At 68.9% G+C, this 115,343-nt stretch carries 103 protein-coding genes (1 of these 103 running past the window's edge); 69 read left to right on the top strand and 34 right to left on the bottom strand.

All coding sequences use genetic code 11. The features are described 5' to 3' along the window. On the bottom strand, positions 1 to 1,128 hold the 5' portion of the coding sequence (locus ACO0LV_RS13685; protein ID WP_424788471.1) for an MFS transporter. 69 nt of this gene lie to the left of the window's left edge; the window shows 1,128 of its 1,197 coding nt (coding positions 1–1,128); the start codon lies at positions 1,126 to 1,128; the stop codon falls past the left edge of the window. A gap of 284 nt (positions 1,129 to 1,412) precedes the next feature. Between ACO0LV_RS13685 and tig the strand changes: the two genes are divergently transcribed. From tig to ACO0LV_RS13660, 5 genes are all read left to right on the top strand, one after another. Next, a complete protein-coding gene (tig, locus tag ACO0LV_RS13680; protein ID WP_424788470.1) occupies positions 1,413 to 2,864 on the top strand; it encodes a trigger factor in 1,452 nt (483 codons plus the stop codon). 130 nt (positions 2,865 to 2,994) lie between these two features. Further along, positions 2,995 to 3,585 (top strand): ATP-dependent Clp protease proteolytic subunit, encoded by a 591-nt coding sequence (locus ACO0LV_RS13675; protein WP_424788527.1) that lies wholly within the window; start codon positions 2,995 to 2,997, stop codon positions 3,583 to 3,585. Between the two features lie 30 nt (positions 3,586 to 3,615). Then, positions 3,616 to 4,293 (top strand): ATP-dependent Clp protease proteolytic subunit, encoded by a 678-nt coding sequence (locus ACO0LV_RS13670; protein WP_424788469.1) that lies wholly within the window; start codon positions 3,616 to 3,618, stop codon positions 4,291 to 4,293. A 332-nt stretch (positions 4,294 to 4,625) separates the two neighbouring features. Continuing rightward, positions 4,626 to 5,900 (top strand): ATP-dependent Clp protease ATP-binding subunit ClpX, encoded by a 1,275-nt coding sequence (gene clpX, locus ACO0LV_RS13665; RefSeq protein WP_424788468.1) that lies wholly within the window; start codon positions 4,626 to 4,628, stop codon positions 5,898 to 5,900. A gap of 223 nt (positions 5,901 to 6,123) precedes the next feature. Beyond that, positions 6,124 to 7,347: a Vms1/Ankzf1 family peptidyl-tRNA hydrolase gene (locus tag ACO0LV_RS13660; protein WP_424788467.1), complete on the top strand. Its 1,224-nt coding sequence runs from the start codon at positions 6,124 to 6,126 to the stop codon at positions 7,345 to 7,347. Here the strand turns inward: ACO0LV_RS13660 and ACO0LV_RS13655 are convergent. Continuing rightward, positions 7,337 to 8,407 carry a C45 family autoproteolytic acyltransferase/hydolase gene (locus ACO0LV_RS13655; RefSeq protein WP_424788466.1) on the bottom strand — a complete coding sequence of 357 codons (1,071 nt, stop codon included), beginning with the start codon at positions 8,405 to 8,407 and terminating at the stop codon, positions 7,337 to 7,339. The genes ACO0LV_RS13660 and ACO0LV_RS13655 overlap by 11 nt on opposite strands. 72 nt (positions 8,408 to 8,479) lie before the next feature. On the opposite strand from ACO0LV_RS13655, the gene ACO0LV_RS13650 reads away from it, so the two are divergent. The 3 genes from ACO0LV_RS13650 to ACO0LV_RS13640 are packed head-to-tail and all read left to right on the top strand — an operon-like array spanning position 8,480 to position 10,583. Further along, entirely contained in the window at positions 8,480 to 8,794 is a 315-nt protein-coding gene (locus ACO0LV_RS13650) for a chorismate mutase (RefSeq protein WP_424788465.1), read from the top strand. A 49-nt stretch (positions 8,795 to 8,843) separates the two neighbouring features. After that, a complete protein-coding gene (gene fgd / locus ACO0LV_RS13645; RefSeq protein WP_424788464.1) occupies positions 8,844 to 9,869 on the top strand; it encodes a glucose-6-phosphate dehydrogenase (coenzyme-F420) in 1,026 nt (341 codons plus the stop codon). 51 nt (positions 9,870 to 9,920) lie between these two features. Continuing rightward, entirely contained in the window at positions 9,921 to 10,583 is a 663-nt protein-coding gene (locus tag ACO0LV_RS13640; protein ID WP_424788463.1) for a DsbA family oxidoreductase, read from the top strand. Between the two features lie 328 nt (positions 10,584 to 10,911). On the opposite strand, the gene ACO0LV_RS13635 is transcribed toward ACO0LV_RS13640, so the two are convergent. The 3 genes from ACO0LV_RS13635 to ACO0LV_RS13625 form a co-directional block, all read right to left on the bottom strand. Further along, positions 10,912 to 11,772 (bottom strand): SRPBCC domain-containing protein, encoded by an 861-nt coding sequence (locus ACO0LV_RS13635; RefSeq protein ID WP_424788462.1) that lies wholly within the window; start codon positions 11,770 to 11,772, stop codon positions 10,912 to 10,914. An 87-nt stretch (positions 11,773 to 11,859) separates the two neighbouring features. Continuing rightward, positions 11,860 to 14,520 carry a valine--tRNA ligase gene (valS, locus tag ACO0LV_RS13630; RefSeq protein WP_424788461.1) on the bottom strand — a complete coding sequence of 887 codons (2,661 nt, stop codon included), beginning with the start codon at positions 14,518 to 14,520 and terminating at the stop codon, positions 11,860 to 11,862. A 72-nt stretch (positions 14,521 to 14,592) separates the two neighbouring features. Then, positions 14,593 to 15,828 (bottom strand): carbohydrate kinase family protein, encoded by a 1,236-nt coding sequence (locus tag ACO0LV_RS13625; RefSeq protein WP_424788460.1) that lies wholly within the window; start codon positions 15,826 to 15,828, stop codon positions 14,593 to 14,595. A 56-nt stretch (positions 15,829 to 15,884) separates the two neighbouring features. On the opposite strand from ACO0LV_RS13625, the gene ACO0LV_RS13620 reads away from it, so the two are divergent. Next, positions 15,885 to 17,201, top strand: a complete 1,317-nt coding sequence (locus ACO0LV_RS13620; RefSeq protein ID WP_424788459.1) for a 6-phospho-beta-glucosidase — start codon at positions 15,885 to 15,887, stop codon at positions 17,199 to 17,201. A 28-nt stretch (positions 17,202 to 17,229) separates the two neighbouring features. Here ACO0LV_RS13620 and lipA read toward each other — a convergent pair whose 3' ends face one another. Then, the gene (lipA, locus tag ACO0LV_RS13615) at positions 17,230 to 18,213 is read right to left on the bottom strand and encodes a lipoyl synthase (RefSeq protein WP_424788458.1); all 984 of its coding nucleotides are present in this window, start codon (positions 18,211 to 18,213) and stop codon (positions 17,230 to 17,232) included. Next, positions 18,210 to 18,881, bottom strand: coding sequence for a lipoyl(octanoyl) transferase LipB (gene lipB / locus ACO0LV_RS13610; protein WP_424788457.1), 672 nt, complete (start codon positions 18,879 to 18,881; stop codon positions 18,210 to 18,212). Before lipB ends, lipA begins: the two co-directional genes overlap by 4 nt. A gap of 169 nt (positions 18,882 to 19,050) precedes the next feature. On the opposite strand from lipB, the gene ACO0LV_RS13605 reads away from it, so the two are divergent. Together ACO0LV_RS13605 and cofE are read left to right on the top strand one after the other, a co-directional pair. Next, positions 19,051 to 20,055, top strand: a complete 1,005-nt coding sequence (locus tag ACO0LV_RS13605; protein ID WP_424788456.1) for a TIGR03557 family F420-dependent LLM class oxidoreductase — start codon at positions 19,051 to 19,053, stop codon at positions 20,053 to 20,055. Further along, entirely contained in the window at positions 20,055 to 20,786 is a 732-nt protein-coding gene (gene cofE / locus ACO0LV_RS13600; protein WP_424788455.1) for a coenzyme F420-0:L-glutamate ligase, read from the top strand. Before ACO0LV_RS13605 ends, cofE begins: the two co-directional genes overlap by 1 nt. Before the next feature lie 100 nt (positions 20,787 to 20,886). Here cofE and ACO0LV_RS13595 read toward each other — a convergent pair whose 3' ends face one another. The 5 genes from ACO0LV_RS13595 to ACO0LV_RS13575 form a co-directional block, all read right to left on the bottom strand. Next, positions 20,887 to 21,387 (bottom strand): hypothetical protein, encoded by a 501-nt coding sequence (locus ACO0LV_RS13595; protein WP_424788454.1) that lies wholly within the window; start codon positions 21,385 to 21,387, stop codon positions 20,887 to 20,889. Between the two features lie 194 nt (positions 21,388 to 21,581). Beyond that, the gene (locus ACO0LV_RS13590; RefSeq protein ID WP_424788453.1) at positions 21,582 to 22,865 is read right to left on the bottom strand and encodes a phospholipase D-like domain-containing protein; all 1,284 of its coding nucleotides are present in this window, start codon (positions 22,863 to 22,865) and stop codon (positions 21,582 to 21,584) included. A gap of 9 nt (positions 22,866 to 22,874) precedes the next feature. Then, a complete protein-coding gene (locus ACO0LV_RS13585) occupies positions 22,875 to 23,669 on the bottom strand; it encodes an ABC transporter ATP-binding protein (protein WP_424788452.1) in 795 nt (264 codons plus the stop codon). Further along, the gene (locus ACO0LV_RS13580) at positions 23,666 to 24,766 is read right to left on the bottom strand and encodes a putative F420-0 ABC transporter permease subunit (RefSeq protein ID WP_424788451.1); all 1,101 of its coding nucleotides are present in this window, start codon (positions 24,764 to 24,766) and stop codon (positions 23,666 to 23,668) included. The genes ACO0LV_RS13585 and ACO0LV_RS13580 overlap by 4 nt, the downstream gene beginning before the upstream one ends. Next, positions 24,763 to 25,773 (bottom strand): putative F420-0 ABC transporter substrate-binding protein, encoded by a 1,011-nt coding sequence (locus tag ACO0LV_RS13575; RefSeq protein WP_424788450.1) that lies wholly within the window; start codon positions 25,771 to 25,773, stop codon positions 24,763 to 24,765. Before ACO0LV_RS13575 ends, ACO0LV_RS13580 begins: the two co-directional genes overlap by 4 nt. 150 nt (positions 25,774 to 25,923) lie before the next feature. Between ACO0LV_RS13575 and ACO0LV_RS13570 the strand changes: the two genes are divergently transcribed. Beyond that, positions 25,924 to 26,670: an SDR family oxidoreductase gene (locus tag ACO0LV_RS13570; RefSeq protein ID WP_424788449.1), complete on the top strand. Its 747-nt coding sequence runs from the start codon at positions 25,924 to 25,926 to the stop codon at positions 26,668 to 26,670. A 62-nt stretch (positions 26,671 to 26,732) separates the two neighbouring features. On the opposite strand, the gene ACO0LV_RS13565 is transcribed toward ACO0LV_RS13570, so the two are convergent. Beyond that, positions 26,733 to 27,545: a hypothetical protein gene (locus ACO0LV_RS13565; protein WP_424788448.1), complete on the bottom strand. Its 813-nt coding sequence runs from the start codon at positions 27,543 to 27,545 to the stop codon at positions 26,733 to 26,735. A 30-nt stretch (positions 27,546 to 27,575) separates the two neighbouring features. Next, on the bottom strand, positions 27,576 to 28,382 hold the full coding sequence (locus tag ACO0LV_RS13560) for a hypothetical protein (protein ID WP_424788447.1): 807 nt from the start codon (positions 28,380 to 28,382) through the stop codon (positions 27,576 to 27,578). 239 nt (positions 28,383 to 28,621) lie between these two features. Between ACO0LV_RS13560 and ACO0LV_RS13555 the strand changes: the two genes are divergently transcribed. Together ACO0LV_RS13555 and ACO0LV_RS13550 are read left to right on the top strand one after the other, a co-directional pair. Next, positions 28,622 to 32,044, top strand: a complete 3,423-nt coding sequence (locus tag ACO0LV_RS13555) for an efflux RND transporter permease subunit (RefSeq protein WP_424788446.1) — start codon at positions 28,622 to 28,624, stop codon at positions 32,042 to 32,044. Between the two features lie 58 nt (positions 32,045 to 32,102). Further along, positions 32,103 to 33,206, top strand: a complete 1,104-nt coding sequence (locus ACO0LV_RS13550; RefSeq protein WP_424788445.1) for an NYN domain-containing protein — start codon at positions 32,103 to 32,105, stop codon at positions 33,204 to 33,206. A gap of 94 nt (positions 33,207 to 33,300) precedes the next feature. On the opposite strand, the gene ACO0LV_RS13545 is transcribed toward ACO0LV_RS13550, so the two are convergent. The 5 genes from ACO0LV_RS13545 to ACO0LV_RS13525 all read right to left on the bottom strand — a co-directional run bounded on the left by ACO0LV_RS13545 (position 33,301) and on the right by ACO0LV_RS13525 (position 36,454). Further along, positions 33,301 to 33,954 (bottom strand): SRPBCC family protein, encoded by a 654-nt coding sequence (locus tag ACO0LV_RS13545; protein ID WP_424788444.1) that lies wholly within the window; start codon positions 33,952 to 33,954, stop codon positions 33,301 to 33,303. A gap of 2 nt (positions 33,955 to 33,956) precedes the next feature. Further along, complete coding sequence (locus tag ACO0LV_RS13540) at positions 33,957 to 34,307, bottom strand: ArsR/SmtB family transcription factor (protein ID WP_424788443.1); 351 nt, start codon at positions 34,305 to 34,307, stop codon at positions 33,957 to 33,959. 95 nt (positions 34,308 to 34,402) lie between these two features. After that, a complete protein-coding gene (locus ACO0LV_RS13535; protein ID WP_424788442.1) occupies positions 34,403 to 35,638 on the bottom strand; it encodes an RNA polymerase sigma factor in 1,236 nt (411 codons plus the stop codon). A 22-nt stretch (positions 35,639 to 35,660) separates the two neighbouring features. Beyond that, complete coding sequence (locus tag ACO0LV_RS13530; protein ID WP_424788441.1) at positions 35,661 to 36,047, bottom strand: YciI family protein; 387 nt, start codon at positions 36,045 to 36,047, stop codon at positions 35,661 to 35,663. Positions 36,048 to 36,052: 5 nt separating this feature from the next. Further along, positions 36,053 to 36,454: a YciI family protein gene (locus ACO0LV_RS13525; RefSeq protein WP_424788440.1), complete on the bottom strand. Its 402-nt coding sequence runs from the start codon at positions 36,452 to 36,454 to the stop codon at positions 36,053 to 36,055. A gap of 210 nt (positions 36,455 to 36,664) precedes the next feature. On the opposite strand from ACO0LV_RS13525, the gene ACO0LV_RS13520 reads away from it, so the two are divergent. Genes ACO0LV_RS13520 through ACO0LV_RS13505 form a run of 4 tightly spaced genes read left to right on the top strand, consistent with a single transcriptional unit; the run spans position 36,665 to position 40,282 of the window. Next, positions 36,665 to 38,134, top strand: a complete 1,470-nt coding sequence (locus ACO0LV_RS13520; protein WP_424788439.1) for a type I restriction-modification system subunit M — start codon at positions 36,665 to 36,667, stop codon at positions 38,132 to 38,134. After that, a complete protein-coding gene (locus ACO0LV_RS13515; protein ID WP_424788438.1) occupies positions 38,131 to 39,291 on the top strand; it encodes a restriction endonuclease subunit S in 1,161 nt (386 codons plus the stop codon). Before ACO0LV_RS13520 ends, ACO0LV_RS13515 begins: the two co-directional genes overlap by 4 nt. 27 nt (positions 39,292 to 39,318) lie before the next feature. Then, positions 39,319 to 40,053: a hypothetical protein gene (locus tag ACO0LV_RS13510; RefSeq protein ID WP_424788437.1), complete on the top strand. Its 735-nt coding sequence runs from the start codon at positions 39,319 to 39,321 to the stop codon at positions 40,051 to 40,053. Then, positions 40,022 to 40,282 carry a restriction endonuclease gene (locus ACO0LV_RS13505; RefSeq protein ID WP_424788436.1) on the top strand — a complete coding sequence of 87 codons (261 nt, stop codon included), beginning with the start codon at positions 40,022 to 40,024 and terminating at the stop codon, positions 40,280 to 40,282. The genes ACO0LV_RS13510 and ACO0LV_RS13505 overlap by 32 nt, the downstream gene beginning before the upstream one ends. Before the next feature lie 32 nt (positions 40,283 to 40,314). Here the strand turns inward: ACO0LV_RS13505 and ACO0LV_RS13500 are convergent, their stop codons facing one another. Both ACO0LV_RS13500 and ACO0LV_RS13495 read right to left on the bottom strand, forming a co-directional pair. Further along, positions 40,315 to 40,575 (bottom strand): Txe/YoeB family addiction module toxin, encoded by a 261-nt coding sequence (locus tag ACO0LV_RS13500; protein ID WP_424788435.1) that lies wholly within the window; start codon positions 40,573 to 40,575, stop codon positions 40,315 to 40,317. Between the two features lie 2 nt (positions 40,576 to 40,577). After that, a complete protein-coding gene (locus ACO0LV_RS13495) occupies positions 40,578 to 40,835 on the bottom strand; it encodes a type II toxin-antitoxin system Phd/YefM family antitoxin (RefSeq protein WP_424788434.1) in 258 nt (85 codons plus the stop codon). A 220-nt stretch (positions 40,836 to 41,055) separates the two neighbouring features. On the opposite strand from ACO0LV_RS13495, the gene ACO0LV_RS13490 reads away from it, so the two are divergent. The 3 genes from ACO0LV_RS13490 to ACO0LV_RS13480 all read left to right on the top strand — a co-directional run bounded on the left by ACO0LV_RS13490 (position 41,056) and on the right by ACO0LV_RS13480 (position 49,436). After that, on the top strand, positions 41,056 to 44,427 hold the full coding sequence (locus ACO0LV_RS13490) for a DEAD/DEAH box helicase family protein (RefSeq protein WP_424788433.1): 3,372 nt from the start codon (positions 41,056 to 41,058) through the stop codon (positions 44,425 to 44,427). A gap of 282 nt (positions 44,428 to 44,709) precedes the next feature. Next, the gene (gene ileS / locus ACO0LV_RS13485) at positions 44,710 to 48,015 is read left to right on the top strand and encodes an isoleucine--tRNA ligase (protein WP_424788432.1); all 3,306 of its coding nucleotides are present in this window, start codon (positions 44,710 to 44,712) and stop codon (positions 48,013 to 48,015) included. Then, positions 48,012 to 49,436: a bifunctional folylpolyglutamate synthase/dihydrofolate synthase gene (locus ACO0LV_RS13480; RefSeq protein WP_424788431.1), complete on the top strand. Its 1,425-nt coding sequence runs from the start codon at positions 48,012 to 48,014 to the stop codon at positions 49,434 to 49,436. Before ileS ends, ACO0LV_RS13480 begins: the two co-directional genes overlap by 4 nt. A gap of 21 nt (positions 49,437 to 49,457) precedes the next feature. Here the strand turns inward: ACO0LV_RS13480 and pflA are convergent, their stop codons facing one another. From pflA to ACO0LV_RS13465, 3 genes are all read right to left on the bottom strand, one after another. Next, the gene (gene pflA / locus ACO0LV_RS13475) at positions 49,458 to 50,333 is read right to left on the bottom strand and encodes a pyruvate formate-lyase-activating protein (protein WP_424788430.1); all 876 of its coding nucleotides are present in this window, start codon (positions 50,331 to 50,333) and stop codon (positions 49,458 to 49,460) included. A gap of 8 nt (positions 50,334 to 50,341) precedes the next feature. Beyond that, the gene (gene pflB / locus ACO0LV_RS13470) at positions 50,342 to 52,603 is read right to left on the bottom strand and encodes a formate C-acetyltransferase (RefSeq protein ID WP_424788429.1); all 2,262 of its coding nucleotides are present in this window, start codon (positions 52,601 to 52,603) and stop codon (positions 50,342 to 50,344) included. 105 nt (positions 52,604 to 52,708) lie between these two features. Further along, positions 52,709 to 53,821 carry a DUF418 domain-containing protein gene (locus ACO0LV_RS13465; protein ID WP_424788428.1) on the bottom strand — a complete coding sequence of 371 codons (1,113 nt, stop codon included), beginning with the start codon at positions 53,819 to 53,821 and terminating at the stop codon, positions 52,709 to 52,711. A gap of 137 nt (positions 53,822 to 53,958) precedes the next feature. On the opposite strand from ACO0LV_RS13465, the gene ACO0LV_RS13460 reads away from it, so the two are divergent. Continuing rightward, the gene (locus tag ACO0LV_RS13460) at positions 53,959 to 55,632 is read left to right on the top strand and encodes a gamma-glutamyltransferase (protein ID WP_424788427.1); all 1,674 of its coding nucleotides are present in this window, start codon (positions 53,959 to 53,961) and stop codon (positions 55,630 to 55,632) included. A gap of 12 nt (positions 55,633 to 55,644) precedes the next feature. Here ACO0LV_RS13460 and ACO0LV_RS13455 read toward each other — a convergent pair whose 3' ends face one another. Continuing rightward, on the bottom strand, positions 55,645 to 56,883 hold the full coding sequence (locus ACO0LV_RS13455) for a DUF418 domain-containing protein (protein ID WP_424788426.1): 1,239 nt from the start codon (positions 56,881 to 56,883) through the stop codon (positions 55,645 to 55,647). A 161-nt stretch (positions 56,884 to 57,044) separates the two neighbouring features. Between ACO0LV_RS13455 and dhaK the strand changes: the two genes are divergently transcribed. The 5 genes from dhaK (at position 57,045) to ndk (ending at position 60,429) form a co-directional block, all read left to right on the top strand. Next, entirely contained in the window at positions 57,045 to 58,052 is a 1,008-nt protein-coding gene (gene dhaK, locus ACO0LV_RS13450) for a dihydroxyacetone kinase subunit DhaK (RefSeq protein WP_424788425.1), read from the top strand. Beyond that, on the top strand, positions 58,052 to 58,708 hold the full coding sequence (gene dhaL / locus ACO0LV_RS13445; protein ID WP_424788424.1) for a dihydroxyacetone kinase subunit DhaL: 657 nt from the start codon (positions 58,052 to 58,054) through the stop codon (positions 58,706 to 58,708). The genes dhaK and dhaL overlap by 1 nt, the downstream gene beginning before the upstream one ends. After that, positions 58,701 to 59,426 (top strand): dihydroxyacetone kinase phosphoryl donor subunit DhaM, encoded by a 726-nt coding sequence (dhaM, locus tag ACO0LV_RS13440; RefSeq protein ID WP_424788423.1) that lies wholly within the window; start codon positions 58,701 to 58,703, stop codon positions 59,424 to 59,426. Before dhaL ends, dhaM begins: the two co-directional genes overlap by 8 nt. Positions 59,427 to 59,500: 74 nt before the next feature. Continuing rightward, positions 59,501 to 59,953, top strand: a complete 453-nt coding sequence (locus tag ACO0LV_RS13435; RefSeq protein ID WP_424788422.1) for a DUF4233 domain-containing protein — start codon at positions 59,501 to 59,503, stop codon at positions 59,951 to 59,953. Between the two features lie 38 nt (positions 59,954 to 59,991). Then, positions 59,992 to 60,429 (top strand): nucleoside-diphosphate kinase, encoded by a 438-nt coding sequence (gene ndk / locus ACO0LV_RS13430; RefSeq protein ID WP_424788421.1) that lies wholly within the window; start codon positions 59,992 to 59,994, stop codon positions 60,427 to 60,429. 73 nt (positions 60,430 to 60,502) lie between these two features. On the opposite strand, the gene putP is transcribed toward ndk, so the two are convergent. Together putP and ACO0LV_RS13420 are read right to left on the bottom strand one after the other, a co-directional pair. Further along, the gene (gene putP / locus ACO0LV_RS13425; protein WP_424788420.1) at positions 60,503 to 62,017 is read right to left on the bottom strand and encodes a sodium/proline symporter PutP; all 1,515 of its coding nucleotides are present in this window, start codon (positions 62,015 to 62,017) and stop codon (positions 60,503 to 60,505) included. A gap of 62 nt (positions 62,018 to 62,079) precedes the next feature. Then, positions 62,080 to 65,550, bottom strand: a complete 3,471-nt coding sequence (locus ACO0LV_RS13420; protein ID WP_424788419.1) for a bifunctional proline dehydrogenase/L-glutamate gamma-semialdehyde dehydrogenase — start codon at positions 65,548 to 65,550, stop codon at positions 62,080 to 62,082. A gap of 142 nt (positions 65,551 to 65,692) precedes the next feature. On the opposite strand from ACO0LV_RS13420, the gene ACO0LV_RS13415 reads away from it, so the two are divergent. Then, the gene (locus tag ACO0LV_RS13415) at positions 65,693 to 66,640 is read left to right on the top strand and encodes a LysR family transcriptional regulator (protein WP_424788418.1); all 948 of its coding nucleotides are present in this window, start codon (positions 65,693 to 65,695) and stop codon (positions 66,638 to 66,640) included. Between the two features lie 7 nt (positions 66,641 to 66,647). On the opposite strand, the gene ACO0LV_RS13410 is transcribed toward ACO0LV_RS13415, so the two are convergent. Further along, a complete protein-coding gene (locus ACO0LV_RS13410; protein WP_424788417.1) occupies positions 66,648 to 67,055 on the bottom strand; it encodes a RidA family protein in 408 nt (135 codons plus the stop codon). Between the two features lie 195 nt (positions 67,056 to 67,250). Here ACO0LV_RS13410 and ACO0LV_RS13405 point away from each other — a divergent pair, with 195 nt between their 5' ends. Continuing rightward, positions 67,251 to 67,484, top strand: coding sequence for a hypothetical protein (locus ACO0LV_RS13405; protein ID WP_424788416.1), 234 nt, complete (start codon positions 67,251 to 67,253; stop codon positions 67,482 to 67,484). A 17-nt stretch (positions 67,485 to 67,501) separates the two neighbouring features. On the opposite strand, the gene ACO0LV_RS13400 is transcribed toward ACO0LV_RS13405, so the two are convergent. Next, positions 67,502 to 68,749: a CehA/McbA family metallohydrolase gene (locus tag ACO0LV_RS13400; RefSeq protein ID WP_424788415.1), complete on the bottom strand. Its 1,248-nt coding sequence runs from the start codon at positions 68,747 to 68,749 to the stop codon at positions 67,502 to 67,504. Between the two features lie 162 nt (positions 68,750 to 68,911). On the opposite strand from ACO0LV_RS13400, the gene smc reads away from it, so the two are divergent. From smc to ACO0LV_RS13380, 4 genes are all read left to right on the top strand, one after another. Continuing rightward, positions 68,912 to 72,478 carry a chromosome segregation protein SMC gene (gene smc, locus ACO0LV_RS13395; protein ID WP_424788414.1) on the top strand — a complete coding sequence of 1,189 codons (3,567 nt, stop codon included), beginning with the start codon at positions 68,912 to 68,914 and terminating at the stop codon, positions 72,476 to 72,478. A gap of 97 nt (positions 72,479 to 72,575) precedes the next feature. Next, positions 72,576 to 72,857: a hypothetical protein gene (locus tag ACO0LV_RS13390; RefSeq protein ID WP_424788413.1), complete on the top strand. Its 282-nt coding sequence runs from the start codon at positions 72,576 to 72,578 to the stop codon at positions 72,855 to 72,857. 123 nt (positions 72,858 to 72,980) lie between these two features. Then, positions 72,981 to 74,195: a signal recognition particle-docking protein FtsY gene (gene ftsY, locus ACO0LV_RS13385; RefSeq protein ID WP_424788412.1), complete on the top strand. Its 1,215-nt coding sequence runs from the start codon at positions 72,981 to 72,983 to the stop codon at positions 74,193 to 74,195. 165 nt (positions 74,196 to 74,360) lie between these two features. Continuing rightward, positions 74,361 to 75,620, top strand: a complete 1,260-nt coding sequence (locus tag ACO0LV_RS13380; RefSeq protein ID WP_424788411.1) for an ammonium transporter — start codon at positions 74,361 to 74,363, stop codon at positions 75,618 to 75,620. 117 nt (positions 75,621 to 75,737) lie between these two features. On the opposite strand, the gene ACO0LV_RS13375 is transcribed toward ACO0LV_RS13380, so the two are convergent. Further along, positions 75,738 to 76,124 carry an STAS domain-containing protein gene (locus tag ACO0LV_RS13375; protein ID WP_424788410.1) on the bottom strand — a complete coding sequence of 129 codons (387 nt, stop codon included), beginning with the start codon at positions 76,122 to 76,124 and terminating at the stop codon, positions 75,738 to 75,740. Positions 76,125 to 76,376: 252 nt separating this feature from the next. Between ACO0LV_RS13375 and ACO0LV_RS13370 the strand changes: the two genes are divergently transcribed. The 27 genes from ACO0LV_RS13370 (at position 76,377) to ACO0LV_RS13240 (ending at position 101,711) form a co-directional block, all read left to right on the top strand. Next, positions 76,377 to 77,156 (top strand): TetR/AcrR family transcriptional regulator, encoded by a 780-nt coding sequence (locus ACO0LV_RS13370; protein ID WP_424788409.1) that lies wholly within the window; start codon positions 76,377 to 76,379, stop codon positions 77,154 to 77,156. A 115-nt stretch (positions 77,157 to 77,271) separates the two neighbouring features. Then, entirely contained in the window at positions 77,272 to 78,864 is a 1,593-nt protein-coding gene (ffh, locus tag ACO0LV_RS13365; RefSeq protein WP_424788408.1) for a signal recognition particle protein, read from the top strand. Positions 78,865 to 78,953: 89 nt separating this feature from the next. Next, the gene (locus ACO0LV_RS13360) at positions 78,954 to 80,039 is read left to right on the top strand and encodes an amidohydrolase family protein (RefSeq protein WP_424788407.1); all 1,086 of its coding nucleotides are present in this window, start codon (positions 78,954 to 78,956) and stop codon (positions 80,037 to 80,039) included. A 135-nt stretch (positions 80,040 to 80,174) separates the two neighbouring features. Next, positions 80,175 to 81,074 (top strand): carbohydrate ABC transporter permease, encoded by a 900-nt coding sequence (locus ACO0LV_RS13355; RefSeq protein ID WP_424788526.1) that lies wholly within the window; start codon positions 80,175 to 80,177, stop codon positions 81,072 to 81,074. An 18-nt stretch (positions 81,075 to 81,092) separates the two neighbouring features. Continuing rightward, positions 81,093 to 82,040, top strand: a complete 948-nt coding sequence (locus ACO0LV_RS13350) for a carbohydrate ABC transporter permease (protein ID WP_424788406.1) — start codon at positions 81,093 to 81,095, stop codon at positions 82,038 to 82,040. 11 nt (positions 82,041 to 82,051) lie between these two features. After that, positions 82,052 to 83,494, top strand: coding sequence for an ABC transporter substrate-binding protein (locus tag ACO0LV_RS13345; protein WP_424788405.1), 1,443 nt, complete (start codon positions 82,052 to 82,054; stop codon positions 83,492 to 83,494). Between the two features lie 304 nt (positions 83,495 to 83,798). Next, positions 83,799 to 84,158 carry a GntR family transcriptional regulator gene (locus tag ACO0LV_RS13340; RefSeq protein WP_424788404.1) on the top strand — a complete coding sequence of 120 codons (360 nt, stop codon included), beginning with the start codon at positions 83,799 to 83,801 and terminating at the stop codon, positions 84,156 to 84,158. Next, a complete protein-coding gene (locus ACO0LV_RS13335) occupies positions 84,155 to 85,033 on the top strand; it encodes an ATP-binding cassette domain-containing protein (protein ID WP_424788403.1) in 879 nt (292 codons plus the stop codon). Before ACO0LV_RS13340 ends, ACO0LV_RS13335 begins: the two co-directional genes overlap by 4 nt. After that, on the top strand, positions 85,030 to 85,749 hold the full coding sequence (locus ACO0LV_RS13330; RefSeq protein WP_424788402.1) for a hypothetical protein: 720 nt from the start codon (positions 85,030 to 85,032) through the stop codon (positions 85,747 to 85,749). Before ACO0LV_RS13335 ends, ACO0LV_RS13330 begins: the two co-directional genes overlap by 4 nt. Then, entirely contained in the window at positions 85,746 to 86,696 is a 951-nt protein-coding gene (locus ACO0LV_RS13325; RefSeq protein ID WP_424788401.1) for an ABC transporter ATP-binding protein, read from the top strand. Before ACO0LV_RS13330 ends, ACO0LV_RS13325 begins: the two co-directional genes overlap by 4 nt. Further along, complete coding sequence (locus ACO0LV_RS13320) at positions 86,693 to 87,478, top strand: ABC transporter permease (RefSeq protein ID WP_424788400.1); 786 nt, start codon at positions 86,693 to 86,695, stop codon at positions 87,476 to 87,478. The genes ACO0LV_RS13325 and ACO0LV_RS13320 overlap by 4 nt, the downstream gene beginning before the upstream one ends. Before the next feature lie 236 nt (positions 87,479 to 87,714). Next, positions 87,715 to 88,218, top strand: coding sequence for a 30S ribosomal protein S16 (gene rpsP / locus ACO0LV_RS13315; RefSeq protein WP_424788399.1), 504 nt, complete (start codon positions 87,715 to 87,717; stop codon positions 88,216 to 88,218). Beyond that, positions 88,218 to 88,457: an RNA-binding protein gene (locus ACO0LV_RS13310; protein ID WP_424788398.1), complete on the top strand. Its 240-nt coding sequence runs from the start codon at positions 88,218 to 88,220 to the stop codon at positions 88,455 to 88,457. Before rpsP ends, ACO0LV_RS13310 begins: the two co-directional genes overlap by 1 nt. A gap of 117 nt (positions 88,458 to 88,574) precedes the next feature. Beyond that, positions 88,575 to 89,102: a ribosome maturation factor RimM gene (rimM, locus tag ACO0LV_RS13305; protein WP_424788397.1), complete on the top strand. Its 528-nt coding sequence runs from the start codon at positions 88,575 to 88,577 to the stop codon at positions 89,100 to 89,102. Next, entirely contained in the window at positions 89,099 to 90,364 is a 1,266-nt protein-coding gene (gene trmD / locus ACO0LV_RS13300; protein WP_424788396.1) for a tRNA (guanosine(37)-N1)-methyltransferase TrmD, read from the top strand. The genes rimM and trmD overlap by 4 nt, the downstream gene beginning before the upstream one ends. A 176-nt stretch (positions 90,365 to 90,540) precedes the next feature. Beyond that, positions 90,541 to 90,900 carry a 50S ribosomal protein L19 gene (rplS, locus tag ACO0LV_RS13295; RefSeq protein ID WP_424788395.1) on the top strand — a complete coding sequence of 120 codons (360 nt, stop codon included), beginning with the start codon at positions 90,541 to 90,543 and terminating at the stop codon, positions 90,898 to 90,900. A 20-nt stretch (positions 90,901 to 90,920) separates the two neighbouring features. After that, positions 90,921 to 91,712 (top strand): signal peptidase I, encoded by a 792-nt coding sequence (gene lepB / locus ACO0LV_RS13290; protein ID WP_424788394.1) that lies wholly within the window; start codon positions 90,921 to 90,923, stop codon positions 91,710 to 91,712. A 3-nt stretch (positions 91,713 to 91,715) separates the two neighbouring features. Beyond that, complete coding sequence (locus tag ACO0LV_RS13285) at positions 91,716 to 92,432, top strand: ribonuclease HII (protein ID WP_424788393.1); 717 nt, start codon at positions 91,716 to 91,718, stop codon at positions 92,430 to 92,432. Beyond that, a complete protein-coding gene (locus ACO0LV_RS13280) occupies positions 92,429 to 92,734 on the top strand; it encodes a DUF2469 domain-containing protein (protein WP_424788392.1) in 306 nt (101 codons plus the stop codon). Before ACO0LV_RS13285 ends, ACO0LV_RS13280 begins: the two co-directional genes overlap by 4 nt. 93 nt (positions 92,735 to 92,827) lie before the next feature. Further along, positions 92,828 to 94,429, top strand: coding sequence for a hypothetical protein (locus ACO0LV_RS13275; RefSeq protein WP_424788391.1), 1,602 nt, complete (start codon positions 92,828 to 92,830; stop codon positions 94,427 to 94,429). 94 nt (positions 94,430 to 94,523) lie between these two features. Further along, positions 94,524 to 94,883, top strand: a complete 360-nt coding sequence (locus ACO0LV_RS13270; protein ID WP_424788390.1) for a YraN family protein — start codon at positions 94,524 to 94,526, stop codon at positions 94,881 to 94,883. Positions 94,884 to 95,086: 203 nt separating this feature from the next. After that, on the top strand, positions 95,087 to 96,700 hold the full coding sequence (locus tag ACO0LV_RS13265; RefSeq protein ID WP_424788389.1) for a YifB family Mg chelatase-like AAA ATPase: 1,614 nt from the start codon (positions 95,087 to 95,089) through the stop codon (positions 96,698 to 96,700). Next, on the top strand, positions 96,693 to 97,844 hold the full coding sequence (gene dprA / locus ACO0LV_RS13260) for a DNA-processing protein DprA (RefSeq protein ID WP_424788388.1): 1,152 nt from the start codon (positions 96,693 to 96,695) through the stop codon (positions 97,842 to 97,844). Before ACO0LV_RS13265 ends, dprA begins: the two co-directional genes overlap by 8 nt. Before the next feature lie 204 nt (positions 97,845 to 98,048). Next, positions 98,049 to 98,456: a hypothetical protein gene (locus ACO0LV_RS13255; RefSeq protein ID WP_424788387.1), complete on the top strand. Its 408-nt coding sequence runs from the start codon at positions 98,049 to 98,051 to the stop codon at positions 98,454 to 98,456. Positions 98,457 to 98,519: 63 nt separating this feature from the next. Continuing rightward, entirely contained in the window at positions 98,520 to 99,191 is a 672-nt protein-coding gene (locus ACO0LV_RS13250) for a signal peptidase I (RefSeq protein ID WP_424788386.1), read from the top strand. A 38-nt stretch (positions 99,192 to 99,229) separates the two neighbouring features. Further along, positions 99,230 to 100,780 carry a hypothetical protein gene (locus ACO0LV_RS13245; protein ID WP_424788385.1) on the top strand — a complete coding sequence of 517 codons (1,551 nt, stop codon included), beginning with the start codon at positions 99,230 to 99,232 and terminating at the stop codon, positions 100,778 to 100,780. A gap of 1 nt (position 100,781) precedes the next feature. Continuing rightward, entirely contained in the window at positions 100,782 to 101,711 is a 930-nt protein-coding gene (locus tag ACO0LV_RS13240; protein ID WP_424788384.1) for a response regulator transcription factor, read from the top strand. On the opposite strand, the gene ACO0LV_RS13235 is transcribed toward ACO0LV_RS13240, so the two are convergent. Continuing rightward, positions 101,690 to 102,886, bottom strand: a complete 1,197-nt coding sequence (locus tag ACO0LV_RS13235) for a diguanylate cyclase domain-containing protein (protein WP_424788383.1) — start codon at positions 102,884 to 102,886, stop codon at positions 101,690 to 101,692. The two genes, ACO0LV_RS13240 and ACO0LV_RS13235, sit on opposite strands and share 22 nt — an antisense overlap. Continuing rightward, a complete protein-coding gene (locus tag ACO0LV_RS13230; RefSeq protein ID WP_424788382.1) occupies positions 102,883 to 104,580 on the bottom strand; it encodes a sensor histidine kinase in 1,698 nt (565 codons plus the stop codon). The genes ACO0LV_RS13235 and ACO0LV_RS13230 overlap by 4 nt, the downstream gene beginning before the upstream one ends. A gap of 91 nt (positions 104,581 to 104,671) precedes the next feature. On the opposite strand from ACO0LV_RS13230, the gene ACO0LV_RS13225 reads away from it, so the two are divergent. Next, positions 104,672 to 105,619, top strand: a complete 948-nt coding sequence (locus tag ACO0LV_RS13225; RefSeq protein WP_424788381.1) for a tyrosine recombinase XerC — start codon at positions 104,672 to 104,674, stop codon at positions 105,617 to 105,619. Positions 105,620 to 105,622: 3 nt separating this feature from the next. Here the strand turns inward: ACO0LV_RS13225 and ACO0LV_RS13220 are convergent, their stop codons facing one another. Next, positions 105,623 to 106,222 (bottom strand): M23 family metallopeptidase, encoded by a 600-nt coding sequence (locus ACO0LV_RS13220; protein ID WP_424788380.1) that lies wholly within the window; start codon positions 106,220 to 106,222, stop codon positions 105,623 to 105,625. A gap of 446 nt (positions 106,223 to 106,668) precedes the next feature. Here ACO0LV_RS13220 and rpsB point away from each other — a divergent pair, with 446 nt between their 5' ends. The 8 genes from rpsB (at position 106,669) to ACO0LV_RS13180 (ending at position 113,823) form a co-directional block, all read left to right on the top strand. Next, the gene (gene rpsB / locus ACO0LV_RS13215; RefSeq protein ID WP_424788379.1) at positions 106,669 to 107,706 is read left to right on the top strand and encodes a 30S ribosomal protein S2; all 1,038 of its coding nucleotides are present in this window, start codon (positions 106,669 to 106,671) and stop codon (positions 107,704 to 107,706) included. Positions 107,707 to 107,740: 34 nt separating this feature from the next. After that, positions 107,741 to 108,580, top strand: a complete 840-nt coding sequence (tsf, locus tag ACO0LV_RS13210) for a translation elongation factor Ts (RefSeq protein ID WP_424788378.1) — start codon at positions 107,741 to 107,743, stop codon at positions 108,578 to 108,580. A gap of 140 nt (positions 108,581 to 108,720) precedes the next feature. Continuing rightward, positions 108,721 to 109,446 carry a UMP kinase gene (gene pyrH, locus ACO0LV_RS13205; RefSeq protein WP_424788377.1) on the top strand — a complete coding sequence of 242 codons (726 nt, stop codon included), beginning with the start codon at positions 108,721 to 108,723 and terminating at the stop codon, positions 109,444 to 109,446. 34 nt (positions 109,447 to 109,480) lie between these two features. Further along, positions 109,481 to 110,038 (top strand): ribosome recycling factor, encoded by a 558-nt coding sequence (gene frr / locus ACO0LV_RS13200; RefSeq protein WP_424788376.1) that lies wholly within the window; start codon positions 109,481 to 109,483, stop codon positions 110,036 to 110,038. A 10-nt stretch (positions 110,039 to 110,048) separates the two neighbouring features. Then, entirely contained in the window at positions 110,049 to 111,152 is a 1,104-nt protein-coding gene (locus ACO0LV_RS13195) for a phosphatidate cytidylyltransferase (RefSeq protein ID WP_424788375.1), read from the top strand. 134 nt (positions 111,153 to 111,286) lie between these two features. After that, positions 111,287 to 111,832 (top strand): DivIVA domain-containing protein, encoded by a 546-nt coding sequence (locus ACO0LV_RS13190; RefSeq protein ID WP_424788374.1) that lies wholly within the window; start codon positions 111,287 to 111,289, stop codon positions 111,830 to 111,832. Further along, positions 111,829 to 113,001: a 1-deoxy-D-xylulose-5-phosphate reductoisomerase gene (gene dxr, locus ACO0LV_RS13185; protein WP_424788373.1), complete on the top strand. Its 1,173-nt coding sequence runs from the start codon at positions 111,829 to 111,831 to the stop codon at positions 112,999 to 113,001. The genes ACO0LV_RS13190 and dxr overlap by 4 nt, the downstream gene beginning before the upstream one ends. Before the next feature lie 18 nt (positions 113,002 to 113,019). Then, on the top strand, positions 113,020 to 113,823 hold the full coding sequence (locus ACO0LV_RS13180) for an SDR family NAD(P)-dependent oxidoreductase (RefSeq protein ID WP_424788372.1): 804 nt from the start codon (positions 113,020 to 113,022) through the stop codon (positions 113,821 to 113,823). A gap of 293 nt (positions 113,824 to 114,116) precedes the next feature. On the opposite strand, the gene ACO0LV_RS13175 is transcribed toward ACO0LV_RS13180, so the two are convergent. Beyond that, the gene (locus ACO0LV_RS13175) at positions 114,117 to 115,223 is read right to left on the bottom strand and encodes an IS110 family transposase (protein ID WP_424788012.1); all 1,107 of its coding nucleotides are present in this window, start codon (positions 115,221 to 115,223) and stop codon (positions 114,117 to 114,119) included. Positions 115,224 to 115,343 lie beyond the last annotated feature (120 nt).

Raw genomic sequence — 115,343 nt, 5'->3', positions numbered from 1 at the left:
AGCCAGGGGGAGCGAACTGGCCGAGCTCATCGCGCCGATCGCCGGGCTCAGACCGATCGCGGTCACGCGAATGGACAGGGCGATCCAGGTCACCCCGCTATGCGGGCGAAGACCCGGAACCTGATCGGCGCGGGCGAAAGCCAACGGGATGGTGATGGCGCTGCTCAACCCGGCCAGTGCCAGCCCGGCGACCGTCAGGGTTGCCGACGGCACCCAGGCCACCAGCAGCAGGCCGGCGATCATGCCGATCAGGCTGGTCATCAGCGCGGTGTGCTCCCCGACCCGGTCCACGAACCGGTCTCCGAGCATCCGTCCGATGAACTGGGCGATGAGCAGCGCGCTCAGCCCGATCCCGGCGGAACCAAGCGCCACTCCTCGTTCGGTGGCCAGGAGCACGGCGGACCAGTTGTTGCCCACGTCCTCCACCGACATCCCGGCCAGTGCCAGCAGCCCCAGGGGCAACAGCAGCCGGAGCGAGAACCAGTTCGGACGCCGCGAGGCCCGCATCGGTGCGTCACCTGATCCTTCGCCTCTACCGGTGCCGTCAGCGACTGCGGTGCTGCGATCCGGGAGGAACGCCCGGCCGGCCACCGTCATCGCGGCCACGCAGGCCAGCCCCCAGCCACCAAGGTGAATCGGCAACGGCACCGCTGCGGTGGCCGCGAGGGTGCCGACCACGCCGCCGGCTGCCGCACCCACGCTCCACCCGGCGTGCATCGAGTTCAGCACCGAGGAGCCCCGAGCGGCCTGCACGGCCAGACCCTGGGCGTTCTGGGCCACGTCCACGATGGCATCCGCCCACCCGGCCAGGGCCAGCCCGGCCAGCACCAGCCAGACGTTGCCCGCACTCACCCCGAGGGTGGCCAGGAACACGCAGACGGCGACCCAGGCGGTGCCGGCGGTCGTGGTGGCCCGCGTGCCGATCCGGCGCAGCACGATCCCGGGCAGGTTCAATGCCGCCGCGGCGCCGACGGCGTATCCGGCCACGAGCAGCCCGAAGGTGGCATCGGAGAGGGCGAGCAGATCCTTGACCTCGGCGTACCGGGCCAGCAGCGTCGCCGGGAGTGCGCCGTTGGTGGCGAAGGCGATGGTGACCGCGACCCGGGCGCGGCGGACGTCGGTGGGCACGCTCGGCAGCCTTGCATCAGCGCCTCGCGCGGGCCAAATCGTCACCCGGCCGAGTTGAAGGGGCACGGGCCTGCTGTGAGACGTGCTACCCGGCCACGCGGGCACTGGTAGTGGGCGGGTAGGATGGATCCGCTGCGCGTGTCGGTGAGCCCTGCCATGCCCAGGTTTCTGTGCCGTCCGCTGTCTTGACATGGGTGGCGTCAGGACCGAGAGCGGGCCCACGGCGGGTGCAGGCCACCGACGCCGGCCCTGAAGACCCCAAGTGAGACATGGAGCCAATCAAAGTGAAGAGCGCAGTCGAGAACCTCGACCAGACCCGCGTGAAGCTGACCGTGGAGGTCCCGCTCACCGACCTGCAACCCAGCCTGGACCGGGCGTACAAGGAGGTCGCCCAGCAGGTCAGCATCCCCGGCTTCCGCAAGGGCAAGGTGCCCCCGCGCATCATCGACCAGCGCGTCGGTAAGGCTGTGGTGATGGAGCAGGCGGTGAACGAGGCGCTGCCGGGGCTCTACCGCGACGCGGTGGTGGAGGCCGGGATCAAGCCGATCGGCCAGCCCTCCGTCGAGGTCACCGGACTGCCGGGGGTCGCTGAGTCCGAGGACCTGGTCTTCACCGCCGAAGTGGATGTGCGCCCGGAGATCACCCTGCCGGACCTGTCCGAGATCACCCTCACCGTCGACGGCGTGGAGGTCACCGAGGAGGACGTGGAGACCGAACTGACGACCCTGCGCGAGCGGTACGCCACTCTGGTCGGTGTGGAGCGGCCGGCTGCGGACGGGGACTTCGTCACGCTGGACCTGACCGCCACCATCGAGGAGGAGGAGATCGATTCGGTCTCCGGTGTCTCCTACCAGATCGGCGCCGGCAACATGCTCGAGGGACTCGACGAGGCGCTGACCGGGCTTTCCGCCGGGGAGACCACCACGTTCTCCTCCGCCCTGGTGGGCGGGGACCATGCCGGTGAGGACGCCGAGGTCACCGTGACCGCCAGCGTGATCAAGGAGCAGGAACTGCCCGAGGTCGATGACGACTTCGCCCAGATGGCTTCCGAGCACGACACCGTCGAGGAGCTCAAGGAGTCGCTGCGCACCCAGGCCGCCGACGCCAAGCGCAACGAGCAGGCGATCCAGGCCCGCGACAAACTGATCGAGCACCTGCAGGAGGCCGCCGACTTCCCGATCCCCACCGGTGTGGTGGAGGACGAGGTCACCCGACACCTGGCCGCCGAGGGTCGCGAGGACGACACCGAGCACGGCGAGGAAGTGCGGGTGGAGACCACCGAGGGGCTGCGCCGGCAGTTGCTGCTGGATGTCCTGGCTGAGCAGGTCGACGTCAAGATCGGTCAGAACGAGGTGCTGGAGTTCATGCTGAACACCGCCCGTCAGTACCAGATGGATCCCAACGAACTCATCAAGAACGCCTCCGAGAACGGGCAGATGCCTTCCTTCATCGCCGAGGTCACCCGGAACAAGTCGGTCGCCACCGCGCTGCGGCAGGTCAAGGTGGTGGACTCCACCGGGGCCGAGGTGGACCTGACCGACTACATCGGTTCCGATGAGGAGGACGCCCAGATGGAGGCCGAGGCGCAAGCCGCGGCTGTCCAGGCCGCCGCAGGCCCGGCCACCGAGTTGGTGGACGTGGACCTGGACGAGGGCGACGACGACGCGGCCGCCGAGGCGGTCGAGGGCACCGACGCCGGGGACCAGGCCGAGGAAGCCGAACCGAGCAAGGACTGATCCGCTCGTCGGCTGCTGCGCCGACAGCGAAACCGACCCGCCGCCGGCATGGCTTTGCCGGCGGCGGCGTTAGTGTCAACAGCAGGAGTTTTCCAGCCCGTCGACGATCAGGAGAAGGTACGTGAGCGAGATGCCCAAGGCTGCCTCGGCCGATTCCAAGAACTTCGCCCTTGGTGACCACATCTACAGCCGTCTCATGTCCGAGCGCATCATCTGGCTCGGTTCGGACGTGCGTGATGACAACGCCAACCAGATCTCTGCGCAGATGATGCTGCTCGCCGCAGAGGACCCGGACAAGGACATCTGGCTGTACATCAACTCACCCGGTGGTTCGATCACCGCCGGCATGGCCATCTACGACACCATGCAGTTCATCAAGCCCGACGTGGCCACCGTGGCCATGGGTATGGCGGCCTCGATGGGTCAGTTCCTGCTGTCCTCGGGAACTCCGGGGAAGCGGTTCGCCACCCCGCACGCACGGGTGATGATGCACCAGCCCTCCGGTGGGATCGGTGGCACGGCCACCGACATCAAGATCCACGCCGAATTGATCCTGCACATGAAGAAGGTCATGGCGGAGTTGATCGCCGAGCAGACCGGCAAGAGCGTTGAGCAGATCAACCGCGACTCCGACCGGGACCGCTGGTTCACCGCCGCAGAGGCCCTGGAGTACGGCTTCATCGACGAGGTGGTCTCCTCCGCCAAGTCCGTCGGCAACTGATCAGTCCACCCAAGACCAGGAGATGCACACGTGAACATCCCCCACATCCAGGGCTTCGGTGGCCGGGCCGCCAGCCCCTCTTCCCGCTATGTGCTGCCCCAGTTCGAGGAGCGCACCGCCTACGGCTTCAAGCGCCAGGACCCCTACACCAAACTGTTCGAGGATCGAATCATCTTCCTCGGGGTGCAGGTCGATGACGCCTCGGCCGACGACGTGATGGCCCAGTTGCTGGTCCTGGAGGCCCAGGACCCGGACAGCGACATCATCATCTACATCAACTCACCCGGTGGTTCCTTCACCGCGATGACGGCGATCTACGACACCATGCAGTACATCAAGCCGCAGGTGCAGACGGTGGTGCTGGGCCAGGCCGCCTCCGCCGCCGCGGTGCTGCTGGCGGCCGGGACGCCGGGTAAGCGGCTGGCGTTGCCGAACGCCCGCGTGCTCATCCACCAGCCTGCGATGGAGGGCGGCTACGCCCAGGCTTCCGACATCGAGATCCACGCGAACGAGATGCTGCGTATGCGCGAGTGGCTCGAGGCCACCCTGGCCAAGCACTCCAGCACGCCCCAGGAACAGATCACCCAGGACATCGAGCGGGACAAGATCCTCTCCGCCGCCGAGGCGCTGGATTACGGTCTGGTCGACCAGGTGCTGGAGAGCCGCAAGGCCCCGTTGCCGGAACTGGGCCCCGGAGACGACGCCTGACCGGGTCTGTTCCCACCGCCTCCCTCCGGTCCCGTCCGACCGCCGAGCGCCCCGCCCGCGACTACCGCCGGCGGGGCGCTCCGCATCGGCGCCCCGCGTCCTCGTCCGCTGCCGTGCCGGGCGCCGGCCCGCGGAGTCGGCGGGGCCATGGACGCACCAGACACGCGCTGAGCCTGCGCCCGCCCATCCCGACCGCGCCGTAGAGTGCAAGAGGCGCTTCCCACCTCGTGAACACAGCGCGATGTGGGAGGGGCGGCTTAGAATTGATCGAGAGCACGATCCGCAGCACCCGTTGGTGCGGACCCAAACTCCACGTCAGGAAGGTGGCACCCATGGCACGAGTCGGAGAGGGCGCTGACCTGCTCAAGTGTTCCTTCTGCGGGAAGAGCCAGAAGCAGGTGGTCAAACTGATCGCCGGCCCCGGTGTCTACATCTGCGATGAGTGCATCGAGTTGTGCAACGAGATCATCGAGGAGGAACTGGCCGAAGCCGGTGAACTCGGCCTGGTGGACCTGCCCAAGCCCAAGGAGATCTACACCTTCCTGGAGGAGTATATCGTGGGCCAGGACAGTGCCAAGAAGGCACTGGCGGTGGCGGTGTACAACCACTACAAGCGCGTCCAATCCGGTGAGGCCCCCGGCGGCGCCGACGACGACGGTGTGGAGTTGAGCAAGTCCAACATCCTCATGGTCGGTCCCACCGGGTGCGGTAAGACCGAACTGGCCCGCACGCTGGCGAAGATGCTGAACGTGCCGTTCGCGATCGCCGACGCCACCGCCCTCACCGAGGCCGGGTACGTGGGCGAGGACGTGGAGAACATCCTTCTCAAACTGATCCAGGCCGCCGACTTCGATGTGAAGAAGGCCGAGACCGGGATCATCTACATCGACGAGATCGACAAGATCGCCCGCAAATCCGAGAACCCCTCCATCACCCGCGACGTCTCCGGTGAGGGTGTGCAACAGGCGCTGTTGAAGATCCTGGAGGGCACCCAGGCTTCGGTGCCGCCGCAGGGTGGTCGCAAGCACCCGCACCAGGAGTTCCTGACCATCGACACCACCAACGTGCTGTTCATCGTGGCCGGGGCCTTCGCCGGACTGGACGACATCATCTCCACCCGGGCGGGTAAGCGCGGGATCGGTTTCGGCTCTCCGCTCAAGAGCGCCGACACCATGGGGATGATCGAGGACGTCATGCCCGAGGACCTGCTCAAGTACGGGCTGATCCCGGAGTTCATCGGGCGCCTGCCAGTGGTGGCCACCGTGAGCCCGCTCGACGTGGCGGCGCTGAAGCAGATCATCACCGAACCGCGCAACGCCCTGGTGAAGCAGTACAAGCGAATCTTCGAACTCGACGGCGTGGAACTGGAGTTCACCGACGACGCCATCGAGGCGGTGGCCGAACAGGCCGAGTTGCGTGGCACCGGTGCTCGGGCGCTGCGCTCGATCATGGAGGAGGTGCTCCAGCCGGTGATGTTCGACATCCCCTCCCGGGAGGACATCGCCCGGGTGGTGATCACCCGTGAGGTGGTGCTGGAGAACGTCAACCCGACCCTTGTCCCGCGGGACCGGGACACCAAGGAAGAACCGCGCGAGAAGAGCGCCTGACCGTAGGCCCTACTCGCGGCTCAGTCGCGCTCGGCGGACCGGTGCGCCCAGTGCGGGCTATCGGCGTCCACCGGAGCAGCCCGCCCCCGGTCCGCGCGGTGCGTACCGCCGGACTGGCGCGACCACCTGCGCTGATCGAAGACCGGCGGCCTCTCGAGTCGCGAGCCGGCGCAGGCGTTGTTTGACTGGCATCGGACCTATCCCGATACGCAGGAGGTTACCGATGCGACTGCAACTTCCGGAGCTGCCCACCGATACCGCCGTGGTGACCGTGGTGTTCGACGCCACCCGCACCGGACCGAAGGCGCAGGAGGAGATGGACGCCCGCTGGCGCTCGCTGTCCTCGCAGTTGTCCGAGCAGGGTGCGAGCGAGGAGTTGCTGGAGGTCCTGGCCGAGCGAGTCCGGGAGAACACCGGCGCCTCCGGGACCCATGGGCGCATCCTGGTCGCCACCGCCGAGGGCGTGCAGATCGACCGCCTGCTCTCCGAGCCGCCCGCAACGGACTCAGCGGTACTGGGCCGCGGTGTGGATGTGCTCTCGCTGGCGTGGCAGGCCGATGACACCGTGCGGGCGGTCTTGGTGGAGGTGGACCGCTCCGGTGCCGACCTGAGCACGCTGGACACCTCCACGGCTGCGGACCGCTCCGCCGAGCGCACCGTTACCGGGGACCAGGACGAGTTGACCAAGAACCGCGAAGGCGGCCTGGCACACCGCCGCATCCACTCCCGCGCGGAGGACTCCTTCGAGCGCAATGCCACGCAGATCGCGGAGGAGATCGAGCGCTACGTGCGCAGCGAACAGCCCGAACTGGTGCTGCTGACCGGTGAGCTCCGGATGGTGGCGCTCCTGCGTGAGGCCGCCACCGAACAGGTCACCGGAATCACGCACGTGCTCGAATCCGGTTCCAGAGCAGACGGGGTGCACGAGGGCGCATTCACCGAGGAGATCGCCGGAGTCTTCCACCAGTACCGGATGCGGCGCCGGGAGCAGGTCCTGGAGCGCTTCAAGGAACAGGCAGGCCGGGACGGTGCCGCCGTGGCCGGTGTGGACGACGTGCTCGATGCGCTGCGCCGAGGCCAGGTCGAGGAGGTTCTGCTGGCCGAGACGGTGCTGCACGCTGATTCGGCGCTGCGCACCACCACGGCGTGGATCGGGTCCGAGGCGGTCCAGGCCGGGATGAGCGAGGAGGAGGTTCGCGGACTCGGCGCGGACCAGCCCCAGCAAGTCAGCGCCTCGGCGGCCCTGGGCCGACTGGTCGCGGCCACCGATGCCGGGATCACCCTGGTGGATGAGGCCGCCCTGGACGTGCCTGATGACGTCGCAGCCCTGTTGCGTTGGGACGATGACTCCACACCTGGCCAGTCGACCTACACGATGAGCCGGGACGCCGGGGCGACCAGCGGCTCGCGGGATGGCGCCGGGGCCCACAGTGGCCTCACACGGTGATGGTGTGCCAGGTGTCGGGCTGAACGTCTCGGGGGCCCCCGCTGTGGATACCCAGGGCTGGGGTGACCAGATCCAGGGCGATCGTCGCCTTGGTGACGCTGTCCTCATGTGCGGGCACCCCCGGGCTGCGGCGCACACAGATGGCCACCTCCGGCGCGCGGTGCAGTGCCGCGATCCGCTGTAACGGATCGGTGATCGAGAGTGCTTGCGACTGCCCGTCCAGGTACTCCAGCCGGCGCCCGGAGGTGCTCCCGGGTGCGGCGGGCTGCGCTCCGGACGCCAACTCGGGGTCCAGGAAGTGGTTGGTGTGGTTCAACGCCGCCCCTTCGACTCCCTCGACGACCCCGACTCCCACCGGTGTCGCCTCCACACAGGCCGCCCGCAGGTGCCCGCTGCGGGACGCGATGGTGAACACGCTGGAGGCGCCGAAGGTGAGCGAGCGGGCTACCTCGATGGCCTCGGAGACGGTTGTCGCGACCTCCAGGATGTGCCGTGCCGCCACGTGCACCGGGGTCCCGCTCCGGGACCCGTCGCTGCGGTGGCGCAGGATGTTGAAATGTAGTCCCAGGCCGTGACTGTTCACTCCGATCTTGCCGACCTGCCCGAACTCGGCGAAGGTCACCACCTGGGATCTCGCCTCGGCGGTGGGAAAGGCCGACACCAACGACTCCGTCGCCAGACCCGGCCGCCAGTCCCATGTCTGCATGGTGTGCGGGATACCGCCGCTGGGCCAGAACACGGCGGCCGAGCACTCCTGCGCAGGTGGGGCCAGGGCCAGGATCTCGGTGCGCGCGTTGAGCATCATGACCTGCCAGGCCGGCAGGTCGGCACCGGTGGCGATCTGCTCGATCTCCTCCGACAGATCCGGCATGCCGGCCCGGATACCCTCACCCGCCGACTCACTGACCCGGCGGACCGTGTCGGCATCGATACCGACGGTCCTGAAGTGCTGCTGGTACTCGCCCACCGCAGCGCGGATCTGCCTCGACCATGTGCTTCCGTACTCCCGGCCGCGCTCGGCCGGATTGCTGGTCGCGGTGCGGTGGGTGTGGATCGTCATCGCCGTCATGACACCTGACTCTGCCATGTCCGCCGGTGCGACCGAGGGGGTCGGTGCGCATACGATGAGACGATGAGTTCCTCACCTGACGGCGGAGCCGGCATTCCTTCCGAACTCCTCAGCCTGCGGGGCAGCATCGACAACATCGACGCCGCACTGGTGCACCTGCTCGCCGAACGGTTCAAGTGCACCCAGAGCGTGGGCCGGCTCAAGGCCGAACTGGGACTGCCGCCCTCGGATCCGGCGCGGGAGGAACGCCAGATCGCCCGCTTGCGCGCGCTCGCCGAGGATGCCGGGCTGGACCCGGTGTTCGCCGAGAAGTTCCTCAATTTCATCGTGGCCGAGGTGATCCGCCACCACGAGGACATCGCCGGCGCGCGGCCCTGACCGACGCGATACCCGCACCCCGCACACTCCCGACCCGAAGGACCCCGTGATGCTGCCCCTGAAACTCGGTTACAAGGCTTCTGCCGAACAATTCGATCCGCGCGAGTTGGTGGAGATCGCCGTCGCCGCCGAGGGACACGGCATGGAGTCGGTGTTCGTCTCCGACCACTTCCAGCCCTGGCGCCATGAGGGTGGGCACGCGCCGGCCTCGCTGGCCTGGATGGCCGCGGTGGGGGAGCGGACCTCCTCGGTGCAGATCGGCACCTCGGTGATGACCCCGACGTTCCGGTATAACCCTGCCGTGATCGCCCAGGCATTCGCCACGATGGGGTGCCTCTACCCGGGCCGGGTGATCCTGGGAGTGGGTACCGGCGAGGCGCTGAACGAGATCGCCACCGGGTGGGACGGTCCCGGGGACCAGCACTGGCCCGAGTTCAAGGAACGTTTTGCCCGGCTGCGCGAGGCGATCCGGTTGATGCGCGAGTTGTGGACCGGTGAGCGAGTGAGTTTCAAGGGGGACTACTACTCCACCCACGACGCCAGCATCTACGACGTCCCCGAGGGCGGCGTGCCGGTCTACATCGCCGCGGGCGGGCCGATGGTGGCCCGGTACGGGGGGCGGGCCGGGGACGGGTTCATCTGCACCTCCGGCAAGGGTGCCGACCTCTACACGGAGAAGTTGCTGCCGGCGGTCGACGAAGGGGCAGCCAAGGCGGAGCGTGACGCGGAGGGTATCGACCGGATGATCGAGATCAAGGTCTCCTACGACACCGATCACGACGCCGCGCTGGAGAACTGCCGGTTCTGGTCACCGTTGTCGCTGAGTGCGGAACAGAAGCACTCAATCAACGATCCGATCGAGATGGAGCGGGCAGCCGACGCCCTGCCGATCGAGCAGATCGCCGAGCGCTGGATCGTGGCCTCCGACCCCGACGAGGCGGCGAGCAAGGTGCTGGAGTACCACCGAATGGGCTTCAACCACCTCGTCTTCCACGCACCGGGGCACGACCAACGCCGATTCCTGGAGTTGTTCGAACGTGACCTGGCCCCGCGCCTGCGTGCCGTGACGGGCTGAGGCATGCCGACCCGGGGGAATGGAACCTGACGGCAGGCGGTTACCTCACGTGTGAGTACTCCGATCGCTGTGAACATCTGGTCCGACATCGCCTGCCCGTGGTGCTTCATCGGCAAGCGCAAGTTCGAGGCGGGACTGGCCGCCTTCGACGGCGCCGACGACGTCGAGATCACCTACCACTCCTTCGAACTCGCCCCCGATACCCCGGTGGACTTCGAGGGCAGCGAGGCCGACTTCCTCGCCTCGCACAAGGGTATGGACGTCACCCAGGTCGAGCAGATGCTCCGGCAGGTCACCGCCGTCGCGGCCGACGTCGGCCTGGACTACGACTTCGACTCGGTCCAGCACACCAAGACGCTGCTGGCCCACCAGGCGTTGCACTACGCCAAGGCCCACGGCAGGCAACTGGATCTGGTCGAGCGGTTGTTCGCCGCCTACTTCGAGCAGGGCCGGCACGTGGGCCGTGCCGACGAACTGGCGGACCTCGGCGCCGACGTCGGACTGGACCGTGAGGAGATGCTCGCGGCCCTGGAGGCGGGCACCTATACCGGGGCCGTGGACGCCGACATCGCCCAGGCCCGCGCCTACGGCATTCAAGGCGTGCCCTTCTTCGTCGTCGACGGGCGCTACGGCATCTCGGGAGCCCAGAAGCCCGAGGTCTTCACCCAGGCGCTGGAGCAGGTGCGCTCCGAGCGTGCCGGAACTCCGGCATGACCGGAACCCGCCGCGACGATCAGGCCCCCTCGCCAACCGCGGGCACCGCTGCCCGGCCCGCCGTAGACCTCACGGCCCCACGTTCCGGACTGATCAATGTCGGGGCTCCCGAGGCCGGGGTTTGCGTCGACGGAGTCTGCGCAGTACCCGAGCCGGAGTGAGGAACCGTGGCGAGCCAGGCGGCGAGGGCAGCGCAGCGAAGACGTCCGGATGCTCCGCGACCAGTTTGACCCGCTGCCCGTCCTGTTCCACCTACGCCGGTGCGGCGTCGCCCGGTTCCGCACCCTGAGATCCGCCGCAACTGCGGGCTTGCTCAACCCGGGTGCGCCTAGCCCCGCGCTGTCGGCTCGAAGGTGAAGGCCGGAGTGGTGTTCGACCCAGCCACGCCGAACGCGGTTCCGTCCTGGATCCACATCGCCAGCCGTGCCTGCAAGTCCGCCCACCCGTAGTCATAGCTGTCGATGGCGCCCTGACCGAATGCGCCGATCGCGTCATGGGTCACGGTGACGCGGGTGCCCTCACCCGCGCGTGCCAGGCGGTACTCCACCTTGCCGGTGGTCGCCCCGCCCATGCCCATCGCGCCGGTCCAGGCCAGGAGGTGAGCGGGTTCGAGCTCGGAGATGGTGCCCCAGGAGGCCTGGTGGTCGGCGGCCACTTCCTGGACCTGTCCGCCGAGCCGGGCGTCGATGGACAAGTGGGGCTTGGGGTCCTCGATGAGCAGATACGGGCTGCCCCACCACTGGCTGGGTTCATCGACCAGCGCCGACCAGACCCGCTGCGCTGGCGCGGCGATCGTGATGGCCTGCACCACATGCAGGCTGTTGACAGCGGTCATGGGAGGGTCCTCTCGTCGGCTTCGGTCAATCCGTTCGGCGCTGAATCGCAATCGGTCCAAGGAGGTGGCCATCGCCCGGTCCGGTCCGGGCAGCCAGCCGATGGTGGCCCGGTGCAGCGCGGAGCCGTTGAGTGCGTTGATCCGTTCCCGGCCACGCTGGGTCACCAGGACCAGATCAGCCTCGCGCAACACCCGCAAGTGTCGTTGGGTGGCGAAGCGGCTCGGCGACTGCCCGTGGTCCTCGAGCGCGGCGTGCAGCACGCCTGTGGGCTGCGGGCCCTCGCGGAGCACCTGCATCACGTGGCGCCGGGCCGGATGCGCAAGCGCCGACCAGACCGCATCGACATCAACCACCAGCGCCTCCCAATGTGTGCGCTCTAGCGCACATACTGGCACGGTCCGCGGTGGGCGTCGAGGCCCCGCGCGGCAGGCAGGTACGGCTCAGCGCGTCGGGGTGTCCTCGATCTGCAGGTCCCCGCGCACCGCGACTTCATCCCCGACGGCGAAAGTCAGCTCGCCCCCGACCACGCCCGCGGCCCGCAGATCGCCCCGCACCTGCTCCAGCAACGCCGGGTCCGGTGCGGTCAACTCGACATCGCCGAACGGGGTGCGCTGGGAGACCTTCGCGGTCGACTTGACCTTACGCAGTGCGCTGAGCGCAGCCCCGGAGGCGTCGAGCAGGTCCAGGTCGGCGTCGCCGCCGGCGGCACGCAGCGGCTCCGCGGAGGGCCACGCCGCCCGGTGCACAGAGCCTTCCCGCCACCAGGACCAGACCTCCTCGGTGGCGAACGGCAGCACGGGGGCGAACAACCGCAGCAGCACGTCCAGGCCCAGATACAGCGTGGCCCTGGCCGAGGCCACCGCGGCCGCCGGGGCGTCCCCGCCGCCGTAGGCGCGTTCCTTCACCAGTTCCAGGTAGTCGTCGCAGAAGGTCCAGAAGAAGCTCTCCGTCACCTCCAGGGCGCGGGTGTGGTCGTAGGCCTCCATCGCCGCGGTGGCCTGCTCGACCACCCGGGCCAGGTTCGCCAGCACCGAGCGGTCCAGCGGCTCACTCACCGAGGCGGGGTCCAACCGCACCGGTTCATCCCCGGCGAAGGACAGCGCGAACTTCGAGGCATTCAGCATCTTGATGGCTAGGCGCCGCCCGATCTTCATCTGGGTGGGCCGTTGCGGGTCGAACGCGGCATCGGCGCCCAGCCGGGCCGAGGCTGCCCAGTAACGCACCGCGTCGGCCCCATGCTGTTCCAGCAGACCCATCGGGGTGACCACGTTGCCCTTGGACTTCGACATCTTCTTGCGGTCCGGGTCCACGATCCAGCCCGAGATCGCGGTGTGCTTCCAGGGCAACCGGTCGTGCTCGAGGTGGGAGCGCAGCAGGGTGGAGAACAGCCAGGTGCGGATGATGTCCTGGCCCTGAGGGCGCACGTCCATCGGGTAGACCCGGGCGAACAGGTCCTCATCGTCCAGCCACCCGCCGGTGATCTGCGGGGTCAGGGAGGAGGTCGCCCAGGTGTCCATGATGTCCGGATCTCCGACGAACCCGCCGGGCACCCCGCGCTGGTTCTCGGTGTAACCAGGGGCCGGCTGTGCGGAGGGGTCCACCGGAAGCGCTGCCTCATCCGGGAGGATCGGGGCGGTGAAGTCGGCCTCGCCGTCGGTGTCCACCGGGTACCACACCGGGAAGGGCACACCGAAGAAACGCTGCCGGGAGATCAACCAGTCACCGGAGAGGCCATCGACCCAGTTCTGGTAGCGCACCCGCATGAAGTCGGGGTGGAACTGCAGTTCCTTCCCGCGCGCGGTCAACTCGCTGCGCAGGGGCTCATCGCGGCCGCCATTGCGGATGTACCACTGCCGGGAGGTGACGATCTCCAGGGGCCGGTCGCCCTTCTCGAAGAAGTTGGCCTTGCGCTGCACCGCTTCGGGTTCGGTGAGGAGGTCACCGCTGTCCCGCAATGCTTCCACCGTGGCGGCCCGGGCGGAGAAGGTGGTCCTGCCCGCCAATGCGGATTCGTACAGCGCCGCGCCAGCCCCGCTGACCCACTCGGGCGTATCGCCCTGCAGCCTGCCGTTACGCCCGATCACCGACCGGGTCGGCAACTGCAGGTCGCGCCACCAGCCCACATCGGTCAGGTCACCGAAGGTGCAGCACATCGCGATCCCGGAGCCCTTGTCCATCTCCGCGCCCGGGTGAGCCAGCACCGGCACCTGGACCCCGAACAGCGGCGTGCGCACCGTGGTGCCGAACAGCGGGGCGTAGCGCTCGTCGTCGGGATGAGCGATCAGTGCCACACAGGAGACCAGCAACTCCGGGCGAGTGGTTTCGATCACCACCTGCTCGCCGCCGGCCGAGTTGTCGGAGTGGAACGCGACCTTGTGCATGTGCCCGGGATAGTCCCGGGCTTCCAACTCGGCCTGCGCGACTGCGGTCTGGAACGTGGTGTCCCACAATCCCGGCGCCTGCGCCTGGTAGGCCTCCCCCCGGGCGAGGTTGCGCAGGAACGCCGTCTGGGCGACCTTCTGGGCGCGGGCATCGATGGTCTGGTACTGGTACGACCAGTCCACGCTCAGCCCCAGGTGTCGCCACAGGTGCTCGTAGGCCTGTTCGTCCTGCGCGGTCAACTCCAGGCACAACTCCACGAACTTGCGACGCGAGACCGGCACCTGGTCGGCCGGCTTGATGGTCTTGGAGCCATCACCGGGAGGGGTGAAGTCCTCCTCGTAGGGCAGGGTCGGGTCGCAGCGCACGCCGTAGTAGTTCTGCACCCGGCGCTCGGTGGGCAGGCCGTTGTCGTCCCACCCCATCGGGTAGAAGACCTCCCGGCCGCGCATGCGCTGGTAGCGGGCCACCAGGTCGGTGTGGGTGTAGGAGAAGCAGTGCCCGATGTGCAGCGACCCGGACACCGTCGGCGGTGGGGTGTCGATGGAGAAGACCTGCTCGCGGGTGGCGCTGCGGTCGAAGGCGTAGGTGTTCTGCGCCGCCCACGATTGAGCCCAGCGATCCTCGAGTCCGTCCACGCCCGGTTTGTCCGGTACCTGCGCGACCGGGCGGATGGGCTCGGTCGGCACGGGCGGGGGACCTGCGGGGCTGGAGGTAGTCATGAGCGGTATCTTCCCAGACTCGGTGGGGTGGCCGGAAATCGTGCCCACGGTCCCGGGCTCACGCCCGAGACCTCACCCGCCCGGTGGGCGCTGCGGGCACGTCGCGGGCGTATCGGCGTCGGAGAACCGGGCGATGGTGGCCTCGGCCCGGCGCACCCGCCGGGTGTCGGCGCCGGCGAGGGCGTCCCCCATGAAGGCGTGTTCGGCGCGGGTCCGTTCGGCGACGGGATCGCCGGTGCTGGCCCGGGCCTGCACCAGGTGCCACCAGTCGGCCAGGTCACCCCAGCCCGGGGCGGCCAGGGACCCACCGAACTGTTGCACCGCCAGCGCCGAACACAAGGCCGCGAACCGTAGGCGCTGGCGGAGCGGCCAGCCCCGCAGGGTCCCCGCCACCAATGACGCGGCGAAGACGTCCCCTGCCCCGGTGGCATCGGTCAACTCCACCGTCAGTGCCGGGATCTGCTCGCGTTCACCCGTGGAGTGGTCGATCGCGGCCACCCCGGCGGCACCATCGGTCACCACGGCCAGGGGCACCAGTTCGGCCAATGCGGCCAGCGCCCGGTCCGGGGTGTCGGTGCGGGTGTAGCCCATCGCCTCCGCCGCGTTGGGGATGAAGGCGTGGCACCCCTCCAGGGCGCGCAGCACCGCGGGGTCCCACGTCTGCTCCGGATCCCAGCCGGCGTCGGCGAACACCAGCGCACCCTCGGCGGCGGCGCGGCGCCACCAGTGCTGTTCCCTGGTGGCCGGATCGCCCAGGTCCACCAGCACGCTCGCAGCGCTCGGCGGGCGGTGCAGCGCAGCGGTCACCGAGTGCGGCGGCGGATGGCCGTGGGTGACCATCGCCCGGTCGGCTTCGACCGCCAACGACACGGTCACCGGGGTGTGCCAGCCGGACTGGCGCCGGGACGCGGACAGGTCGATGTGTTCCTGCTCGCTGAGCACCTGCCACATCCAGTCCCCGTACAGGTCGTCGCTGAACGCGGCCGCCAGAGCGGTGCGCAGACCGAGTCGGGCGGTGGCCACGGCCAGGTTCGCGATGCCGCCGGGACTGGAGCCCATACCTCCGGTCCACACCTCGGTGCCGGGGGCGGGTGGATGGGGGAAGCCGGTGAACACGATGTCGAAGAAGACCATCCCGGAGAGCATCACGTCGACCACGGGTTCGGCGTCGCCGCCGGCCCGTTCATCCACGGCAAGCTCCGCGCCGGCCGGCTCAGCATCGACCCGCGCAGCGCCCTCCCGCTCAGCATCAACCTGCTCAGCGGTGTCGGCCCCACCCTCGGGGCCGGTCGGGTCGGTGGCAGCCATCGCCCCTGAGTGTGCCACTCGCCCTCCGTCAGCGTCACGGCGATACTGTGACCGGTATGCAACTGACCATCCTCGGCGGTGGGGGCTTCCGGGTTCCGCTGGTCTATCGCGCGCTCACCCGGGCTCACCAGCAGGCGAGACCGACGTCGGTGGTGCTCTACGACGTCGACCCGCACCGCCTGAAGGTGATCGCGCAGGTCTGCACCACGATCGCTGCCGCGGTCCCGGGCGCCCCACCCGTGCGTACCACCTCGGACCTTGACACGGCGCTGCGCGGTGCCGGCGTCATCTTCAACGCCATCCGCGTCGGTGGCACCGCCGGACGGGTCGTCGACGAACGCATCGCGATCGAGGCCGGGCTGCTGGGCCAGGAGACGATCGGCGCCGGCGGACTGGCCTTCGCCCTTCGCACCCTGCCCGTCGCCACCGGGATCGCCACGCGCATCGGCCGCCTGGCCCCGGATGCCTGGACGATCAACTTCACAAACCCCGCCGGGATGATCACCGCGGGGATGCGCGCCCACCTGGGGGATCGGGTGTTCGGCATCTGCGACACCCCCCTGGCCCTGGTGGCCCGGGTGGCCCGGCTGCTGGGAGTACCGGCCGAGCAGTCCCGCCCGGACTATCAGGGCATCAACCACCTTGGCTTCCTCACCGGCTTCTTCCACGAGGGCCAGGATCTGCTGCCGGCCCTGCTCGCCGATCCGGAGCGGCTGGGCCGGCTGGAGGAGGCACGAATCCTCGGTGCCGAACGGATCCAGCGGACCGGGGCGATCCCGAACGAGTACCTGTACTACTACATCGCGGCGCCACAGGCCCCGCCCACCACCCGCGGGGAGTTCCTGGCCGCCCAGCAGGCCGTCTTCTACGACGCCGGACCCGACGGCGACGCCTACGGACGCTGGCAGGCGGTGCTCGACGAGCGGGAGTCCACGTACATGGCGGAGGCGCGGTCGCAGGATCGCCACAGTGACGACGTCGCCGTCGGTGGCTACCACGACGTCGCCGTGGACCTGATGGCAGCGCTGCGGACCGGACGCCCGGCCCGGATGATCCTGGGCGTACGCAACGCCGGCACCATCGCCGCCCTGCCGGACGAGGCAGTCGTGGAGGTGCCGTGCACAGTCGACGACGACGGGGCTCACCCGATCGCACCCCGCACCGAACTGGGACAGGAGCAGGCGGCCCTGATGCGCTCGGTCATCGGTGCCGAGACCAGCCTGGTCGCAGCGGTCGGCGCAGGGTCTCGCGAACTGGCCGTGCAGGCCTTCGCCGCGCACCCACTGGTCGGTGGACGGGCGCGGGCTGAGGCCCTGGTGCGGGCCTACACCCGAGCGCACTCCCGCATCGCCGAGGTGCTGATCAACCCCTGACTCCTGGTCCGGCGGCCGCGGGACCGGCTCAGACGCCCTGTGCGAACTCCACGCTGTCGGCCAGGTGCTGCAACTGCTCGGGCACCGGACGCCCCTTGGCGAGCATCGACGTCGCCCACAGCCGCCCGGCCCGGTAGGAGGAACGCACCAGCGGCCCCGCGAGCACCCCGAGGAAGCCGATCCGCTCGGCGACCTCCTTGAGCTCGACGAACTCCGCGGGCGGCACCCAGCGCTGGACGGGCAGATGCCTCGGGCTCGGACGCAGGTACTGGGTCAGCGTGATCAGGTCGCAGCCGGCCTCCTGCAGGTCCCGCAGTGCGGCCACGATCTCCTCGGGCTCCTCGCCCATCCCCAGGATCAGGTTCGACTTGGTGATCAAGCCGTAGTCACGGGCCTGGCTGATCACCGCGAGGGAGCGCTCGTACCGGAACGCCGGCCGGATCCGTTTGAAGATCCGCGGCACGGTCTCGACGTTGTGCGCGAATACCTGGGGGCCGGCATCGAACACCTCGCGCAGGAGGGCCGCCTTGCCGGAGAAGTCGGTGGCGAGCAGCTCCACACCGGTGCGCGGATTGAGGCGGTGGATCTGCCGTACGGTCTCGGCGTGCAACCATGCGCCCTCGTCGGGCAGGTCATCACGAGCCACCCCGGTGACGGTGGCGTAGCGCAGTCCCATCTCCCGGACGGATTCGGCGACCCGGCGCGGTTCGTCGGTGTCGTAGGCGGCCGGTTTGCCGGTGTCGATCTGGCAGAAGTCGCAGCGGCGGGTGCACTGGGAGCCGCCGATGAGGAACGTGGCCTCGCGATCCTCCCAGCACTCGTAGATGTTCGGGCAGCCGGCCTCCTGGCAGACGGTATTGAGGTTCTGCTGGCCGACCAGGGATCGCAACCGTCGGTACTCGGGTCCCATCCGGGCCCGGGTCTTGATCCACTCCGGCTTCTTCTCGATCGGGGTCCGGGAGTTGCGGACCTCGAGCCGGAGTAGCTTGCGGCCCTCCGGTGGGGCGCTCACCGGGCCACCAGCGTGTGCGTCATCGGTTCCATCGCCACCTCTCGGCTGAACTCGGGGACATGGGCATGGATCGCCCCGATCAGGTCTTCAGGGTCGATCCGGGCGCCCCGCACGGCGCTGAGGGTGGTGACGCCGGCGTCGGTGATGCCGCACGGGACGATCGCGGCGAAGGGCTCGAGGCTGTTGGAGCAGTTGATCGCGAAGCCGTGACCGGTCAGGCCCCGGGCCACCCGGATCCCGACCTGGGCGACCTTCGCCGGAACAGCATCTCCGACGTCCACCCACACCCCGGACTGATCCGGTACCCGGAACCCGGTCACCTGGTGCTCGGCGAGCACGTCGATAACCAGGGACTCCACCCGGCGCAGGTATCCCACCACGTCGCGGGGGCGGCGCAGGGCCAGGATCGGGTAGCCCACCAACTGACCAGGGCCGTGCCAGGTCACCTTCCCGCCACGGTCGACCTCGACGACGGCCGAGCCGTCGGTGGGGAGTTCCTCGGCCGTGGTGCGCCGGCCGGCGGTGTAGACGCTGGTGTGCTCCAGCAGGAACAGCGTGCCGGCGGAGGCGCCGGTGCGCACCCGTTCCCGTTCCTCGCGTTGCAGGTCGAGTCCGCGCTGGTAGTCGAGGTAGGCGGGCGCGAGACCGGCGGTCCTGACGGTGAGCATGGACCTAGCGTACGGGTTATTGGGCGCGGTCCAAAAATGCGGGTGAGGTCTCGTTCGTTGGGACGTTCTGTCCTGGCCGCGCAGGGCGCTGCGGGAGCGGTGCGGCCGCACGAGTGCCGCCAGGGCCCTCGGCCCCGCCGGCCGCCGGCCGCCGGTAGGCTAGACCTCCATGGGCTGCGCGATCGGGTACTCGGCGATGCTGGCGCAGTTCCCGCCGGCCGCTGCGGTCGCCCTGAGCGCGCTGGCACAGGAGCACGGCTTCACCGGCACCATGGCGGCCGACCACTTCCAACCCTGGGTGCCGGCGCAGGGCCAGGCCCCGTTCGTCTGGAACGTCCTGACCGCGATCGCCGAACGCACCAGCGGTGACATCGGCCCCGGCGTCACCGCGCCGACCTTCCGTTATCACCCGGCGGTGGTGGCCCAGGCCAGCGCCACCCTGGCGGCGATGTACCCCGGGCGGCACTGGCTCGGACTGGGTTCGGGGGAGGCCCTGAACGAACACGTCACCGGGCAGTACTGGCCCGAGGCACCCAGCCGGATCGCCCGACTGTTCGAGGCGATCGAGATCATCCGCCGACTCTTCACCGCCTCCGCCGCCGGTAAGGACGCCAAGTTCTCCGGGGAGTACTTCCAGTTGGAGTCCTCCCGGTTGTGGACCATGCCGGAGCAGCCCCCGCCCATCCTGGTAGCGGCCTCCGGCCCGGTGACGGCGCGCCGCGCCGGGGCCCGTGCCGACGGGCTGATCACCCAGGAGGCGCCACCGGAGCGCCTGGCGATGCTGTTGGCCCGGTTCGCCGAGGGGGCCAGGGAAGCGGGTAAGGACCCGGCTGCGATGCCCAAGGTGTTGCAGGTGCACCTGTCCTGGGCGCCCACCGACGGCGAGGCGCTGGACAATGCCATGACGCAATGGCCCACCGGGGCGATGCGGTTCTCCACCGCCGATATCCGCTCCCCGTTCACGGTCGCCCAGATGGCCAGGATGCTCCGTCCGGAGGACTTCGAGGGGCAGCTGGTGATCTCCTCCGACCTCGACGTGCACCGCTCGGCGCTGCAGCGCTACATCGACCTGGGATTCGACCGGATCTACCTGCACAACGTGGGTCGCAACCAGGCCGAGTGGATCGAGATCTTCGGCGCCGAGGTACTGCCCGCATTGAAAGGACGCACCTGATGCTTCTCGCCCAGGCCCCCGAGGGCCTGCCGGAGATCACCTCCGGCACGGACCTGGCCGCCGTACTCACCCCGGTGCTGGGGCGCTTGACCTGGCCGGACGGAGAAGCCGGCATCGCCGATGACGACGTGGTGGTGATCGCCTCGAAGATCGTCGCCAAGTCCGAGGGTCGGTTGATGGCCGCGGCCAGCCGGGAGGAGGCTATCGACGCCGAGAGCGTGCGGGAGGTCGCCCGGCGGGATCGGGAGGACGGGCCACCGCTGCGCATCGTGCAGACCCATCACGGCCTGGTGCTGGCCGCCGCCGGGGTGGACACCTCGAACGTGCCCCCGGGAATGGTGCTGCTGCTGCCCAAGGACCCCGACGCCTCTGCCCGGGCGATCCGGCGCGGTCTGCACGCCCGGCTCGGGGCACGCCCGGCGGTGCTGATCACTGACACCGTGGGCAGGCCCTGGCGCCGCGGTGTCGCCGACATCGCCATCGGCGCCGCCGGTATCGAGGTCCTGGCGGACCTGCGCGGGCAGCATGACGCGCAGGGGGTGCCGTTGCAGGCCACGATCATCGCCCAGGCCGACGAGATCGCCGCTGCGGCGGACCTGGTCCGCGGCAAGACCGGGGGGCGCCCGGTGGCGGTGGTGCGCGGGCTGAGCGTGACCCGGACCGAGGATGGCCCCGGCGCCCAGGCGGCGATCCGACCCCCGGAGGAGGACATGTTCCGCACCGGCACCTGATGCCTCGGTCAGGAACCCACTGCCCAGTTCGGCAGTTCGTTTCCGAAGGCGACGGTGAACCGCCGAACTCCCGATCGCTCGCGCGACTGGACGTGCGCTGCTAGCCGGTGGCCGGGCGTGCCCAGAGCTGTTCCGGGCTACGCCCTGGTCGGAACCCGAAATGCTCGAGCATCGCCGTCGCTTCGGGAAAGTCGCGTGCGATGGCATCGGGGGTGTGGGCGTCGCTGCCGAAACTGACCATGGTTCCGCCCGCTTGCGCCCACCACTGCGGGATCCATGGCCAGAGGCGCTTCGTGTTCATCTCCAGGGCCCGCCCGCTCCCGGCGATTGCGCGCATCGCGCCCCGGAACTGCTCCTCGAATCGCCGCGGGTCGAACGGTCCGGCCTCGATTGGCCACTGGCGTACCGCGTAGTCGATGTGGGTGACCACCTCAAAGGACTCCGAGCCTGAGACCATGACCGGTATCTGCTCGAGATACTCGTTCATGACCTCGGCTGGATCATGGTCGCGGAAGAGGGTGTTCGGCTCGGCGGGGCCCTCGCCGAGGTCAAGGGTGTGCAGCGAGCCGAGCACGCGGTCGACCCGGCTGAGGTCGACCATCTGGCTGGCCGCGGTGGCGTAGAGGTGTGGTTGGCCGAACTCGACCCTGCCTGCGTCGTTTCAATCCGGACCGCCTGCGCGCACGTGGCGCGCATCCGACCAGCAGCCTGGGATCCGGGTCCTCCTGTATCCCAGGACCACTCACTATGAACATGACTGTCAGCGGGAAGCGTCATGACGAACTCCGCGGGGTGCTACAGCAAGGGGGAGAAGGGGCGGATCAGCCGTTCCAGGACCCGGTGGCCCAGGCTGCGGGCGTTCCATTCCTCGGCGGTCAGTTGGCGGCAGTTGGTCAGGTCCACCGCGAAGATGTCTTCCATGTGCTGCGCCAGTGCGGCATCGAAGAGTTCGAGGTTGATCTCGAAGTTGCCGATCAAGGACAGCCGGTCGATGTTCGCGGTTCCGATGGTGGACCAGCGTCCGTCCACCGTCATCGTCTTGGCGTGCATCATGGCGTCCTGGAACAGCCACAACGTGACCCCGGCATCGAGCAGTTGGGTGTAGTGGGAGCGCGCAGCCCAGTCGGTGACGATGTGGTTGGAGATCTCCGGGATCACCACCCGCACGTCCACACCCCGCCGGGCGGCGGCAATGAGGCCGCGCAGGATCTCCCGGTCCGGGATGAAGTAGGCCTGGGTGATGTAGATGTGATGCTCGGCCCGGTCCATCGCGTCCAGGTAGACCCCGCGCACCGGGAACAGCATCCGGCTCGGGGCGTTCTGCGCCGCCCGGATCCGCGGCTCCCACAGTTTGACGCCCTGGTCGGGAAGTTCGGGGTGGCGCGCCGTTCGGTGGTCGTTCCAGAAGTCGACGAACGCGTTGGCCAACTCCCAGGTGGCCGGCCCCTCCAGCCGCAGGTGCGTGTCGCGCCAGGTGGAAGCGTACAGCGATCCGATGTTGTACCCGCCGACGTACCCGACCTCGTCGTCGACCACCAGGATCTTGCGGTGATCCCGGCCGGTCTTGCGGAGGTTGAAGGTGAGCAGCCCCGGACGGAAGAGCGGGAAGTGCAGCAGGTGCAACGTGGGCAACTTCGGGAATCTCTTGAACCGTGGATCGACCACCAGGTTGCCCCAGGTGTCCATCACCACGTACACCTGCACACCACGCCGGGCGGCGGCGATCAATGCCTGCTTGAACGCCGCACCGACCTCATCACCCTTCCAGATGAAGGTCTCGAAGTAGATGGAGTGCTCGGCACTGCGGATGGAGTCCAGCATTGCCGCATACAGGTCCTCACCGAAGGTGAAGGTGGTGGCTTTGGTGCCGGCGATCTCGGTGGACCAGGGCGCCATGCGCGGGAAGACCCCGCGGTAGGGGTCGCGCAACTTCCGCAGGTGCTCGGCCACCACCACGCCCACCAGCGCCGCCAGGTGTACCGCCGCGACGATCCGGATCCACCATTGGGCGGCCCGGCCCAGGGACGTCCAACTCGGGCGCGGGAGGTCGAACTGCAGCCGCGGCCCCCGATTCGTCATAGGTCCAACCTAGGTGATCGGCACCCCGAGACGGGACAGGATTAGCGCGCGCCCACCGGATGTCGACACCCACTCCGCCCCCACTCCCCAGACCGCGCCGATCAGGTCGGTGGTCAGGACCTCCGCGGCCGTTCCGGAGCCGGCGGTGCGGCCGTCATGGAGTACCAGCAGGTCATCGCAGGTCCGGGCGGCCTGGTCCAGATCGTGCATCGCCACCAGTACCCCGGTGCCGGCGGCGGCCACGGCGTGGATCAGGTCCAGCACCTGCAACTGCGCCGCCACGTCCAGGTGATTGGTCGGCTCGTCCAGCACCAGCACCTGAGGTTCCTGCGCCAGCGCCCGGGCCAGGTGCACCCGCTGGCGCTCGCCACCGGAGAGGGTGGCGATGTCCCGCTGGGCCAGATGGGCCGCGCCGGTGCGCTCCAGGGCGTCCATGGCCAGTTCCACGTCGGCCGGGGAGTCCGCTGCGAATGCCCCTAGGTGGGGGGTGCGGCCCAGCAACACCACGTCGAGCACGTCCATGGACACCTCGGTGGGGGAGTCCTGGGCCACGAACGCCACCGTCCGGGCACGCTCGCGCCGGCTCATCGTGGCCACGTCCGTTCCGTGCAGGCGCAACCGGCCGGCCTCCGGTGACAGCGCCCCCACGACCAGGCGCAGCAAGGTGGACTTCCCCGCCCCGTTGGGACCGAGTACGCCGGTGATCCCTCCGGCGCGCACGCTCACATCCACCCCGTCCAGCAACGTGACGTGCGGTGCCACGCGGTACGTCAGCCCGCGGGCGGTCAGCACCGGGACCGTCATGTGCCACCTGCCGTGGCCTTCCGGTTGCGCATCAGCAACCACGCGAACACCGGTGCCCCGATCCCGGCTGTGAACACCCCGACCGGCACCTCCATCGGTGCGAACACCACCCTGGCCGCGGTGTCGGCCCAGAGCAGGAACAGCGCCCCGGCGCAGGCCGACAGCGGCAGCAACCAACGGTGGCGACGGGTCAGGGCCAGCCGGATGATGTGCGGGATCACCAGCCCGACGAACCCGATCGCGCCGCTGACGGCCACCATCGCCCCGGTCAGGAGCGCGCTCATGGTCAGCAGCATCCAGCGCATCCCCCGCACGTTCACGCCGAGGGACGCCGCGGAGGTGTCCCCGAAGGCGAAGGCGTCCAGGGACCGGCCCGCCCCGATCAGCACCACCCCGATCACGGCCAGACAGACCCCGGCGATCAGCACCGAGGCCCAGCCGGCCCGTGCCAGCGACCCCAGCAGCCAGCCCAGGATCTCCCGGTAGGAGTCCCCGCGGGTGGTGGCGAAGATCGCGAAGGAGACCAGCGCGGAGCAGGCCTGCGCCACCGCGATCCCGGCCAGGATGGTGCGCGCCGGTGTGAGGGCCCCCCCGACTCCGGCGAGCGCGAGCGTGGCCGCCAGGGCCAGCAGAGCACCGGCGAACGCCGCGACCGGCAACCACAGTCCCACCCCGAGCAGCAGCACCGCCACCGCACCCAGCGCCGCTCCGGAGGAGACCCCGAGCAGGTAGGGATCGGCCAGTGGGTTGCGCGTCAGGCCCTGCATCACGACTCCGCACAGCGCCAGCCCGGCTCCCACCGCCATGGCGGTCAGCACCCTGGGCGCCCGGCCCTGCCACACGATCGCATCCCGGGCCGGGCTCAGCGGGTTCGCGGCCTGCTCCATCCCCGGTAGCACCCCGCTGAGGTGGTGCCAGCCGGAACCGAGGATCTCCGCGGCGCTGACTCCCGCCGGCCCGATCCCCATCGCCACCACCGCCGAGGCGACCAGCCCGACCATGCCCAGCACCAGCCAGGGGGCCAGTCGTGGTCGCTGCGGCAGCGCGGGGCCGGTCGGGGCCTGCAGCCCCCGGCGTGGGGTGACGGTGGCGGTCACGACAACCCGGCCTCTACCTGCGCCAACTGCTCACCGAGGTCGACGGCGGCGGCCGCGGACCGGATCCCCGCTTCGGTGGTGGGGAAGTCCAGGATCAGGTACCGCCCCTCGCTCACCGCGGGCAGCGCGGCCATGGCCGGCACCGACTCCAGCACGGAGATCTTGTGCTCGGCGGTGTTCCAGTCCGAGTCCACCAGCACGATCACGTCCGGTTCGGCATCGGCCACCGCCTCCCAGGACATCGACGCCCAGCTGTCCTCGATTCCGCCGGCGATGTTCTGCAGCCCCACGGTCTCCATCAGCAACTGTGGTGCGCCGATACCCGCCCCCACGAACGGGGTGTCGGAGCCGGAGGAGTACCACAGGGCGCTGAGCCCGGCCTCGGACGCCGTCACCTCCTCGAGGCGGGCCTGCTGCTCGGTGACGAGCCGGGCGGCGGCTTCTGGCACGCCGAAGATCTCCCCGGCCTGGTGGATCTGGTCTGCGATCTCGGCGAAGGTCAGCGGGTCGGGCATGTAGTCCTCCCCCTGGCAGGCCGGTGGGGAGACGTAGGTGGCGATGCCCAATTCGTGCAGGGACTCCCGCGACCCCAGGCCCTCATCGGTGAACGTGGACTCCCAGCCGGCGAAGATCAGGTCCGGGTCGGCGGCCAGGACCACCTCGGTGGAGGGGTCCCGTTCGGCCAGTTCGGGTACCTGTGCTGCCGCGTCGGTCAGTTCGGGGGGTACCGGACCATCCAGGAAAGCGTGCCCGACCACGGCCTCACCCATCCCCAGAGCCAGCACCAGTTCGAAGGTGGTGGACTTGATGGTCACGATCCGCTCCGGGGAGTGGGAGAAGGTCACCTCGGTGCCACAGTTGTCCACCGTGACCGGGTAATGACCGGCCGCGTCGTCGTCGGCCGCCTCCGGGACGGACTGCGGGCCGGTGGGTGAGGCGGTGCTGCATCCGACCAGGACGAGCGCGGCAAGGGTCAGCGGCACAGCGTGACGGACACGAGGGTTCACGGGGGCTCTCCGGATGGATCGGTGATCTGGTGGGCCAGAGCCGGGCCCGGACGTCCGGACAGAGTCGGTCCGGGGTTGGCCGGGGCAGAGAGGACCCGGTGTCCACCGACCATCCTACGCAGGTCCGGGACAGGCTGGCAGGATGGTGGCATGAACAGCGGTAAGCGCATTGTGGTGACGGGAGCCTCCAGCGGCATCGGGGCGGCAACAGTCAGGCTGCTCAGCAGCCAAGGTGCCCAGGTGATCGCGGTGGCACGGCGGGCCGAGCGACTGGCCGCGGTGGCCGAGGAGTCCGGCGCCGAGTATGTGGTGGCGGACCTGGCCAGTGACGACGGCGTGGCGCAGTTGGCTGCGGCCGTCACCGCGGGCGGGGGTCTGGACGCCCTGGTGAACAACGCCGGTGGGGCTCGTGGCGCCGACCCGGTGGAACACGCTGACGTGGACCAGTGGGAGGAGATGTACCGGATCAACGTGCTGACCACCTTGCGCACCACCAAGGCCCTGCTGCCGGCGCTACGAGAAGGCGAAGGCGGGGACGTCGTCGTCGTCACCTCCACCGCCGCCCACGACACCTACCCCGGTGGCGCGGGGTACGTCGCGGCCAAGCACGCCGAACGCGTGATCGCCAACAACTTGCGCCTGGAACTCGTCGGCGAGCCGATCCGGGTGATCGAGATCGCCCCCGGGATGGTCAAGACCGAGGAGTTCGCACTGCGCCGGCTCGGGGATGCCGCGGCGGCCGAACAGGTCTACGCCGGAGTGGACCAGCCGCTGGTGGCCGACGATGTCGCCGAGGCGATCGCCTGGACCCTGAGCCGGCCCCGACACGTCAACATCGACTCGCTGACGATCCGCCCGGTCGCCCAGGCCTCCAACACCGTGGTCGCCCGTCGCTGAGCGGGCCCCTGGCCGCCGGCCGCGACTGACCGGCAGCCCCGAGCAGCCCCGGACGACTCCGTTTACAGGCAGCCCTGCTCGGTGGCCCCCCGCGTACAGATCTGGGTGGCTTCCACGCTGACCAGCCGGTAGCCGTCACCACCTTCGTCGCTGGCGAAGATGTGCAGCCGGTGGCCGTTGATGGAGTCGTCGGCGTAGCCCTGGACGTCGACCACGATGGTGGTCAGGTCCCCTTCCTGGACGTCCTCGGCCACCGTCATGTCCAAGTCGGGAGCGCCGTCCTCCTGCAGGTCCTCGACCACGGCGGCGGCCAGGTCCGCCATCGAGTCCTGGGGCCCGGGGTCGCTGATCTGCGAGGTCTCGTCGGTCACCATGCCCAGGTAGGCCAGGTAGCGCAGGTTCGCCCAGCCCACCCGGTCCTCGACGTCCAGTTCCAGCCAGACCGCCATGTCGTCCAACTGCCGGGCGCGCCCGGTCAGGACGACGTCGGAGGTCAGCGGGGCCAGGGCGGTCACCTCCGGGGAGGTCGGGTCGGGCAACTCGCGCACGTACAGCACGTCGTCGTGCGCCACCCCGACCACGTCGACGGTTTCGCCCCCGGTGTACAAGTCCACCGCCTGGCCCGGGAGATCTGCCTGGTCGGCGGGCTCGGTCCCCGGGCCGCCGCCGTTCTCCACCTCATCGGTCTGCTCGTCCTCGCCCGGTTCGGTCTCGTCCGGGTCGGTCTCGTCCGGGTCTGGTCCGGTCTCGTCCTGTTCGGCCTCGGTGGCGGTCTCCTGCGGCGGTGGTTCCTCGCCGTCGCCGGTGCAGGCACTCAGGAGGAGTGCGGCGGCCAGAGCCGCGGCAGCGGTGGTGGTGATACGGGTACGGAGCATGTCAGCCTCCTGGGCTCGTGGTCCTGCGGGTCAGAGGCACAGGCCATCCTCGGAGACTCCGCGCGTGCAGATGATGGTGCGTTCGATGAACTCGACCTGGATCGTCCCCGATGCGGTCGTCCCGGCGCGCATCAGGAGTCGTTCACCCTTCTGGGCGTCGTCGGGGATGCCGGTCACATCAACGGTGACGTCGGGGGAGTTGACCGGGCCGGAGATGTCGGAGACGGCGATCCGGGCGTTGTCGATCTCGGCGGCACCGTTGAGTTCGGCGGCCCGGGTGCCCACGGCCAGGGCCAGGTCCTCGACGGAGTCGGCCGGGTCCACATCGGCGAAGTCCTCATCGGCGTCGGCGGTCCGGCCCAGGTAGCCCAGGAACGTCACGTTCGCCCACCCGGTCACGCCCTCGGCCTGGACCTGGGCCCAGATACCCCAGTCGTCCACGCTGCGGTTGTGCCCGGTAGCCACCACGGACCGCGTGAGCGGATCAAGTTCGGTGACCACGGTGGCGCCCGGGTCGGGGAGTTCACGCACGTTCAGGACGTCGTCATGATCGACCACGACCACGGCGAGTTCATCGCCCTCCCAGGGGAAGATCTCGATGACCTCGCCGGGCAGGTCGTCGCTGTCGCCGCCGGAGCCGCCCTCGTCAGCCTCCGGCTCGCCGTCCTCGCCGTCCTCGCCGTCCTCGCTGTCCTCAACGTCACCGTCGGCCCTGTCCCCGTCGTCGGCGGTGGGGGATTGGTCCGCTCCGGTCTCGCCGTCCGGTTCGGATTCATCGTCGGTGCACGCACCCAGCCCCGCGGCCAGGACGGCGGCGCAGACGCGGGTGCGGAGCATCGTCAGCCTCCCTGCTGATGGGTTAACGCCGGTGCACATGGTCTGTGTTGTGAGTGTCCCGAGTGTTTCACGGCGAGGTACACCGTTGTTCCAGGCGCGCTGGCGCCGATGCCGGCCGACCGGGTACGCAGGTAATCTGAGGTGGCTACGGCAACGCCACCAGGCGCGGCCCGCCCGAGTCCCTCCTCCCGCGCGAGGCCGCACCTCTGCGCCCGTACCTGCACCGGAGACACCACGCCGTGATCGCTCTCGCTCGCTTCAGCCTTCGCAACCGTGCCCTGGTGGCCCTGGCCGCGATCATCGCCGTCCTCGGGGGCCTCTGGTCGGCGGCGACGTTGAAACAAGAACTCATCCCGGATTTCGAGTTGCCCATCGTGGTGGTGATCACCCCGTACCCGGGAGCCTCCCCGGATGTGGTCGATGACCAGGTCAGCGTGCCGATCAGCCAGGCGGCCACGGCTGTGGAGGGCCTGGAATCCACCACGGCGACGTCGAACGCGAACGTGTCCACGGTGGTGCTGGAACTGGCGTACGGCACCGAGGCCGGTACGGCACAGCAGCAGATGCAGATGGCGTTGTCCCGGATGTCATTGCCCGAGGCGGCCGACCCGCAGGTGATGGTGGGTAGTTTCGACGATCTGCCGGTGGTGCAACTGGCGGTGACCGCGCCCGAGGATCCGGAGCAGACGGTGCAGACGCTGCGTGACGTGGTGGTGCCGGATCTGGAGGCGCTCGACGGCGTGCGGGATGTGGCCCTGAGCGGTGCCGTCGATGAGGTGGTCACCATCGATGTGGACGCGGGCGCTCTGGCTATGGCCGGACTGTCCCCGGACGTGATCGTCAGCACCCTAGACTCCCACGGCATGGTGATCCCGGCGGGCACCCTGCGCGATGATCCGCGCGCGCTCAACGTTCAGGTGGGTGAGGCACTCGAGGGTGTCGACGACGTGGCCGCCCTACCCCTGCGCAATGCCGAGGGCGAGGTGCTGCGCCTGGATGAGGTGGCCGAGGTGTCGGTGGAACAGGAGGAGGCCACCTCCTTCGCCCGCACCAACGGCCAGACCTCCTTCGGACTGGCGGTCACGGCCACCCCGGAGGGGAACACGGTAGAGATCTCCGACCAGGTCGCCGACCTGCTGCCGGAGTTGGAGCAGTTCCTGGGCGACGGCGCGGAGATCTCGGTCATCATCGACCAAGCCCCGTTCATCACCCAGTCCGTGGAGGATCTGGCGGTCGAGGGCATGCTCGGTCTGATCTTCGCCGTGATCGTCATCCTCATCTTCATGCGCGCCTGGCGGCCCACCGGGGTGACGGCGCTGTCCATCCCGCTGTCCCTGCTGATCACGATCATCGGTGTGAACGTGGTGGGGTACACCCTGAATCTGCTCACCCTGGCGGCGTTGACGGTCTCCATCGGCCGGGTGGTCGATGACTCCATCGTGGTGATCGAGAATATCGAACGGCACCTGTCCTACGGCGGTCCCAAGCACCAGGCGGTGCTGACGGGCGTGCGGGAGGTGGGCGGTGCGATCACCTCGGCCACCGTGGCCACCGCAGCGGTGTTCGTGCCGATCGGTCTGGTCGGGGGGTTGGTGGGCGAACTCTTCCGCCCGTTCGCCTTCACCGCTGCCGCCGCGTTGCTCGTCTCGCTGTTGGTCGCGTTGACGATCGTGCCGGTGCTCGCGTGGTGGTTCCTACCGGTTGCCAAGGGTGCCCCGTCCGCAGCCGAACCCACGGCCGGTACCGGGCAGCGCGGGCACGTGAGGGTGGACGAGCGGGCCCAGGAGCGCCGGGGCCCGCTGCAGCGTGGTTATCTGGCGACGTTGCGCCCGGCCCTGGCCCACCCGGTGATCACTCTGCTGATCGCCGCCGGCCTGCTCGGCGGGACCGTCGCGCTGGTGCCGCAGATGGAGACCGAGTTCATCGGGGATTCCGGGGACAACACCGTCAGCATCGCCCAGACGCTGCCCAGCGGCACCTCGCTGCGGGCCCGCGATGAGGCGGCTGCCCAGGTCGAGGCGATCCTGGAGGACATCGAGGAGGTCCAGACCTATCAGGTGACCGGCGGTGAGGCCGAGGGCGTGATGGCGTTCGTCGGCGCGGGACAGGACGCGACGTTCATGGTGAGCCTGGACCTGGAAGCCGATGCGGCGCAGGTGGAACAGCGGCTGCGCGAGGAGTTGGCGGACCTGGGCTCCGATGCGGGGGAACTGACCGTGAGCCCGGGACAGGCGGCACTGGCCGGTGGCGTGGAAGTGGTGGTCACCGCCGCCGATTCCGAGGATCTGGCCGATGCCGCACAGCAGGTGCGCGACGCCGTCGCCGAGGTGCCCGACACCACCGACGTGGCCAGCAACCTGGCCGAGGACCTGGCGACGGTGACGGTGAGCGTGGACCGCGAAGCGGCCGCCGAGGTGGGCCTGAGCGAGGCTCAGGTGGGGCAGTCGGTCGCGGCCGCCCTGAACGGCATCCCGCTGGGCCAGATCGTCACCGACACCGGTGAGATCGACGTGGTCATGCAGATCGGCGAGGCTCCGCTGTCGATGAACGAGCTGGAAGAACTGCCGGTGGGTACGGTGCCCGCCGAACCCGCCGAACCCGCCGGTTCCCCGGCACCAGGGGATGTCCCGGGGCAGATGCCCGGCGATGCACCGACGGACGCACCCGAGGGCATGGCCCCCGGCGACCTTCCCGAAGGGCCCGACCCGACCGACCTCGACCAGCCCGATCCGGCGCAGGTCGGTGAACCCGACCCGGTGTTGCTGGCAGATATCGCCGAGGTCGAGGAAGTCGACCTGCCCACCTCGGTCACCCGTAGTGGAGGTATCCAGTCCGCCACGATCACCGCGTCCTCCACCGCCACCGACCTGGGCGCCCAGGGTGCGGCACTCCAGGAAGCCCTGGACGACCTCGACCTGCCTGACGGCGCGAGCGTTCAGGTCGGGGGCGTGATGGCCGACCAGGACGAGGCCTTCGCCAACCTGGGCCTGGCCCTGCTGCTGTCCCTGGCGATCGTCTACCTGGTGATGGTGGGCACCTTCCGGTCCCTGGTGCAGCCGCTGATCCTGATGATCTCGGTGCCGTTCGCGGCCACGGGCTCGATCGGGCTGCTGCTGATCACCGGCACCCCGCTGGGCGTGGCCGGCTTGGTGGGTGCCTTGATGCTGGTGGGTGTGGTGGTCACCAACGCCATCGTGCTGATCGACCTGATCAACCAGTACCGCCGAGCCGGGATGGGACTGGCCGAGGCGATCGAGGACGGCGCCCGGCACCGACTGCGCCCGATCCTGATGACGGCCTTCGCCACGATGGGTGCCCTGGTCCCGATGGCGCTGGGAATCACCGGTGGGGGAGCCTTCATCTCCCGGCCCCTGGCGCTGGTGGTGATCGGTGGGTTGTTCACCTCCACGATCCTCACCCTGGTGCTGGTGCCAGTCCTCTACCGGCTCGTCGAGGCGCGGAAGCAGCGACGTGGCGTGGAGTTCACCGACGTGGACGCCTTCGACGAGCCGCCCCAGGTGCGACATGGTGCCGGTGCTACGACGGGGGCGGCAACACCGTCGGCCGTGGCGGCGGACCCGGCCACCGACACCGAGCAGAGCGGTGCCACGGCGAAGAAGTCCAAGCCCCGGCGCCGCTGGCGACGGGCCCGCAAACGCTGAGGAGTGCGCGGCGCTGTCCCGGTCAGCGCCGCACAGGCCCCAGGGCTAGGGTGGCGGCATGGAATCTGATGAGCGTCTGGCCGTGTTCCTGGACTACGAGAACCTCGCGCTGGGGGTGCGTGACCTGGGCACCACGTTCCAGTTCCGCTCGATCGCCGATGCCCTCGCCGCTCGCGGGCGCGTGGTGGTGCGACGGGCGTATGCGGACTGGTCGTTCTTCGCCTCCGACCGGCACGACCTGGCCAGCGAACACGTGGAACTGATCGAGATGCCCCAGCACCAGGGGGCCTCACGCAAGAACGCCGCGGACATCAAGATGGTGGTCGACGCGGTCGAGATGGCCTTCGAGCGCGACTACATCTCCACCTTCGTGCTCTGCACCGGCGACAGCGACTTCTCCCCGCTGGTGCACAAACTGCGCGAGATGAACAAGCAGGTGATCGGGATCGGGGTGGCCAACTCCACCTCGAAACTCCTGCCCTCGGCCTGCGATGAGTTCCTCTTCTACGACCGCCTGGAGGGCGTGGACCTACCCAGCGGTTCCGAACGCTCCGGGCGGCGTCGCCGCGCCGGGGCGCCCAAGCCCCCGGAGGCCGCGGCCGAGCAGCCGGAGCAGCCCGAGCGCCCGGACCCGACCGAGCAGGCCGACGACGATGCCACCGGTACCGAGCAGGCGAACGCGGAGGAGCGCTCGCCGTCATTGGCGGTGCTGGTGGCCCAGACCCTGGCGGACCTGAGTTCGTCCTCCGGGGCGGTGACCGCCTCGGTGCTCAAACGCACCCTGCTGCGCAAGGATCCCACCTTCAGCGAGTCCGACTACGGGTTCCGTTCCTTCGGAGAGTGCCTGCGCCACCTGGCCGAGCGTGGCGTGGTGGAGATCAGTTCCGGCCCCGCGGCCGGGGACCCGGAGGTGTCCCTGCCCGAGCGCGGCGAACGTGAACTGGCGTTCGCCGCGGTCGCCGACCTGGTCGGTGGTGCCGGTGAGGCGGTGCCGTTGTCCGGATTCAAGGACCGAATGCGCAAGCAGCGCCCCGGCTTCTCCGAGAAGACCCTCGGGTACCGCAACTTCCTGCAGTTCGTGCGCGCCGCCAATGCCGGCGGCTTCGTGGACCTGCGCTGGGACGCGGACGCGGAGGACTACCTCCTCACGCCGGCGCCCTGAGCATCACGCACCACCGGTGCGGCCTGACCCGCCGGCCTTCTGACCCGCCGGCCTTGTCGGCACCGGCGGTGCGATCGCCCGAGTCCGCGCGACGCTACTCGACCTCCTGGCCGGTGTAGAAGGCGGTCGTCCTCCGTTCGGCGGCGCGGGCGGCGTCCTCGGGCGTGCCCGCGGCGATCGAGGCCTCGGCCCAGCGGCGGCTGCTATCCGCGATGAACTCGCGCGCTGCGTCGCTGCGCTCCCACTCCGAGCCCTCCGGCGGCTTCGAGGCCCCGGTGGCGATGTGCAGGGCCAGTCCCAGGAAGGCCAGGTCCCAGCCCACCCCGGTCGCGCCCGGCCCGTAGGTGGTCCAGAAGTCGCTCGGGAAGTCCTCGGTCGTCTCGTGCTCAAGGGTGAGGCGGGCGCCGTCGTCGTCCTCGGTGATGCGGAGGGTGACCCAGGAGATGTTCCCGGCGAACTCCCAGGTGACCTTGACACGCGACGGAGGCTCGCACGCCTCGATCGTGCCATCGGCGTTTCCTTCGATCCGGTATCTACCGCCGAGTTCGAGGTCGCCGGAGACGGGCCCGAACCACCGGGGGAGCCGCTCGGTGGAGGTGCAGGCGTTCCAGAGGTCCTCCACGGTGGTGGCGTAGGCCTGGCTGATCGTGGCCACGACCGTCGCGGTGTCGCCGTGTTCGGTCACGGTCAGGCCACGCGTGACCTGGTCGGCCTGTCCGGCGCTGATGGTGGTGACGTTCTCGGTCATGGTCACTCCTTCTCGTTACTGGGGTGGTGGCGTCGCTCGCGCTTGCCGCGCGCGATCTCGGTCTCGAGGGCAGCCAGGCGGGGCGCCCAGAACGCGCGGAACGGTGCGAGCCAGTCATCGGCCTGCCGCAACGGCTCGGGGTCGACGGCGTACAGCCGCCGGGAGCCGTCGGGGCGCACCGTGGTGAAGCCGTGCGTGCGCAGCACCCGCAGGTGCTGGGACACCGCCGGTTGGCTGATGCCGAACTCCGCACCGATCCGGGTGGCGAGTTCACCGGCTGGTTGCTCACCGTCGGCGAGCAACTCCAGCAAGCGGCGTCGAACCGGGTCACCGAGGACGTCGAGCGCGTGCATGGAACGACACTATCAGTCCTGACTTATATAAGGCAATGGTGAATTGAGGTGGAGGTGCGGGCTTCGCCCTCGCCGTGCCGGCCGAGGGGTTCGCCTCAGGTCGCGAGTTGGTCGCGCCGGCGGGTGAGGTAGGTCCGCTCGGCGGGATTTCCGGTCAGTTCGATGGCCCGGTCATAGGCACCGAGCGCATCGCCACCGCGGCCGAGCCGACGTAGCAGATCGGCGCGTGCGGCATGCAACGCGTGGTAACCGTCAAGAGGACCGGCCAACCGGTCGATCTCGGCCAGTGCGACATCGGGGCCGTCCACCTCGGCGACTGCGACCGCCCGGTTCAGCCGCACGATCGGGGAGGGGTCCACCAGCACCAGACGGTCGTAGAGGGTGAGGATCTGGGACCAGTCGGTGTCCCGCGCCGAGAGGTGGTAGGTGTGCACAGCGTTGATCGCCGCCAGCAGTTGGTAGCGCCCGGGTTGCTCATCGCCGCCGGCCACTGCGGCGAGTCGGCCGCGGACCAGTGCGTGGCCCTCGTCGAGGAGGGATTGGTCCCACGCGCTGCGGTCCTGCTCCTCGAGCGTCACCAACTCTCCGGTGCGCGAGACACGCGCGGGCCGGCGAGCGTCGGTGAGGAGCATCAGGGCAAGGAGGCCGGCCACTTCGCCGTCCTCGGGTAGGAGGTCGAGCAGCAGCCGGCCCAGCACGATCGCCTCATCGATGAGATCGGTGCGGAGCGGCTCAACACCCTCGCCGGCGAGATAGCCCTCGTTGAAGATCAGATAGACCACCGTGAGCACCCCGGCGAGCCGCTCGCGGATGTCCTCGGAGGAGGGCACCCGGTAAGGGATGTGAGCGGCCTTGATCTTTCTCTTCGCGCGGGTGATTCGTTGGGCCATCGTGGTCTCCTGCACCAGGAATGCCCGGGCGATCTCGGCGACGGTCAACCCGCCGAGCAGGCGCAGGGTCAGGGCAACCCGGGCTTCCATCGCCAGCGCCGGGTGGCAGCAGGTGAAGATCAGTCGGAGCCGGTCGTCCTCGATCGGACCGGTCGGCTCGGCGGGTGTGTCATCGTGCAGCATCCGGGCCGCCTGGTGCTTGGTCTCGCGCAGGGACTCGCGCCGGATCCGATCGATCGCCTTGCGGTTCGCGGTCGTGGTGAGCCATCCGCCGGGATGAGCGGGCACCCCGTCGCGCGGCCACCGCTGCACCGCCGTGACGAACGCCTCGGCAGCGGCGTCCTCCGCGATATCGAGGTCACCGAACCGGCGCGCAAGGCTGGCGACGACCCGCGCCCACTCCTGTTTGTGGATGCGGGTCATCGCTTCCTCGAGGCGCATCTTGCTCACTATTGCAGGAGCCTTACGAGTGCAGCAGCCTCTGCACGGACTCCGCGGTCTGGAAGGGGCGCACCTCCACCTTGCCGCGGCATGCCTTCGACGCCTCGGCGGCGAGTTTCAGGGCCACGTCCAGGTCGGGGGCCTCGATCACCCAGAAGCCGCCGATGTACTCCTTGGTCTCCAGATAGGGCCCGTCCAGGATCACCGGGCTCTCGCCCTGACCGTCCACGGTCGTGGCGGTCGTGGCGGGCTCCAGACCGTCGGCGAAGACGAAGTAGCCTTCGCGCTGGAGCTTGTCATTGAAGGCGCCGGTGTCGGCGAAGGACGCCAGCATCGCCTCCTTGGAGGGGTAGGGGCCGTAGTCGGTGGGTTCGGCGGGTCCGTAGACGGACAGGAGATACCTGGGCATGGTGATCAGTCCCTATCGAGGTCGGCGGCCTGTGGTGGTCGACCCGGGAAGCGGTGCACTTCCTGGGGCCAGTCGAGCGCGACCGCGAGGCGGCCGGCCCAGTACCGCGCAGCGGCGTCATCGGGCACGCGCACGACGCAGAAGCCGCCGAGATGCTCCTTGGTCTCCACGTAGGGTCCGTCGGTGAAGACAGGCTCTCCCTCCTTGGCTTCGACGCTGCAGACCACGGAGGAGGCATCGATCCCCCCGTTCCCGAAGACGAAGACACCCTCGTTCCTCATCTCCTCGACCACCACCATGCTGGCCTCGCTCTTCTGCTGCACCTCTTGTGGCGTGTGGTCGGGCACCCACTCGTCGTTGAACGCGATCAGGTACTCCGGCATGATCCTCTCCTCTCTGCTGGTCATGGATGACCTCAGTTTCGTTGCACGGGGCCGCCGGTGGCGTCCCGCATACATTCCACGAACGGGGTTGGCTCCATACGACAGTTTCCCGGAGGTGCTCACCTCGGTGCCGTTCGTGCCGGTGCCTGAGGGACGGAGATCGACTCCCAGGTGCACGGAGTTGGCAGGCTGACCCGCGCCCCGCTGTCTGACCTGCGAACTACAGTGGAGCGTGTGATCACAGGTGAACTGAAGAGCAAGGTCGATCGCGTCTGGGACGCTTTCTGGTCCGGCGGCATCTCCAACCCGTTGGAGGTGATCGAGCAGATCACCTACCTGCTGTTCCTGCGCCGGCTGGATGACCTGCAGACCATCACGGAAAAGAAGGCCCGCATCACCGGTGAGATCGAGGACCCGGTGTTCTTGCCCGACCAGCACCACCTGCGCTGGAGCAGGTTCGCCAACCTCGACCCGGCCGAGCTGCACGCACTGGTCTCCGATGAGGTGTTCCCGTACTTGCGCGGCCTGGGCCAGCAGGTCGGCGGCGATGACTCCACCTACTCGGTGCACATGAAGGACGCCCGGTTCACCATCCCCACCCCGGCGCTGCTCAGCCGCGTGGTGGACATGCTCGGTGACATCCCGATGGAGGACCGGGACACCAACGGGGACCTGTACGAGTATTTGCTCTCCAAGATCGCCAGCGCCGGCACCAACGGCCAGTTCCGCACGCCGCGGCACATCATCAACCTGATGGTCGCGATGATGGCGCCGACCCCTGAGGATGAGATCTGCGACCCCGCCTGCGGCACCGCCGGCTTCTTGGTCAGCGCTTCGGAACACATCCGCGAACATCACCCGAGCGCGCTGACCAACGCCAAGCAGCGCGAGCACTTCCACCGCAGCATGTTCCACGGCTACGACTTCGACTCCACCATGTTGCGAATCGGCTCGATGAACATGCTCCTGCACGGGATCGAGTCCCCGGACATCCGCTATCGCGACTCGCTGTCCGAGGGCGCCGCCGCTGACGCCCAGCAGTACTCCCTGGTCCTGGCCAATCCGCCGTTCGCCGGGTCGCTGGACTACGAGTCGACGTCGAAGGACCTCCTGCGCGTGGTGAAGACCAAGAAGACCGAGTTGCTGTTTCTCGCCCTGTTCCTGCGGCTACTCAAGCCCGGCGGCCGCGCCGCCGTGATCGTGCCCGACGGCGTGCTGTTCGGGTCATCGAACGCGCACAAGGATCTGCGCCGGACACTCGTGGAGGAGCAGAAACTGGACGCCGTGGTGAAACTGCCCTCCGGGGTGTTCAAGCCCTACGCCGGAGTGTCCACCGCGATCCTGTGCTTCACCAAGACCGACTCCGGCGGCACCGACGACGTGTGGTTCTACGACGTGACCGCCGATGGTTTCTCCCTGGATGACAAGCGCAACCCCATCGAAGCCAACGACCTGCCCGATGTGCTCACCCGGTGGCAACAGCGCACGACGACGGAACGCGACCGAGCGCGCACCGACAGTTCCTTCGTGGTCCCCAAGGCGGAGATCGCCGAGCAGGGCTATGACCTGTCGATCAACCGGTACAAGGAGATCGTCTACGACGACGTCGAGCACCGGGATCCATTGGAGATCATCGCTGATATCGAGGAGTTGGACGCAGAGATCGCCCAGGGTCGCGCCGAGTTGAAAGCGATGCTGGAATGACGACGCTCGGTGACCTAGTTGTGGAGGCACAGTCGGGTTTCGCGTGCGGGAAGGAAGATCAGGATGGGATCTTTCAGTTCCGTATGCACAACGTGTCGAAGGAGAGCGCACTCGTTCTCGATAAGCGTCGCAGGGTGCCTCGCGACGCACATAAGAAGTTGGACCAGTTCCTCGTGCGTGAGCGCGACGTCATGTTCAACGCCACCAATAGTCCGGACGGCGTCGGTAAGTCGATTCTGGTTCCCGCGCTCGACGAGCCGGCTGTCTTCAGCAACCATTTCCTTCGGTTGCGACCGGACCCGCAACGGCTCGACGCTGCCTACTTATGGCGCTGGCTTCAGTACAGATTCAAGGTAGGAGTCTTCTCCCTCATGGCTCGGCAGTGGGTGAATCAGGCCACTGTCGACCGAACTCGGCTCCTTGGTCTTCCTTTCGCTCTCCCTGCCTTGGAGGAGCAGCGCCGCATCGCCGCGATTCTCGACCAGGCCGACGCCTTGCGCACCAAGCGCCGCCAGTCCCTCGCCCACCTCGACGACCTCACCCAGTCCATCTTCCACGCCATGTTCGGGTCGACCACCGCAACTGTTCGACTTGGTGACCTCTGCCGGCTTTACAGCGGCGGGACTCCATCGAAGAAGAAGCCGGAACTGTGGGCCGGTGACCTCCCGTGGTTCAGCGCCAAAGATCTGAAGGCGACCGATCTCTGGGATTCACAGGACCACATTGCTGGGCGAGTTCCTGAGGAGACGAGCATTCGTCTTCTCCCGGCGAACACCATCGCGCTCGTGGTCCGGGGAATGATCCTCGCCCACTCAACCCCTGTTTCCGTCATCCGCGTACCCGCGACGATCAATCAGGACCTCAAGGCACTCTTGCCGCAAAGTGACACACAGGTTGACTTCCTTGCCAGCGCACTTCGCGCGCGGACCCAGTGGATTCTGGCGCGAGTCGCTACCGCAGCCCACGGCACCAAAAGACTGGAGACCACAGTTCTGGAATCGGTCCCGATTCCGGATGTCGCACGACGATCTCAAGATGAGTTCGCGGCACGGGTTGCCAATATCAAGAGCCAGCGCACCGCCGTCGAGTGCGGTTTGGCTGCGGACGACGAACTCTTTTCCGCCCTGCAATCGCGCGCCTTCTCGAGAGGACTCTGAAATGATCACCTTAGATGGAGCAATCGGATGATTGACCAGGCTTTCATGGGTGGTTTGACAGCCGGACTCGTTGCCAACGGAGCATTCGCACTACTTCTCTTCTTGTTTCGACGGACTATTCTGAAGTGGGCGCGCAAACAGTTCCCAATACTCGACGCCAGGAAACCGCATATCAATTTCCAGACCGAGGAGTTGGACGAGGACGGTGAATTTAGAACGAACGTCCACATTAGCAATGCTGGGGATGAGCCTGCCTACAACGTCTACGTTTATATGGTGGAGTCATATCCGTTTGGTGAGTTCGTAATACGGGCTCTTGATGCCGGCGAAGTGCGCAGGCCAGTGCTGGGTATCCGCGATTCACTCGACTTCCATGGTGTCGACATGGTTTTCGATGGATGCAATGCGACGGTAGTGCATCAATTATGGATTGAGTTTGAAAATTCTTCTGGAGTGGCGTACCGGACCGTAGCCGAACCGCCTTCGGCTCGCGGTGATGTCGAACGCACTCATCCGACCAAGGTCATAAGGCGACGGTTAGAACAGTTTCCGGATTTTGAGATGTCAGGCGTAATGAGTGAATGGAAGAAGGTTCGATCAGGGAAACTCACCATGGTGGTGCCAGAACCCCCTGTCAGGAGGCTACGGGCACAACTTAGTGCACGTATCGAGTTCGGTCGAGACTATAAGTATTTGAGAGAAGGAAGTCAGTCTCAGATTCGAGAGAGGCTTGCGCGCCTGGTCGGACCTTCGGCTCAGTGAACTCACGCGTCGCTTCGGCGCGCTGCACGGCAACCAGGCGAGCCAAGGAGTATTCATCACCACCGCCCGCTTCAGCCGCGGCGCCCGCGAGTACGCCGAGTCCGTGGCTACCCGCGTCGTGCTGGTCGATGGCGAACGCCTGGCCTCTCTCATGATCCACTACGGCGTCGGTGTGCAAGCCAAGCGCACGGTCCAGATCGTTGAGATCGACGAGGACTTCTTCGAGTAGCCGCCGAGGTGCGGGTCGGGCTTGCCCCCGCGCTAGCGGCCGTAGTGGTATCGGCACGCGGCGATGCGCACCTCGGTCTCGGTCACCTTGTAGACCAACCGATGCTCCTCGGTGATGCGCCGGGACCAGTACCCATCGAAGTCATGCTTGAGAGGCTCGGGCTTGCCGATGCCTTGGTTACCGTTGCGGACGACGTCCTCGATGAGATTGTTGATGCGTTTGAGGATTCTTCGGTCCTGTGCCTGCCACCAGAGATAGTCTTCCCAGGCGTTACTGTCCCAGACCAGCCTCATAGTCAGTCGGCATCGATGAGGTCGTGCGATTCGCCTTCGCCCGCCTCGAGCCGTTCCATCGCATCGAGCAATCGTCGAGCATTAGCGGGGGAGCGCATCAGGTATGCGGTCTCGCGCAGTGACTCGAAGTCGTCCAGGGACATGATGACGACGGGCTCGTGGCCTGCCCTGGTGATCACGATCTCCTCACGGTCCTGCACGACCGAGTCCAGAACCTCGGCATAGCGACGGCGGGACTCGCTGTAACTCATCGTGCGCATCGGACCTCCAACTCCTGTACAGGAAATTGTACGCCCTGGCCGGAGGCGGATCAAACCCCGTCGCGACGAATCCGCACTCCCGCACGGCGTCAACAAACTAGAGTTGACTCAAACAGTTGTGTTCCCGTCGTTGTCTTGACCATGCGTTGCCTCGGCCCGCATGGCTTGCGATCAGCGGGTACGCCGAGTCCACATGCAACGCTCGGGGGAAAGGAGCGTCGTGAGCAACTTCGCCTTCGTCAAGGCTGCGTTGCCCACAGTTCACCCCGACTGCGTCAAGGCCGAGTCCTACCTGAGTTCCGACCCGCGCGCGGCGTGTTTCTATAGCCGGCGCGCGATCGAGCACCTGGTCGCTTATCTCTACGAGGTTCTCAATCTGACCGAGCCGTACCGGGACGACCTGGCCGCTCGGATCAACGACAGCGGGTTCAAGACCCGCACCGGCAACAGCATCAACCAGAAACTCAACCTCATCCGCCGGCTCGGCAATTCCGCCGTGCACGAGGCAAGGTCTTTGGCTTCCGACCACGGGTTCGCCGCGCTACGCGAACTGCACCATGTGGTGGTGTGGGCGGCCTTCCACCACTCCGCCGACCCCGCGGCCGTCCCGGTACGAACTCCGTTCGACCCGACACTGGCGGCGAACGCGGCGCCGCTCTCACGTGACGAACTGGTGCGCCTGGCCAAGAAGTTCCAGGAGCAGGACGAAGCACACGCCCGGGAACTCGCCCAACGGGATGAACTCCTGGCTGCCCACGAGGAACGGATCGCCCAACTCCAGGCACAGATCGCTTCGGCTCAGGACGCCAAAGCGGCTGCCGGTATCGAAGACACCCGCGACTACAGCGAGGCCCAGACCCGCGCGGCCTATATCGATGTCGACTTACGCGCAGCCGGGTGGCTCCTGGACCAGGACCATGACCGGGAGTACCCGGTGGCCGGGATGCCCGGCGGAGGCCGCGGCTACATCGACTACGTGCTGTGGGGCGCCGACGGCCTACCGCTGGCAGTGGTGGAGGCCAAACGCGCCGGCAGCAGCGTCCAGGTCGGCCGACAACAGGCCGAACTTTACGCCGACCGGCTCGAAGCACAGTTCGGCCGCCGACCGGTGATCTTCTACACCAACGGGTATGAGCATTGGCTCTGGGACGACGGCGGCGGCTATCCGCCCCGGAAGGTGCAGGGTTTCTGCACCCGCGACGAACTGGAACTGATGGTCCAGCGCCGTCACACCCGCAGGCCCCTGGCCACGGCCGCGGTGGACACCGACATCGCCGGGAGGCCCTACCAGGTGCGGGCGATCAAGGCCATCGGTGAGGTCCTCGATAGCAGGCAACGCCGAGCCCTGCTGGTAATGGCCACCGGATCCGGGAAAACCCGCACCGTCATCGCCCTGGTGGACCAACTTATGAAAGCCGGTTGGGTCAAGCGGGTCCTGTTCCTGGCTGACCGTAACGCCCTGGTGCGCCAGGCGGTCGGGGCGTTCAAGGAGCACCTGCCCGCCGCCACAACGGTCAACCTGGTCACCGAACGAGACGGCGAGGGCAGGGTATACGTGTCGACCTACCCGACCATCATGAACCTCATCAACGAAGCCGACGATGACGCTACCCAGGCGCAGCGGTTCGGGCCCGGACACTTCGACCTGGTCATCATCGATGAGGCGCACCGGTCGGTATATGCCAAGTACGGCGCGATCTTCGACTACTTCGACGCGATACTGGTGGGTTTGACCGCCACTCCGAAGGATGAGGTTGATTACAACACGTACCGTCTCTTCGACCTTGAGGAAGGCGTCCCCACCGACGCCTACAGCCTGGAGGACGCGGTAGCCGACGGATATCTGGTGCCGCCCAAAGGCGTGTCCGTGGGTACGAAATTCCTACGCCGGGGCATCCACTACGACGAACTCAGCGAAGACGAAAAGGACCAGTGGGACGTCCTGGACTGGGGCGAGGGAGAGGCGCCCGATGAGGTGGGCGCAGAGGAACTCAACAGGTTCCTGTTCAACACCGACACCGTGGACAAGGTGCTCGAAACTCTCATGACGCAGGGGTACAAGGTCGCGGGTGGCGACCGGCTCGGCAAGACCATCATCTTCGCCAAGAACCAGCGCCACGCCGAGTTCATCGCCAAACGCTTCGACACCAATTGGCCCGAGTACGCCGGACACTTCGCCCGCGCGATCACCCACGCCAGCCCGTACGCCCAGCAATTGATCGAGAACTTCGCCACACCCACCAAGGCCCCTCACATCGCGATCAGCGTGGACATGCTCGACACCGGCATCGACATCCCCGAGGTGGTCAACCTCGTCTTCTTCAAGACTGTGTGGTCCAAGTCGAAGTACTGGCAGATGATCGGTCGGGGCACCCGCCTGCGCCCCGACCTGTTCGGCCCCGGCGCGGCCAAGGCCGACTTCCTCGTCTTCGACTTCTGCGGCAACCTGGAGTACTTCAACCAGGACCTGCCAGGCAGCGAAGGGTCGATACAGAAATCCCTCACCCAGCACTTGTTTGAAGCCCGGGTTGCGCTGGCTCGTGGTCTGCAGCACGTTCGGGTCGAACCGGACTTGCGCAGAAGCATCACGGCTGCGTTGCAGCAGACCGTGGCCGGCATGCACCCGGGCAACGTCCTGGTGCGGCCGCACCGCCGCGCCGTCGAACATTTCTCAGAACCCTCGTCATGGGAATCGCTCAGCAGCGCGGATGCCGAGGACGTTCTCGAACTCGCCGGTCTTCCCTCATCGGTGCGCGATGAGGACGAGCACGCCAAGCGATTCGACCTGCTGATCCTGCGTCGTCAGCTGGCCGACCTCGAAGGCGATACCGCTACGGCCGATCGGTTGCGAAAGACCATTCAGGCGATCGCCGGCGCCCTCCTGGGCAAGACCACGATTCCGATGGTCGCCGAGCAAGCGACGTTGCTGGAGGCCGTGGCATCCGATGGCTGGTGGGTGGACGTCACCCTGCCGATGCTGGAGTCGGTCCGGAAGCGGATGCGCTCCCTGGTGCGCCTTGCCGACTCGGCGCGGCGCAATCCCGTCTACACCGACTTCGTCGACGAACTCGGCGAGGCCAGCGCGATCGAGTTGGCGATGGTGACCCCGGGCACCGACCTGGACCGCTTTCGGCAGAAGGCGGCCGCATACCTGGTCCGGCACCAGGATCATGTGGCATTGCAGCGCTTGCGCAGGAACCGGCAACTGACTCCGGAGGATCTGGCTGCGTTGGAGCAGATGCTGCTGGCCAGCGGTACCGGTGAGCCGCAGGACATTGCCGCTGCTGCCGAGCAGACCGGCGGCCTGGGGCTCTTCATCCGCTCCTTGGTGGGCCTGGACCGGCAGGCCGCCACCGAGGCATTCTCCGACTACCTGGACGCCGCCACGTTCACCGTCAACCAAATGCGCTTCGTGGAGTTGGTGGTCGATGAACTCACCGCCAACGGGATGATGGAACCAGGCCGGCTGTTCGAGTCGCCGTACACCGACCACGGCCGCGCGGACCTACTATTCACCGACTCCCAGGTCGATGCCATCGTGGCGACCCTTCGCGACATCAAAGCCACGGCTGTCCCGCAGGAAGTTGCGTAGCGGGCGCTTCATTGAGCCGCGCGCCGCCGTGCCTGCGGTGTGTACCTACGGCGCATGCCGGGATAGAATGACCGCTGGCAGTGACCCGGCTATCACCGGCGAGCCATCCGGAAGAACGGGCCGGCGCGGGTGCGCGCGGCCTCATTAGACCCGGACGGGTAGGCCCGTCACAGCCGACGACGAGTGGCCGCGGGCGGGTGCGCGCGGCAATCGAGGTGGTACCGCGGGAGCCGGCGATGCCGGGCCCGTCCTCGAGCGAAGGCGACGAGGAAAAGGACCACGATGGCGCACCAGGCCAACCACTACCCCCGGCACACCGGTACCACCGGCGTGCCGTCCTCCCCGGACCTGCCCGCCCTGGAACGGCAGGTGCTGGCCTACTGGAAGGACGACGACACCTTCACCGCCTCGATCGACCAGCGCGAGGCAGGCACCGACGGCGCCAACGAGTACGTCTTCTACGACGGCCCGCCGTTCGCGAACGGCCTGCCCCACTACGGCCACCTGCTCACCGGCTACGTCAAGGACGTGGTGCCCCGGTACCAGACCATGCGGGGCAAGCGGGTGGAGCGGCGCTTCGGCTGGGACACCCACGGCCTGCCCGCCGAACTGGAGGCGATGGACCAGCTCGGGATCAAGACCAAGGACGAGATCCTGGACATGGGGCTCGAGGCGTTCAACGCCGCCTCGAGGGCCTCGGTGCTGAAGTACACCGACGAGTGGCGCGACTACGTCACCCGCCAGGCCCGATGGGTGGACTTCGACAATGACTACAAGACCCTCAACCCCGACTACATGGAGTCGGTGCTGTGGGCGTTCAAGCAACTCTGGGACAAGGGCCTGGTGTACGAGGGCTTCCGGGTGCTGCCCTACTGCTGGAACGACCAGACACCGCTGTCCAACCACGAACTGCGCATGGACGAGGACGTCTACCAGTCCCGCCAGGACCCCTCGGTCACCGTCGGCTACCGCCTGGAGACCGGCGAACTCGCGCTGGTCTGGACCACCACGCCCTGGACGATGCCTTCCAACCTGTTGGTCGTCGTCGGGGAGGACATCGACTACGTCGTCGTCGAAGCCCCGCACCCGGGCGATGACTCGCGCACCGAGCGCTACATCCTGGCCGAGGAGCGCCTGGAGGCCTACGCCCGGGAGCTGGCCGGCGGCGACGCCGACCTGGCCCGCTCGCGGATCGTGGACCGGCTCAAGGGCGCCGACCTGGTCGGGCGGTCCTACACCCCGCCGTTCACCTACTTCCAGGGCCACGAGGGGGCCCACCGCATCGTGGCCGATGACTACGTCACCACCACCGACGGCACCGGGCTGGTGCACAACGCCGGCGCCTTCGGTGAGGAGGACAAGCAGACCACCGACCGCGAGGGCATCGAACCGGTGCGCCCGGTGGGCACCGACGGTGCCTTCACGCCCCCGGTGGACGAGTACGCCGGGATGCTCGTCTTCGACGCCAACCTGCCCATCATCGAGCACCTCAAGGCCGCCACCACCGGGCACGGTGACGCCGGATCGGTCACCCCCGGTACGGTGCTGCTGCGCCGGGAGACCTACGACCACTCCTACCCGCACTGCTGGCGCTGCCGTCAGCCGCTGATCTACATGGGCGTCTCGTCCTGGTTCGTGGAGGTGACGAAGTTCAAGGACCGGATGGTCGAGTTGAACCAGCAGATCACGTGGGTGCCCGAGCACGTCAAGGACGGCCAGTTCGGCAAGTGGCTCTCCAACGCACGGGACTGGTCGATCTCGCGTAACCGGTTCTGGGGCAGCCCGATCCCGGTGTGGCGCAGCGACAACCCCGACTACCCCCGCACCGACGTGTACGGCTCGTTCGAGGAGATCGAGCGCGACTTCGGGCGCCTGCCACGCAATGCCGAAGGCGAGGTGGACCTGCACCGTCCGTTCGTCGACGAACTCACCCGGCCCAACCCGGACGATCCCACGGGCTCCTCCACCATGCGCCGGATCGAGGACGTGCTCGATGTGTGGTTCGACTCCGGGTCGATGAGCTTCGCCCAGGTGCACTACCCGTTCGAGAACGCCGAATGGTTCGCCCGCCACTTCCCGGCCGACTTCATCGTGGAGTACATCGGCCAGACCCGCGGTTGGTTCTACACCCTGCACATCCTGGCAACCGCGCTGTTCGACCGGCCGGCGTTCTCCGCGTGCGTCAGCCACGGCATCGTGCTGGGCAACGACGGGCAGAAGATGTCCAAGTCGCTGCGCAACTACCCGGACGTTCGCGAGGTCTTCGATCGCAACGGCTCCGATGCGATGCGCTGGTTCCTGATGGCATCCCCGATCCTGCGCGGCGGCAACCTGGTGGTCACCGAGGACGGCATCCGTGACGCGGTGCGCACCATCCTGCTGCCGTTGTGGAGCACCTGGTACTTCTTCAGCCTGTACGCCAACACCACCAATGACGGCGCGGGATACCAGGCCAAGCCCGTCACCACCGAGCGGGTGGCGCAACTGGGGGAGATGGACCAGTACCTGCTGGCCCGCACCCACGACCTGGCGCTGGAGGTCACCAAGGCGCTGGACGTCTACGACATCGCCGGGGCGGCGGAGTCGATCCGCGACCACCTCGATGTGCTGACGAACTGGTACGTGCGCACCCAACGCGACCGGTTCTGGGCCGAGGACGCCGACGCCTACGACACCCTGTGGACCGCACTGGAGGTGCTGTGCCGGCTGATGGCGCCGCTGGCCCCGCTGGTGACCGAGGAGATCTGGCGCGGACTGACCGGTGCGCGGTCGGTGCACCTGACCGACTGGCCGGTGCGCGACGGTAGCGGCATCGCCGGATCGGTCGGCGATGCCGTGGTGGAGGACGGCCTGGTTCCCAATGCGGACCTGGTCGCGGCGATGGACCAGGCCAGGACTGCGGTCTCGGCCGCCCACGGCATGCGCAAGGCCCACCAACTACGTGTCCGCCAGCCCCTGCGGCGGGTCTATATCGCGGTGCAGGAGCCCGAAGCGGTCCAGCCCTTCACCGGCTTGATCGCCGAGGAGCTCAACGTCAAGGAGGTCGAACTTCTGCTTGCCGGAGATGAGGCGGCACACCGGTTCGGGGTGACGACCCGGTTGAGTGTGAACGCCCGGGTAGCCGGACCACGCCTGGGCAAGGACGTGCAGACAGCGATCAAGGGCGCCCGTGCCGGGGACTGGGTCGAGCAGGACGGCACCGTCGTGGCCGGCGGTATCGAACTGCACGACGGCGAGTACGAGTTGGTCACCCAGGTAGCCGAGGACGCCGACGGCCGGCAAGCGGTGGCGATACTGCCCGGCGGCGGATTCGCGGTGCTGGAACTGGCGTTGGACGATCAGTTGCGTGCCGAGGGTTACGCCCGGGACGTGGTGCGCCAGGTCCAGGACGCCCGCAGGAGTGCGGGGCTACACGTGGCCGATCGGATCACGCTGACGCTGATCCCGCCCGCGCAATGGTCGGCAGCGGTGCAGGCTCACGCCGACTTCATCGCCGCCGAGACGCTGGCCACCTCGGTGCAGGTCCACTCCGGCAACGGCGCGGACCTCGGGGTGGACCTGGTCCGGGATGAGGAGTGGGGCGCATGAGCCGATCGCCAGGAGTTCCCGGCCCGGATCGACCCGGGACCGGAGGAGATGCCGCACCGGTGGATCCCGCACTCGCCGCCCGCGCCGAGGAGATCTATCAACTGATCGTCCAACGCAGGCCCGAGCACGACATCGAGCCCACCATCGAGCGGGTCCAGATGCTCACCGACCTGCTCGGGCGCCCGCAGGATGCCTTCCGGGTGATCCAGGTGGCCGGCACCAACGGCAAGACCTCCACCGCTCGGATGATCGAGCAACTCCTGCGGGAAGCAGGTCTGCGTACCGGACGGTTCACTTCCCCGCACCTGCACACGGTGCGCGAGCGGATCAGCATCGACGGCGAGCCGATCTCGGTCGAGGCGTTCGTGGCCGTGTGGGAGGACGTGGAGCCGTATGTGCAGATGGTCGATGCACAACTCGCCGAGCGGGGGGAGTCCCGGCTGAGTTTCTTCGAGGTGCTCACCTCGATGGGCTATGCCGCCTTCGCCGACGCCCCGGTTGAGGTTGCGGTGGTGGAGGTGGGTCTGGGCGGCCTCTGGGACTCCACCAACGTTGCCGACGCCGAGGTGGCGGTCTTCACCCCGATCGCCCGGGACCACCAGCGCTGGCTGGGGGACACCTTGGAGGAGATCGCCGAGGTCAAGGCGGGCATCATCAAGGAACTCGACCCCGAAGTGGTGGTGATCAGCGCCGAGCAGACCGAGGAGGTCGCCTCGATCATCGCCCGCACCGCGGTCCGGCGCGGGGCCCGGGTGTTGGCCCAGGGTTTCGACCTGGGGATCGCCAACCGGGCTGTGGCGGTGGGTGGCCAGTTGCTCGACCTGAGCAGCGCCGGGGCCCTGTACACCGAGATCTTCCTGCCGCTGCACGGCGCACACCAGGCACAGAACGCGCTGCTGGCGCTGGCTGCGGTGGAATCCTTCTTCGGCGGCGGGGCGCTGGACGGCAGCCTGGTCGAGGCAGCCTTTGCCGCGGTGACGTCACCGGGACGGCTGGAACTGGCTCGGTCCAGCCCGGCGGTGCTGCTCGACGCCGCGCACAATCCGGCCGGGGCCAAGGCGCTGGTCGAGGCCCTGCAGGAGGCCTTCTCCTTCACCCGTCTGATCGGGGTGGTGGGCATCATGGCGGACAAGGACGTGGACGGGATCCTGGTCGAACTGGAACCGGCGCTCGATGAGGTGGTGATCACCCAGTCCACCTCGATGCGGTCGATGGATGCCGAGGATCTGGCCGAGATCGCCCGCGACATCTTCGACCCCGATCAGGTGCACGTGGCCCCGTTCGTGGGGGATGCGATCGCCCTCGCCGCGGACCTGGCCGAGCAGGGCCAGGTGGACCAGATTGCCTCCGGCACCGGTGTGCTGGTGACCGGATCGGTGATGCTGGCCGCGGACGCGCGCGCGATTCTCGGTCACGGGTGAAATGCCGCGCCGGTCGTGTGATCAGTACGTCCTGAGCCCGCGTGCCCGGAACTGCCCGCGCACTCGCTCGATCAGTTCCGGGGACGGCGGGCAGGTATCGGCCAATTCATACGGCAGGCCCAGCGCGACCCACTTGTCCCTGCCCATCTGGTGGAACGGCAGCACCTCCACCCGGGCCACGGACGACCACGGCGCGACCTGAGCCGCAACCTGATCAACGTTCTGCGCGTCGTCGGTCAGACCCGGGACCAGCACGAACCGCACCCACATCTGTACCCCGGCAGCGTCCAGCCGGGCACCGAACCGCAGCGTGGGCGCCAGTGATCCTCCGGTGACCCGTCTGTAGGTCTGCTCGTTGCCGGACTTCACATCCAGCAGCACCAGGTCGATGTCGCCCAGCATCTCCTCGCCGCACACAGAACCGAGGAACCCCGAGGTGTCGATAGCGGTGTGCACGCCCATCTGCCGCGCCCCCGCCAGGATCCGGGCGGCGAAGGCCGGCTGCATCAGCACCTCCCCACCGGAGAGGGTGAGTCCGCCGCCGGTCGCGGCGAACACGGCGCGGTACCGGCGCACCAGCGCCAGCACGTCGTCGGCCCGGACCGCTTGTTCCTCGCGCATCCGCAGCATGTCCGGATTGTGGCAGTACAGGCAACGCAGTGGGCAACCGGACAGGAAGACGACCAGCCGGGTACCCGGCCCGTCCACCGCGGTGGACAACTCCCAGGAATGCACCGTACCCAACTCGCCGGAGCGCATGCCGGCCTCCAGGTCACCGCGCGTCAGGTCTCTGGTCGGAAGTCCGTTCAGACCGGCGCCGGCCAGCCGCTCGCGGGGGGCGTCCGGGTACTGCGGGCCCACCGGGGCGGGAGTCTGCGGGGCCAGCGCGGGCGTCATCGTTCACCTCACGAGGATGTGTGGAAGGTCCGGGACAGCACATCCATCTGCTGCTCACGGGTGAGTTTGACGAAGTTCACCGCGTAGCCCGAGACCCGCACGGTCAGGTTGGGATAGTCCTGGGGGTTGTTCATCGCGTCCTGGAGGGTGGCCTTGTTCAGCACGTTGACGTTCGCGTGGAACAACCCTGAGCCGAAGCCGGCGTCCAGAATCCCGACCAGGTTCGCGACCTGCTCGGCCTTCGTGTGCCCGAGTCCGGCGGGAGTGATGGTGTTGGTCAGCGAGATTCCATCCAGCGCATCGGCGTAGGGCAGTTTCGCCACCGACAGCATCGAGGCGACCATTCCGTGGGTGTCCCGGCCGTTGCCCGGGTTGGCGCCGGGGGAGAACGGGGTGCCCGCTCGGTGCCCGCACGGGAACGAGCCGGTGGCCTTGCCGTAGACGACGTTGGAGGTGATCGTCAGCACCGACTGCGTGGGCACCGCATCGCGGTACCGGGGCAGAGCACGGATCTTGTTCATCACCGTCGTGACCACCAACCGGGCGAGATCGTCGGCGCGGTCGTCGTCGTTGCCGTACCGGGGGAACTCACCCTCGGTCCGGTAGTCCACGATCAGCCCGGACTCATCGCGGACCGGGGTGACGCTGGCGTACTTGATCGCTGCGAGGCTGTCCGCCACGATCGACAGTCCGGCGATCCCGCAGCCCAGGGTCCGCACCACCTCGGTGTCGTGCAGTGCCATCTCGACCGCCTCATAGGCGTACTTGTCGTGGCTGTAGTGAATGATGTTCAACGCTTCCACATACGTCTCGGCGACCCAGCCGAGCATGGCCTCGAACGCGTCCCACACCTGCTCGAAGCCCAGCGGCGCCGACGCCCGGGTCGGCTCGAATCCGGGCACCACCTGCTGACCGGACACTTCGTCCCGGCCGCCGTTGAGGGCGTACAGCAACGTCTTAGCGATGTTCATCCGGGCGCCGAAGAATTGCATCTGCTTGCCGATGCGCATCGCCGAGACACAGCACGCGATCGCCGCGTCGTCACCGAAGTGCTCTCGCACGTGGTCATCGCAGATGTACTGCAGGGAGGATGTCTCCACGCTGATCGCCGCGGCGAACTCCTTGTACGGTCCGGGCAGTTCCTCGTCCCACAGCACCGTGATGTTCGGCTCCGGTGCCGGGCCCAGGTTGCGCAGCGTCTGCAGCAGCCGGAACGAGGTCCGGGTGACCGTTGTTCGCCCATCCTCACCGAAGCCACCGTCGGTCCAGGTGGCCCAGTAGGGGTCCCCGGAGAAGACCTGATCGTAGGCCTCGGTGCGCAGGAAGCGCACGATCCGTAACTTGATCACCAGCGCATCGATGAGTTCCTGTGCCTCGGTCTCGGTCAGCACCCCTTCGGCGAGGTCACGTTCGATGTAGATGTCGAAGAACCCCGAGAGCCGACCGAAACTCATCGCGGCACCGTCCTGGGACTTGATCGCCCCCAGGTAGGCCAGGTACGTCCACTGCACCGCCTCCCGGGCATCGGCGGCCGGCCGGGTCAGGTCGAACCCGTACTGGTGGCCCAGCGTGATGAGTTTGCGCAGTGCCCTGATCTGCTCGGCGTGCTCCTCGCGGGACCGTGCCCACTCCTCGGAGAATCCCTGCCCGGCCTGATCGGCCAGCGCCTGTTGCTTGTGCGCGATCAACGCATCGACGCCGTACAGCGCCACCCGCCGGTAGTCACCGATGATCCGGCCCCGCCCGTAGGAGTCCGGCAACCCCGTGATCAGGTGCACCGAGCGTGCCGACCGGACGCGCGGGGTGTACATGTCGAACACGGCGTCGTTGTGGGTCCTGCGGTACCGGGTGAAGATCTCCTTGATCCGTTCATCGACCTCACCGCCCGCTTCCTCGATCGCGGTCTGCACCATCCGCCAGCCGCCGGCCGGCATCATCGCCCGCTTCAGGGGCACATCGGTCTGCAACCCGACGACGACGTCGTCGTCGCCGCTGATGTAGCCGGGGCCGAAGGCGTCGATGTCCGCCGGGGTGCTGGTGTCCACGTCGTAGACCCGCCGGCTGCGCTCCACCGACAGGTAGTCCCGTTCCAGGGTGGCCCACAGCCTGCGGGTCTTGTCGGTGGAGCCGGTCAGGAACCCGGGATCGCCGTGGTAGGGCCGGTGGTTGCGGGTGAGGAAGTCGCGCACGTTGATCGTGTGCGTCCATGGCCCCTCGTAGAACCCGCGCCACGCGGGTTGGAGTCCGGACCGGACCGTGGTCGTGGTCATAGTTCACATCCCAGGTTGAGTGCCGCACCGCCAGGCTACGGCGAGCGATGACCGCATCCCTGGGACCAACGGCCCGCCCAGGAGGGGGCGGGCGCACCGGGTGGTTCAGGGGGCCGTGTGTGATCTGCGCGGTCCCCAGCGCAGTAGTGCCTCCAGGGGGCCACGGCCCACGAAATGGCGCCACAATGTGGCCGCAACGACCAGGACCAGGGCGAGCGCCACCGTCGTCAGCGCACCACCGATCAGGGTGTGCGGGCCGGGGCGTACGAACACCGCCAGGAGCACCATGTGCGCCACGTACACGGTGAGGGCCATCTGCCCGGTGGCCACCAGCGGCCACGACGCCCCACCCAAGGCGGGTTGCACCAGGAGCGCCAACCCCAGCACGAACACTCCTGCTGCCGTGCCGGCCACCAGCCACAGCGGCATCTGCGAGTGGGCACCCCCGGAGATGAGCCGTTCGGCGCCCAGGGCCTCACTCGCAGGGCCCACGGCCGCCTCCAGCACCCGCGTGAGCACCTCGGCGGCCACGGCCACCACGCCGCCGAGGGTGAGCAGGCGCAACTGCACGTCTCGATCACCCAGGCGCAGGCGCCCCAGCCACATCCCGAACAGGAACGGGGCCAGCCACGTCAGCATCGGGTAAGGCCCGGAGGCCACCGTGGACACGAGGATCTGAAGGGGCGGATCCAGCACAGTGGCCGGCTCCCGGTCGAACTCGGCACCACCGGACTGCATCACGAGCCACAACACCGGCCCCGCCAGCGTGACGGCACCGGTGCCTGCCAGAAGGAGCCAACTGGGAGCGCGCACGAACAACAGTGCCACGACGAACAGCGCAGCGTAGGTGGTCAGGATGACGTCGATCTCGTGGTCGAGCAGTTGGGTGCTGAGTCCGATCAAGCCCAGCAGAACCGCCCGCCACAGCACCTGCTGCCACGGCACCGGACCACCCTGGCGGGCCCGGCGGGTGAGCAGGGTGTAGCCGATTCCGGCCAGCAGCACGAACAGCAATGAGGCCCGTCCGTGCGGGAGCACCAGCAACTTGCCCGTGATCCCGGAACCGTCCAGCGGGCCCACGTTCACCGCGAGCATGCCCAGAATCGCCAACGCACGGGCGGCATCCAGGCCCTCGACCCGGCGCCCGGAGGATTCCGCGGTGGGAGAGTGCGCGCTCCCGCCGGGCTTCCCCAGGTGCGAATCCGGTGCCGAGTCCACCGATTCAATGTAGCCGTGGCCCCCTGGCGCTGCCCGTTCAGGCACGCCGTTGCCGCAGGGGCTGCTGACCCGGCCCGACACGCGAGGACGTGACCGGGCGGGTACGGTGGCAGCCGATCGACGGGAAGGACCTGGCCATGTCCCGACAACTCACCATCACCGTGGCGGCCGCGGCCCTGCTGCTGGCCGGCTGTTCGGAGGCGCCGGAAGACGACGTCCAACCGACCCCGACCACGGAGCAGCCCGCCCCCACCGACACCGACGAGCCGACCGACGAACCGTCCGAGCCCACGCAGGAGCCCGAGCCGGAGCCGGAGCCGGAGAGTCCATTGGCCCAGTACGGCATCAGTGCCGCTCACCCACTGGCAGCAGCCGCGGGGGAGGAGATCTTCGATGCCGGCGGCAACGCCGCCGATGCGATCGTGGCGGCTGCCTTCGCGGTGTCGGTGGTGGAACCGTTCGCTTCCGGGATCGGTGGCGGCGGTTCGGCCATCGTGGTGCCCGCCGAGGGGGAGGCGCAGGCCTACGACTATCGCGAGGTCGTCCCGAACTCGGGGACGATCGGCGCCGGTGGAGCCGGAGTTCCGGGATTCGTGGCGGGCCTAGGTCATCTGCACGAGGAGTACGGCGAGCTGGAGTGGGACCAGGTACTGGCTCCGGCCATCGACCTCGCCCGGGACGGTTTCGAGGTCAGCCCGTTCCTGGCGTTGCGGATGCGCTCGGACTACGGGCCGGAGGCGATCAGCGGCCTGGAGCACTACGCCCCCGGCGGGCAGCCTCTTGACCAGGGCGACCTGTTGGTGCAGGCCAACCTGGCTACCACCATGTCAACCATCGCCCAGGAGGGCCCGGATGCCTACTACACCGGCTCCCTGGCGCAGGATCTCAGCGTCGTCGACGGCCTGGACGCACAGTCGCTCGCCGACTATGAGGTGGTGACCTCCTCACCGGTGCGCGGGGAGTTCGCCGGGTACGAGGTGCTCGGTCCGGCGCCTCCGCTGCCCGGGGTGTCGCTGATCCAGATGCTGCAGATCGCCGAGGCCGGGGGGCTGGACGGCACCGAACCGGGGTCGGCTGCGTTCATCGAACTGATCGGCCGGGGCTGGGAGTCCGGCTACGAGACCACCACCACGGTGCTGGGCGATCCGGCGTTCGTGGACGTGCCGGTGGACGAACTCACCAACGCCCAGGCCAACGCCGGACTGGCCGGTGGCACCGTGCAGCCGCCCACCTTCGGGCCTCCCGATCCGGGAACCGCCGGCAACACCACCCACCTGACCGTCGTGGACCCCGACGGGCTGCTGATCTCCATGACGAACACGATCACGAGTTTCTGGGGCTCCCAGCAGCACGTCGGCGGGTACTTCCTGAACAACCAACTCACCCGGTTCGACGCCATCGGCACCACCGCGGCCAACCAGCCCGAAGCGGGCAGACGCTCCGTGAGTTGGTCCCTGCCCGCCGTCGTCGTCGACGCCGAGGGCAGAGCGGTCCTGGGAATCGGCACTCCCGGCGCCGAACGGATCCCGCAGGTCCTGGCCCAGGTGATCAGTCGCTGGGCGGTGCATGACCAGACCCTGACGGCGGCCACCGAGGCCCCGCGGTTCTCCTACGAGGACGGTCAGTTGCTGCTCGAGGCCGAACCCTCCGCCGGGTTCGCCCAGGGGGTGAGCGGGTCCTACGAGGTGGTCCCGCCGGAGTGGGCCTACTTCGGTTCCCTGCAGGCTCTGGAGGTCGACTATGACACCGGGGAGGTCACCGGACCGGTCGACGAGCGACGGGAGGCGGCCGTGGTTATCGGAGCGCCTTGACCGGCCCACCGCTCATCGGTAGACCAGCCGACGCAGGAGGGTCTCGGCCGGTCCGCGGTACTGCCGCCGCTCCCACAGGTAGGCCAGCGCAGCCAGTACGGCCCAGGTCGCGATGGCCAGGCCCGCCGCCGCAGCCGAACCGATCGTGGCGCCCAGACCCAGGCCCCAGGCCGTCAGTACCGGAGCCAGCAGCACCGACTGGCCCAGATAGTTGGAGAGGGACCGCTTGCCCACCGCGGCCACCGCCACCACCGGCAGGCTCGAGGCCACCGGGCGATTCTGGATCCGGTAGGCGATCAGGGTGAACAGAGCCACGTAACCCAGGCCACCGAAGACGTTGGTGAGCATCTCCACGCTGCCGAAGATCCACGAGACGTGATCACCGACCTGCAGCGCGCCCACGTGATACAGCGCGTGCGGAATGCCACCACCGAAGGCCACCCCCAGGCCGATCACCGCGGTGCGGCGTAACAAGGGCAGGTGGGCCCCGGGGTTCTCCAGGATCCCCCGCCGAGCTGCCCAGAGGGCCAGCAGGATCATCACCGGCACCACCACGTTGACGAACGCCTGGGTCAGCAACGTCACCGGCCAGCCGGCGGCTCGCATCAGCACCGATGTCACGTAGTTCGACTCCGCGCTGACGGCCACCCCCATCCCGTAGAACTCCGCGCCGAAGGTCTCCTCGGCAGCCATGTCGGTGGGCACGAACGGCAGACTGATCAGCGACACCACCGCCGTCAGCGCCAGCAGCCCGGTGATCACAGCAGCCCAGACGATCAGGGTCCTGTCCCTGCGGCGGAAGAACAGCGCCACCAGCACCAGCCCGGCCAGGCCGTAGGCGCTGACCACATCACCGACCCACAGCAGGGCGGCGTGGAGGAAGCCGAAGGCGATCATCCACAGGTGCCGTCGCCGCAACAGTCGCCGCGCCGCGCCGTCATCGGCTCCGGCTTCGCGCTGCCGGCGGTAGAGCTGGACGATGCCGTAGCCGAACAGGAACGCGAACAGCGGGTAGATGCGCCCGTCCACGGCCACGATCATCACCGCTTGCACGGCCCGGTCCAGGCCGGACCCCTCCACCGGGTGCATCGTGGTGGTGCCTTGGGTGGACCCGTACAGGAACCAGGGGACGTTCGCCAGGGCGATCAGCAGCAGCATCGCCCCCCGGGCCAGGTCCGGGGCCAGGGCACGTTCGCCGGAACTGACCGGGCCCCGTGGCGCGGGGATACTGGTTCGCGGTGTACGGCTCATGCACGAGATCGTGGCAGACGGCCCGGATCAGCACATCTTACGCCTGTCACCAATGCACGCGTGGGCGGTTCGGCTGGGAGGATAGGGGTGCGATCTGGCCAAGCCGGTCCATCCGGTCCACAGTGGGACGTAACACTCCACGGCGCATCCAAGGAGCCCTGATGAAGAAGCTGATCAATCACGCCGACGACATCGTCGCCGAGAGTGTCACCGGGTTCGTGCGCGCTCATGCCGACCTGGTCAGCGCTGGTGGTGGGCAGGACGCGCTCTTCATCCACCGGCGCGGTGGTGCCGTGACCGGCAAGGTCGGGCTGGTCAGCGGAGGTGGTTCCGGTCACGAACCGTTGCACGGGGGTTTCGTGGGGGTAGGCATGCTCGACGCCGCCGTGCCCGGCGCCATGTTCACCTCACCCACCCCCGACCCCGTCCTGGCTGCCACCAGGGCCGCCGACGGTGGCGCCGGGGTTGTGCACATCGTGAAGAACTACACCGGGGACGTGCTGAACTTCGAGACCGCGGCCGAACTGGCCGAGATGGAGGGACTCGAGGTGGCCTCGGTCACTGTCGATGACGACGTGGCGGTGCAGGACTCGCTGTACACCGCCGGGCGTCGCGGGGTCGCCGGTACGGTGCTGGTGGAGAAGATCGCCGGCGCCGCCGCCGAGCGCGGTGAGAACCTGGCATCGGTGGTCGCGATCGCTGAGCGGGTCGTGGGGAACGTGCGCACGATGGGGGTGGCGCTGAGCGCGTGCACGGTCCCGCACGCGGGCCGGCCCTCCTTCGACCTGGGCGGTGGTGAGATCGAGATCGGGATCGGCATCCACGGTGAACCGGGGCGCGAGCGCGTCCCGATGGCCGGTGCCGATGAGGTGACCGACCTGCTGCTGGACGCGGTGCTGGCCGACATGGACCTCCAGGCCGGGGAGCAGGTGTTGCTGCTCGTGAACGGGATGGGCGGGACGCCCCTGAGTGAGCTCTACATCGTCTACGGGCACGCCCGGGAACGGCTGGAGGCAGCCGGGATCACGGTGCACCGGTCCCTGGTCGGCAACTACGTGACCTCCCTGGAGATGCAGGGCGCCTCGGTCACGGTGCTGCGCCTGGACGAGGAACTGACCGGCCTCTTCGACGCGCCGGTCATCACTCCGGCCCTACGGTGGGGTGCCTGATGAGCACGTTGGATGTGACCTGGGCCAGGGCCTGGATCCGCGCCTGCGCCGAGGACGTGGCGAACCACCGGGTGGCGCTGAACGAGTTGGACCGGGCGATCGGGGACGGTGACCACGGGCAGAACCTGGACCGGGGCTTGAGCGCGGTGACGGCCACGTTGGCGCAGACCACCACCGACACTCCCGGGGAGGTGTTCCGCCTGGTGGCCTCGGGGTTGATGTCCGCGGTGGGCGGGGCGGCCGGCCCGCTGTACGGGACCGCATTCCTGCGTGCTGCCAAGGCCGCCGGGGCCGGAAACCTGGACGCCACCGGGCTGGCCCGGGTGCTCGCCGCCGCCGTACAGGGAATCATCGACCGCGGAAAGGCCGAACCGGGCGACAAGACCATGGTGGACGCCTGGTTGCCGGCCGCGAATGCCGCCCGCGCGGTGGCCGAGGAGGGTGCAGACGTGACCCAGGTCCTCGACGCGGCCGCCGCTGCCGCTGCGCAGGGGGCCAGGGATACCGAGCCCTGGGTCGCGCGCAAGGGCCGGGCCAGTTACCTCGGCGAGCGGGCTAGGGGGCACCGGGATCCCGGGGCCCAATCCAGCGCCCTGATGCTGGCCGCGGCCGTACCGGCGAGCCTGGCCGGAGGAACGGAGGCCACCGATGGTTGAGACCGCACTGGTGTTGGTCTCGCATTCGGGGCAACTGGCCCGTGGTTGTGCCCAGGTCGCCGCGCAGATGGCGCCGGATGTGACCATCCTGGCGGCAGGAGGCACCAGCGAGGAGGGTATCGGCACCAGTTACGACCTGGTGGAGTCCAGTGTCCGGCGCGCGCTCGCCGATGGCGCCGGGTACGTCGTGCTGCTGGCCGACCTCGGCTCGGCGCTGCTGACGGCGGAGTCGGTGCAGGAGATGCTCGCGGACGAGCGCGTACTCATCGCCCACGCCCCGTTCGTGGAGGGCGCAGTCGCAGCGGCGGTCTCGGCCCAGTCCGGCGCCGACGGGGAACAGGTGCGTGCGGCAGCCCACGACGCCATCGACACATTCGGCCCACCGGAGGTGCAGGGGCCCGGGTCCGCACCCGGGAACGCAGCAGATGACGAGGCAGCCGTCGGCGAGGACGACACCGGGGTGACGATCGAGCGCACCCTGACGGTGCGCAATCGCCTCGGTCTGCACGCGCGCCCGGCGGCGATGCTGGCCCGACAGGTCGCTGAGTTCGATGCCCGGGTCAGTATCAACGGCGTCGACGCCACCAGCGTGCTCGCGTTGATGGGCCTGGGCCTGACCGGGGGGGCCAGAATCGACCTGGTCGCCAGTGGCGCACAGGCCGAGCAGGCGGTGGAGACCATCACAGCAGACGTGGAGGCCGGCTTCGGGGAGGAGTGAGGCACCGGCCGCGGAGCCCTCGTGGCGCTCGCGGGCAGGCGCGGGCATGCCGGCACCGGCAGTATCTTGGGGGGATGAACAGTTCCGGCGCCACCCAGGCCGGCCAGACCGCACCGGGCGAGCGACCCAGACGGTCCGCCCGGGCGATCTTCTGCACAACCGTGCTCACCCTGGAGGCGTTCGTGGTGCTGTTCGCCACCCTGGTGGGTATCGGCCTGGACCTGGGCGAGCCGGTGCTGGTCTGGAGCGTGGGCGGGGTGAGCGCGCTGGCCTGCCTGGTGCTCGCCGGACTGGCGCGCCACCGCATCGGACGCATCCTGGGGTCGGTGATGCAGGGACTGTTGATCGCCTCCGGTCTGATCATCCCGATGATGGTCGTGGTCGGCATCATCTTCGCCGTGATCTGGGTGGTGGCGCTGCAGCTGGGCCGGCGGATCGACGTCGAGCGCGCCGAGCGCGACGAAGCCGAGTGGGCCGGCGCCGCACCGGCGCAGGACCAACCCGCCGGGGGAGCCGACGCCGGCTGAGTCGGCACACTGCGCCCTGGCCAGTAGTGTGTGCATCCATGAGCCTGAACACCGAGCGCACCCTGGTCATCATCAAGCCCGACGGCGTGCGGCGTGGCCTGGTGGGTGAGATCCTCCGGCGGATCGAGGCCAAGGGATACACCCTGGCCGCCGCGGAGTTGCGCACCGCCGACGTGCGCCTGCTCGCCGAACACTACGCCGAGCACGAGGGTAAGCCCTTCTACGGCCCGCTGATGGACTTCATGAGTTCGGGCCCGCTGTTGGCCGCGGTAGTCGAGGGCCAGCGCGTGATCGAGGGGTTCCGTGCCCTGTGCGGGGCGACCGATCCCACGGCCGCCGCACCCGGCTCGATCCGGGGTGACCTGGCCCGGGACTGGGGCCTGAACGTGCAGCAGAACCTGGTGCACGGCTCGGACTCACCGGAGTCGGCGGCTCGGGAGATCGCCCTGTGGTTCCCTGACCGCGCCAGCGCCTGAACCAACCGCCAGTCCACCGGGCCGCCTACCCGTATCAGGGCAGGCGGCCCGCCTCATGGTGATCTGCGAAGCATCAGGCGGTGGGCGCCTTCATCTTGCGCTTGGCCAACTCCACGGCCTGGTCGAACTCTTGCTCCAGGTCGGGGTTGGCCTTGTAGGTCAACTTGCTGACCACAACGGACACCAGGACGTTGAGGAGGAACCCGGGCACGATCTCGTACAGGGAAGCGCCGAAGATCTCCGGTCCGAAGGAACTCCACAGGAATACCGTCACCGCACCGGTCACCATCCCGGCCAGCGCGCCCCAGTTGGTCAACTTACGCCAGAACAGCGACAGCAGGATGGCCGGTCCGAAGGAGGCACCGAACCCGGCCCAGGCGAAGGCGACCAGGCCCAGGATGGTGTCACCGGGATCGATCGCCAGGACGATCGCGATGATGGCCACCGCGAAGACGACTACCCGTCCCAGGATCATCAGGTGCCTGGGGGAGGAGTCCTTCTTGAACACCCGGTAGAGGTCCTCGACGAACGCCGAGGAACTGACGATCAACTGGGAGGACACCGTGGACATGATCGCCGCGAGCACCGCGGCGAACACGAGGCCGACCAGGAAGGGGTGCATCAGGATCTGCGACAGGGCCAGCATCACGTGCTCGGCGTTGTCCAGCGTGAGGTCACTGACCTGGAAGTAGGCGATGCCGGCCAACGCCGTGACGGTCGCGCCGAACAGGGAGATCACCATCCAGCCGATCCCGATCCGGCGCGCGGAACCGGCGGAGGCGGCCTCGCGCATCGCCATGAACCGCACGATGATGTGCGGCTGACCGAAGTACCCCAGTCCCCACGCCAGTGCCGAGATGATGGCAACCGTCGCCCCACCGGTGACGGCCTGCCCTGCGGTGAAGGACAGCGCGCCCGGCTCGGCCTCGCGGATGGCGTCCAGGGTGTCCCCGAAGCCACCGACGGCGAAGATGGTGAGCACCGGGATGATCAACAGAGCCAGCATCATCAGGGTGCCCTGCACCACATCGGTCAGGGAGGCGGCGAGGAAGCCGCCGATGAGGGTGTAGGCGAGGGTCACCGCGGCAACGATCAGCATCCCGGTCATGTAGGAGGTGTCGAAGGAGACGATGAAGAATTCGCCACCCGCCACCATCATGGATGACACGTAGAAGGTGAAGAAGACGAGCACAATGACGCCCGAGGCGATCCTCAGCGCGCGGGATGTGTCATGCAGCCTGTTCTCGAAAAAACTCGGAATAGTGATCGAGTTCTTCGCCACTTCGGTATAGGAACGCAGCCGGGGGGCCACGAACTTCCAGTTCAGATAGGCGCCGATGGTCAAACCGATCGCAATCCAGGACTCGATCAGCCCGGCAACGTAAATTGCGCCGGGCAGGCCCATCATGAGCCAGCCCGACATATCGGAGGCACCGGCGCTCAGCGCTGCCGTCGTCGGACTCAACTTGCGCCCGGCGATCATGTAATCCTCGTGATCGGCCGTCTGCCGGAAGGCGTAGACGCCGATCCCGATCATTGCTGCGAAGTAGAGGAGCAGGGCGATGATTTGGAATGTTTGATCAGACACTTCGTGGCCCCTTTGCCAATTGGGTGATGGTGGGTGATGAAGGAATCGTGGTTATCGTCGAATCAGCCCGAGACACCCCCCGCGGGCACCGGCACGGATGCTGGAATTCTGTGCGGTCGAGGCGTTCCGAAGCGATGTGCGGTGATTGAAACAGCCTGTTCCCGCAGGAATGTCAGTAACTCTACTCGGCCGGCGCTGACAACAGGGCCGGAATAGATCGCCAGTAGCGGGGAGCCGTCCGTGGCCCGGGCCAGGTCGCTACCGGAACCGCCGATCAGACGAACCCGCCCGCCGACGCGGGCCAACCCGTTCGCCCGGGCGTGCCAGGCCCTGGCGTCCTCGTGGAAGACGTCGATGCCGAGTTCGCCTAGGTACGGCTGCAGTGCGGGTGCGACGTCGGTGGCCGAACTGACCGTCACGTGTGCGCCGCTGCGAGCGGCGGCGGCCAGGATGCGCAGCAGATCCCGCAACCGCTCGCTCTCGAACCGCACCGTCACCGGCGTGGGGTGATAGCGCAGGGCGTTGTGCTCACTCTGCAGACCAGTCGCATCGCGCACGACGCCGAACTCCTGCTCCCAGGCGTTCACGTCGGTGTGCAAGGCACCGGCGAGCCAGTCCCGGTCCTCCTGGGAGATCCCGGCATCCTCCGCCGCGCGTAGTGCACGCAGGCTGACCGGATCAGTGACGTCGGTGGCCGTGACCTGCCGATCGGCCCAGGTGCCGAAGGACACCAGGTAGTTGGGGCCCCCGGCCTTGGTGCCGTTGCCCACGCTCGACTTCTTCCACCCTCCGAAGGGCTGGCGCTGCACGATCGCACCGGTGATCCCGCGGTTGACGTAAAGGTTGCCGGCCTGCACGCTCTGCAACCAGGTATCGATCTCCTCGGAATCGAGGGAGTGCAGACCCGAGGTCAGCCCGTACTCGACCTCGTTGACCATCTCGATGGCCTCGGTGAGCGTCTCGGCGGTCATGACGCCCAGGATCGGGCCGAAGTACTCGGTCATGTGGTATTCCGAGCCCGGGGCCACCCCGGCGCGCACCCCCGGGCGCCACAACCGGCCGTCGTCGTCGAGCTTCCTGGGCGGCAGCACCCAGTTCTCACCCGCACCCAGCGTGGTCAGACCGCGCTGTAGTTTGCCCTCCGGCGGGGCGATGACCGGGCCCACCTGGGCACGCTCCTGCCACGGCATGCCCACCTCCATGGAGGTGACGGCATCGAGAAGCTGGCGGTGGAAGCGTGCGGAGGTGGCCACAGACCCCACCAGGATCACCAGAGAGGCCGCCGAGCACTTCTGTCCGGCATGACCGAAGGCGGAGTTGGCCACGTCCTTGGCGGCCAGATCCAGATCGGCACTGGGGGTGACGATGATCGCGTTCTTCCCGCTCGTCTCGGCCAGCAACTGCAGGTCCGGGCGCATCGAGCGGAACAGTTCGGCGGTCTCGTAACCACCGGTGAGGATCACCTGGTCCACCAGGGGATGTGAGATCAACTCGGTGCCCAGATCGCGCTCGCTGAGCTGGACGTACTGGAGCACGTCCTTGGGCACACCGGCCTCCCACAGGGCCTCCACCATCACCGCGCCGGTGCGCTTGGCCTGCTCGGCGGGCTTGATCACCACCGTCGAGCCGGAGGCGAGGGCGGAGAGGGTGGATCCGGCCGGGATCGCGGCAGGGAAGTTCCACGGGGGTGTGACCACGGTCAGGTCCGAGGGGGTGAAGGCGGCTCCCTCCACCTGCTCCAGGCGCCGACCGGACTCGGCGTAATAGTGCGCGAAGTCGATCGCCTCGCTGACCTCCGGGTCGCCCTGCTCGATCACCTTGCCGCATTCGGCTCCCATCACCTCCAGCAGGTCCGCCCGGCGTGCTTCCAGGGCGTCGCCGGCCCGGTGCAGGATCTCGGCCCGGGCGCCGGCGCCCAACTCCTGCCACCCCTTGGCGGCGGAGCGGGCGGTGCCGATGACCTCTTCGAGCGCCTCCCGGGTGGTGAGCAGCCCGGCTTCGGCGGTCTCCACCCCGAGTGTGCTGGTGGGCATCCGGGACCGGATCTGCTCGGCCCAGTCGCGGTTCGCGGCCACCGAACTATCGGTGTCGGCGGTGTTGCGGAACCCCTCCCGCGGACCGGCTGGCTGGGGCCGGCTGCGATCCTGGTCCCGGTTCGGGGCCGGCACCTCGGTGGGCATGATCGCCAGGGAGTCCATGAACCGGGCGCGCTCACGTTCGAACAGCGACTCATCGCTCCTCAGGTCGAACACCGCGGACATGAAGTTCTCATCCGAGGCGCCTTCGTCGAGCCGTCGCACCAGGTAGGCGATCGCCACGTCGAACTCCTGCGGATGCACGACGGGGGTGTAGAGCAGCAGGTTGCCGATGTCCTTGCGGATGGCGGCAGCCTCCGCGGTGGCCATGCCCAGCAGCATCTCGATGTCCACATCGGAGGTGCAGCCTCGGCGCTCGGCCAGCAGCCAGGCCAGGGCGAGGTCGAACAGGTTCTGCCCCGCCACGCCCACCCGCACCGCGCGGGTTCGAGAGGGGTGCAGGGCGTAGTCCAGGACCGCCTTGTAGGAGGCGTCGGTGGCCTTCTTCGAATCCCAGGTGGCCACGGGCCAGTTGTGCACCTCGGCGTCGACGTGCTCCATCGGCAGGTTCGCACCCTTGACCACGCGGATCTTGATCGGTGCGCCACCGGCGTCCACCCTGGCGCTGGCCCACTCCTGCAGGTGCATGGTCGCGCCCAGGGCATCGGGCAGGTAGGCCTGCAGCACGATGCCGGCAGGCAGGTCGGTGAACTCCGGCCGGTCGAGCAGTTGCGTGAACACGGCGAGGGTGACGTCGAGGTCCTTGTACTCCTCCATGTCCAGGTTGATGAACTTGGGCCCGCCCGGGGCGGTCCGAGCCAGTTCGAACAGCGGCACCAGTGCCTGCACGGCCTCGGCCACGGCCTCATCGAAGGACCACGGGCTGTGCGGGGCGACGGTGGAGGAGACCTTGATCGAGATGTAGTCGACGTCGTCACGGGCCAGCAGGCGCCGAGTGCCCTCCACCCGCCGAGCCGCCTCTTCCTTGCCCAGGATGGCCTCGCCGAGCAGGTTGATGTTGAGCCGGGCACCGGGCTGCTTGGCGCGGATCTGCTTCAGCGCTGGTCCGAGTTTGCGTTCGGAGGCGTCCACTACCAGGTGGCGCACCATCTGGCGCAATGAAGCCTTGGCGATCGGGATGACGATGCCGGGGGCGACCGTGCTCAGGGAGGCGCCCAGACGTACGGCGGTGCGCAGCGGCCAGGACAGGAACCGGGGGATGAGTGGCACCAGGGTCTGCAGGTGCCGCGCCGCGGCGTGGGGGTCCTCGGGACGAATCACCCCGTCGACGAATCCGACGGTGAAGGCCAGACCGTTCTCATCGCGCAGCACATCGGACAACCGCTTGGCGGCGGCGTCGACGGGTTCGTCGCGGCTGGCGTGCAGCCATCGTCGCACCAGTTCCACGGCTTCGTCGGCCAGTGCCTGGTCAATACCGGGTGTTGACTGCTCGTTCACGTTCTGACCTCCACGTCCAGGTCGGACTCGGTTGCGGGCCGGTCATCGGCTTCGAGCGGGTAGCCCACGCCGATATGACCTTCCCGACTGATCCTGATCTGTCAGTGTGTCAGGACATACGTTTCGTGATAAGCGTGAAAAAGTGAATGATACCGTTCGGTTCTGGCGAAAGGTCAGGGAAGTGTGGGATCTGCACCGGTTGCGCCTGCTACGGGAACTGCAGTTGCGCGGCACGATCACCGCCGTTGCCGAGACGCTCAGTTATGCCCCGTCCTCGGTCTCCCAGCAGCTGGCGCGCCTGGAGCGCGAGGTCGGTGTGCCGTTGCTGGAGCAGGACGGACGGCGGGTACGGCTGACCCCGGCCGGCACCCGGGTGGCCCGCTACGCCGCTCAGGTGATCGAACTGCAGGAAGGCGTGCAGAGCGAACTGGCACCGGAGCGTCCGGTGCCCGAGACGATCCGGCTGGCCACACTGGAGACGGCGGCGCGGGCGCTGGTTCCCTACGCCCTCACCACCCTGGAGAAGCAGGCTGCACACCTGCGGATCGAGGCGTCGGTGGTGCCTCCGGAGTTCGGCCTCTCCGAACTGCCCACCCGCGGGTTCGACCTGGCCATGGCCGAGCAGTACCCCGGCTACACCCGCGCGCACCACGATCAACTGCACCGGGAGCTCCTGGGCACCGACACGATGCGCCTGGTGGTGCCCGGGCGCAGCGGCATCCAGTCGTTGAGCGATGCCCGGAACGTGCCCTGGGTGGTCGAGCCGAAGGGGACCGCGGCCAAGGACTGGGTGGTCCAGCAGTGCCGGGCCGCCGGGTTCGAGCCCGACATCCGGTACTACTCCGCCGACCTGAGCGTGCACATCCACCTGATCCGGGCGGGACACGCGGTCAGCCTGTTACCTGACCTGATCTGGACGGCGCGGCCGCGGGGGGTGCGCCGGATCAGCCTGCCCGGCCCCTTCTACCGGGAGCTGTTCACCTCGGTGCGCCGGGCCGCGGTGAACCGCCCGGCGATCGTGACCGTACGCGCGGCGTTGCGCGGTGCGCTCGAGGCGGTTCAGCGCACACCCCCGGGTGGAGCCGGGTGAGCAGCCGTCAGTCCACGACGGCGGCGATGGCCTCGATCTCCACGACTTGGTCGTCGTAGCCCAGCACCGTGACCCCCATCAGGGTGGAGGGCACGTCATGGTTGCCGAACGCATCGCGCACCACCTCCCAGGCCGCAACCAGATCGGCCTGGTCAGCCGAGGCCACGAGGACCCGGGTGCTGATCACGTCGGTGATCGAGGCCCCGGCATCGGCCAGCGCGCGGTTCATGGTCGCCACGCACGCGGCGGCCTGGCCGGCGTAATCGCCAACCGCGACGGTGCCGCCGCCGGCGTCCAACGGGCACGCGCCGGCCAGGAAGATCAATCGGGCATCTTTCGGTGCGGTGGCAGCATAGGCGTACTCGGCGACGTCGGACAGTGTGGCCGAGCGAATCAGTTCAACGGCGGAGGGCATATCGGCGACCCTGGCACGCAGGGGCCGGCGCCGTAAAGGCGATTACGGAGCCCCCTCCGGACCGGTCCGGCACCAGCCGCCCTCGCACACCCCGCTGTCGCGCCGGCATCCGGCGGGTTAGGCTGGCATCGCCGCCGGCGCCCCGCCGGTGTACCGGTGGCTGAGTCCTCGACATGGTGAGCCGAAGGAGGAGACATGAGCACCGTCCCCGGTGAGCAGTCCTGGCAGGATGCCGGGCTGGTCGATCCCGATGCCCACGAACCGGTCAGCCTGGCCGATGAGACGTCCGCTCCGCCCCCGGAGTCCGGTGAGGACTACCGTCCCCGCACCGCACGACCGGATCTGGAGGGGCGGGCCAGCGAGGCCGATGTGGCGGACACCGCGGCAGCCGTCCCGGCCCAGGACCTGGACGACGACGACGACGGCTGAGGCCGCCGGGGCCGGGCCTACGGGCTGATCGCGAGGATCCGGCGTTGGTCGTCCACGATCCGGTACGGACCGGACCCCGCGGCAAGGCGCTCGGCGGGACCGGCCAGTCGCCGGCGTCGTCCCTCGGCATCGACGAGCACGGCACCCGCGGCACCCAGGGCGAGCAGATCGCCCTCGACGCGCACCAGCAACGGGCTGTGCAACGGGTCGGGCGTGGCGTCGGGGCGCACCCCGACACTGATCGCGGTGCGCCCGGCGGCCACTCCGGCCAGGATCGCCTCGGGCGAATCGTCCTGCGCCGCCACCCACGTGGTGGGCGTGCCCACGGTGAAGCCCTGACCGGGCCGGTGGAAGTCACTGCCGCCCAACGGCACCACCGAGGCACCGCCGGCGGCCTCGCGCCAGCGTTGCCAGATCGCCCATGGGCCGGTGGCGCTCAGGTCCCGGAACCAGCCGATGTGCCACACCTCCAGCGCGCGGGGGGCGCGGTCGAGCGGGTGTATCCAGGCGCAGTCGCCCGCCAGGGGGTGGTTGATGCTCAGCACCCCGCCGCCGCGCTGGACCGCCTCGGCCCAGTGCCTGGCTGGGGCGCGGAAGTCCACCCAGCCGACATCCCCCAGGGCGTTGGCGTGCCCGTCTGCGGTGGTGACCTCCTGGCCGGGAATGAGGGTGATGCCGTGCCGGGCTCCGGGGCCGGCAAGGTGGGCGTGGTGACTGATGGTGTTGTGGTCGGTCACGGCCAGGAAGTCGAGTCCGGCCGCGGCGGCGCGGGCGGCGAGCTCATCGATGCTCTCGACGCCGTCGGAGTGGGTGGTGTGGGCATGGAAGTCCCCGGCATACCAGCGCAGCCCCGGCTCCGCGGGTACCTGCCGGTCCGAACCCCGCACCCGCTGAGTGGCCACCGGCGCCAGCGGCTCGTCCGGGACGGTCACCGATGGCACCACCTCGGCGCGCACCCGCACCCCCACCCCGGCGGCCGGGATCTGATGCAGCCCCAGGATCACCTCCCAGGTGCCGCCCTCCAGTTCCCCGGGGACGTACCCGGGGGTGGCGGCATTCGGCCCGATCCAGAACTCCCGTCGCGCCCCGCCGGACCAGCCACGCCAGCCGTGGGAGCCGGCACAACCCAGGTCGATCACGGCCGCCGAATCGTCATAGTCCAACTCGACGTGCAGACCCCCCGCACCGGCCGGCACCTCCACCGGTACCGCGCGGTAGCGGTCGGCGATCTGGTCATCGATGGTCAGGTGGCGGCTGTCGATCATGCGCGGCGGGCATCCAAGCGTGCGTGGCGGGGGCCCGGCTGATGGTAATGCACCCGCGCCCCCGGTGCCTGCAGCGCCCGGCTGCGGGCCATGCCATGCGGGCCCGGACGTTCGCGCGCGTGCGCCACGAAGGTCACCACCGGCACGGCTAGAGTGACCGACGTGCACCTGAAGACGTTGACGCTGCGTGGGTTCAAGTCCTTCGCCTCGGCGACCACGCTGCACTTCGAGCCCGGGATCACCTGCGTGGTCGGCCCGAACGGGTCCGGGAAGTCCAACGTGGTCGATGCACTGGCCTGGGTGATGGGGGAGCAGGGCGCGAAGTCCTTGCGCGGTGGGGCGATGGCCGATGTGATCTTCGCCGGCACCTCCAAGCGTCCGCCGTTGGGCCGGGCCGAGGTGTCCCTGACGATCGACAACTCCGACGGTGTGCTGCCGATCGAGTACTCGGAGGTGACGATCTCGCGCACCCTGTTCTCCGGTGGCGCCTCGGAGTACGCGATCAACAACACCCCCTGCCGATTGCTGGATATCCAGGACCTGCTCTCCGACACCGGTATGGGCCGGGAGATGCACGTGATCGTGGGACAGGGGCGGTTGGACTCGGTACTGCAGGCCGGACCGGAGGAACGCCGGCACTTCATCGAGGAGGCGGCCGGCATCCTCAAGCACCGCAAGCGCAAGGAACGCGCCCTGCGCAAACTCGACACCATGTCGGCGAACCTGGCCCGGGTCAGCGACCTGTCGGCGGAGATCCGGCGGCAGCTGGGGCCACTGGCCAAGCAGGCCGATGTGGCGCGCCGGGCCCAGGTGGTGCAGGTGGATCTGCGCGACGCCCGCGCCCGGCTGCTCGCCGACGATCTGGTCCAGCTCTCCTCGGCGCTCGCGGCGGAGATCGCGGACGAGACGGCGCTGCGCACCGAGCGGGAGCAGGTCGAGCAGGCACAGCAGGACCGACGGCGGCGGCTGGCTCACTTGGAGGCGGAGGCCGCCGCAGCCGCACCCCGGCTGAGTGAGACCACCGAGACCTGGTACCGGCTGTCCGGTCTGCGCGAACGGCTCCGAGGCACCGCCACGCTGGCGGCCGAGCGCACCCGGCTGCTGGGATCGGCGGCGGCGCCGCAGGAGGGTCAGGATCCCGACGACCTTGAGGCCCAGGCCCAGCGCACCCGGGAGGCCGAAGCCGAACTGACCGCGGAGCGGGAGCAGGCCCAGCAGGGTCTGGCCGATGCGCAGGCCGCGCGAAAGGAGGCCGAGGAGGCCGCCGCCACGGCGGAGCGGGAACTGGCCGGTGTGCACCGGGGCGTGGCCGATCGGCGCGAGGGGCTGGCCCGGCTGACCGGGCAGGTCGGGGCCCGGCGGAGCCGCCTGGAGGGGATCGAGTCCGAACTGGCGCGCCTGCGCGAGGACCTGCGCTCGGCTGAAGCCCGCCAGGAGGAGGCCCGCTCCGGTTACGTCGAGCTGGAGCAGACCGTGGTCGGGGCCCAGGAGGGTGAGGTCGGACTGGATGCCGCCCATGAGGCGGCCCTGGAGACCCTGGAGGCGGCACAGGCGAAGGTCGTCGAACTGACCGAGGCCGAACGTGAGGCGGAGTCGGCCAGGTCCACCTGGGCCGCCCGGCGGGACGCACTGGACCTGTCGATGGACCGTAAGGACGGCACCGGGACGCTGCTCGGTGCGGACGGGCCCGCCGGGTTGCTGGGCTCGCTGGCCGATCTGATCACCGTGGCCAGCGGGTACGAGAACGCGATCGCGGCTGCTTTGGGGCCCTTGGCCGATGCCGCCGCGGTGGAGTCGGTGGCCGCCGGGGTGGACGCGGTCCGGCTGGTGCGCAGCAATGACTCCGGTCAGGCACGCCTGGTGGTGGCCGGCGGACCCGGTGACGGCGAGCCCGCGGTCGCGGCGGCGCCCGCCGGGAAGTGGGCCAACGATCTGGTCTCCGCCGACGAGACGCTGGGACCCACTATCGCCCGGCTACTCGCCGGTGTGGTGGTGGTGGAGGATCTGGCCCAGGCCCGCCGGGTGGTCGGTGCCCATGACGTCATGGCGGTCACCCTGGAGGGTGATGTGGTGGCGCGCACCCAGATCCGGGGCGGCTCACCCGGGGGCCCTTCGGTGCTGGAACTGCACGCTGCGCGTGACGAGGCCGAGCAGAACCTGCAGGCAGCGGTGGGACGGGCGGAGCAGGTCCGGTTCGCCCTCGGTCCGGCACGCGAGGAGGTGCAGACCGCGCAGGAGCGGGTCGACGCCACCCTGGCCGACCTGCACGAGTCCGACGCCCAGTTGGCGGCCGTGGCCGAGAAACTCGGGCAGTTCCAGGCCGCCATGCGCGCGGCCGGCGCCGAGGCCGATCGGATCCGGCCGGCGATCGAGACGGCCGAACTCACCAAGGAGCAGGTGGGCACCGAACTGGCCGAACTCGCCGAGCGGCTCGAGCGGGCGCAGGCCGAACCGGAGGAGCAGGCGACCGATCTGGAGGGTGCGACCGCACAGCGCGATCGCACCGCCGATGCCGCGACGCAAGCACGCGGCCTGGAGACCGAGGCGCGCCTTGCCCTGCGCACCGTCGAGGAACGACTCCGCGCCGTCACCGCCCGAGCCGAGTCCCTGGAGGGAGCCGCGGCTGCGGAACGGCACGCCCGTGAGGTGGCCCGGGAGCGGGCGCGGCGTCGTGCGGTGCAGGCAGCGATCGCCACCGAGGTGCACGCGGCCGCCGAGACGGCACTGCAGCACCTGGAGCACTCCCTGGCCCTGGCCGCCGAGCGCCGTGAGCAGGCAGAGGCCGCTCGGGAAGAGCGGGAGCAGGCCCTTCGGACTGTGCGCGAAGAGCTGGAGCAACTCAGCGCACGGCACAGCGAGCTGACCGATGTGGTACATCGCGACGAGGTGGCCCGCGCCCAGCAGAAGTTGCGGATCGAACAGCTCGAGCAACGTGCGGTGGAGGAACTGGGCCTGGACCCTCAGGTACTGGTATCCGAGTACGGGCCGGACCAGTTGGTACCACCGGTCCCTGCACCGGGTACGGCGGCCGCCGACGGCGAGCATGCCGACGCCGAGGAGCCGCGCCCCTATGTGCGGGCCGAGCAGGAGAAGCGGTACAAGGCCGCCCAGCGGGCCCTCAGCCTGTTGGGCAAGGTGAACCCGCTGGCCCTGGAGGAGCACGCCGCGCTGGAGGAGCGTCACCAGTTCCTGGCCGAGCAACTCGCCGACCTGAAGAAGTCCAAGGCCGACCTGATGCAGATCGTCGCCCAGATCGACGAACGAGTGGAGCACGTCTTTACCGCTGCCTACCACGACACCGCCGTGCAGTTCGAGCAGGTCTTCGCCCGGCTCTTCCCCGGCGGCAAGGGAGCGTTGGTGCTGACCGATCCGGACGACATGCTCACCACCGGCATCGAGGTGCAGGCCCAGCCCCCGGGCAAGAAGATCAACCGGCTCTCGCTGCTCTCGGGCGGGGAACGGTCCCTGACCGCAGTGGCGCTGCTGATCGCGATCTTCAAGGCCCGGCCGAGTCCGTTCTACGTGATGGACGAGGTCGAAGCCGCCCTGGACGATGTGAACCTCGGCCGGCTGCTGGAGATCTTCACCGAACTCCGCCAGGACTCCCAGTTGATCGTGGTCACCCACCAGAAGCGGACCATGGAGGTCGGCGACGCACTCTACGGGGTGACGATGCGCGGGGACGGAGTGACCCAGGTGATCTCCCAGCGGCTGCGCGAGGAGCAGTAGGCCCGGGTCACGGTGTGCTGCTCGTCACCGGCAACACGCTCGCAACACGCTGCCCCACACGTCCCCGGATGGGCAACGCGGTGTGATAATCGACAGCGTGTGGGAAGTAGTCGCCGTCGTCGTGCTCAGCACGTTCATCGCCACCCTGGTGGCGGTGGTCCTCTTGCGCGCACACGCACCGGACGGCGGATACCGGGCCTGGGTTGCCGAGGCGTTCACGGCCGTGCGCAACACCGGCGGACCCGGCTGGGGCCTGTCGGAGGATGAAGGCGAGGAACTCCTGGTCCAGGACCTCGCCGCGCTGGCCGAGCAGGGCAACGGGTACGAGGAGGCTCCGGACCTGCGTGAAATGCTGCGCCGCCATCGCGGCCGGGACTGATCCCGGCTGCGCCCACGCTCGGGGGTGACCGCTCCGACCCACGCCCCGGGGCCCGGCGGCACCGACGCGTCCCCCTGCGCTGCGGTTGGCCGGTAGTGGCTTCGGTGGTCCACACTGGATCTCGTGATCGAGAACATCTGGTTGTATCTGCTCCTCGGCCTGCTCGCCCTCGTGGTGCTGGGCCTGTCCCTGGTGGCGGTGGGCCGCCGCCGTGGCGGTGCCCCGGCCGCACCTGAGCGCGAGCAGGAGGCGCCACCGGCGCGACCGCCCGAGGCTGAACCGGAGGGCGCTGAGCCCACGGGCGGCGGCACCGACGTCGATACCGCACCCCCGACCGCGACCGGGACGGTCGAGCCCGAAGCGACGGTGGCCGAACCTGCCCAACCGGTGCTGGACCGGCCGGAGGCGGCCGGAAGCCGGATGGCCCGGTTGCGCAGCCGGCTCGCGCGCTCCGGAACCCTGGGCTCCACCTTGTTGAACCTGCTGTCCAAGGACTCCCTCACCGAGGCCGACTGGGAGGAGATCGAGGAGACGCTGCTCCTGGCCGACGTCGGTGCCGGACCCACCGATGACCTGATGGCGGCGCTGCGCACCCGGGCTCGGGTCGATGCGGCCCAGGAACCCGAGCAGGTCCGAGCCATCCTGCGCGCCGAACTGCTGAACATCGTGGACCCGGAGATGGACCGGAGCCTGAGTATCGACGCCGGCCTGGGAGACGACGGTGAACCCCACCCGGCCACGATCCTGGTGGTGGGCGTCAACGGCACCGGGAAGACCACCACGATCGGTAAACTCGCCCGGCTGCTCGTCGCCGAGGACCGAGACGTCTATCTCGGCGCCGCCGACACCTTCCGGGCCGCCGCCGCCGAGCAGTTGACCACCTGGGGAGATCGCGTGGGCGTGCCGGTGATCCGCTCGGACCGCGAGGGAGCCGATCCTGCCTCGGTCGCCTTCGACGCGGTGCGCGCCGGCCGCGAGGCGGGGGCCGATGTGGTCATGATCGACACCGCCGGCAGGTTGCAGAACAAGTCCGGACTGATGGACGAACTCGGCAAGATCAAGCGGGTGGTCTCCCGATCGGCTCCGGTGGCCGAGGTACTGCTGGTCCTGGACGCCACCACCGGCCAGAACGGGATGCGACAGGCGCAGGTGTTCGCCGAGGTGGTCGACGTCACCGGCATCGTGCTGACCAAGCTGGATGGCACCGCCAAGGGCGGCATCGTGGTCGCGGTGCAGCGTGAACTGGGCGTTCCGGTCAAACTGGTCGGTCTGGGAGAGGGGCCGGACGATCTGGCGCCCTTCGACGCCGAGGAGTTCGTGGATGCGCTCCTGACCTGAGCCGGATCCAGCATAGTCAAGCACCATTCTTGCTGCCCATCGCATCCAAGTCCAGCCCATTCGAAGATATATAGAAAGTAAATTCAAAGTCTTGACAACACCATAAGTTTCCCCCGACGATTTTGCGCGGACCAGCCGCCCGGGCTGGCGTTGGGAGAGAAGCGAATGGAACCGTTCATCGATACCGGTATCAGCGCCTGGATGCTCGTCTCGGCATCCTTGGTACTGCTGATGACCCCCGGCTTGTCGCTGTTCTACGGCGGTATGGCCCGCTCCAAGTCCGTGTTGAACATGATGATGATGTGCTTCGGCGCGATGGCCGTGATCGGGGTCGTCTACGTCCTGTGGGGATGGTCGATGTCCTACGGCGCCTCCCTCGGTGGCATCGTGGGCAACCCGTTGGACCAGTTCGGCCTGGGGGGCAGTTTCGACGAACTCACGGTGGTCGATGAGGAGACCGGCCAGGCGATTCCGACGCTTGTCGACGTGGGATTCCAGGTCACCTTCGCGATGATCACCACCGCACTGATCGCCGGATCGATCGCCGACCGCGTCAAGTTCGGAACCTGGCTGGTGTTCGCCGGCCTGTGGGTGACCTTGGCCTACTTCCCCATGGCTCACATGGTCTGGGGCGGCGGCCTGCTCTCCGAGGATGGTCCGTTCGCGAGCATCGCCGAACCGATCGACTTCGCCGGAGGCACCGTGGTGCACATCAACGCCGGCGTGGCCGGACTGGTGCTCGCGCTCATCATCGGCGTGCGCCGGGGTTTCAAGACCGAGGTGATCCGGCCACACAACCTGCCCTTCGTGATGCTGGGTGCTGCGTTGCTGTGGTTCGGCTGGTTCGGTTTCAACGCCGGCTCTGCCTATGGAACCAACGGTGAGGCGGGTCTGGCCTGGGTGAACACCACCGTGGCTACCGCCGCGGCGGTCTGCGGCTGGATGGTGGTGGACAAGATCCGGCAGGGCAAGCCGACCGCCCTGGGGGTCGCATCGGCCATCGTCGCGGGTCTGGTCGCGATCACCCCGGCAGCCGGGTCGCTGAGCCCGGTCGGGGCGATCGTGCTGGGCCTGGCCGCCGGCACCGCGTGTGCGCTGGCCGTCGGCCTGAAGTACACGCTGGGCTACGACGATTCACTCGACGTGGTCGGTGTCCACCTTGTCGGCGGGCTCATCGGAACACTGATGATCGGGTTCCTGGCGACCGACGGGGGCCTCTTCTACGGTGGCGGACCCAGCCTGCTCCTCGTCCAGGCCCTGGTGGTGCTCGTTGCGATCGTGTTCTCAGGGGTCGTCACGGCGATCATCGGCCTCACTCTCAAGGCCACCCTGGGATGGCGGGTCCCCGAGGAGGGGGAACTCTCCGGAATCGACTTGCTCGAACACGCCGAGAGCGCGTACGAGGGAATCGTCCCGACGAACTAACCGCCGGCGCCGGAGACGGCCCCGGCATCGGCGGAGGTGGGCTCCGTGCCACGTAGGCGCGGAGCCCACTCCGGCGTTACGGACGACGTCCGCGGAGCGCCGAGGCGCGAATGGCCGTCAATCCTGCGAAACCCGGACCTGCGTGGCGTCCTCCTCGAAGCCCGGGTCCTGATCCACGACGTCCACGTCCTCGGCGACCCTGGTGACGTCGAGGAGGAAGAGTACCGACTCGGGCGGGCAGATCATCCGCGGCCGGTGCCCGAGCTGGCTGCTCAGCCTCGCGATCCCGGACAGCGCCGAGGAGTCCATGAATCTGATGTTGCGGGCATCGATATCCACTGGGAGTCCCAGGGAGAGCAACTCACCGATGGCTTCCGCCAGTTCGGCCTCGACGGCGATGTCGATCTCACCGGCGAGCACAAGACGGGAGCGGTTCGATGACGTCAGCACGGCGACCGAACCGGGTTCGCCGGCCGGCGGCAGGACTTTCCCCGTGGCTGTCATAATGGCCTCGTGTCTTCTCGTGGTCCTCATGGTACGCATTCACGCGGAGTTTACAGTGTAAATGCGAAAGTGGCTACGACCACGCATCGGGAACTTTCCGAGCGGACGGTCCCGGGCGCGGGTTGCCATTCCCGCTGGGCGCGGAGAGCGTCGGTGACCAGGGGAGTGCGGGCACCGAACCTCTCGGCAGGACGGGGTCTGCCCCGGATGCCACAATGGGCCCTCACGCCCAGGGCTGATCAAGGAGTTGTCATGGCCGATACGGATGCCGAGCGCGCGGACGATGGCGCCCCGGCCGGCGCCATGGGCTCCACAGCAACTGACGGCGGTCCCGAGGACCACGGTTCCGGTTCGGACGCGCGCGGGGGCCTGACGCGTGCCCAGATCATCGAGACCGCCATCGCCCTGGTCGACGCCGAGGGGGTAGGCGCGCTCAGCATGCGGCGCCTGGGTGCGGAGATCGGCGTGGAGGCGATGGCCCTGTACCGCTACGTCGACGGCAGGGAGGACCTGCTCGACGCGATGGTCGACGAGGTGTCGGGCATGGTGGAGTCGGCCGCCAGCGCCGACGTCGATTCCGCGGGAGGGTGGCGGGCGTACCTGTGGCGGCTGGCGCACCAGATGCGCGACCTGGCCCTGCGTCATCCGAACCTGTTCCCACTCGTCGCCACCCGGCACCCGGCCGCGCCCTGGCTGCGTCCGCCGCTGCGCAATCTGGAGGTGGTCGAGGAGTTCCTCTCCACCCTGCTCGGGGCGGGGTTCGACGAGGGTCAGGTGGCGGTGGTCTACCGCACCTTCGCCAGTTTCCTGCTCGGCCACCTGCTCCTGACCGCCGCACAGGAAGCCCGGCAGAATCAGGGGCCGGAGCCTTCGGCGCCGGGACCGGATGCGCAGGCGTTGACCGACTATCCCACCATCGCCTCGATCGCCACCCTGCTCAGCGCGCCGCGCAACGACGCCGAGGAGTTCGCCGAGGCGCTGGAGAACATGCTCGAGAGCATCGCTGCCACGGCCGGAGAACCCAGGTCCTGACCACCACCTGCGCCGACCGTTCCACGTCGTCACTAAGGGTGCCTCGCTGAGAGGGACGGGCCGGCGCGTTATCCTGACCAGAGCCCGCTCCTACAGGTCAACCGAGGAAGTGCCAGTGTTCGCCAGTCTCTCCGATCGGCTCAGCGCCACGTTCAAGTCCCTGCGTGGCAAGGGCCGGCTGTCCGAGTCCGATATCGAGACCACCGTGGCCCAGATCCGGCGCGCGCTGCTCGACGCGGACGTGGCGGTCCCGGCGGTCCGTGCCTTCACCGCCGCTGTGCGGGAACAGGCCGGGGGCGTCGAGGTCTCCGAGGCACTCAACCCGGCGCAGCAGATCGTCAAGATCGTGCACGCCGAACTCGTGGAGATACTGGGCGGTGAGTCGCGCGAACTGAGCCTGGCCAAGCACCCGCCCACGGTGATCATGCTCGCCGGTCTGCAAGGTGCGGGAAAGACCACGCTCGCCGGGAAACTCGGCCGGTGGCTGCGCGAACAGGGTCACACCCCACTCCTGGTGGCCTCGGACCTGCAGCGTCCGAACGCGGTGAACCAGTTGCAGATCGTGGGTGGCCAGGCCGGCGTGCCGGTCTGGGCGCCCGAGCCGGGCAACGGCGTCGGTGACCCGGTTGAGGTGGCGCGCTCCGGCGTCGCCCGGGCCCGGGACAAGCACCACGACGTGGTCATCGTCGACACCGCCGGACGCCTCGGCGTGGACACCGAGATGATGGGCCAGGCCGCCGATATCCGCGATGCGGTGCAGCCCGACGAGACCCTGTTCGTGGTCGATGCGATGATCGGGCAGGACGCGGTCACCACCGCCCAGGCGTTCGCCGACGGGGTCGGCTTCACCGGTGTGGTGCTCGCCAAACTCGACGGGGACACCCGCGGTGGTGCTGCGCTGTCGATCCGCACCGTCACCGGCAAGCCGGTGCTGTTCGCCTCCACCGGCGAGAAACTCACCGACTTCGAGCGCTTCCACCCCGACCGGATGGCCTCGCGCATTCTGGACATGGGTGACGTCCTCACGCTGATCGAGCAGGCCGAGAAGGCCTTCGACGAGCGCCAGGCCGCCGAGATCGCTGAGAAGCTCTCCGGCGACGGTGACTTCACCCTCGACGACTTCCTCAGCCAGATGCAGCAGATGAAGCAGTTGGGCTCGATGAAGAAGATGCTCGGCATGCTGCCCGGGATGGGCCAGATGCGCGAGCAACTGGAGAATTTCGATGAGCGCGACGTGGTTCGCGTCGAGGCGATCGTCCAGTCGATGACTCCGGCCGAGCGCGCCAACCCCAAGATCCTCAATGGTTCGCGCCGTTCCCGCATCGCTCGCGGTTCGGGCACCACCGTCACCGAGGTGAACCAGATGGTGGAGCGGTTCGACCAGGCCAAGACGATGATGCGTTCGATGGCCCGCAGCGGGGGACGTGGCGGCCCCGGAGGGCTACCCGGTATGGGGGGGATGCCCGGAATGGGCGGGATGCCCGGTGCGGGAAAGAAGTCCAAGGGCCGCATGCAGGCCCCCCCGAAGAACCGCAAGAAGGGCAAGTCGGGCAATCCGGCCAAGCGTGCCCGGCAGGAACGCGAGGCGGCCGAGCGCGCCGCAAAGGCCAAATCCGGCTCCTCCTTCGGGGTGGGGACCACGACCGATGAGGTCGATCCCGATTCGCTGAGTCTGCCCCCGGGGTTCGAGAAGTTCCTGGGCCGCTGATGGCTGTGCCGTCCGCCGGAGCGGACCGGTCCTGCCCTTCGGCACCTGCACCGGCCGGGTTCGGTGCGGACCGGGTGCGGAGCAGTTAGATGGACCTGATCGTCCGGGGTGAGGTGATCCTGGACGGCGCGCGGTCGGTAGGGCAGGTCGGCATTGCCGACGGCGTGCTGCGGCTCGACGACGCCGGCTCCGCCGACCGGATCATCGAGGGTTGGGCGGTGCCCGGCCTGGTGGACGTGCACTGCCACGTCGGTCTCGGCCCGCTGGGCGAGGTGGAGGAGTCGACCGTCCTGGCGCAAGCGCGCGCGGATCTGGCCGCGGGCACGCTGCTCGTCCGCGATGCGGGATCGCCGGTGGACACCCGGTGGCTCGCGGACCGCGACGATGTTCCCGAGATCATCCGCGCCGGCCGACACCTGGCCCGTCCGAAGCGGTACCTGCGCTACTTCGCCATCGAACTGGAGTCCGTGGACGAGTTGCCCGGTGCGATGGCCGTGCAGGCCCGTGCCGGGGACGGCTGGGTCAAGGTCGTGGGGGACTGGATCGACCGGGCCAGGGGACCGGCCGCGGACCTGGAACCGTTGTGGCCCGATGAGCAGCTGGCGCGCGGCGTGGAGTCGGCGCACGCAGAAGGTGCCCGCGTCACCGTGCACACCTTCGCGACTGAGACGATCGACCCGATCCTGGCCGCCGGGGTCGACTGCATCGAGCACGGCACCGGGATGAGCGCGAGCCAGATCGCCAGTGCCGCGCAGCGGCAGACCCCGGTGGTGCCCACGCTGCTTCAGGTGGGGACCTTCGACAAGATCGCCGATCAGGGTGCGGCCAAGTTCCCCGCCTTCGCCCAGCGGATGCGGGCGATGCACGCCCGCAGGTACCAGCACGTACACGACCTGTATGAGGCGGGGGTCCCGCTGCTGGTCGGCACCGATGCCGGTGGCACCCTGGCGCACGGGTTGATCGCGCAGGAGTGCGCGGAGATGGTCCGGGCCGGCGTGCCGGCCGTCGACGTGCTGGCCGCTGCGAGTTGGGCGGCACGTGCCTACCTGGGCCGCCCCGGCATCGCCGAGGGGGCACCGGCCGATCTGGTGGTCTATCCGGCGGATCCACGCGCAGACATCGGGGTGTTGGCCCATCCCACAGCGGTGATCCGGCGAGGGCGGGTGGTCGGCTGACAGGCCCGATTCCGCGCAGACATCCGAGGTCTTGTCCCTCCGTTGGCCGGGGTGTCGCGCTTGTCGCACTCCCCGTGACCTGCTTGAATCGGTGAACCAGCAGTTCAGCAACGCCGAAGGAGTCGTGTGGTGGTCGTGCACACCGAGACTCGGCCGGTCCGCAACAAGCCGAGATCGGACCTGCGACTGGCGCTGGTGTTCATCTTCCCCGCGACGGTCGGGTTGTTGACCTTCTACTTCTGGCCGCTGCTTCGCGGCCTGTGGTTGTCGATGACCTCCTGGGACCTGCTGTCCCCGGCGGAGTTCATCGGGCTGGACAACTTCACCCGGATGTTCGCCGACCCGGTGTTCTGGAACGCCGTGCGGGTCACCATCTACTACGTGATCCTCAACATCGGGTTCCAGACGGTGCTGGCCCTGCTGATCGCGGTCCTGATGCAGCGGCTCACCCAGTCCACCCTGCTGCGTTCGCTGGTGCTGACCCCGTTCCTGGTCTCGAACGTGGTGGCGGCGCTGGTGTTCTTGTGGATCCTGGACTTCCAGCTCGGACTCGGTAACCGGATCCTGACCGCGATCGGGTTCGACCCGGTGGCATTCTTCAACTCCGAGACCTGGGTGATCCCGACCATCGCCGCAGTCAACATCTGGCGGCACATGGGCTACACCGCGCTGCTGATCTTCGCCGGCCTCCAGACCATCCCGCAGAACCTGTACGAGGCCGCCCGGGTGGACGGCGCGGGGGAGGTGCGGTCCTTCTTCTCCATCACGATGCCGTTGCTGCGGCCGATCCTGGGACTGGTGCTGATCATCACCGTGATCGGCTCGTTCCAGGTGTTCGACACCGTCTCGGTGACCACTGCCGGAGGCCCGGTCGATGCGAGCAGGGTGCTGCAGTACTACATCTACGACATGGCTTTCGGCCAGTTCGACTTCGGCTACGCCTCCGCGCTGAGCGTTGCGTTGCTGGTGATCCTGATGGTGGTCACCTTCCTGCAGTACCGCGTCACGCGGGCCGGCCAATCGGATCTGAACTAGAGAGAGCGGGGTGAGGACATGACTCAGGAGAAGGTGGCCGCGGTGGAACCGGACGCCCCGATGAGGCAGGCGCAGACGTCCCGTCCCCACCGCAGGTCCGGCCTCGGGCGCATCCTCGCCTGGGTGGTGATGGTGCTCCTGTTGATCATCACCCTGTTCCCGTTCTACTGGATCCTGCGCACCGCGCTCTCCTCCAACAGCGCGCTGTACGCCAATGCCGCCTCGCTGCTGCCGGTGGAGTTCACCTGGAGCGGGTTCGCGCGGGTGTTCGGGATGCAGTCGGTGGAGGAGGCGATCGCCGACGGCGGTTCCGGGGCGCACATGGACTTCTGGCTGTACCTGCGCAACTCGGTGATCGTGGCCACCGCGGTCACGGTGTGCCAGGTGTTCTTCTCCGCAATGGCCGCCTACGCCTTCTCCCGGTTGCGCTGGCCGGGACGGGACTTCGTCTTCGGGCTGTTCCTGCTCTCCCTCATGGTGCCGCTGATCTTCACCCTGCTGCCCAACTTCCTCCTGATCCGTGATCTGGGTCTCATCGACACGCTGCTGGGCATCATGCTGCCCGGGCTGTTCATGACCCCGTTCGTGATCTTCTTCCTGCGCCAGTTCTTCATGAACGTGGCCATCGAAGTGGAGGAGGCGGCCTTCATCGATGGTGCCTCGAAGGTACGGGTGTTCTTCACCCTGATCATCCCGATGACCGTGGCACCGATCGCCACAGTCTCGATCCTGACCTACATCACCGCCTGGAACGACTACTTCTGGCCGCTGATGGTCTCCTACACCGACGAGTCCCGGGTGCTGACCGTGGCCCTGGCCACGTTCAACGCACAGACCCCCCAGACCGGACCGGACTGGTCCGGCCTGATGGCGGCGACCCTGGTGGCGGCCCTGCCCATGCTGGTGCTGTTCATGCTCTTCGCCAAGCGCATCGTCAACTCCATCGGTTTCACCGGGATCAAGTGAGGAGCGCCATGATGAACCCCACCACCCGGACCGGCCGAGTGACGCACGGTGCCACCCGCAGTCGTTCCTACCGGGGTGAGACCGGACCGACCACACGCTCCACCGCCGGGGGACGGCGCCGTCGGCTGCGGATCTCCTCGGTGGCCGCGCTCGCTGGTGCAGGCCTGGTGCTGGCCGGATGCGCGGCGCCCGAACTGGGCGATGAGGTGCACCTGGACTACTGGTTGTGGGACGCCAACCAGTTACCGGCCTACCAGCAGTGCGTGCAGGCCTTCGAGGACGCCAACCCCGACATCAACGTGCGGGTGAGCCAGTACGGGTGGGACGACTACTGGCAGAAGGTCACCGCGGGATTCGTAGCCGGCGCGGGCCCGGACGTGCTCACCGGCCACCTGACCCGATACCCCGAGTACGTCACCCGTGAGGTGTTGCTGGATCTGAACGAGTTGGAGGCCACCTCCCAGATCGAGCCGGATGAGTTCCAGGAGGGGCTCTCGGAGTTGTGGGTGGGACCCGATGGCGGCTGGTACGGGATCCCCAAGGACTTCGACACCATCGCGTTGTTCTACAACCAGGCCCTGCTGGCCGATGCCGGGCTGGAACCGGAGGACCTGGAGGGCCTGGACTGGAACCCCGACGACGGCGGCACCTTCGAGGAGGTCCTCGCGCGACTGTCGGTGGACGCCAACGGGGTGCGCGGCGACGAGGACGGTTTCGACCCGGGCAACGTGGTCACCTACGGCATCGCCTCCAACGGGTCCGGCGGCTTCGACGGGCAGACCCAGTGGTCCTGGCTGGCCGGCGCCACCGGGTGGGAGTACACCAACGCGCAGGTGTGGGGGGATGAGTACAACTACGACGATCCGCGGTTCCTCGACTCCATCGAATGGCTCTTCTCCCTGGTGGACAAGGGGTTCATGCCACCCTTCGAGATCGGCGGAACCGACCCCAACCCGGTGCAGCAGTTCGCCTCCGGGCAGGCGGCGATCTCGGCCAACGGGTCCTGGATGATCCGCAGTTTCGCGGCCCTGGACGGGGTGGAGATGGGCATCGCTCCCGTCCCCAGCGGACCGGTGGGCCACCCGGTCTCGATGTACAACGGCTTGGCCGACAACATCAACGCCCAGACCGAGCACCCCGAGGAGGCGGCCCGGTTGGTGGCCTACCTGGGATCCGATGAGTGCCAGATCACGGTAGGGGAGCAGGCGGTGATCTTCCCGGCCCGGCCTGCGGGCACCGAGGCAGCGGTGGAGGAGTTCGCAGCGGAGGGGATCGATGTGACCCCCTTCACCGACCTGGTGGACAACAACTACACGGTGCTGTTCCCGGTGACCGACCACGGCGCCGCGATCACCTCACTGGTGACACCGGTGATGGACTCGATCTACCTGGGCACCCGGGACGTGCAGGCGATGGCGGAACTGAACGACCAGATCAACAACATGTTCGAGTAGTGAACTCCTCGGCCGAGCAGGGGCCGGCTCCCTGTGCGCTCATGCCGGCGACGCACTGAGCCTTCCAGCGGCCTGAGGGCCTGCGCCGGTGCGGCGTCGCCCGCCGATGACCCCGGCACTGCCCTGCCGCTGCGCCCCTCGTGCCCCGTTGGGCGCAACTGCGCTCCCGATGCGCCCCTTCGGCCCGACAGCGCCCCGCCGGTGCGCCGCCGCGCCCTGGTGTCAGCGGGAGGAGGTCCATGGATGGATTGACAGGTCTTCGGTCCTATGGTTCATTAGTGCAGTAATGAACCAGGGAGGTGGGATGTTCGACGGTCCTGAGCCGATCTACGTGCAGATCGCCGATCAGATTCGCGCCGACATCATCGGCGGCCGGCTGGCCGCCGGCGACCAGGTCATGTCGACCACGCAGTACGCCACCACCTACCGGATCAACCCGGCCACCGCCGCAAAGGCCTTCACCGAACTGGTGGCCGAAGGGATTCTCTACAAGCAACGAGGAGTGGGCATGTTCGTCGCCGAGGGGGCTCCGCAGAGGTTGCGGGCCCAGCGCCGCGAGGCGTTCTTCACCGACTGGATGGACCCGGTTCTGCGGGAGGCGCGGATGCTGGGCATCGATACCGCCGACCTCCTCGCCTACATCCGGAAGGGAGGCCGGCTGTGAGCGGGCTGAGCATCAGCACCGAGCAACTTGGTGTCCGGTTCAAGGACACCCAGGCCCTACAGAACGTCAGTGTGCAGTTCGATGCGGGTGCGATCCACGGCCTGCTCGGACGCAACGGCTCCGGCAAGACCACGCTGCTGTCGACGATCGCGGCACTGCGCCGGCCCACCACCGGCGCCGTGTTGGTGGGCGGCGAGGATCCGTTCGAGAACGAACGGATCATGGGCGACATCTGCATGATCCGCGAGAGCGGCGATGTCCTCACCGACGAGAAGGTGCGCACCAACCTGGACTACTTCGCCGACGTGCGCAGGTACTGGGACGCCGACTACGCCGGGGAATTGCTGGAGGCCTTCGAACTCTCGCCCAAGAAGCGCCCGGACAAGCTCTCCCGGGGCCAGCGATCGGCCCTCGGGGTGGTGCTGGGTCTGGCCAGCCGGTCACCGGTGACCCTGTTCGACGAGGTGCACCTGGGTATGGACGCCCCGTCCCGGTACCGGTTCTACGACCTGCTCCTGGCCGACTACGTCGAGAACCCCCGCACGATCGTGCTCTCCAGCCACCTGATCAGCGAGATCGAGCAACTATTCGCCGGCGTCACGATCCTGCACTCCGGGCGCGTGCTACTCAATGCCGACGCCGAGGACCTGCGGGCTCGCGGAGCCAGCCTCACCGGCGCCGCCGAGGCCATCACCGACCTGACCGCCGGGCTACAGGTGCTGTCCACCCAGGCGCTGGGACCCACCCAGCAGACGACCGTGTTCGGCGACCTCGATCCCGACCTTCGCCGGCGGGCCAAGGAGTCCGGCGTCGAGATCGGCCCGGTCCCGCTGCAGGACCTGTTCGTCCATCTCACCTCCGGGGAGAACCGATGACCACCACCACCCGTCTCCGACCGAACTGGATCGTGGCCACCCGGACCCTGATCGAGGCGCACCTGCGTGTGGCCGTGTGGCTCTGGGGGGTCCTGGTACTGCTGCTCATCACCGCGCACATCCTGATGAGCGGGATCATCCCGACCCGGGTGCTGGTTGCGCCGTACGGCACCCACGCCTCCACCTGGTTCGCTTTCTCCCTCGCGCTCATCTTCGTGCTGGCCTACCTGCCGGTGCACGTGCTGTCCGGGATGACCAGAAGGGCCTTCATCCGGGCGAACGTGCTCACCGCGCTCATCATGGGGGTGCTCTACGGTGCAGCGCTGTACCTGCTCGCCGTCCTGGAGGCGCTGGTATTCCCCGACGCGGCGATGCTGCTCGAGGACGGGCCGATGCTCGGTTCGGGCGCCACCTGGGGGATGTTCGTGGGCCAGTGGTTGCTGTCCACCACGGCGATCATCTGCGGCCTGCTGGTGGCGATGGCCTACTACCGCACCAGCGCGCTGCTGGGCACCGTGCTGCTCATCCCCACCGTCGGCCCCGTGCTCGTGGTGATCGCGCTGACCGCGAGCGATGCGCCGATCCAGGCCTGGCTCGGTCTGCCCACCGGGGCCGGATGGGCGGTGGCCTTCGCCCTCATCGTCGTCGCTACCGGCGCTTTCGCTTTCCATCTCGTTACCCGCAACGTTCCCATCAACTCCGTGGAGTCATCATGACGATCACCACCCAACCGGTCATCGAGATCACTGGCCTGCGCAAGATCTACGGCGACACCGTCGCCGTCGACAACGTCAGCCTGCAGGTCCAGCCCGGAGAGATCTTCGGCGTGCTGGGCCCCAACGGTGCCGGCAAGACCACCACCGTGGAATGCCTCGCCGGGCTGCGTACCGCCGACGCCGGGACCGTGCGCATCCTCGGCCGCGACCCCCAACGCGACCCGGCCTCGGTTCGGGAGGTGCTGGGGATCCAACTGCAATCCTCCCGGCTGCCGGCCAAGATCACCGTCGCAGAGGCACTTCGGCTGTACGCCTCCTTCTACGCCGATCCCGCCGATGCCGACGAACTGCTGGCACTGCTGGGTCTGCACGACAAGCGGCACACCAAGTTCGAGGCACTCTCAGGTGGGCAGCAGCAACGTCTGTCCATTGCCCTGGCCCTGATCGGCAACCCTCACGTGGCGATCCTGGACGAACTGACCACCGGCCTGGACCCCCAGGCCCGCCGGGACACCTGGAAACTGGTCGAGCAGGTCCGCTCCCGCGGCGTGACGATCGTGCTGGTCACCCATTTCATGGAGGAGGCCGAACGGCTCTGTGACCGGCTGGCGATCATCGACCGTGGCCGGATCGTCGCCGAGGGTGCCCCGGCCGCCCTCATCGCCGACCTGGAGGAGGAGCGGACCTTCCGGATGCGACTGTCCGAGGCACTCGATGAGCAGGTGCTGCACAACCTTGCCGACGTGGACCAGGTGCGCCACGTGGGTCACGAGATCGAGGTCAGCGGCTCCCGCACGGTGCTGCCCTCCACCCTGCTCGCCCTGGCCGAACTCGACATCGTCCCCGACGAGATCCGAACCCTGAACCGTTCTCTGGAGGACGTGTTCGTGGCAACGACCGGCCGCGAACTGTCCGTCGCCGATGCCGACTCGGAGGTCTCCGCATGACTGCCACCACCACCCGTCCACCTGTCCCGCGCGGTCTGGGCCAACTCACCCGCACCGAAGCCCGGCTGTTCAGCCGCGACTTCGGCTCGGTCTTCTTCGCCCTGATCTTCCCTACCGTCCTGCTTGTGGGCATGAGCCTGGTCATTCCAGGCATGCGCACCGAGGTGGAGGGGGTCGGGCCGCCCTGGGACGGGTTGCAGGTCATCCACGTCTTCACCCCAGCCCTGGTCAGCGTCGCGATCGCCACCGTCGGGCTCACCACGTTGCCTGCCTATCTGGCCGGCTACCGGGAACAGGGCGTCTTCCGCCGGCTGGCCACCACCCCGATGCGCCCGGCAGGGGTGCTGTACGCGCACATGGTGATCAGCATCGTCACGCTGTTGATCGCCGCGGCGCTGGCGGTGGTCGTGGGCGTGTTCGCCTTCGACGTGCCCCTCCCGTCCCAGCCGCTGGTGCTGGCCGCAGCGTTCCTGCTGGGCGCCGGGACGATGCTCGCGATCGGGCTTCTGATCGGTGGGCTCGCCCCGAAAGCCAGCACCGCTTCCGGAATCGGGATGCTGACGTACTTCCCCATGCTGTTCTTCGCCGGGCTGTGGACCCCGGGGCCGATGATGCCCGACACGCTCCAGACCATCGCCACCTACACCCCGTTGGGAGCGGCGAGCCAGGCGCTGTCGGAGGCATGGTTCGGCACCGGCACCCCGTGGCTGCAACTGGGAGTCATGGGTGCCTATACGGTGGTCTTCTTCGCCGTCGGTGCCCGCACCTTCCGCTGGTCCTGACGGCGGCCCCGCCCGGTCCCGACCGGACCGGCGGCTTGGTGTGGCGTGTATCCCATCACAGCGGGCGTGCGGCTGTGGCCCGGTGCTGCCGCGATCTGGCACAATGGCCCGCTGTACCCATCGTGGTGCCTGGCCCTCTCTCCGCGCACCGTGATGTGTCCCGGGCGACCTGCCCACCCTTGTCCCTACAGGGTGTGCCGCGAGCCCTCCCAAACATTCGAGGAGTAACCACCAACGTGGCCGTCAAGATCCGTTTGAAGCGCATGGGCAAAATCCGGGCGCCCTACTACCGCATCGTCGTCGCCGACTCCCGCACCAAGCGTGATGGCCGGGTGATCGAAGAGATCGGCAAGTACCACCCCACCGAAGAGCCGTCCGTCATCGACGTCGACTCCGAGCGGGCCAAGTACTGGCTCGGGGTGGGCGCACAGCCCACCGAGCAGGTGCTCGCACTGTTGAAGGTGACCGGCGACTGGCAGAGTTTCAAGGGTCTGCCCGGCGCCGAGGGCACCCTGCGGACCAAGGAGGGCGGTGCCGACGCCGCCGAGGCGATCAAGGCCGCCGAGGCTGACGCCGAACTGCGCAAGGCGCAGGCGGCCAAGGCCAAGGAAGACGCCGCCAAGGCTGCCGAGGAATCTGCTGAGAAGCACGCCGAAGACGCGAGCGCTGCGCAGGAGCCGGCTGAGGCCGACGACGCAGCCGGCGACGGCAGCGGCGAGGAGCCGGAGGCGCAAGCCTGATGCTGGCCGATGCACTCGAGCACCTGGTGCGCGGCATCGTGGACAACCCCGACGACGTCCGGGTCGACACCAAGACGCTGCGCCGCGGTGACCTGCTCGAGGTGCGGGTCAACCCCGCCGACCTCGGGCGTGTGATCGGACGCTCCGGTCGCACCGCCCGCGCCCTGCGAACCGTGATCGGGGCACTCGCCACCGATGGCCCGGTTCGCGTGGACGTCGTGGACGTGGACCGACGCTGAACCGGTCCGAACGACGCAGCCACCCAGCCCCCCGGGGCCGGGTGGCTGCGTCGTGTCACCGCCGGGCGTTACCGGCCGGGTGTGTACCGGGGGAGGCGGGTACGCCATGATCGGGGAGTGACCGGCGAGGAACAGGAACTGCTGCGGGTGGCGACCATCGGGCCCGCCCACGGCCTGCGTGGCGACGTCCGCCTGCAGGTGCACACCGACGATCCGGACTCGCGGCTCGCGACCGGTACCGAGATCGTCACCGACCCGCCCGAAGCCGGCCCGCTGACCGTGGAGCACCTGTACCTGCACCGCGGCCAGTACCACGCACGCTTCACCGGGCACACCGACCGCGACGCCGCGCAGACGCTGCGCGGCGTGAGTCTGCTCGCCCCTCCCGTACATGAACCGGACGCGTGGTACCCGCACCAGTTGCGCGGACTGCTCGCCCGCACCCCGGCGGGGGTGGACCTGGGCAGCATCGAGGGTGTGCGGCATATGCCGGCCCACGATGTGCTGTTGCTGCGCACCACCGCTGGGGAGCAGGTGCTCGTGCCGTTCGTATCCCAGATCGTGCCCGAGGTGGATGTGGACGCCGGAACGGTCACGATCGACCCGCCCGGTGGGCTGCTACCCGAGGAGGAGCAGGAGGCATGACCGGCCGGATCGATGTGGTGAGCATCTTCCCCCAGTACCTCGACCCGCTGAACCTGTCCCTGGTGGGTAAGGCACGCCGGGACGGGCTGCTGAACATCTCCGTGCATGATCTGCGTGACTGGACCATCGACGCTCACCGCACCGTCGATGACGCTCCCTTCGGTGGCGGCGCCGGAATGGTGATGCGCCCCGATGTCTGGGGTCGTGCGCTCGATGAGGTGTTCAGCCAGGGCCAGCATCATGTCCGCACCCTGGTGCTGCCCTCCCCGGCAGGGGAACCGCTGACCCAGACCACCGCTGAGGAACTGGCGCTGATGGTCGCCGCCGGGGCCCAGTTGGTCCTCGCGTGCGGGCGGTATGAGGGCATCGACGCCCGGGTGGCCCACCACTACCAGGCCGGCGAGCAGATCGAGGTTCGCGAGATCTCCATCGGAGATTACGTGCTGAACGGAGGCGAGGCGGCGGCCCTGGTGATCATCGAGGCGCTGGCACGCCTGCTACCCGGGGTGGTCGGCAACCCCGAGTCCCTGGTGGAGGAGTCCCATGGCAGCGGTGGCCTGCTGGAGTATCCGGTCTACACCAGGCCCACCTACTGGCGTGACCAGGAGGTGCCCGAGGTGCTGCGCTCGGGTGATCACGATCGGATCCGCCGCTGGCGCCGTGCCCGCGCACTGCAACGCACCGCCCAGCGCCGCCCCGACCTGCTGGAGGCCGCTGGGACGGTGCAGGTCCGCCCCGCGAAGGCCGCTGACGTCGAGGAACTGGCCGAGGTGGCCGCGGTCACCTTCCCGCTGGCCTGCCCAGCCCACATCGCCCCCGACGACGTGCAGACCTTCGTCGACACCAACCTCAACCCCCAGCGACTGCGCGCCTATCTGCGCAGCCGGGAGCACACGATCCTGCTGGCGACCCTGGGCGGGGCCATCGTGGGCTACACGCTGCTGGGCTATCAGGAGCCGAGGTCGGAGGACGTCCGCGCTGTGGTCCGGGCCCGGCCGTGCGCGGAGTTGAGCAAGATCTACGTCCTGCCCGAGCACCACCGGCGAGGCGTCGGCGCGGCCCTGGTCCGTGCGGCGATCGCGGAGGCCGGGCGCCGCCCGGTCGACTCGGTCTGGCTCGGGGTGAGCCAACTCAACGAACGTGCGCAGCAGTTCTACCGCAGCCAGGGATTCACCCGGGTGGGGGAGCGCACGTTCAACGTCGGCTCCAGCATCGAGTCCGACTTCGTGATGGAACTCACCCTGGGTCCCACATCGGCCTGATTCTCTCCGATCGTCCTGGTGTGGCAGAATATGCCGAGGTCACCACCCTCCACGCCTCTGCCGCAGGGGAGCGCGTGCCCGTATGAGCGTTGGGTGACCACCGACCATTACTTCGACGGCGGCGCCCGCCGCCCGTATCAGCGCGAGTGACCTGTGGCACAGCGGAAAGGCTCAGCATGAACATCCTGGACGAAGTCGACGCAGCATCGCTGCGCACCGACGTGCCCGAGTTTCGCGCCGGTGACACCGTGCGTGTACACGTGAAGGTCATCGAGGGGAGCCGTTCGCGGATCCAGGTGTTCCAGGGTGCCGTGATCGCCCGGAGTGGTGGCGGCGTGCGCGAGACCTTCACCGTGCGCAAGGCCAGTTTCGGCGTGGGCGTGGAGCGGACCTTCCCGCTGCACTCACCGACCGTGGACCACATCGACGTCGTCAGCCGTGGTGCGGTTCGCCGGGCGAAGTTGTACTACCTGCGCGACCGTCAGGGCAAGGCCACCCGGATTCGCGAGCGTCGCGAGACCACTCCGGCCAACTGACCGGCATCGGCCGGTAGCAGGTGACCGATCAGCCCCGGAGCGGGGCCGGCAGCGCGAACGACGACGACAGCCCGGCGCCCGCTTCCGAGGCGACCACATCGACCGTCGGAGCAGCCCGGGGCGACTCGCCACGCCGGCGTCGCAAGCGGGGGCCGTTCGCCACGTTCCTGCGCGAGACCACCATCGTGGTGGTGACCGCACTGGTGCTGTCCTTCGTCATCAAGACCTTCTTCGCCCAGGCCTTCTTCATCCCGAGCGTGTCCATGCAGGACACCCTGGACGTGGGGGACCGGCTGGTGGTGAATAAGTTGGTCCCCGCCGTCAGTGACATCGAGCGGGGCGATGTGGTCGTGTTCGTCGACCCCGGTGGCTGGCTGCGCGATACCCCCGCGCCCGAGCCCACGGTCTGGCAGCAAGCCCTGATCTTCGTCGGGATCCTGCCCCAGCACGCCGATGAGCATGTGATCAAACGCGTGATCGGCCTGCCCGGCGATGAGGTCGTCTGCTGCGACGAGCAGGGCCGGGTGAGCGTCAACGGTGAGTCGATCGACGAGACGCCCTACCTGGCCACCGGGGTCGCACCCAGCCAGGATGAGTTCGACGTCGTCGTCCCGGCCGAGCATCTGTGGCTGATGGGCGACAACCGCGCCCAGTCGGCCGACTCCCGTTACCACGGTGGGGCCGCGGGTGGCGGATTCGTCCCGGTTGATCAGGTCACCGGCCGTGCCTTCGTGATCGTGTGGCCGCTGGACCGGCTCACCTGGCTGTCCGGGGGCGAGGACGTTTTCGTCGGTGTGCCCGACCCCGCCTGAACGATGAGTGCCGCCCACCGCCCCAAACGCCGCAGCAGGACGCGCCCACCGGGCCGGCATGTCGAGCGCGACCTGATCGACTCCGGTCACGAGCTGGTGGCCGGCATGGACGAGGTGGGCCGTGGTGCACTGGCCGGGCCCGTCAGCGTGGGCGTGGTCGTGGTGCGCAGGGATACCGGCCGCATCCCGGCCGGTCTGCGCGACTCGAAATTGCTGCGCCCCCAGGTCCGGCAGTCCTTGTGCGCACCGATCCGCCGATGGGCGTACGCCAGTTCTGTCGGTCACGCCAGTCCCGCCGAGATCGACGTGTGGGGGATCATCGGGGCACTGCGGATCGCCGGGCAACGTGCCCTGACGGCGCTTACCGAGCAGAGCGCAGCGCCGTCGGCGGTGATCCTGGACGGTCATCATGACTGGCTCACCCCGCCCCGGGGGATGGTCGTGGAGGCGCCGGCGCCGCAGGTGACCACCCGCATCAAGGCCGATCTGACGTGCGCATGCGTGGCCGCGGCGAGCGTCCTGGCCAAGTGTGAGCGCGATGACGCGATGACCGCCCTGCACCCGGACCACCCGGAGTTCGGGTGGGCCGAGAACAAGGGGTACGCCGCCCCGGAGCACCTGCGTGCGCTCCGGGAGCGCGGGCCGACCCCCTGGCACCGGCGCAGTTGGGCGTTGCCCGGCACAACAGTGGCGCTCGAGCAGGGCATGATGGACCTGTGAGTGCCGACGACCTGGAGAGCTATGAGACCGACGCCGAACTCGCGCTGTACCGCGAGTACCGCGACGTGGTCGGGTTGTTCTCCTATGTGGTGGAGACCGAGCGCCGCTTCTACCTGGCCAACCACGTGGACCTACAGGTCCGTTCGGCCGGCGGTGAGGTGTTCTTCGAGTTGACCCTCGGAGACGCCTGGGTCTGGGACGTGTACCGCTCGGCCAGGTTCGTCAAGTCCGTAAGGGTGGTGACCTTCAAGGACGTCAACGTGGAGGAACTGGCCAAACCGGACCTGGAACTGCCCGGCTGAGCACCCACCACCCCGCCGCGAGCACGGGCAGCAGAACCTGCCCGACGCCGTCGGGCACACCTGTCAACGCAGACTTCGAGAAAGGGACCGGACGTGGTCCAGGACAAGGATGGGCAGCGCCGGACGATAGCGCTGCTGGGCAGTAGCGGGGGGAACCTGCGCAGCCACGGCGGCCATGACGCGGCCGGGATGATCGCCGATGTCCGGCGTCAGGTACACGCCGCCGGCTTCGAACTGACGCACGTGCAGGTCGTCTCGGCGCAGACCTCGATGCACAGCGCCGCGGAGGAAACCCCGGCGGAACTGTTCGCCCTGGTCGACGGTCAGGTCACGGTCACCGCCCGCGGCACTCTGGCGGAGGTGAACCGGGCCGCAGCGGCACTCGACGCCGAGATCGCCGAGCAGGTGCGCGCGGGCGCAGTCGACGGGTTGATCCTGATGAGTGCGGACCCGACCGGCACGAACGCTGCCACGGTGGCCGCCGGCGTCGAGCAAGGCCTCCCGGCCGCCGGGACCGGGGGGACCTCGATCGCCACCGCACAGCAGATGGGGTTGAACGTCGTCGGCGCCTCGGGCACCACCGGCACCACCTCCACCACCCGTGCGGTGGCCTACGTCTCCGCCCTGGCCCGGTGCTGGAAGGTTCGGTACCGCCCCGCGCTGGGCGGCGGTGGCAGCCAGTCGGGACACACACGTGAGGCCGCGTGGCGCCGGATCAGCATCCGCGGCATCATGGTCGGCTCCATCCCGGCCTTCATCGCCCTGGCGCTGGTGCTGGCGGTGAGCAAGGTCCCGCCGCTGGCCGGGTTGTCCGATGTGTTCGACGTGCTGATGGCCGGTCTTCCGGTGGTCATCGCGGCGGTCGCGGCGCGCAAGATATCCGGGCTCGATGAGGTGGGCCTGGTGGCCGGTGCGATCGCCGGCATCCTGGCCGCCGAGGGCGGCATCCTGGGCGGGCTGGCCGGCGGGATCCTGTCCGGGCTGCTGGCGGCATGGCTGATCGGAAAGACCCTGGCCTGGCGCTTCCCGGCCACCACCGCCAACATCGCCACCGGTGCGGTCGCGGGAGTGGTACCGGGACTGATCGTGTACTACCTGTTGGCGCCGGTCACGAACTGGCTGGGTCTGGCCGTCAAGGACGGCATCGAGGCGGCCCTGGTGTTCAGTCCGATCCTGGCCGGGGCTTTGGCCGGCGCGGTGATCTGGTTCGCGATCATCGGCGGGGTCTACCACGCGGTGATCCTGCCGCTGGTGCTGCTGGAGATGGGGCAGAAGGGCCACAGTTTCTTCGGTGCCATCGACATGGTCGCCCTGGTCATGGTCAGCCTGGGCATCACCCTGGCCAACGTGATCAAGCCCCGCACCAGCGGTGAGCGGGCACTCGCCGGATCCGGTGCGCCGGTGAACTTCTTCTTCGGCACCTTCGTCGAGGCGGCTTATCCGTTCATGTTCGGCGATAGGCGCGTCTTCGCCGCCGCTGTCGGCGCGGCGACCGTCGGCGGTGCGGTGGTGGGCGCCTTCGGGGTCGAGGCCACCGCATACGTCCCGGCCTTCGTCGCTCCGTTCATCGCCACCAGCGCGGTCGGGATGGTGATCTCGATGCTCACCTCGATGTCCCTGGCCTTCGTGCTCACGTATCTGATCAACCTTCGCGCGATCCGCACGTCGCGGCGGAGCGAGGCCGTGCCGGTCTGAGCCGTCCACAGCCCGAGGCGCTGTCCACACGTGCGCCCGGGGCCTCCGTGCTCACCTCGCCCGGCGGGCACGCTGGGCAGTGGAGGTGGTGGCTGTGTCCGCTCACAACCAGCAGATCGGGGCACGTGGCGAGCACGTGGCCGCCGGGTGGTTGCGCAACCACGGCATGCGGGTGCTGGCCACGAACTGGCGTTGCCGGGCCGGCGAGATCGACATCGTCGCCCAGGACGGGTCCACCCTGGTGGTGGTGGAGGTCAAGACCCGCACCTCGACCCGGTTCGGAAGCCCGGCCGAGGCGGTAGCCGGGGTGAAACTGCGGCGTCTGCGGCGCCTCGCCGCCGCGTTCCTGGCCCAGTGCCCGTCCTACTTCCCGGCGGTGCGCATCGATGTGATCGCGGTGCTGCTGCCACCCGGGGGAGGGGCGCTGGTCAGGCACCTGCGCTCGGTCGGCTGACCAGGTCCGCGCAATGGACGTCCGGCCCTGCGCGCCTCGACGCGGAGCCGTATCGGCGGTGCGCGCCAGCGCCGGCGCGCCGTTGAGCCGCTGAGCACCTATTCACAGCGCAACGGCGTCGGAGCGTCCGTCCACAACCCTTGTGCTCGGGCCCCCACCCCTCTGGCTCCGGCGGGCAGCCTGACGGTGGAGGTGGTGCAGGTGTGCAGCAAGAGTCGGAGCACCCGGCCCGGGATGAGCAGGCAGGAACCCGGGTGATGGGCCTGGGGCGCACCTGGGCGGTAGCCCTGGTGGGGATGCGCGGGGTGCTGGTGGAGGTGCAGTCCGACGCCGGGTCCGGCATCCCCGAGGCCACCATCGTGGGGTCGGTGAGCACCGCGATGAAGGAGGCCAAACACCGGGTGAAGGTCGCGCTGAAGCACTCCGGGATGCGGTGGCCGGACAAGAAGGTCGTGGTGAACCTGTCCCCGGCGGATGTGCCCAAGCGCGGCTCGGTGTTCGACCTGGCGCTGGCCACCTCGATCCTGTGCGCGGACCGGCAGATCGAAGCGCCGCTGGCCGAACGGACGGTGCACTTGGGTGAACTGGGTCTGGACGGCCGCGTGCAACCGGCCCGCGGAGTCCTGCCCGCCGTCCATGCGGCGGTACGGGCCGGCTACCCCCACGTGGTGGTCCCACAGGCCAACGCCACCGAGGCAGCCCTGGTCCATGGCGCACAGGTCACCGGGGTCGGCCACCTGATCGACGTGGTCCGCCACTACGGCGTGCCGATCGACCCCGACCTGGAAGAACAGATCCGCAGCAGCGCTCCGGCGCAACCGCTCCAAACGCCCCATGCGGCCCACTCGGGCCCCGACGCCGATCTGGGTGACGTGCTCGCTCAGCACCAAGCCCGGCACGCCCTGGAAGTGGCGGCCGCCGGCGGTTACCACCTGCTCATGGAGGGCCCGCCCGGTACCGGTAAGACCATGCTGGCGGCACGGCTGCCCGGGCTGTTGCCGGACCTGGGGGATGCCGACGCCCTGGAGGTCACCTCGATCCACTCCCTGTGCGGGACGTTCAGCCCCGAGGCAGGCCTGATCCGGCGGCCACCGTTCGAGAGCCCGCACCACACCGCCAGTGCGCCGGCGATCGTCGGCGGGGGCAGCGGGATACCCCGGCCGGGGTCGATCTCCCGAGCCCATTGCGGCGTGCTGTTCCTGGATGAGGCCCCGGAGTTTCCTACGCGGGTGCTGGAGACGCTGCGCCAACCCCTGGAGGCCGGTTACGTGAGCCTGGACCGTTCCGGCGCACACACCTCCTACCCGGCCCGGTTCCAACTGGTCCTGGCGGCCAACCCGTGCCCGTGCGGGCATGCGGACAGCCCGCACAGCAGGTGCACCTGCACCCCGCAGATGCTGCGCCGCTACCGGTCCAGGCTCTCCGGTCCGGTGCTGGACCGGGTCGACATCCAGATCGGGGTGGAACCGCTGTCCCAGGCCGAACTCGCCACCGCCGCCACCGGGGAGAACACCGAGACGGTCCGTGCGCGGGTACTCCGGGCTCGTGAGCGCACCAGGTCCCGGCTGGAAGGAACCGGCTGGACCACCTACAGGCAGGCCCCGGGCCGGTGGGTTCGTGAGCGCACCGCCGCAGCCGGGCGCCGGTTGACCCGGGATCTGGACCGCGCCCGGGACCGCCGCCAGATCACCATGCGCGGCTATGACCGGGTGCTGCGCCTGGCCTGGACGCTGGCCGACCTGGCCGGGCGGGACCAGGTGTGTACCGAGGACATCGCCACCGCCTTCACCCTGCGGACCCGGGAGCGTCATGGCTGAACAGCGCCCACCCTTCGACATCACCGACGAGCGACTGGCGCTGGCCGCCTGGAGCCGCATCGCCGAGTCCGACGACGCCGCAGCCCGCCCGCTGCTGGCCGGCGCCGGCGCCGGAGCGGCACTGGACTGGCTCTACCGCGGGGCCCGGGGCGCCCCGCCCGGCTTGCGGCCCTCACGGGTCTGGGTCACCGCCGCACAGCGGTGGTTGCCCCGGTTGCACAACCTCGATCCGCGCCGGGAGTTGGAGGTGATCGCCCGCCGGGGCGGACGGCTGCTGGTGCCGGGTGAGGAGTCCTGGCCCGTAGCCGTCGATGACCTGCCCGACCCGCCGTGGTGCCTGTGGATGGTCGGCAGTGCTTGTCCGGCCCGGCTGGCCCGGAGTTCGGTGGCGATCGTGGGTGCGCGAGCGTGCACCGACTACGGACAGCGAGTCGCCCAGGACCTGGCCTACGAGGTGGGTGGCCAGGGCGTGACGATCACCTCCGGGGGAGCCTTCGGCATCGACGCCGCGGCCCATCAGGCGGCACTGGCCGCCGATGCGCCGGTACTGGCCGTGATGGCTGGCGGGCTCGACAGGTTCTACCCGAGCGCGAACACCGATCTGTTGCGCCGGGTGGCCGGTTCGGGGGTGGTTCTCGCCGAGGTTCCACCGGGCACCGCCCCGATGCGCTCACGGTTCCTGCGGCGGAACCGACTGATCGCCGCCCTGGGGAAGGGCACCGTGGTGGTGGAGGCGGGGTGGCGCTCGGGTGCGCTGAGCACCGCGCGGGCCGCCAATGACCTGATGCGGCCGGTGGGCGCGGTCCCGGGCCCGGTGACCTCAGCCACCTCGGCCGGCTGCCACCGGTTGATCCGCGAGGCCGAGGCGGTGCTGGTCACCGGGGCGCAGGAGGTGCTGGAACTGATCAGACCGGTGGGCACCGTGGACGAGCAGGAGCCGGCGGTGCAGCCGGGCCTCCTTGATGATCTGAGCCCGGACCAGGCCAAGGTGCTCGATGCACTCCCGGCTCGAGCCGGCGCCGGATTCGATCCTCTGGTGCGTGCCAGCGGGCTCGCCCCGGCCCAGGTCAGTGCCGCGCTGGGGATGCTCGAACTGGGCGGACGGGTCCACCGGTCCGGGGCGACCTGGAGGCGTAACCGCTGAGCACCAGTTCCCGCTGCTGCAGCCGTGAGTGTGGCCGGCATCACCGCACCTGAGGAGAACCTGAGGTGTCCTTGAGCCCGGTCTGGGGGCGTGCTGAGGGGCCGCTCGTAGTGTCAGGGATGTCGCCACCGGAAGCCTCATCCGCCCGGTGGCGACACCCAGACATCAGTCGGCCGCTACGGCCCGCACACCGAAGGAACTGTCGTGAACAAGCCCCGCAAGAAGAACGCACTCGCCCTGCTCGCCGGTGTTGCCGTGGCTGCGGCCGTGGCCGCCTCCGCTGCCACCTTGGGAGGTGTGAACGCCCAGGAACTGGGTGCCGATTCCAGCGAAGTGGTCGCTCCGATCACCGAGGGCGTCAGTGTCACCTGGGAAACCTCCTACGACGCCGGCCAGGGCCACTACGTCGTCGACGGTTTCACGCTGACCCCGACCGGTGCCGAGACCATCCCCGCTGACGCCGAGGTGCAGGTCACGGTGTCGGGCGCCAACGGCGAAGAGTTGGCCGAGTACACCGGCACCGGCGGTGGCTACATGGAGGTGGACGACAGCGACACCATCGTGGCCGCCCACGACGTGTACGGCGCTGCCGTGGTCATCACCAACAACTAGTAGCCCCTGCTACGACCGGATCTCCGATCCGCCCGCCCAGCACCAGCACATCCAGGAGCACCCATGACGACGAGTCCCCGCCTCGAGCCGGACACCGCCGTCATGGGTGCTCTGCACGTGGCGGACCAGGCGGCAACGCTCGCGGCTCGGCAGCCTGCGCTCGCCGCCGTGGGGCCCGGGCCCGGAGGGACAGAGGAGCCACCAACTCGCGATCCCCGCTCGCGAGCACGCCACCGCGCCTCGGGGGCGGCCCGCCTGCGCACGGTTGTGAGCTGGGTGCTGTTGGCCCTGGCGGTCGTGGCCCTGTGGCCCGCCCAGTTCGGCGGCCTCACCGGGCTGACGATCGTGCACGGCGCGTCGATGGAGCCCACCTACGCCACCGGAGACGTCGTGGTGACCCTTCGGACCGGTTCCTACCAGGTGGGTGATGTCATCTCCTACACCGTGCCCGCCGGGCAGGCCGGTGCCGGTGGCCACGTGATCCACCGCGTCGGCTCGGTCGAGCCGGACGGCACCTACACCACGATCGGTGACAACAGCGAAAACCCGGACGAGTGGGTGATCGCCGACGCGGACGTGCGCGGCAAGGCTGTTGCGGTGCTGCCCCGGGCCGGGATCGTGTTCAGCCCCCAGGTGCTGCCGTACGTGGTCGCCCTTGCCGTGGGTGGGATCGTCACCCTGTTGCTGTGGCGCACCGACGACGACGAGACGGACTCCGGCGGTGAGTCCCCATGACGCCGGCCAGGGTCCCTCGGACTCCGGCCAGGCGGCGAGTGGCGGGATTGCTGGCGTTGCTGGCGGTGTTGATCCTCAGTGGCAGCGTGATCGGCTCGGCGGCGAGCCTGGGTGGAGCCCACCCCCAGCAGATGGGGGCCGGCGCCGTGCAGACCAGGGAACTGGCCGGGCTGGAGATCCAGTACGCCCCGCACTGGGACGAGGGCGACTGGCGCCTCGGTCCGGTCACCCTCACCGGGGGAGCGGACCGGGGCTTTCGCGCCGGCGACGAGATCAGCATGAGCGTGCACGCCCCGGGGCGTACCTGTGAGGCCAGCACGGTGACCGAGGGCGCGGTGCAGTCGGTGACGCTGACCGAGGACATGAGCGCTCCCGGTTGCGCCGTCACCCGGATGGCGCCTCGCGACGTGACCACCGTGGCGATCTCAGTGACCGGAACCGACGGCATCACTCGGACCAGCACCATCGGGAACCTGAGCGGGTCCCTTGCTGCCTTCTCCGGTGCTCTGCTGGACACCGGGCGGGTCATGCACGGCCGGGCCGACACCGAGATCGTCGGTCAGCAGAACCAGATCACCCAGGCCCACCTGAGGCTACCCGGAACCCCGGTGAGCGAGGTCGCCGGCGCATCGATCGCCGTCGTCCTGCCCGGCACCGGGCAGACCCGCGGCACCGTGTCCACTGCCGCCGATGCCCCCGTGCGCGTGCAGAGCGACCCCGGCGGGGGCTCGCTCATCACCCTCGTCACCGACCAGGCCTGGGCCATCGAGGGGGAGGTGGAGGTGCAAGCGCTGCTCGCCACCACCCAGCACCTCAGCGGACCGGACGCTCCCGGTGCGCTCAGCACCACCTCATGGACGGTCACGGCCGAACCGGTGGCGCCGCCGCCGGCGAAGGTGGACCACGCTCTTCAACCGGTCAGCCTGACGCCGGGGCTCCAGTACGACTACACCTGGACGGGTGGCTACACGAATACCCTGAACTACTGCCACGACTTCACCGTGACGAACGTCTCCGAGGTCACGGTGCCCGATTGGACCGTGCAGTTCGACTCCTCCCTGGCGCCGCTGTGGGGTGCGAACCCCCAGGTACCGGGAACCATCACCTACAACAACATCGAAACCCGGGCCTACGACGAGCACACCGGCCTGTGGACCCTCGGAGCGATCCATGACTGGCACCGGGTCCTGCAACCCGGGGCTACGCAGCGCTTCGGTTACTGTGCGGAGCGGGTCCCGACGCCGGAGCCGGACCCCTCGCTGTTCGAGGTCTCCCCGGTCCGCGTGGGCGGTGGTGACTGGCACGTCACCTTCACCATCGAGGTCACCTCGACCAGTGAGTTCTATGTGCCCTGGAGCGTGGAGGTCGACTTCGCCGATCTCGTCTGCCCCGCCAGCCTGGCGGACAAACCGTTGACTTTCTACGAGAACGTATCGGCCACCCCGGTGGAGGGCAGCACCACCCGGTATCTCATCGAGGGCGTCCCGGGGGATACCCAACTGGTCTCTCGATATGCGTCCCGGGTATTCACCTTCGCCCACTACGGCCCGGCCCCCGGCTGGCGACTTCCCTGCCCGGAAGGTGAATGACGTGCCTTCTCCGCCACCCCGCCACGGCCCCGGGGAAGCGTTCAGCCGGAACTTCTGCGATATCGTCACAGGAGTCATCGACTGTCCACCACGTCAGGGCAGTCAGGTTCCGGGGAGCGATGTGGTGCAGGACGGGCGTATTGCCGTCGTCATCGAAGACGATGCCGATATCCGTGAACTGGTGGCGACCGTGCTGGAGCAGGCCGGCTTCGATACCTACTCGGCCGGCACCGGCACCGAGGGTGTGGACCTGGTGCGCCGTCACGAGCCGCTGGTGACCACCCTGGACGTGAGCATGCCCGGGATCGACGGGTTCGAGGCCGCCAAGCGGATCCGCGCGGTGAGTGACACCTACATCGTGATGCTCACCGCCCGCACCGAGGAGATCGACACCGTGGCCGGCCTGCAGTCCGGGGCCGACGACTACCTCACCAAGCCGTTCCGCCCGCGGGAACTACGCGCCCGGATCGAGGCGATGTTGCGCCGGCCCCGCCAGATCCACTCGGGCGCAGCACCTACCGGGACCACCCCGGAACACTCCAGTGGCCACGGAGCCAGTCCGCCGACGCCTGCCGTGGGGGGGGGCGGGGCGAACGCCGGATCGGCGTGGCTGGACCACCACGGCCTGGCACTGCATCCGCAGATGCGCCTCGTGAACCTGCACGGGGCGGAACTGGACCTGACCCGGAGCGAGTTCGACATCCTGCACGCCCTGCTGGAGGGGGGCCGGCGGGTGATCAGCAAGGCGGATCTGGCGCTGATGCTGCGGGGTGAGACCTACCTGGGCAGCACCGCCTACATCACCGAGCAGGACGAGCGCGCCATCGAGGTGCACGTGGCCAACCTACGGCGCAAACTCGGGGAGCGGCCGGCCCAGCCCCGATGGATCGAAACCGTGCGCGGGGTCGGTTACCGGCTCACCGCTGCCTGAGCATCGGCCTCATCCGCCCCGACCAGGACGATAGCGGTCTCGGCGCCTGCTGCGGAGCGGACCGCGCCGGTCCGGGCCCGGTCCAGGAGGTCCCGGGCGCTCAGGCCCGGGACGCTGACGCACACCCCCACCCCGACGATGACGGTCGCAGCCGTCGCAGCAGCATTGAACTCATCGAGCACCCGCTGGGAGATCTGCCCCGCGAGGCGCTTGGCCTGGTTCGCGCCCAGCACCGGGGCACTGATCACCACGGTGGCCGGGTCGACTTGACCGAGCAGGGCAGACAACGGCACTGCGGTCTGGATGCCCTCACGCCAGCGCGTGGCGACCTCCTCGACGGCGCGGTTGCCGAACGCGGAACGAATCTGCTCCAGACCACTGGTCTGGAGGACGATCACGGCGAGCCGCTCCCGGCGCTGCTCGGCCCGGTGCAACTGACCCTGCAGCACACCTTCGAAGGAGCCCGGGCCCAGGAACCCGTCCCGAACCTGGGTCAGGGTGATGTCGGCACCTCGTGCGGGTCGGGCTCGATCCTGGGCACGTAGCACCGAGAGAGAGACCACCACCGAGATGGTCAGCGCGATCGTGATCACGGAGGTCGGGGCGGTATCGAACCATTGCAGGAAGAGTTCCGACTCCGGCCCACGGGTGAGGAAGACCCAGGTGCGGGCGATGTAGTACAGACACTGAACGCCCAGCGCGGCGGTGAGGCCCCAGGCTGTGGCCGTGGTGCCGAGCGCGCCCCGGCGGGCCTCGATCGACCCCAGTCCGGAGAGCACGAGCAGTGCCAGGAACATCACCTCTGCGCCCGCCCAGGAGCCTCCGGCGGGGCCCTGGACCAGCGTGCTGAGCAGCGTCGTCACCGCGAGCAGCCCCACCAGGGCGACGCCCGGGGCCATTGGGCGGTCGTTGTAGACCCGACCGCCCACCCACATGCACCCGGTGGTGACGACGAAGGCGGCGTTACCCACCGCGGCGGCCACCCACGCGCCGGCGAGGAACTCCCAGGCGAAGTAGGTCATCACGGCCAGGATCCCCGCCATGAACGACAGCGCCCACACTCGTGCCGCCCGGTTCCTGGCGTGCAACGCCGTGTCGGTCAGGAACGCGATGCCGGAGACCACCACCACCAAAGCCGTCACCAGGCTCATCGTGGCTGGATCCAACCAACTCATCCTCGCTCCTCGTGCGTTGGGCTCGGGTGTGCGGAGCCGGTCGCCGCCGCAGATGGTGCTCCGGTAGCCGGCCCTGGTACTGCGGCGGGGAGCCGCACAACGAACGTGGCGCCCTCGTCGGGGGTGCTCTGCACGGTGATGTCGCCGCCATGGGCACGCGCGATATCCCTGCTGATCGGCAACCCCAGACCGCTGCCGTGGGTGGAGGTGTTGCGCACCCGGTCGGAGCGGAAGAACCGGTCGAACAGCAGCGGGAGTTCCTGTTCGGAGACTCCGGGACCGTCATCGCGCACCACGATCCACGCATGCGTACCATCACTGGTGACACCCACGGCGATCCGGCCACCGTCGCGGCCGTACTTGATGGCGTTGGAGATCAGGTTGTCCGCGACCTGCCGGATCCGGCCGACGTCGATGCGCGCCCAGGTCGGTTCCACCCCGGTGGCATCGATCCGCATCTGTCGGCTCCGGGCTTGGTCCGAAGCCGCTTCGATGGCGGCGCCGACCACCTCGGACAGGCTCTCCGGGACCGGGTTCACCGTCAACGCGATGCCTTCGCGGGAGTGGGCGGAGGTGGTGAGGATGTCGCCGATCAGGGTGAGCAGCCGTCCAGCATTGCGTTCGGCGATCTGCAGGCCACGGCGGGTGCCGGCCGGCAGGCCGTCCGTCTCGGCCGCCAGTTCCAGGAACCCCAGGATGGAAGTCAGCGGGGTGCGCAACTCGTGGGAGACCGAGGCCACGAGGTCGGCACGGGCGCGCACCGCCAATTCCTCAGCGGTGGCGTCACGGCTGACCATCACGATGCCCACGTCCTGTCCCCGCCAGTCCTGCAGTCGGCGCGTGGTCGTCTCCAGTGCTCGGCGGTCCCGGCCCGGCGCTCCGTACCAGTGCAGTTCCCGCTCCACCGTTTCCCCGCGACCGGCTCGCGCGCTCGGCTGGTCGTGCGGATCCATGGGTGTGTACCCGTCAGCCCGGTAGAGCTTCTCCCCAGCGTGCTCGCGCAGTGCCTGCAGCCCGTGATGGGCTTCGTTGGCGACCACCACCCTGCCGTCGGCACCGTAGACGACCACCTCGAAGTCCACCGCATCCAAGACGTCGGTCACCAGGTCTTCCTGTCGGCGCGCACGTTCCACCGCGTGTTGCAGTGACTGTGCCTGGCCCTGGAGCAGATCTTGCTGTGCGCGAACCCGTCGGCTCACCAACTGGGTGATGACGGCCAGCGTCGCGATGACCACCGGTCCCAGCGCAGCCGAGGTGGGCGTCGCACCGGTGTCCCGGAGGGCCACCAGGCCCCAGTAGGCCACGGCGATCGACACGAGCATTCCGAGGGTGGCCGCCAGTCCGAAGGACCACGCGGTCCAGATCGCCGGGAAGATCCACAGCAGGCCCAGGTCCGCCGCCGGGCTCGATTCGCGCAGCATCCCGATCGCGGCTGCGTTGAGAACCGGTAGCAGTATCCGCAACAACTTCGGGTACCGCGGCCAGTTGACCAGCAGCGCAGCCGCGCAGGTAACGAAGGTCACCGCCAGGGAGATCACCAACAACGTGGGGTAGCGCACCATCCCCGAGAGCACCACCAAGGTGGCGGCCAGGAGCATCAGCGCCGCCAGCAGCATCTGCACCAGGATGAGCGTGCGGGTCGACTCACGCGGACCACCTGGGGCGCGCTGACCCCCGTCGCTCCCGGTTCTCATCCCCCGACGTTAGCGTGGATCGGCTCGCGTCCTTTGCGGCCCGGCGGTGTCGGGTGCACGGTGGTGCCCGGGCCCGTGGCACAGTGTGTGGATGGGCACCCAGGAGCGGACGAGGGAGGCAGAACGGCCCGGGGATGTACCGATGCTGTCGGCGTTCGCCGCCCACCTGCAGGCACAGCGTGGGCTGTCGGAGCACACCGTGCGGGGCTACCGCGGGGACGCCGTCTCGCTGCTGGCCACACTGGCCCCGACCGGTTCCGACCCCGAGGCGACCGACCTGGCCGGTCTGGACCTGCTCGCGCTGCGCAGTTGGCTGGCTGCGCTGTCGGCGCGCGGTCACGCCCGGGCCAGCATCGCCAGGCGGGCGGCGGCATCGCGCACCTTCACCGCCTGGGCCGTGCGTAACGGCTGGCTCGCCGTCGACCCCGGGCCGCGGTTGCTGGCACCCCGGGCCGATCAGGTGGTCCCGCACATCCTCACCGAGGAGGAGGCCGTCACCCTCCTGCGCACCGCCGGGGAACTGGCACAGGACGGTGAGCCGGTGGCGGTGCGCGACTGGGCGGCGCTGGAACTGCTGTACGCCTCCGGTCTACGGATCAGCGAGCTGGTGGGTCTGGACATCACGCACGTGGACTTCGGTGACCGCCTGGTGCGGGTGCTGGGCAAAGGCGCCAAGGAACGCATGGTGCCCTTCGGGGTGCCGGCATCGCGGGCACTGACCCGATGGCTGCACGTGCGCGCAGAACTGGCGACGTCGGTGGCGGGTGACGCGCTGTTCGTGGGTGTGCGCGGCGGACGGGTCGATGCGCGACAGATCCGTACCGTGGTGCACCGGCTCACCGCACTGGCCGGGGTGCGTGACCTGGCCCCGCACGGATTGCGCCACTCGGCGGCGACCCATCTGCTCGACCACGGATCGGATCTGCGCTCGGTCCAGGAGGTGCTGGGGCACTCCTCGTTGCAGACCACCCAGCGCTACACCCATATCTCCGCCGAGAGATTGCGCAGCGCGTTCCATCAGGCCCACCCGCGGGCCTGAGGGTCACCCCGGCAGCGGGTACAGCCTGATGGTCACCGGTTCGGAGCCCACCAGGAGAAGCGGATCCAGGTAGGTGTCCGGGCCCGTGCGTGCGCCCCAGTGCAGGCAGGACTCAGCGCAATGCGCTCCGGCCTCGCCCACTCCCACATGACCGATCACCTGCCCGGCGTGCACCTGCTGGCCGGCTCGCACCAGCGGATCCAGCGGCTCATAGGTGGTGCGGATGCCGTCTGGGTGGTCGATGGAGACCACGGTGCGGTCCACCACCGGCCCGGCGAAAGCCACCACTCCGGCTGCGGCGGCGTGCACCGGTGCGCCGACCCCGGCACTCAGGTCCACTCCGCGATGCCCCGGTGACCACACCTGAGCGGGTGGCTCGAAGTGGCGCAGGACCCGTGGTGGTGGCGGTACCGGCCAGCGGTACTCCAGCACTGGGTGCGCCTCGGAGGCCGGGCCGGCCCGCGTCGTCTGCGATTCGCCGCCGGCGGCCGGCCCGGGGACTGCTTCCGGTGCTGCCGGGGTGAGGCCGGACCAGGGCGTGGTGAGCGCCAGTGCCACCAGGGCCACGGCCCCGGCCCCCGCGGCGATCGTACGTACACCCATCCGGACCTCCTACCGCACCCAGCATCGCCGCAGGCCCTGCCACCCACCCCCGACCCCGCTTCGACTGTGGAGCACCGGTCCGCGGCGGCCGGCCTGTGGATGATGCTTAGCGCAGCGTGAGCAGAGTGAGCAGAGTGAGCAGCGTCTCAGTGCCCGTTGTCTCCGGGCGGGCCCCTGGGCCTGGTGTGGTGGCGCCGATCGGGTAGCATGGACCCCGCAGTCGGTGTGTCTGCAGGCTTGTCCTGCGACGAACCGGCTGACATCGCGCGCTCACGCTCCCGCTGTGCGGGGGTCTCGTGGCGAGGTCCGGGACGAAGGTCGCGGTGCCGCGAGGCCGTGAGCACCAGGAGTAGCCACCAGTACCGGTGGCCACGAACAACCGAACTGTGCGTCCTCGCGGCGCACCCGATCCGCGGCCTGTGCGCCGCGGGAGGAGGAACACAGCCATGGCTGTTGTCACCATGCGCCAGCTCCTTGAGAGCGGCGTCCACTTCGGGCACCAGACCCGCCGGTGGAACCCGAAGATGAAGCGTTTCATCTTCACCGAACGCAACGGGATCTACATCATCGACCTGCAGAAGTCCCTGCAGGACATCGACCGCGCCTACTCCTTCGTCAAGGAGACCGTGGCCCACGGTGGCACGATCCTGTTCGTCGGCACCAAGAAGCAGGCCCAGGAAGCGGTCGAGGAGCAGGCCACCCGGGTCGGCATGCCCTACGTGAACCAGCGTTGGCTGGGCGGCATGCTGACTAACTTCGGCACCGTCTCCAAGCGCCTGCAGCGGCTGAAGGAGTTGGAGGAGGTCGACTTCGACGACGTCGCCTCCTCGGCCTACACCAAGAAGGAACTGCTGATGCAGCGCCGGGAGAAGGACAAACTCACCCGGACCCTGGGCGGCATCCGCGAGATGGCCAAGGTTCCCTCGGCGGTGTGGGTGGTGGACACCAAGAAGGAGCACCTGGCCGTCGCCGAGGCCCGCAAGCTCAACATCCCCGTGGTGGCCATCCTGGACACCAACTGCGACCCGGACGAGGTCGACTACCCGATCCCGGGCAACGACGACGCGATCCGCGCCGTCTCCCTGCTGACCCGGGTGGTGGCCGACGCCGTCGCGGAGGGCCTGATCGCCCGGCACGGTGGTGACAAGGCCGAGGGTGCCGCAGCCGAGGCCGAGCCGCTGGCGGAGTGGGAACGTGAGCTGCTCGCCACCCACGAGGCCGAGCAGTCCGGAGCCACCTCGGTGGCCGGCGCCGAGCAGCCCGACCCCGAGGTCGAGGCCGCCCAGCAGGTTGCCGGTGCCACCAACGAGGCCGAGGATGTGGCCGCCGTGGCCGAAGAGGCCGGGGTCACCCCGGCCCCGGCCCCGGCCCCGGAGCCCGCGCAGGCCGAGACCGCCGAGGCCCCCGCGGCCGGAGCGACCGAGACTGGCCCCGCCCAGGAGCAGGCGTCCGCCGAGGGCGCCACCCCTGCGGACGAGGCCTGAGACTCCACTACCACCGATCTGGGAAGGATCACAGATGGCGAATTACACCGCCGCTGACATCAAGGCGCTGCGTGAGCGCACCGGCGCCGGCATGCTCGACGTCAAGAAGGCCCTGGACGAGGCCGGGGGTGACAGCGACAAGGCGCTGGAACTCATCCGCATCAAGGGCCTGAAGGGCGTCAGCAAGCGCGAGGACCGGGCCGCATCGGACGGCCTGGTGGCCAGTTCCATCGTTGCGGGGGAGGGCGGCCAGCGGGGCGTGCTGGTCGAGGTCAACTCCGAGACCGACTTCGTGGCCAAGAACGACACCTTCGTCGAACTGGCCGACAAGGTTGTCACCGCAGCCGCGGGCTCCGAGGTCACCGACGCCGAGGCCCTGCTGGCCGAGGACGTCGAGGGCCGCACCCTTCGCGAACTGGTCGATGAGACCGCCGCGACGCTGGGGGAGAAACTGGTCGTGCGCCGGCTCGCCCGGGTCGACGGCGAGGTGGTCACCGAGTACCTGCACCGCACCTCCAAGGACCTGCCCCCGCAGGTGGGCGTGCTGGTGGCCTCCGACGGCGCCGGTGGCGCCGTGGCCCGGGACGTGGCGATGCACATCGCTGCCTACTCCCCGACCTACCTCTCCCGGGATGACGTACCGGCGGACCTCGTTTCCGACGAGCGCCGGATCGCCGAGGAGACCGCGGTCGCCGAGGGCAAGCCGGAGCGAGCGCTGCCCAAGATCATCGAGGGCCGCCTGAACGGCTTCTTCAAGGAGAACGTGCTGCTGGACCAGCCGTTCGCCAAGGACCCCAAGCAGACCGTGGGTCAGATCGTGGCCGACGCCGGTGGCACCATCACCGGCTACGCGCGGTTCCGCGTCGGGGCCTGAGCGGTTCCACGCACCCCGACGCCGGCCCCGGCCCTACGCAGGGTCGGGGCCGGCGTCGTCCGGGGTGCGAGCCGGACCGGTCGCCCGTCTCGGGCATCATGGAACCAGTCCCACCGGATCACCAGCACAGGGAGTAGCCGATGAGCACCAGCGAACCCACCCACCGCCGAGTCCTGCTGAAACTGTCCGGGGAGGTGTTCGGAGGTGGCAGCGTCGGCCTGGACCCGGACGTCGTCGCCGGGGTGGCACAGCAGGTGGCCGTCGCGGCGAACGACGGCGTGCAGGTGGCCATCGTGGTGGGTGGTGGCAACTTCTTCCGTGGCGCGGAGCTGTCCCAGCGCGGTCTGGACCGAGCCCGTGCGGATTACATGGGCATGCTCGGTACCGTGATGAACTGTCTGGCGCTGCAGGACTTCCTGGAGAAGGCCGGGGTCAGCACCCGGGTGCAGACGGCGATCACGATGGGTCAGGTGGCCGAGCCCTACATTCCGCTCCGGGCGATCCGCCACCTGGAGAAGGGCCGTGTGGTGATCTTCGGAGCCGGCGCCGGGATGCCCTACTTCTCCACCGACACCGTCGCGATCCAGCGCGCCCTGGAGACCCACTGCGTGGAGGTGCTGGTCGGCAAGAACGGCGTGGACGGGGTCTACTCCGCCGACCCACGCACCGACCCCAGCGCCGAGAAGATCCAGCGACTGACCTTCGACGAGGCGATCCAGCGGGACCTGCGCGTCGTGGACTCCACCGCGCTGGCACTGTGCCGGGACAACGATCTACCGATGCACGTTTTCGGGATGGAGGAGCCCGGCAACGTCACGCGGGCCCTGCGTGGTGAGATGATCGGGACGCTGGTCACCTCACGGTGATCACGGGTCCGCAGCGACGAACAAGGAGACACCGATGATCGACGACATCCTCCTCGAGGCCGAGGACAAGATGACCAAAGCAGTGGAGGTCGCCCGGGAAGACCTGGGCGGTATCCGCACCGGGCGGGCCAACGTCGGGATGTTCAACAAACTCGAGGTGGATTACTACGGTGCCCCCACCCCGCTGCAGCAACTGGCGTCGATGACCATTCCGGAAGCGCGCACCGTGCTGATCTCGCCCTACGACAAGTCCTCGATGCAGGCGATCGAGAAGACCCTGCGCGAATCCGACCTGGGCGTCAACCCCTCCAACGACGGTGTGATGATCCGGGTGGTGCTGCCGACACTGACCGAGGAACGGCGGCGCGACTACGTCAAACTGGCCAAGTCCAAGGGTGAGGACGCGCGTGTTTCGGTGCGCAGCATCCGTCGCCGGGCCCGTGAGGACCTGGAGAAGCTCTCCAAGGACGGCGACGTCGGTGAGGACGAGGTGAATCGGGCACAGACCGAACTGGAATCCCTGACCCGCCGACACACCGACGAAGTGGACGCACTGTTGGCCGGTAAGGAGAAGGAACTGCTCGAGGTGTGATCTCCCGCCCATGAATGAGCAGGATCCAGACCCCGGCGGGGTGCCGCTGACCCGCCGGCAGTTGCGGGCCGCCGAGCGCGCTCGCGCGCAGGAGCAGGCGCGGGCCGAGGAGCAGGCCCGGCTCGAAGCGGCCCCCACCACGCGGGTCGCGGAGGATGAGTCGCCCGAGGAGAACCCGCCAGGGACGACGACCTCACCCGCCGATCCGACGCCGGCGTCGGCGGAATCGCCGGCTGTGCCGGCACCCGCTGCTGCACTGCCGGCCCTCGACCCGCAACAGGCGCTGCGGGCGGCCGAGCCGCCCGCTTCGCGCGCCGGCCGGGACCTGCGCTGGGCGATCGGTGTGGGTCTGGTGCTGGGCGCGGTGCTGGTGGCGTCGCTGTTCATCCGCACCGAGGGATTCGTGGTGCTGGTGGCCCTCGCCTGTGGGGTAGCCCTGTGGGAACTGGCCCGCGCGGTGCGAACCCGGGACATCAGGATCCCGCTGCTTCCGCTGCTGGTGGGGGCCGCCGGGATCCTCATCTCCGCCTACACCTCGGGGATCGAGGCGATGTGGGTGGCATTCATTCTCACCGCAGGGGGAACGTTCGTCTGGCGGGTGCTCGATGGCAGCGGGCCGCCCGCGCTACGAGATGCCACCGCAGCGATCTTCGCCGCCGCCTACATCCCGTTCCTGGCCGGGTTCGTGATCCTGATGCTCACCGGGTCCGGACCGATCCTGGTGCTGACCTTCATCGCCTTGGTCGTGGCCAATGACGTCGGCGGGTACGCCGCAGGGGCGCTTTACGGCAAACATCCGATGGCCCCCACGGTGAGCCCGAAGAAGTCCTGGGAGGGCTTCGGCGGGTCGATCCTGCTGACCGTGATCACCGGCGTCGCCCTGACCGTGCTGGCTCTGGGCGGGGCCTGGTGGGTCGGTGTGGTCTTCGGGCTGCTCACGGTGGTGGCAGCCACGGTGGGGGACCTGTCCGAATCACTGCTCAAGCGTGATCTGGGGGTCAAGGACATGGGCACGGTGCTGCCCGGGCACGGCGGAGTGCTCGATCGGGTGGACTCGATCCTGGTGGCCGCGCCGGTGGTGTACGTCGCCCAGTTCCTGCTCCTGGGCACGTGATCTCGGCCGGTCGGGCGAGTGCGCGCCGCGCCGACGCCCGGGTTGTGGCACGGTACTGGCAGTAATCGCACATCGGTGCCGGTACGGAATACTTCTCGGCAGAACCGGATTCGCAGGACAGGAAGGAGCGCGGCATGGAGGACCTGTTCCCCACGGTCGGTCGCTGGGCCAGTGGCTACGACCGGGAGGAGGTCGAAGAGTTCTTCGAGCGCGCCAAGTCGGCCTACGAGAGCGGTGACACCGGGATGAGTAGCGCCGATGTGCGTTCGGCCGCCTTCGACCTGGTCCGGCACGGCTACGACCCGGCAGCGGTCGACGCGGCCCTGGACCGACTCGAGGCCGCATTCATCCAACGTGACCGAAGCGAGTTCGTCACCAGTGCCAGCCAGGACGCCTGGATGGAGCAGGTGGCCGAGCGCGCCACCTCCCTGTATCCGCGCCTGGTACGTCCGCCCGGGGAGCGGTTCGCCCCACCCGAGCGCGGCCGCGGTTACGACAGCGAGGCCGTCGACGCCGCCCTGGACCGGTTGGTGGCCTACTTCGATGAAGGTGCCCACCTGAGCGCCTCCGAGTTGCGGTCGGTCACCTTTCCCTCCGCCCCGCGGTCGCGCGCCTACGCCGAGGGTCCCGTCGATGCCTACCTGGATCGAGCGATCGACATCCTCCTGGCGGTGGAGTGACCCGCACGCTGACCATCCTGGGCAGCACCGGTTCGATCGGCACCCAGGCCCTGGAGGTCGTCGCCGCGCACCCGGATTCCTTCGCTGTCGTGGCGCTGGCAGCCGGCGGGTCGGACCTGGACCTGCTGGCCGAACAGGTTCTCCAGCACGCCCCCGCCCAGGTCGCCCTGGCTACCGGCAGCGCCGCGGACTTCGCGACCGCGCTGGCCGCCCGGGCCAGCAGCCTGGGCCGGTCCCTGCCCGATGTGGACGTGCGGACCGGAGCGGAGGCGGCCGCGGAGGTGGCCGGCAACGGTGCCGACGTCGTGCTCAACGGCATCACCGGTTCGGTGGGCCTGGGCCCCACCCTGGCGGCACTCGCCGCCGGTTCCACCCTGGCGCTGGCGAACAAGGAGTCCCTGATCGCCGGTGGGGCACTGGTGCGCGCCGCCCAGCAGCGCCCGGATCAGATCGTGCCGGTGGACTCCGAGCACTCGGCCATCGCCCAGGCCCTGCGTGGTGGCCGGCGCGAGGAGGTGCGACGTCTGGTGCTCACCGCATCCGGCGGCCCGTTCCGTGGGCGCACCCGGGCGGAGCTGGCGGATGTCACCCCCGCCCAGGCGCTGGCCCATCCCAACTTCGACATGGGCCTGGTGGTCACCACCAACTCGGCCACGATGGTGAACAAGGGCCTGGAGGTGATCGAGGCGCACCTGCTCTTCGATGTGCCCCTGGCCGCAATCGAGGTCGTCGTGCACCCACAGCAGCAGATCCACTCCATGGTGGAGTTCCGGGACGGCTCCACCATCGCCCAGATCGGCCCGCCCCGGATGCTCGTTCCCATCGCCCTGGGCCTGTCCTGGCCGGACCGGCTGGACGGCGTCGATGTTCCCACCGACTGGTCCATCACCCAGTCCTGGCAGTTCCACCCGCTGGACGATGAAGCCTTTCCCGCGGTGGCACTGGCCCGCTCGGCCGCCGAGGCCGGGGGCACCCATCCGGCGGTCTACAACGCCGCGAACGAGGAGTGCGTGGCAGCGTTCCACTCCGGCAGGATCGGCTTCCCGGCCATCGTCGATACGGTAGCCAGAGTGGTCGCCGAACACCTCGGACCGGCACAGCTGGACCTGACCGCGGTAACCCGGGCCGAGTCATGGGCCCGTGGCCGCGTCCACGAACTGATCCACTGAACCCCCAGGAGCCCCCTCATGCCCGTCGCCATCGTCACCGGAGCCTCCCGCGGTATCGGCGCCCATCTGGTTCGAGCGCTGGTGAGCGCAAACTGGCAGGTAGTAGCCCTGGCCCGGGACACGGGCCGGCTGCAGGACCTGGCTGCCGACGTCGGTGCCGCCACCGGCGCGCCGACCCCGGCGGTGCTGCCGATCGGGTGCGACGTGACCGACGCCGCCCAGGTGAGCGCCGCCGTCGGGCAGGCCCTGCAGACCTTCGGGCAGGTGGACCTGTTGGTCAACAACGCGGGGTTGAACCACCGGGAAGCCCCGCTCTGGGAGGTCGATGCCCAGGAGTGGTGGCAGGTGCTGACCACCAACGTCAAGGGCCCCTACCTGCTCACCCGCGAGGTGGTGCCGCACATGATCGCCTCCGGCGGAGGCCGGATCGTCAACATCAACTCCGGTTCCGGGGTGCGCGACAATGCTGAGTCCAGCGGCTACAACGCCTCCAAGAGCGCGCTGTTCCGGATCACCGGGGCCACCGCCCTGGCCGGCGCGGAGCACGGCATCTTCGCCTTCGACCTGGCCCCCGGCGTGGTGCGCACCGACATGACCGCCGTGATGGCCGCTCACGCCGACCGCACCGAGTGGACCAGCCCGGAGGAGGTGGCCCGGCTCTGCCTGGCCCTGGCCGGCGGGGAGTTGGACGCCTACTCGGGCCGGATGGTGCGCGCCGGTGCCGACACCGTGGCCGAACTGCGGGCCCGGGCCGGGCACCTGCCCACCGAGGCGCGCCGGTTGCGGCTGGTCCCGTGGGGTGAGGACGATCCCCTCGCCTGATATGTGGGGCTTGTTTGTCAAGTGGGCAGGGTGAAGCGCCGCCGGACTGGCCGTGTCTGGCGGCGCTTCGTCGTTCGCTGGGGGCGGGTCGGGGTGCGGCGTGTCTGGTGACGCGTGGTCAGTCTGATATGCGCGGGTTGGTTACCGCATGACCGTGTTCCGGCGAGAGCGTCCGAGCGTGTCTGAGGTCGAGCGTGGCCGGCGGGTGCCGGCTGCTCACAGGCGAATCGCTGGTGCGCTCCTCACGCTGCATGCTCCCCGGCCCGGTGGCCGGCGAACGAGCTTTCGGGTGGCTAGTCCATGGTGGCCAGGGACCAGCACCAGCCGGCGAGTTCGCGGGCGATCGCGGTGTTGGCGATGGTGTGCTTCTTCTTGTGGCTGGTCAGGACCTGCCAGCGGTGGTGCAGGCGCCGGTTGCCGGCGTCGCCGCGCGCGGCCACGGTGGCGGGCGCCAGGGCCCACCGGTCCCGCATGGTCTTCCCGGGCCGGTAGGCGCTCTTGTGGTGCCAGGCGGCCTCGATCAGCAGCCGGCGGGCGTGGGTGTTGCCGGTCTTGGTGATCGCACCCAGGTGTCGGGTGCCGCCCGAGGAGTGCTCACTGGGCACCAGGCCGAGGTAGGAGGCGATGGTGCGGCCGGTGAACCGGTGCCAGTCGCCGATCTCCACCGCGAGGGCGAACCCGGTCAGGGTGGAGATCCCGCGCAGGCAGCCCAGCCGGCGAGTGGTCGCGGTGAACTCGCTGTCCGCGGCCGCGGTGAGGATCTCGCGGTCGAGGCGGTCCCGGCGGGCACCGATCGTGGTGACCGCGTCGTAGGCGGCGTCGAACGCCGCCAGAGTCCCGGCCCCGGCATCCTCGAGCCCCTCCCAGCGGACCCGCCGCAGCCACGCGTCGTGAACCCCGGTCCAGGCCGCCTTGCCCTGGTCGTAGACGATCCCCCGGCGCAGCAGCAGCTTGCTCAGCCGGTGCCTGGCAGCCATCAACTCCACCCGGGCGTCATCACGGGCACGCACCAGGTCCCGGGCGGCCTCCTCGGCCACCGTCGGGACGCGCACCGCCACCAGCTCCTCCATCCGCAGCAACCGCGCCAGAAGCAGCGCGTCGCGCTTGTCGGTCTTGACCCGCTCCCCGGCGGGACGCAGGATCTTCGATGGCGCCGCGACCGTGACCGGCACCCCCGCCGCGATCAGCTTCCGGGCGAGCCCGAAACCCGTCGGGCCCGCCTCGTACGCTGCGTGCACCGGCCCATGACCAGCCGCGATACCTGCCACCCACTCGGTGACCTGCCCGCCATCCGCAGGTAGCCCCACCTCGATCAACTCACCGGTCGAGGTGTCCAACGCCGCCGCTCGCACGCTACGCGCGTGCACATCCAACCCAATCGCCGTAACCTCACTGAACACCAGGGCCTCCGCTGCATGTCGGCACCCCCAGCCACTCTGGGGGATGATCCACGAATCTGCACCGTGAGGCCCTGGACCCGTCAAGACTCAGAACCCCACCACCCTCATATGGTCTGAGCC

The organism is Pseudactinotalea sp. Z1739, assembly GCF_049725055.1.
Lineage (GTDB): Bacteria > Actinomycetota > Actinomycetes > Actinomycetales > Beutenbergiaceae > CALKWS01.
Note: the sequence above shows the minus strand (reverse complement) of the source record. Positions and strands in the feature narration are given on the sequence as shown.

Coding starts and splice junctions, on each gene's coding strand:
- pflB (WP_424788429.1), bottom strand. CDS start 52,603: ATGACCACGACCACGGTCCGGTCCGGACTCCAACCCGCGTGGCGCGGG.
- ACO0LV_RS13565 (WP_424788448.1), bottom strand. CDS start 27,545: ATGCTCCGTACCCGTATCACCACCACCGCTGCCGCGGCTCTGGCCGCC.
- ACO0LV_RS13190 (WP_424788374.1), top strand. CDS start 111,287: ATGGAGGACCTGTTCCCCACGGTCGGTCGCTGGGCCAGTGGCTACGAC.
- ACO0LV_RS13435 (WP_424788422.1), top strand. CDS start 59,501: ATGAACAGTTCCGGCGCCACCCAGGCCGGCCAGACCGCACCGGGCGAG.
- ACO0LV_RS13460 (WP_424788427.1), top strand. CDS start 53,959: ATGTCCCGACAACTCACCATCACCGTGGCGGCCGCGGCCCTGCTGCTG.
- ACO0LV_RS13370 (WP_424788409.1), top strand. CDS start 76,377: ATGGCCGATACGGATGCCGAGCGCGCGGACGATGGCGCCCCGGCCGGC.
- dprA (WP_424788388.1), top strand. CDS start 96,693: ATGGCTGAACAGCGCCCACCCTTCGACATCACCGACGAGCGACTGGCG.
- ACO0LV_RS13560 (WP_424788447.1), bottom strand. CDS start 28,382: ATGCTCCGCACCCGCGTCTGCGCCGCCGTCCTGGCCGCGGGGCTGGGT.
- ACO0LV_RS13405 (WP_424788416.1), top strand. CDS start 67,251: ATGAGCACCGTCCCCGGTGAGCAGTCCTGGCAGGATGCCGGGCTGGTC.
- ACO0LV_RS13570 (WP_424788449.1), top strand. CDS start 25,924: ATGAACAGCGGTAAGCGCATTGTGGTGACGGGAGCCTCCAGCGGCATC.
- ACO0LV_RS13225 (WP_424788381.1), top strand. CDS start 104,672: ATGGGCACCCAGGAGCGGACGAGGGAGGCAGAACGGCCCGGGGATGTA.
- pflA (WP_424788430.1), bottom strand. CDS start 50,333: ATGACGCCCGCGCTGGCCCCGCAGACTCCCGCCCCGGTGGGCCCGCAG.
- ACO0LV_RS13195 (WP_424788375.1), top strand. CDS start 110,049: ATGAATGAGCAGGATCCAGACCCCGGCGGGGTGCCGCTGACCCGCCGG.
- dhaM (WP_424788423.1), top strand. CDS start 58,701: ATGGTTGAGACCGCACTGGTGTTGGTCTCGCATTCGGGGCAACTGGCC.
- trmD (WP_424788396.1), top strand. CDS start 89,099: ATGACCGGCCGGATCGATGTGGTGAGCATCTTCCCCCAGTACCTCGAC.
- ACO0LV_RS13350 (WP_424788406.1), top strand. CDS start 81,093: ATGACTCAGGAGAAGGTGGCCGCGGTGGAACCGGACGCCCCGATGAGG.
- ACO0LV_RS13515 (WP_424788438.1), top strand. CDS start 38,131: ATGACGACGCTCGGTGACCTAGTTGTGGAGGCACAGTCGGGTTTCGCG.
- ACO0LV_RS13530 (WP_424788441.1), bottom strand. CDS start 36,047: ATGCCCAGGTATCTCCTGTCCGTCTACGGACCCGCCGAACCCACCGAC.
- rpsB (WP_424788379.1), top strand. CDS start 106,669: ATGGCTGTTGTCACCATGCGCCAGCTCCTTGAGAGCGGCGTCCACTTC.
- ACO0LV_RS13500 (WP_424788435.1), bottom strand. CDS start 40,575: ATGAGGCTGGTCTGGGACAGTAACGCCTGGGAAGACTATCTCTGGTGG.
- ACO0LV_RS13595 (WP_424788454.1), bottom strand. CDS start 21,387: ATGGTCGACCTCAGCCGGGTCGACCGCGTGCTCGGCTCGCTGCACACC.
- ACO0LV_RS13660 (WP_424788467.1), top strand. CDS start 6,124: ATGCGACTGCAACTTCCGGAGCTGCCCACCGATACCGCCGTGGTGACC.
- ACO0LV_RS13655 (WP_424788466.1), bottom strand. CDS start 8,407: ATGACGATCCACACCCACCGCACCGCGACCAGCAATCCGGCCGAGCGC.
- ACO0LV_RS13380 (WP_424788411.1), top strand. CDS start 74,361: ATGGAACCGTTCATCGATACCGGTATCAGCGCCTGGATGCTCGTCTCG.
- ACO0LV_RS13410 (WP_424788417.1), bottom strand. CDS start 67,055: ATGCCCTCCGCCGTTGAACTGATTCGCTCGGCCACACTGTCCGACGTC.
- ACO0LV_RS13235 (WP_424788383.1), bottom strand. CDS start 102,886: ATGAGTTGGTTGGATCCAGCCACGATGAGCCTGGTGACGGCTTTGGTG.
- tsf (WP_424788378.1), top strand. CDS start 107,741: ATGGCGAATTACACCGCCGCTGACATCAAGGCGCTGCGTGAGCGCACC.
- ACO0LV_RS13345 (WP_424788405.1), top strand. CDS start 82,052: ATGAACCCCACCACCCGGACCGGCCGAGTGACGCACGGTGCCACCCGC.
- rplS (WP_424788395.1), top strand. CDS start 90,541: ATGAACATCCTGGACGAAGTCGACGCAGCATCGCTGCGCACCGACGTG.
- ACO0LV_RS13325 (WP_424788401.1), top strand. CDS start 85,746: ATGACGATCACCACCCAACCGGTCATCGAGATCACTGGCCTGCGCAAG.
- ACO0LV_RS13585 (WP_424788452.1), bottom strand. CDS start 23,669: ATGACGGTCCCGGTGCTGACCGCCCGCGGGCTGACGTACCGCGTGGCA.
- lipB (WP_424788457.1), bottom strand. CDS start 18,881: ATGCTCACCGTCAGGACCGCCGGTCTCGCGCCCGCCTACCTCGACTAC.
- valS (WP_424788461.1), bottom strand. CDS start 14,520: ATGACTACCTCCAGCCCCGCAGGTCCCCCGCCCGTGCCGACCGAGCCC.
- dhaL (WP_424788424.1), top strand. CDS start 58,052: ATGAGCACGTTGGATGTGACCTGGGCCAGGGCCTGGATCCGCGCCTGC.
- ACO0LV_RS13535 (WP_424788442.1), bottom strand. CDS start 35,638: ATGCGCCTCGAGGAAGCGATGACCCGCATCCACAAACAGGAGTGGGCG.
- ACO0LV_RS13330 (WP_424788402.1), top strand. CDS start 85,030: ATGACCACCACCACCCGTCTCCGACCGAACTGGATCGTGGCCACCCGG.
- ileS (WP_424788432.1), top strand. CDS start 44,710: ATGGCGCACCAGGCCAACCACTACCCCCGGCACACCGGTACCACCGGC.
- ACO0LV_RS13455 (WP_424788426.1), bottom strand. CDS start 56,883: ATGAGCCGTACACCGCGAACCAGTATCCCCGCGCCACGGGGCCCGGTC.
- ACO0LV_RS13625 (WP_424788460.1), bottom strand. CDS start 15,828: ATGGCTGCCACCGACCCGACCGGCCCCGAGGGTGGGGCCGACACCGCT.
- ACO0LV_RS13675 (WP_424788527.1), top strand. CDS start 2,995: ATGCCCAAGGCTGCCTCGGCCGATTCCAAGAACTTCGCCCTTGGTGAC.
- fgd (WP_424788464.1), top strand. CDS start 8,844: ATGCTGCCCCTGAAACTCGGTTACAAGGCTTCTGCCGAACAATTCGAT.
- frr (WP_424788376.1), top strand. CDS start 109,481: ATGATCGACGACATCCTCCTCGAGGCCGAGGACAAGATGACCAAAGCA.
- ACO0LV_RS13340 (WP_424788404.1), top strand. CDS start 83,799: ATGTTCGACGGTCCTGAGCCGATCTACGTGCAGATCGCCGATCAGATT.
- ACO0LV_RS13320 (WP_424788400.1), top strand. CDS start 86,693: ATGACTGCCACCACCACCCGTCCACCTGTCCCGCGCGGTCTGGGCCAA.
- ACO0LV_RS13550 (WP_424788445.1), top strand. CDS start 32,103: ATGGAATCTGATGAGCGTCTGGCCGTGTTCCTGGACTACGAGAACCTC.
- cofE (WP_424788455.1), top strand. CDS start 20,055: ATGCTTCTCGCCCAGGCCCCCGAGGGCCTGCCGGAGATCACCTCCGGC.
- ACO0LV_RS13620 (WP_424788459.1), top strand. CDS start 15,885: ATGCAACTGACCATCCTCGGCGGTGGGGGCTTCCGGGTTCCGCTGGTC.
- ACO0LV_RS13400 (WP_424788415.1), bottom strand. CDS start 68,749: ATGATCGACAGCCGCCACCTGACCATCGATGACCAGATCGCCGACCGC.
- ACO0LV_RS13180 (WP_424788372.1), top strand. CDS start 113,020: ATGCCCGTCGCCATCGTCACCGGAGCCTCCCGCGGTATCGGCGCCCAT.
- ACO0LV_RS13605 (WP_424788456.1), top strand. CDS start 19,051: ATGGGCTGCGCGATCGGGTACTCGGCGATGCTGGCGCAGTTCCCGCCG.
- ACO0LV_RS13220 (WP_424788380.1), bottom strand. CDS start 106,222: ATGGGTGTACGTACGATCGCCGCGGGGGCCGGGGCCGTGGCCCTGGTG.
- ACO0LV_RS13375 (WP_424788410.1), bottom strand. CDS start 76,124: ATGACAGCCACGGGGAAAGTCCTGCCGCCGGCCGGCGAACCCGGTTCG.
- ACO0LV_RS13285 (WP_424788393.1), top strand. CDS start 91,716: ATGAGTGCCGCCCACCGCCCCAAACGCCGCAGCAGGACGCGCCCACCG.
- ACO0LV_RS13250 (WP_424788386.1), top strand. CDS start 98,520: ATGACGACGAGTCCCCGCCTCGAGCCGGACACCGCCGTCATGGGTGCT.
- ACO0LV_RS13310 (WP_424788398.1), top strand. CDS start 88,218: ATGCTGGCCGATGCACTCGAGCACCTGGTGCGCGGCATCGTGGACAAC.
- ACO0LV_RS13545 (WP_424788444.1), bottom strand. CDS start 33,954: ATGACCGAGAACGTCACCACCATCAGCGCCGGACAGGCCGACCAGGTC.
- ACO0LV_RS13540 (WP_424788443.1), bottom strand. CDS start 34,307: ATGCACGCGCTCGACGTCCTCGGTGACCCGGTTCGACGCCGCTTGCTG.
- ACO0LV_RS13650 (WP_424788465.1), top strand. CDS start 8,480: ATGAGTTCCTCACCTGACGGCGGAGCCGGCATTCCTTCCGAACTCCTC.
- ACO0LV_RS13510 (WP_424788437.1), top strand. CDS start 39,319: ATGATTGACCAGGCTTTCATGGGTGGTTTGACAGCCGGACTCGTTGCC.
- ndk (WP_424788421.1), top strand. CDS start 59,992: ATGAGCCTGAACACCGAGCGCACCCTGGTCATCATCAAGCCCGACGGC.
- pyrH (WP_424788377.1), top strand. CDS start 108,721: ATGAGCACCAGCGAACCCACCCACCGCCGAGTCCTGCTGAAACTGTCC.
- ACO0LV_RS13525 (WP_424788440.1), bottom strand. CDS start 36,454: ATGACCAGCAGAGAGGAGAGGATCATGCCGGAGTACCTGATCGCGTTC.
- ACO0LV_RS13495 (WP_424788434.1), bottom strand. CDS start 40,835: ATGCGCACGATGAGTTACAGCGAGTCCCGCCGTCGCTATGCCGAGGTT.
- ACO0LV_RS13230 (WP_424788382.1), bottom strand. CDS start 104,580: ATGAGAACCGGGAGCGACGGGGGTCAGCGCGCCCCAGGTGGTCCGCGT.
- ACO0LV_RS13360 (WP_424788407.1), top strand. CDS start 78,954: ATGGACCTGATCGTCCGGGGTGAGGTGATCCTGGACGGCGCGCGGTCG.
- ACO0LV_RS13480 (WP_424788431.1), top strand. CDS start 48,012: ATGAGCCGATCGCCAGGAGTTCCCGGCCCGGATCGACCCGGGACCGGA.
- ACO0LV_RS13590 (WP_424788453.1), bottom strand. CDS start 22,865: ATGACGAATCGGGGGCCGCGGCTGCAGTTCGACCTCCCGCGCCCGAGT.
- dhaK (WP_424788425.1), top strand. CDS start 57,045: ATGAAGAAGCTGATCAATCACGCCGACGACATCGTCGCCGAGAGTGTC.
- clpX (WP_424788468.1), top strand. CDS start 4,626: ATGGCACGAGTCGGAGAGGGCGCTGACCTGCTCAAGTGTTCCTTCTGC.